The sequence below is a fragment of the Luteimonas abyssi genome, assembly GCF_001482195.1.
GTDB classification, from domain to species: domain Bacteria; phylum Pseudomonadota; class Gammaproteobacteria; order Xanthomonadales; family Xanthomonadaceae; genus Luteimonas; species Luteimonas abyssi.
Genome location: NZ_KQ759763.1, coordinates 2,567,924 through 2,680,306 on the forward strand (window position 1 = coordinate 2,567,924; position 112,383 = coordinate 2,680,306).

General features: G+C 68.5%; 114 protein-coding genes and 1 tRNA gene (1 of these 115 running past the window's edge). 27 read left to right on the forward strand and 88 right to left on the reverse strand.

Annotation, left to right across the window (positions count from 1 at the left end):
* Positions 1-83: 83 nt before the first annotated feature.
* From RG19_RS10995 to RG19_RS11005, 3 genes are all read right to left on the reverse strand, one after another.
* Complete coding sequence (locus RG19_RS10995) at positions 84-1,226, reverse strand: COG3904 family protein (RefSeq protein ID WP_082672616.1); 1,143 nt, start codon at positions 1,224-1,226, stop codon at positions 84-86.
* A gap of 274 nt (positions 1,227-1,500) precedes the next feature.
* Entirely contained in the window at positions 1,501-1,911 is a 411-nt protein-coding gene (locus tag RG19_RS11000; RefSeq protein ID WP_058835302.1) for a SpoIIAA family protein, read from the reverse strand.
* A gap of 73 nt (positions 1,912-1,984) precedes the next feature.
* The gene (locus RG19_RS11005) at positions 1,985-2,383 is read right to left on the reverse strand and encodes an MAPEG family protein (protein ID WP_058835303.1); all 399 of its coding nucleotides are present in this window, start codon (positions 2,381-2,383) and stop codon (positions 1,985-1,987) included.
* Between the two features lie 203 nt (positions 2,384-2,586).
* Between RG19_RS11005 and RG19_RS11010 the strand changes: the two genes are divergently transcribed.
* The gene (locus RG19_RS11010) at positions 2,587-3,249 is read left to right on the forward strand and encodes a hypothetical protein (protein ID WP_058835304.1); all 663 of its coding nucleotides are present in this window, start codon (positions 2,587-2,589) and stop codon (positions 3,247-3,249) included.
* A gap of 28 nt (positions 3,250-3,277) precedes the next feature.
* On the opposite strand, the gene RG19_RS11015 is transcribed toward RG19_RS11010, so the two are convergent.
* The 3 genes from RG19_RS11015 to RG19_RS11025 form a co-directional block, all read right to left on the reverse strand.
* A complete protein-coding gene (locus RG19_RS11015) occupies positions 3,278-3,514 on the reverse strand; it encodes a hypothetical protein (RefSeq protein ID WP_058835305.1) in 237 nt (78 codons plus the stop codon).
* An 89-nt stretch (positions 3,515-3,603) separates the two neighbouring features.
* Entirely contained in the window at positions 3,604-4,104 is a 501-nt protein-coding gene (locus tag RG19_RS11020; protein ID WP_202905331.1) for an MgtC/SapB family protein, read from the reverse strand.
* A 119-nt stretch (positions 4,105-4,223) separates the two neighbouring features.
* A complete protein-coding gene (locus RG19_RS11025; protein WP_058835306.1) occupies positions 4,224-4,670 on the reverse strand; it encodes a VOC family protein in 447 nt (148 codons plus the stop codon).
* A 190-nt stretch (positions 4,671-4,860) separates the two neighbouring features.
* Here RG19_RS11025 and RG19_RS11030 point away from each other — a divergent pair, with 190 nt between their 5' ends.
* Positions 4,861-5,232, forward strand: coding sequence for a DUF1428 domain-containing protein (locus tag RG19_RS11030; protein ID WP_058835307.1), 372 nt, complete (start codon positions 4,861-4,863; stop codon positions 5,230-5,232).
* Between the two features lie 105 nt (positions 5,233-5,337).
* Here RG19_RS11030 and RG19_RS11035 read toward each other — a convergent pair whose 3' ends face one another.
* The 4 genes from RG19_RS11035 to RG19_RS11050 form a co-directional block, all read right to left on the reverse strand.
* Complete coding sequence (locus tag RG19_RS11035; protein WP_058835308.1) at positions 5,338-6,135, reverse strand: hypothetical protein; 798 nt, start codon at positions 6,133-6,135, stop codon at positions 5,338-5,340.
* A gap of 127 nt (positions 6,136-6,262) precedes the next feature.
* Complete coding sequence (locus tag RG19_RS18375) at positions 6,263-6,838, reverse strand: sn-glycerol-3-phosphate transporter (protein WP_157515242.1); 576 nt, start codon at positions 6,836-6,838, stop codon at positions 6,263-6,265.
* 26 nt (positions 6,839-6,864) lie between these two features.
* Positions 6,865-7,224 (reverse strand): hypothetical protein, encoded by a 360-nt coding sequence (locus RG19_RS11045; RefSeq protein ID WP_058835310.1) that lies wholly within the window; start codon positions 7,222-7,224, stop codon positions 6,865-6,867.
* A 250-nt stretch (positions 7,225-7,474) separates the two neighbouring features.
* Positions 7,475-8,422, reverse strand: a complete 948-nt coding sequence (locus tag RG19_RS11050) for an alpha/beta fold hydrolase (protein WP_082672618.1) — start codon at positions 8,420-8,422, stop codon at positions 7,475-7,477.
* A 122-nt stretch (positions 8,423-8,544) separates the two neighbouring features.
* Here RG19_RS11050 and RG19_RS11055 point away from each other — a divergent pair, with 122 nt between their 5' ends.
* Positions 8,545-9,156: a CGNR zinc finger domain-containing protein gene (locus RG19_RS11055; protein ID WP_058835311.1), complete on the forward strand. Its 612-nt coding sequence runs from the start codon at positions 8,545-8,547 to the stop codon at positions 9,154-9,156.
* Positions 9,157-9,192: 36 nt separating this feature from the next.
* Here the strand turns inward: RG19_RS11055 and RG19_RS11060 are convergent, their stop codons facing one another.
* The 4 genes from RG19_RS11060 to RG19_RS11075 form a co-directional block, all read right to left on the reverse strand.
* Positions 9,193-9,759, reverse strand: a complete 567-nt coding sequence (locus RG19_RS11060; RefSeq protein WP_082672619.1) for a toll/interleukin-1 receptor domain-containing protein — start codon at positions 9,757-9,759, stop codon at positions 9,193-9,195.
* Between the two features lie 107 nt (positions 9,760-9,866).
* Positions 9,867-11,162: an amidohydrolase family protein gene (locus RG19_RS11065; RefSeq protein ID WP_238376625.1), complete on the reverse strand. Its 1,296-nt coding sequence runs from the start codon at positions 11,160-11,162 to the stop codon at positions 9,867-9,869.
* Positions 11,163-11,269: 107 nt separating this feature from the next.
* A complete protein-coding gene (locus tag RG19_RS11070) occupies positions 11,270-11,629 on the reverse strand; it encodes a hypothetical protein (protein ID WP_058835312.1) in 360 nt (119 codons plus the stop codon).
* Positions 11,630-11,809: 180 nt separating this feature from the next.
* The gene (locus tag RG19_RS11075) at positions 11,810-12,109 is read right to left on the reverse strand and encodes a hypothetical protein (protein ID WP_082672620.1); all 300 of its coding nucleotides are present in this window, start codon (positions 12,107-12,109) and stop codon (positions 11,810-11,812) included.
* A 169-nt stretch (positions 12,110-12,278) separates the two neighbouring features.
* On the opposite strand from RG19_RS11075, the gene RG19_RS11080 reads away from it, so the two are divergent.
* From RG19_RS11080 to RG19_RS11095, 4 genes are all read left to right on the forward strand, one after another.
* Entirely contained in the window at positions 12,279-13,052 is a 774-nt protein-coding gene (locus tag RG19_RS11080) for a ThuA domain-containing protein (RefSeq protein WP_058836567.1), read from the forward strand.
* Entirely contained in the window at positions 13,049-14,308 is a 1,260-nt protein-coding gene (locus RG19_RS11085) for an alkaline phosphatase family protein (protein ID WP_058835314.1), read from the forward strand. The genes RG19_RS11080 and RG19_RS11085 overlap by 4 nt, the downstream gene beginning before the upstream one ends.
* Positions 14,309-14,525: 217 nt before the next feature.
* Positions 14,526-16,055, forward strand: coding sequence for an AlkA N-terminal domain-containing protein (locus tag RG19_RS11090; protein ID WP_058835315.1), 1,530 nt, complete (start codon positions 14,526-14,528; stop codon positions 16,053-16,055).
* Positions 16,052-16,552, forward strand: coding sequence for a methylated-DNA--[protein]-cysteine S-methyltransferase (locus RG19_RS11095; RefSeq protein ID WP_058835316.1), 501 nt, complete (start codon positions 16,052-16,054; stop codon positions 16,550-16,552). Before RG19_RS11090 ends, RG19_RS11095 begins: the two co-directional genes overlap by 4 nt.
* 92 nt (positions 16,553-16,644) lie before the next feature.
* On the opposite strand, the gene RG19_RS11100 is transcribed toward RG19_RS11095, so the two are convergent.
* From RG19_RS11100 to RG19_RS11115, 4 genes are all read right to left on the reverse strand, one after another.
* Complete coding sequence (locus RG19_RS11100; protein WP_058835317.1) at positions 16,645-17,463, reverse strand: LytR/AlgR family response regulator transcription factor; 819 nt, start codon at positions 17,461-17,463, stop codon at positions 16,645-16,647.
* 10 nt (positions 17,464-17,473) lie between these two features.
* Complete coding sequence (locus RG19_RS11105; protein ID WP_058835318.1) at positions 17,474-18,688, reverse strand: sensor histidine kinase; 1,215 nt, start codon at positions 18,686-18,688, stop codon at positions 17,474-17,476.
* A 117-nt stretch (positions 18,689-18,805) separates the two neighbouring features.
* Positions 18,806-20,191 carry a serine hydrolase gene (locus RG19_RS11110; protein WP_058835319.1) on the reverse strand — a complete coding sequence of 462 codons (1,386 nt, stop codon included), beginning with the start codon at positions 20,189-20,191 and terminating at the stop codon, positions 18,806-18,808.
* A gap of 229 nt (positions 20,192-20,420) precedes the next feature.
* The gene (locus RG19_RS11115) at positions 20,421-21,659 is read right to left on the reverse strand and encodes a formimidoylglutamate deiminase (RefSeq protein ID WP_082672623.1); all 1,239 of its coding nucleotides are present in this window, start codon (positions 21,657-21,659) and stop codon (positions 20,421-20,423) included.
* A gap of 309 nt (positions 21,660-21,968) precedes the next feature.
* Here RG19_RS11115 and hutI point away from each other — a divergent pair, with 309 nt between their 5' ends.
* The gene (gene hutI, locus RG19_RS11120) at positions 21,969-23,210 is read left to right on the forward strand and encodes an imidazolonepropionase (RefSeq protein WP_058836569.1); all 1,242 of its coding nucleotides are present in this window, start codon (positions 21,969-21,971) and stop codon (positions 23,208-23,210) included.
* Positions 23,211-23,404: 194 nt separating this feature from the next.
* Here the strand turns inward: hutI and RG19_RS11125 are convergent, their stop codons facing one another.
* Together RG19_RS11125 and RG19_RS11130 are read right to left on the reverse strand one after the other, a co-directional pair.
* On the reverse strand, positions 23,405-23,584 hold the full coding sequence (locus tag RG19_RS11125) for a 30S ribosomal protein THX (RefSeq protein ID WP_058835320.1): 180 nt from the start codon (positions 23,582-23,584) through the stop codon (positions 23,405-23,407).
* Positions 23,585-23,650: 66 nt separating this feature from the next.
* Positions 23,651-24,055, reverse strand: coding sequence for a MerC domain-containing protein (locus RG19_RS11130; RefSeq protein WP_058835321.1), 405 nt, complete (start codon positions 24,053-24,055; stop codon positions 23,651-23,653).
* A gap of 75 nt (positions 24,056-24,130) precedes the next feature.
* Between RG19_RS11130 and RG19_RS18380 the strand changes: the two genes are divergently transcribed.
* Positions 24,131-26,374: a TonB-dependent receptor domain-containing protein gene (locus RG19_RS18380; RefSeq protein WP_058835322.1), complete on the forward strand. Its 2,244-nt coding sequence runs from the start codon at positions 24,131-24,133 to the stop codon at positions 26,372-26,374.
* Here RG19_RS18380 and RG19_RS17635 read toward each other — a convergent pair.
* Positions 26,346-26,774, reverse strand: a complete 429-nt coding sequence (locus RG19_RS17635) for a hypothetical protein (RefSeq protein ID WP_157515243.1) — start codon at positions 26,772-26,774, stop codon at positions 26,346-26,348. The genes RG19_RS18380 and RG19_RS17635 overlap by 29 nt on opposite strands.
* A gap of 232 nt (positions 26,775-27,006) precedes the next feature.
* On the opposite strand from RG19_RS17635, the gene RG19_RS11140 reads away from it, so the two are divergent.
* From RG19_RS11140 to RG19_RS11150, 3 genes are all read left to right on the forward strand, one after another.
* On the forward strand, positions 27,007-27,378 hold the full coding sequence (locus tag RG19_RS11140; protein WP_058835323.1) for a helix-turn-helix domain-containing protein: 372 nt from the start codon (positions 27,007-27,009) through the stop codon (positions 27,376-27,378).
* Positions 27,379-27,448: 70 nt separating this feature from the next.
* Positions 27,449-27,898 (forward strand): MarR family winged helix-turn-helix transcriptional regulator, encoded by a 450-nt coding sequence (locus RG19_RS11145; protein WP_058835324.1) that lies wholly within the window; start codon positions 27,449-27,451, stop codon positions 27,896-27,898.
* An 80-nt stretch (positions 27,899-27,978) separates the two neighbouring features.
* Entirely contained in the window at positions 27,979-29,190 is a 1,212-nt protein-coding gene (locus RG19_RS11150) for an MFS transporter (RefSeq protein WP_425599727.1), read from the forward strand.
* A 13-nt stretch (positions 29,191-29,203) separates the two neighbouring features.
* On the opposite strand, the gene RG19_RS11155 is transcribed toward RG19_RS11150, so the two are convergent.
* Positions 29,204-29,695, reverse strand: a complete 492-nt coding sequence (locus tag RG19_RS11155; protein WP_058835326.1) for a transcriptional repressor — start codon at positions 29,693-29,695, stop codon at positions 29,204-29,206.
* Positions 29,696-29,812: 117 nt separating this feature from the next.
* Positions 29,813-31,213: a glutamate--tRNA ligase gene (gltX, locus tag RG19_RS11160; RefSeq protein ID WP_058835327.1), complete on the reverse strand. Its 1,401-nt coding sequence runs from the start codon at positions 31,211-31,213 to the stop codon at positions 29,813-29,815.
* Positions 31,214-31,366: 153 nt separating this feature from the next.
* On the opposite strand from gltX, the gene lpxH reads away from it, so the two are divergent.
* Positions 31,367-32,089, forward strand: a complete 723-nt coding sequence (lpxH, locus tag RG19_RS11165; protein ID WP_058835328.1) for a UDP-2,3-diacylglucosamine diphosphatase — start codon at positions 31,367-31,369, stop codon at positions 32,087-32,089.
* 34 nt (positions 32,090-32,123) lie between these two features.
* On the opposite strand, the gene RG19_RS11170 is transcribed toward lpxH, so the two are convergent.
* From RG19_RS11170 to RG19_RS11205, 7 genes are all read right to left on the reverse strand, one after another.
* Positions 32,124-35,012: a type 2 lanthipeptide synthetase LanM family protein gene (locus RG19_RS11170; protein WP_058835329.1), complete on the reverse strand. Its 2,889-nt coding sequence runs from the start codon at positions 35,010-35,012 to the stop codon at positions 32,124-32,126.
* A 133-nt stretch (positions 35,013-35,145) separates the two neighbouring features.
* Complete coding sequence (locus RG19_RS11175) at positions 35,146-35,334, reverse strand: DUF6229 family protein (protein ID WP_058835330.1); 189 nt, start codon at positions 35,332-35,334, stop codon at positions 35,146-35,148.
* A 206-nt stretch (positions 35,335-35,540) separates the two neighbouring features.
* A complete protein-coding gene (locus RG19_RS11180; protein ID WP_058835331.1) occupies positions 35,541-36,356 on the reverse strand; it encodes a ferritin-like domain-containing protein in 816 nt (271 codons plus the stop codon).
* Positions 36,357-36,609: 253 nt separating this feature from the next.
* Entirely contained in the window at positions 36,610-38,082 is a 1,473-nt protein-coding gene (gene purF / locus RG19_RS11190) for an amidophosphoribosyltransferase (protein ID WP_058835333.1), read from the reverse strand.
* A gap of 138 nt (positions 38,083-38,220) precedes the next feature.
* Positions 38,221-39,252 carry an SPOR domain-containing protein gene (locus RG19_RS11195; RefSeq protein WP_082672822.1) on the reverse strand — a complete coding sequence of 344 codons (1,032 nt, stop codon included), beginning with the start codon at positions 39,250-39,252 and terminating at the stop codon, positions 38,221-38,223.
* A 161-nt stretch (positions 39,253-39,413) separates the two neighbouring features.
* Positions 39,414-40,703 carry a bifunctional tetrahydrofolate synthase/dihydrofolate synthase gene (folC, locus tag RG19_RS11200; RefSeq protein WP_058835335.1) on the reverse strand — a complete coding sequence of 430 codons (1,290 nt, stop codon included), beginning with the start codon at positions 40,701-40,703 and terminating at the stop codon, positions 39,414-39,416.
* 131 nt (positions 40,704-40,834) lie between these two features.
* On the reverse strand, positions 40,835-41,482 hold the full coding sequence (locus RG19_RS11205; protein WP_058835336.1) for a histidine phosphatase family protein: 648 nt from the start codon (positions 41,480-41,482) through the stop codon (positions 40,835-40,837).
* A gap of 116 nt (positions 41,483-41,598) precedes the next feature.
* Here RG19_RS11205 and RG19_RS11210 point away from each other — a divergent pair, with 116 nt between their 5' ends.
* The gene (locus RG19_RS11210; RefSeq protein ID WP_157515244.1) at positions 41,599-42,450 is read left to right on the forward strand and encodes a DUF5694 domain-containing protein; all 852 of its coding nucleotides are present in this window, start codon (positions 41,599-41,601) and stop codon (positions 42,448-42,450) included.
* An 11-nt stretch (positions 42,451-42,461) separates the two neighbouring features.
* On the opposite strand, the gene RG19_RS11215 is transcribed toward RG19_RS11210, so the two are convergent.
* Positions 42,462-44,540 carry a S46 family peptidase gene (locus RG19_RS11215; protein ID WP_058835338.1) on the reverse strand — a complete coding sequence of 693 codons (2,079 nt, stop codon included), beginning with the start codon at positions 44,538-44,540 and terminating at the stop codon, positions 42,462-42,464.
* 254 nt (positions 44,541-44,794) lie between these two features.
* On the opposite strand from RG19_RS11215, the gene tdh reads away from it, so the two are divergent.
* From tdh to kbl, 3 genes are all read left to right on the forward strand, one after another.
* Positions 44,795-45,817, forward strand: coding sequence for an L-threonine 3-dehydrogenase (gene tdh, locus RG19_RS11220; protein ID WP_058836570.1), 1,023 nt, complete (start codon positions 44,795-44,797; stop codon positions 45,815-45,817).
* 76 nt (positions 45,818-45,893) lie between these two features.
* Positions 45,894-46,982: a hypothetical protein gene (locus RG19_RS11225; protein WP_157515245.1), complete on the forward strand. Its 1,089-nt coding sequence runs from the start codon at positions 45,894-45,896 to the stop codon at positions 46,980-46,982.
* 175 nt (positions 46,983-47,157) lie between these two features.
* On the forward strand, positions 47,158-48,357 hold the full coding sequence (gene kbl, locus RG19_RS11230; protein ID WP_058835340.1) for a glycine C-acetyltransferase: 1,200 nt from the start codon (positions 47,158-47,160) through the stop codon (positions 48,355-48,357).
* A 102-nt stretch (positions 48,358-48,459) separates the two neighbouring features.
* Here the strand turns inward: kbl and RG19_RS11235 are convergent, their stop codons facing one another.
* The 3 genes from RG19_RS11235 to RG19_RS17900 all read right to left on the reverse strand — a co-directional run bounded on the left by RG19_RS11235 (position 48,460) and on the right by RG19_RS17900 (position 50,834).
* Positions 48,460-48,987, reverse strand: a complete 528-nt coding sequence (locus RG19_RS11235) for a hypothetical protein (protein WP_157515246.1) — start codon at positions 48,985-48,987, stop codon at positions 48,460-48,462.
* 229 nt (positions 48,988-49,216) lie between these two features.
* The gene (locus RG19_RS11240) at positions 49,217-50,296 is read right to left on the reverse strand and encodes an OmpA family protein (RefSeq protein WP_058836571.1); all 1,080 of its coding nucleotides are present in this window, start codon (positions 50,294-50,296) and stop codon (positions 49,217-49,219) included.
* A gap of 382 nt (positions 50,297-50,678) precedes the next feature.
* Positions 50,679-50,834 carry a hypothetical protein gene (locus RG19_RS17900; protein WP_162267034.1) on the reverse strand — a complete coding sequence of 52 codons (156 nt, stop codon included), beginning with the start codon at positions 50,832-50,834 and terminating at the stop codon, positions 50,679-50,681.
* Between RG19_RS17900 and RG19_RS11245 the strand changes: the two genes are divergently transcribed.
* A complete protein-coding gene (locus RG19_RS11245) occupies positions 50,833-51,606 on the forward strand; it encodes a DODA-type extradiol aromatic ring-opening family dioxygenase (RefSeq protein WP_202905332.1) in 774 nt (257 codons plus the stop codon). The genes RG19_RS17900 and RG19_RS11245 overlap by 2 nt on opposite strands.
* Before the next feature lie 32 nt (positions 51,607-51,638).
* Here the strand turns inward: RG19_RS11245 and RG19_RS11250 are convergent, their stop codons facing one another.
* Complete coding sequence (locus tag RG19_RS11250; protein ID WP_058835343.1) at positions 51,639-52,577, reverse strand: LysR family transcriptional regulator; 939 nt, start codon at positions 52,575-52,577, stop codon at positions 51,639-51,641.
* A 97-nt stretch (positions 52,578-52,674) separates the two neighbouring features.
* On the opposite strand from RG19_RS11250, the gene RG19_RS11255 reads away from it, so the two are divergent.
* Entirely contained in the window at positions 52,675-53,883 is a 1,209-nt protein-coding gene (locus RG19_RS11255) for an MFS transporter (protein ID WP_058835344.1), read from the forward strand.
* Between the two features lie 201 nt (positions 53,884-54,084).
* Positions 54,085-55,101 carry a zinc-binding alcohol dehydrogenase family protein gene (locus tag RG19_RS11260; RefSeq protein WP_058835345.1) on the forward strand — a complete coding sequence of 339 codons (1,017 nt, stop codon included), beginning with the start codon at positions 54,085-54,087 and terminating at the stop codon, positions 55,099-55,101.
* Between the two features lie 59 nt (positions 55,102-55,160).
* On the opposite strand, the gene RG19_RS11265 is transcribed toward RG19_RS11260, so the two are convergent.
* Genes RG19_RS11265 through RG19_RS11275 form a run of 3 tightly spaced genes read right to left on the reverse strand, consistent with a single transcriptional unit; the run spans position 55,161 to position 60,182 of the window.
* Positions 55,161-57,974 (reverse strand): AAA family ATPase, encoded by a 2,814-nt coding sequence (locus tag RG19_RS11265; RefSeq protein ID WP_058835346.1) that lies wholly within the window; start codon positions 57,972-57,974, stop codon positions 55,161-55,163.
* Entirely contained in the window at positions 57,967-58,776 is an 810-nt protein-coding gene (locus RG19_RS11270; protein ID WP_082672625.1) for a hypothetical protein, read from the reverse strand. The genes RG19_RS11265 and RG19_RS11270 overlap by 8 nt, the downstream gene beginning before the upstream one ends.
* Positions 58,773-60,182, reverse strand: a complete 1,410-nt coding sequence (locus tag RG19_RS11275) for a hypothetical protein (RefSeq protein ID WP_202905333.1) — start codon at positions 60,180-60,182, stop codon at positions 58,773-58,775. The genes RG19_RS11270 and RG19_RS11275 overlap by 4 nt, the downstream gene beginning before the upstream one ends.
* Before the next feature lie 508 nt (positions 60,183-60,690).
* On the opposite strand from RG19_RS11275, the gene RG19_RS11280 reads away from it, so the two are divergent.
* The 3 genes from RG19_RS11280 (at position 60,691) to RG19_RS11290 (ending at position 64,279) form a co-directional block, all read left to right on the forward strand.
* Entirely contained in the window at positions 60,691-62,733 is a 2,043-nt protein-coding gene (locus tag RG19_RS11280; protein ID WP_058835347.1) for an NADPH-dependent 2,4-dienoyl-CoA reductase, read from the forward strand.
* 315 nt (positions 62,734-63,048) lie between these two features.
* A complete protein-coding gene (locus tag RG19_RS11285) occupies positions 63,049-63,558 on the forward strand; it encodes a cell wall hydrolase (protein ID WP_058835348.1) in 510 nt (169 codons plus the stop codon).
* 109 nt (positions 63,559-63,667) lie between these two features.
* A complete protein-coding gene (locus RG19_RS11290) occupies positions 63,668-64,279 on the forward strand; it encodes a glutathione S-transferase family protein (protein WP_058835349.1) in 612 nt (203 codons plus the stop codon).
* A gap of 154 nt (positions 64,280-64,433) precedes the next feature.
* Here RG19_RS11290 and prpC read toward each other — a convergent pair whose 3' ends face one another.
* Together prpC and prpB are read right to left on the reverse strand one after the other, a co-directional pair.
* Positions 64,434-65,588 carry a bifunctional 2-methylcitrate synthase/citrate synthase gene (gene prpC, locus RG19_RS11295; RefSeq protein WP_058835350.1) on the reverse strand — a complete coding sequence of 385 codons (1,155 nt, stop codon included), beginning with the start codon at positions 65,586-65,588 and terminating at the stop codon, positions 64,434-64,436.
* A 119-nt stretch (positions 65,589-65,707) separates the two neighbouring features.
* The gene (gene prpB / locus RG19_RS11300; protein WP_058835351.1) at positions 65,708-66,601 is read right to left on the reverse strand and encodes a methylisocitrate lyase; all 894 of its coding nucleotides are present in this window, start codon (positions 66,599-66,601) and stop codon (positions 65,708-65,710) included.
* Positions 66,602-66,743: 142 nt separating this feature from the next.
* Here prpB and RG19_RS11305 point away from each other — a divergent pair, with 142 nt between their 5' ends.
* Positions 66,744-67,997, forward strand: a complete 1,254-nt coding sequence (locus RG19_RS11305) for a citrate synthase family protein (RefSeq protein ID WP_058836572.1) — start codon at positions 66,744-66,746, stop codon at positions 67,995-67,997.
* A gap of 141 nt (positions 67,998-68,138) precedes the next feature.
* Here RG19_RS11305 and prpE read toward each other — a convergent pair whose 3' ends face one another.
* From prpE to RG19_RS11325, 4 genes are all read right to left on the reverse strand, one after another.
* Complete coding sequence (prpE, locus tag RG19_RS11310; protein WP_058835352.1) at positions 68,139-70,058, reverse strand: propionate--CoA ligase; 1,920 nt, start codon at positions 70,056-70,058, stop codon at positions 68,139-68,141.
* Between the two features lie 420 nt (positions 70,059-70,478).
* The gene (locus RG19_RS11315) at positions 70,479-71,465 is read right to left on the reverse strand and encodes a malate dehydrogenase (protein ID WP_058835353.1); all 987 of its coding nucleotides are present in this window, start codon (positions 71,463-71,465) and stop codon (positions 70,479-70,481) included.
* Positions 71,466-71,508: 43 nt separating this feature from the next.
* Complete coding sequence (locus RG19_RS18255) at positions 71,509-71,865, reverse strand: glutaredoxin family protein (RefSeq protein ID WP_058835354.1); 357 nt, start codon at positions 71,863-71,865, stop codon at positions 71,509-71,511.
* 255 nt (positions 71,866-72,120) lie between these two features.
* On the reverse strand, positions 72,121-72,615 hold the full coding sequence (locus tag RG19_RS11325; protein ID WP_058835355.1) for a peptidylprolyl isomerase: 495 nt from the start codon (positions 72,613-72,615) through the stop codon (positions 72,121-72,123).
* A 509-nt stretch (positions 72,616-73,124) separates the two neighbouring features.
* On the opposite strand from RG19_RS11325, the gene typA reads away from it, so the two are divergent.
* The 3 genes from typA to RG19_RS11340 all read left to right on the forward strand — a co-directional run bounded on the left by typA (position 73,125) and on the right by RG19_RS11340 (position 76,120).
* The gene (gene typA / locus RG19_RS11330) at positions 73,125-74,966 is read left to right on the forward strand and encodes a translational GTPase TypA (RefSeq protein WP_058835356.1); all 1,842 of its coding nucleotides are present in this window, start codon (positions 73,125-73,127) and stop codon (positions 74,964-74,966) included.
* A 76-nt stretch (positions 74,967-75,042) separates the two neighbouring features.
* Positions 75,043-75,621 (forward strand): 2'-5' RNA ligase family protein, encoded by a 579-nt coding sequence (locus RG19_RS11335; RefSeq protein WP_058835357.1) that lies wholly within the window; start codon positions 75,043-75,045, stop codon positions 75,619-75,621.
* 10 nt (positions 75,622-75,631) lie between these two features.
* The gene (locus RG19_RS11340) at positions 75,632-76,120 is read left to right on the forward strand and encodes a DUF2127 domain-containing protein (protein WP_157515247.1); all 489 of its coding nucleotides are present in this window, start codon (positions 75,632-75,634) and stop codon (positions 76,118-76,120) included.
* A gap of 126 nt (positions 76,121-76,246) precedes the next feature.
* On the opposite strand, the gene RG19_RS11345 is transcribed toward RG19_RS11340, so the two are convergent.
* The 44 genes from RG19_RS11345 to tuf (RG19_RS11560) all read right to left on the reverse strand — a co-directional run.
* A complete protein-coding gene (locus RG19_RS11345; protein ID WP_058835359.1) occupies positions 76,247-77,326 on the reverse strand; it encodes a mechanosensitive ion channel family protein in 1,080 nt (359 codons plus the stop codon).
* 220 nt (positions 77,327-77,546) lie between these two features.
* The gene (locus RG19_RS11350; protein ID WP_058835360.1) at positions 77,547-78,935 is read right to left on the reverse strand and encodes a class II 3-deoxy-7-phosphoheptulonate synthase; all 1,389 of its coding nucleotides are present in this window, start codon (positions 78,933-78,935) and stop codon (positions 77,547-77,549) included.
* Between the two features lie 48 nt (positions 78,936-78,983).
* Positions 78,984-79,520 (reverse strand): disulfide bond formation protein B, encoded by a 537-nt coding sequence (locus RG19_RS11355; protein WP_058836573.1) that lies wholly within the window; start codon positions 79,518-79,520, stop codon positions 78,984-78,986.
* A 143-nt stretch (positions 79,521-79,663) separates the two neighbouring features.
* Positions 79,664-80,047 (reverse strand): 50S ribosomal protein L17, encoded by a 384-nt coding sequence (gene rplQ / locus RG19_RS11360; protein ID WP_058835361.1) that lies wholly within the window; start codon positions 80,045-80,047, stop codon positions 79,664-79,666.
* 199 nt (positions 80,048-80,246) lie between these two features.
* Positions 80,247-81,245, reverse strand: coding sequence for a DNA-directed RNA polymerase subunit alpha (locus RG19_RS11365; RefSeq protein ID WP_058835362.1), 999 nt, complete (start codon positions 81,243-81,245; stop codon positions 80,247-80,249).
* A 178-nt stretch (positions 81,246-81,423) separates the two neighbouring features.
* Positions 81,424-82,056: a 30S ribosomal protein S4 gene (gene rpsD / locus RG19_RS11370; RefSeq protein ID WP_058835363.1), complete on the reverse strand. Its 633-nt coding sequence runs from the start codon at positions 82,054-82,056 to the stop codon at positions 81,424-81,426.
* 14 nt (positions 82,057-82,070) lie between these two features.
* A complete protein-coding gene (rpsK, locus tag RG19_RS11375) occupies positions 82,071-82,463 on the reverse strand; it encodes a 30S ribosomal protein S11 (protein ID WP_058835364.1) in 393 nt (130 codons plus the stop codon).
* Positions 82,464-82,472: 9 nt separating this feature from the next.
* Positions 82,473-82,829 (reverse strand): 30S ribosomal protein S13, encoded by a 357-nt coding sequence (gene rpsM / locus RG19_RS11380; RefSeq protein ID WP_058835365.1) that lies wholly within the window; start codon positions 82,827-82,829, stop codon positions 82,473-82,475.
* A gap of 337 nt (positions 82,830-83,166) precedes the next feature.
* Positions 83,167-84,531 carry a preprotein translocase subunit SecY gene (gene secY / locus RG19_RS11385; RefSeq protein ID WP_058835366.1) on the reverse strand — a complete coding sequence of 455 codons (1,365 nt, stop codon included), beginning with the start codon at positions 84,529-84,531 and terminating at the stop codon, positions 83,167-83,169.
* Positions 84,532-84,537: 6 nt separating this feature from the next.
* Positions 84,538-84,978: a 50S ribosomal protein L15 gene (rplO, locus tag RG19_RS11390; protein ID WP_082672627.1), complete on the reverse strand. Its 441-nt coding sequence runs from the start codon at positions 84,976-84,978 to the stop codon at positions 84,538-84,540.
* A complete protein-coding gene (rpmD, locus tag RG19_RS11395) occupies positions 84,978-85,175 on the reverse strand; it encodes a 50S ribosomal protein L30 (protein WP_058835368.1) in 198 nt (65 codons plus the stop codon). The genes rplO and rpmD overlap by 1 nt, the downstream gene beginning before the upstream one ends.
* On the reverse strand, positions 85,168-85,707 hold the full coding sequence (rpsE, locus tag RG19_RS11400) for a 30S ribosomal protein S5 (RefSeq protein WP_082672628.1): 540 nt from the start codon (positions 85,705-85,707) through the stop codon (positions 85,168-85,170). Before rpsE ends, rpmD begins: the two co-directional genes overlap by 8 nt.
* A gap of 164 nt (positions 85,708-85,871) precedes the next feature.
* Complete coding sequence (rplR, locus tag RG19_RS11405) at positions 85,872-86,225, reverse strand: 50S ribosomal protein L18 (protein ID WP_058835369.1); 354 nt, start codon at positions 86,223-86,225, stop codon at positions 85,872-85,874.
* A gap of 83 nt (positions 86,226-86,308) precedes the next feature.
* Entirely contained in the window at positions 86,309-86,836 is a 528-nt protein-coding gene (rplF, locus tag RG19_RS11410) for a 50S ribosomal protein L6 (RefSeq protein ID WP_058835370.1), read from the reverse strand.
* Positions 86,837-86,849: 13 nt separating this feature from the next.
* Complete coding sequence (gene rpsH / locus RG19_RS11415; protein WP_058835371.1) at positions 86,850-87,245, reverse strand: 30S ribosomal protein S8; 396 nt, start codon at positions 87,243-87,245, stop codon at positions 86,850-86,852.
* Between the two features lie 199 nt (positions 87,246-87,444).
* Positions 87,445-87,750: a 30S ribosomal protein S14 gene (rpsN, locus tag RG19_RS11420; protein ID WP_058835372.1), complete on the reverse strand. Its 306-nt coding sequence runs from the start codon at positions 87,748-87,750 to the stop codon at positions 87,445-87,447.
* A gap of 20 nt (positions 87,751-87,770) precedes the next feature.
* Positions 87,771-88,310, reverse strand: coding sequence for a 50S ribosomal protein L5 (gene rplE, locus RG19_RS11425; RefSeq protein ID WP_058835373.1), 540 nt, complete (start codon positions 88,308-88,310; stop codon positions 87,771-87,773).
* An 11-nt stretch (positions 88,311-88,321) separates the two neighbouring features.
* Positions 88,322-88,642 (reverse strand): 50S ribosomal protein L24, encoded by a 321-nt coding sequence (rplX, locus tag RG19_RS11430; protein ID WP_058835374.1) that lies wholly within the window; start codon positions 88,640-88,642, stop codon positions 88,322-88,324.
* A gap of 15 nt (positions 88,643-88,657) precedes the next feature.
* Positions 88,658-89,026, reverse strand: coding sequence for a 50S ribosomal protein L14 (gene rplN / locus RG19_RS11435; protein ID WP_058835375.1), 369 nt, complete (start codon positions 89,024-89,026; stop codon positions 88,658-88,660).
* Between the two features lie 15 nt (positions 89,027-89,041).
* Positions 89,042-89,308 (reverse strand): 30S ribosomal protein S17, encoded by a 267-nt coding sequence (rpsQ, locus tag RG19_RS11440; RefSeq protein WP_058836575.1) that lies wholly within the window; start codon positions 89,306-89,308, stop codon positions 89,042-89,044.
* Positions 89,309-89,319: 11 nt separating this feature from the next.
* A complete protein-coding gene (gene rpmC, locus RG19_RS11445) occupies positions 89,320-89,523 on the reverse strand; it encodes a 50S ribosomal protein L29 (RefSeq protein ID WP_058835376.1) in 204 nt (67 codons plus the stop codon).
* Positions 89,523-89,936: a 50S ribosomal protein L16 gene (gene rplP, locus RG19_RS11450; RefSeq protein ID WP_058835377.1), complete on the reverse strand. Its 414-nt coding sequence runs from the start codon at positions 89,934-89,936 to the stop codon at positions 89,523-89,525. The genes rpmC and rplP overlap by 1 nt, the downstream gene beginning before the upstream one ends.
* Positions 89,937-89,939: 3 nt before the next feature.
* Entirely contained in the window at positions 89,940-90,674 is a 735-nt protein-coding gene (gene rpsC / locus RG19_RS11455) for a 30S ribosomal protein S3 (protein WP_058835378.1), read from the reverse strand.
* Between the two features lies 1 nt (position 90,675).
* Positions 90,676-91,023 (reverse strand): 50S ribosomal protein L22, encoded by a 348-nt coding sequence (gene rplV / locus RG19_RS11460; RefSeq protein ID WP_157515248.1) that lies wholly within the window; start codon positions 91,021-91,023, stop codon positions 90,676-90,678.
* Between the two features lie 10 nt (positions 91,024-91,033).
* Positions 91,034-91,303, reverse strand: a complete 270-nt coding sequence (rpsS, locus tag RG19_RS11465) for a 30S ribosomal protein S19 (RefSeq protein ID WP_058835380.1) — start codon at positions 91,301-91,303, stop codon at positions 91,034-91,036.
* A gap of 6 nt (positions 91,304-91,309) precedes the next feature.
* Complete coding sequence (rplB, locus tag RG19_RS11470; RefSeq protein WP_058835381.1) at positions 91,310-92,137, reverse strand: 50S ribosomal protein L2; 828 nt, start codon at positions 92,135-92,137, stop codon at positions 91,310-91,312.
* Positions 92,138-92,181: 44 nt separating this feature from the next.
* On the reverse strand, positions 92,182-92,481 hold the full coding sequence (gene rplW, locus RG19_RS11475) for a 50S ribosomal protein L23 (protein ID WP_058835382.1): 300 nt from the start codon (positions 92,479-92,481) through the stop codon (positions 92,182-92,184).
* A complete protein-coding gene (rplD, locus tag RG19_RS11480; RefSeq protein WP_058835383.1) occupies positions 92,478-93,083 on the reverse strand; it encodes a 50S ribosomal protein L4 in 606 nt (201 codons plus the stop codon). The genes rplW and rplD overlap by 4 nt, the downstream gene beginning before the upstream one ends.
* Positions 93,084-93,095: 12 nt before the next feature.
* On the reverse strand, positions 93,096-93,749 hold the full coding sequence (rplC, locus tag RG19_RS11485) for a 50S ribosomal protein L3 (protein ID WP_058835384.1): 654 nt from the start codon (positions 93,747-93,749) through the stop codon (positions 93,096-93,098).
* Positions 93,750-93,759: 10 nt separating this feature from the next.
* Entirely contained in the window at positions 93,760-94,071 is a 312-nt protein-coding gene (rpsJ, locus tag RG19_RS11490) for a 30S ribosomal protein S10 (RefSeq protein WP_047137645.1), read from the reverse strand.
* A gap of 412 nt (positions 94,072-94,483) precedes the next feature.
* Positions 94,484-95,674: an elongation factor Tu gene (gene tuf / locus RG19_RS11495; RefSeq protein WP_058835385.1), complete on the reverse strand. Its 1,191-nt coding sequence runs from the start codon at positions 95,672-95,674 to the stop codon at positions 94,484-94,486.
* A 93-nt stretch (positions 95,675-95,767) separates the two neighbouring features.
* Entirely contained in the window at positions 95,768-97,897 is a 2,130-nt protein-coding gene (fusA, locus tag RG19_RS11500) for an elongation factor G (protein WP_058835386.1), read from the reverse strand.
* Between the two features lie 189 nt (positions 97,898-98,086).
* Complete coding sequence (rpsG, locus tag RG19_RS11505) at positions 98,087-98,554, reverse strand: 30S ribosomal protein S7 (RefSeq protein ID WP_058835387.1); 468 nt, start codon at positions 98,552-98,554, stop codon at positions 98,087-98,089.
* A gap of 11 nt (positions 98,555-98,565) precedes the next feature.
* Complete coding sequence (gene rpsL / locus RG19_RS11510) at positions 98,566-98,940, reverse strand: 30S ribosomal protein S12 (RefSeq protein ID WP_058835388.1); 375 nt, start codon at positions 98,938-98,940, stop codon at positions 98,566-98,568.
* 343 nt (positions 98,941-99,283) lie between these two features.
* Positions 99,284-103,510 (reverse strand): DNA-directed RNA polymerase subunit beta', encoded by a 4,227-nt coding sequence (gene rpoC / locus RG19_RS11515; protein ID WP_058835389.1) that lies wholly within the window; start codon positions 103,508-103,510, stop codon positions 99,284-99,286.
* Positions 103,511-103,612: 102 nt separating this feature from the next.
* Entirely contained in the window at positions 103,613-107,770 is a 4,158-nt protein-coding gene (rpoB, locus tag RG19_RS11520; RefSeq protein ID WP_058835390.1) for a DNA-directed RNA polymerase subunit beta, read from the reverse strand.
* 358 nt (positions 107,771-108,128) lie between these two features.
* Positions 108,129-108,506: a 50S ribosomal protein L7/L12 gene (gene rplL, locus RG19_RS11525; protein ID WP_058835391.1), complete on the reverse strand. Its 378-nt coding sequence runs from the start codon at positions 108,504-108,506 to the stop codon at positions 108,129-108,131.
* A gap of 80 nt (positions 108,507-108,586) precedes the next feature.
* Positions 108,587-109,111 carry a 50S ribosomal protein L10 gene (gene rplJ / locus RG19_RS11530; protein WP_058835392.1) on the reverse strand — a complete coding sequence of 175 codons (525 nt, stop codon included), beginning with the start codon at positions 109,109-109,111 and terminating at the stop codon, positions 108,587-108,589.
* Between the two features lie 414 nt (positions 109,112-109,525).
* Positions 109,526-110,227, reverse strand: a complete 702-nt coding sequence (gene rplA / locus RG19_RS11535) for a 50S ribosomal protein L1 (protein ID WP_058835393.1) — start codon at positions 110,225-110,227, stop codon at positions 109,526-109,528.
* Positions 110,228-110,230: 3 nt separating this feature from the next.
* Positions 110,231-110,659, reverse strand: coding sequence for a 50S ribosomal protein L11 (gene rplK / locus RG19_RS11540; RefSeq protein ID WP_058835394.1), 429 nt, complete (start codon positions 110,657-110,659; stop codon positions 110,231-110,233).
* Positions 110,660-110,893: 234 nt separating this feature from the next.
* Entirely contained in the window at positions 110,894-111,466 is a 573-nt protein-coding gene (gene nusG / locus RG19_RS11545) for a transcription termination/antitermination protein NusG (RefSeq protein WP_058835395.1), read from the reverse strand.
* Between the two features lie 15 nt (positions 111,467-111,481).
* Positions 111,482-111,859 carry a preprotein translocase subunit SecE gene (secE, locus tag RG19_RS11550; RefSeq protein ID WP_058835396.1) on the reverse strand — a complete coding sequence of 126 codons (378 nt, stop codon included), beginning with the start codon at positions 111,857-111,859 and terminating at the stop codon, positions 111,482-111,484.
* A gap of 70 nt (positions 111,860-111,929) precedes the next feature.
* Positions 111,930-112,005 (reverse strand) — tRNA-Trp (locus tag RG19_RS11555).
* A gap of 126 nt (positions 112,006-112,131) precedes the next feature.
* Positions 112,132-112,383 carry the 3' end of an elongation factor Tu gene (tuf, locus tag RG19_RS11560; RefSeq protein WP_058835385.1) on the reverse strand. It continues 939 nt past the right edge of the window, so only the last 252 of its 1,191 coding nucleotides appear in the window; its start codon lies beyond the right edge, outside the window — the gene reads right to left on this strand; the stop codon is at positions 112,132-112,134.

The following is a 112,383-nucleotide window of genomic DNA, read 5'->3' on the forward strand; positions in this document are numbered from 1 at the left end:
GGCGGGCGCCCCCGCCGCACCGGGCGGGCGCCCCGCAGCGCGCTCACCCACGGCTTCGATGCGCGGCTGCGGGCGCCGCGGCCTCACCCCTCTCCGCCGCGCGCCTGCGCGTCGTCGTCGCGGGAGGCGGGCGGCGCCAGCACCAGCGCCGTGCCGGTATCGAACTCCGACAACGGGCTCTCGGCCGGACAGATCTCGTCGGGGAAACCGAACTGCGTGCGCAGATCCAGGCCGCAGGCGTTGAGCGCGTCCAGGTCGGTCCGCGGCGCCTTGCAGCGCGCGTCGAACGCCCGCGTGAACGCATCGCGGCGGATCACGAAATCCTCGCCGCACTTGCGCATCAGGCGCAGCCGATCGAGGTCGTCCTGCGCCGGGTTGACGCCGTCGAGGCCGTACAACCGCAATTCGTCGGCCGTGAGCAGGCGCAGGCTGCGGTTGGGTACGGCCATCATCAGGTCGGCCACCGCGACCGCGGCGCCGTTGCGCTCGAGATAGCTGCGTACCCGGTCGTAGACCGCGCGCAGTTCCGCATTGAGTTCGGCCCGTGTGGTCGCGGTGGAACTCATGCGGATGATGCGGTGGATGCCCACACGCCCGGTGATCAGCCGGGTGTCGCCGGCGCCGAGCACGAACACGCAAGCGCTGTGGCATGACGCGCCCTCGCGGACCCAGATCGTCCAGCGCGACTCGGCGATGAAGTCGCCGGCACGGATCGCTTCCTCGACCTGGCCACCGACCGAGGTGATGTCCAGCACACGCTTGTCCACGCCCAGCTCGTCGGCCACGGTGGCGGCGCGCTGCACCAGCGCGGTGAAATCGGGTGCGATGCGGCCGTTGTAGCGCACCCGCATCACCCCGCGCTCGCGGCAGGGCATCAGCGCCGCTTCCAGGCTCTCGCGGGTCAGATCGGCCAGCGGCTCGCCATCGCCCTGGGCGACGTAGTCCAGATCGCAGCTGATCGAGGCGTCGCCCGCCGTCAGCGGCAGGTCCGACCAGTCCACGTCCTGTTCCGGCGCGGGGGCGTCCGCCACCGCGGGCACGGCATCATCGGGTTCGGGCTCCACCGGTGCGACGCTGAAGGCCCCGCCGTCGTCCGGGCTCGTGACTGGCACGGTTTCGAGAAGGGTGTCTTCTTCCGGCGACGCCTGCCGCAGGCAGCCCATCAACAGCATGGAAGCCAGGACGGCGAACGTGGCGATGACCGGCGACCGCGGCGAAACACGCATGGACGGGAAGGACTCCGATGATGGGGGAATGGACAACCGGGCGCAGGGCAAGGCGCGGAGAACAGTCTAGGCCGAGGCATCGTGGCCGGAAGAACCGCAGGTGAATCCGGGCGCGGCGGCGCTGAACATCGATTCATGTCGGCATGTCGCGCGGCGGCGAACACTCGCCGGTGCCGATGAGCCGCTTGCCGCGTGCCGACCCGGTGTCCGGTGACGCACGCCATCGGACGCGGGCGCCATCGCCCTCGCGGCACGCCGCGTCGAACGCCCGGTATCAGGCTGCCGGCGCCGTACCGCCTGCGTTCGCATCCAGCGACGCGAACGCGCCCGCCCATGCGATCGCCTCGGCCTGTTCGCCGGCAGCGAACGTGCGCACCTCGGTGTCGGGCAGGAGACGACCCGCGAACCCGGACACGCGATCGAGCCAACCGCGCTCGGAGATCAGCGCCGCACGGGCGAACCGGTCGTACTCGCCGAGCTTGCCCAGGGCGTACCGCAGATCCTTGCCCAGCGCCTCGGCGCTCAGGCCGGTCATCGCGGTCAGGTCGCAGAACATGCCGATGCGGCGAAAGGCCGCGAGCCGGGTCTCGACCTCGGCGATGCAGCGGTCGTAGTCGTCGCCGGTCAGCTTGCCGGCGAAGCGGAAGGCGGCGACATGCGCCGGGGCGGGGATCGACTCGTACATGACGTGTTCCGGGGGAGGGACGACCGCGTCACTCTACGCCCGGCCAACGACACCGCGCATCCCTTCGCGACGTTCAGAACAGCCGGCCCAGCACCATCAGCAGGCCCACCACGGAGACGACCCAGACCAGCGAACGCACGTAGGGCACGCCGAGGGCGTACAGCGGCACGTAGGCCACCCGCGCCCAGAGATAGAGCTGCGCGCCAAGCGCCGAGGTCGCGTCGGCACGCTCCGCCCACAGCACCGCCAGGACGGCAGCGGCGAAGAACGGAAACGTCTCCAGGAAATTGCGCAGCGCCCGCTCCAGGCGTCCGGCGATGCCCTCGAGCGGCTTGGCCTGTCCGTCGCGGGCACCGGCGTTCCAGGCCAGTCCACGGACATGGGTCATCGCCGCGGCGGCCAACGCGAGCTGGACGAATCCCAGCACGACCGACCACGCCAGCATGCGCAGTTCCACAGGCAGGAGTTCCATCGGTGCGACAGGTGGCGTCCGCGTCCCGGACGTCGCCAAGCTTAGCAGCGGGCCAGGTCGCGCTGAGCGTGTCCGATCGTCCCGTTCGCGACCACGTCCTCACGTCCTGGCCCCGGCTGTCACCAGTCCAGGTACGTCGAACGACACGGTCTTGCCATCGTCCCGGCTAGGGTCCGGACACGTTCCGCCGCACGAGACGACCCATGATCTTTCGCGATTCCCGCATGTCGCTACGCCGGCTCGCCCTGGCCGGCGGCTGCGGCGTTGCCATCGCCATCGCCGGCTGCACGCCGTCATCCGAGGACCGGACCTCGGCCACCCCGGACACGACATCCGCCCCCCCGGAAGACCGCGCTACACGCGCATTGCGCCCGGTCCCGGACATCGGCGGCCATGAAGACGGCATGCCCGTGCTCGACCCGGGGGTCGACCTGGCCGAGGCTGTCGCGTTCGAAAGCCCGCTCGGGTACACCATCCTGGTGCCGCCTTCCTTCGCGATGACCCAGGAGGAGCCTTGCTGCGACCAGGCCTACGTCCGCGGCAGTGGTACGCACTTCATGCGGATCGAGCGGATCCGGCCCGACGCGGCACTGGCCGGGCTGGAAGAGGACACGGCGCTGGCCCTGTCCGCAGTGGGCCAAGCGGAATCGTTCGCCCATCCTGCGCTCGAGGGGCACGACATCGAAAGCGCGTTGCGCGCCCATGCGCCCCGGCTGAGCGCGACGACCCTCATCACCCGTGTCGGCGAAGGTCGCTACCGCATCACCCGGCATGTTCCGAGAGAAGGCGCCGCCGAGGCCGTCGAGGCCGAGATGCGCGCCATGCTGGCCAGCATGCGGACCACGGGGCCTTGGGAGGCCCCGTGAGCCCGCAGCGCGCGGATCACGGAGTCGGTCAGACCACCGCTCGCCGGTAGGTCGCGGCGTTGATGCACGCGAACAGGCTGACCAGGAACCAGCCGAACGGCAGCAACGACAGCGTGAGCAGCCAGGTGATCACGAACGCGACGCAGGCCGCGACGAACCAGCACAGCGCCGACAGCACGCGCCCCTGAAACAACTGGCCGAGTCCGGGAATGAAGAAGCTGGCGATCGCGGCGATGACATTGCCGGCAGAACCCTGTCCACTCATGGCGAATTCCTCGAATGTGAATGGGGCCAGTGTCGCGAGGGGCTCGCCATGTCGGCGTGAACGCGCCTCGCCCGTCCGCGAGCTCGTCCTCAGGAATCCGTGTCCCCCATGTCGGTCGCCTTGCGCCGTCCGGTCAGCCGCGGCAGCAGCGTGACCACGATGTAGGCGGCCAGCGTGGTGATGATCGCCGCCCACTCCTCGCCCATGCCGGCCGCCATGCCGATCGCCGCGGTCATCCAGATGCCCGCCGCCGTGGTGAGGCCCTCGACCCGCTCGCCCTTGTCGAGCTTGAGGATCGCCCCGGCACCGAGAAAGCCGATGCCCGACACGATGCCCTGCATCACGCGCGTGACCTCGGCGCCTTCGATGCCGTAGAGCAGTGGCGCGAGCACGAACAGCGCGGACCCGATCGCCACCAGGATGTGGGTCTTGAGCCCGGCCGCCCGTCCCTTGTGCTCGCGCTCCCAACCGATCAGCCCGCCCAGCACCGCGGCGGTGAGCACACGCGCCAGGATCACCGTCATCTCGCCCGCATCCGGGAGCGCGAACTCCTGCGCGAGCGCCCGACCGACCTCGTCGAGCACGCTCATGTCGCCGCTGCCCCAAGGGGATCCGCACACCGTCTGCCCGTTCCCGACATCGCATCCTCCCGAGAATGTCGGCGACGTTAGCGGCCCCGCCCGTCAGCGCCGGGTGACGGGCGCCGGACTCAGCGCGCGGCGGCCGGCTCGGGGCCCACCACCATCCACGACACCCCGAAGCGGTCCTCGACGATGCCGAAACGGGTGGAGAAAAAGGTGGGCACCAGCGGCGTCTCGACACGCCCTTCCTCGGCCAGCGCGTCGAACGACTCGCGTGCCTGCGCGTCATCGCGCACCGACAATGCCAGCGAAATCCCCCGGAATACCGCCTGCCCCTGGGCGAAGCCGTCGGACACCAGGAGGGTGGTCTCGCCGATGCGCAGTTCGCCATGCATCACCGTGTCGCCCGGCGGCATCGGGCCGCCGCCGGCGCACCCCTCGCCACCGGAATCCGTATCGGCCGGCACATCCGCGAAGCGCATGAGCGCGATCACCTCCGCGCCCAGCGCCCGGCGATAGAACGCGATCGCCTCCTCGCAGCGACCGTCGAAGCACAAGTAAGGCTGGATACGCATCACGATCGACTCCCATCGGCGAGCCGGAAAACGTCCGGCGACCTTGGGAAGACGAACAGGGCGATCCGGAATCGACATGCACCCGACGCCTTCGGGGACGCGCGTCGGGCGTTGTCGATTATCCGCGCGGTCGTTCGTCGATGACGGGACCGTGCCTCGGAACGGCCCCACCACTTCACTGGAGAACCCCATGTCCTACATCGACGGCTTCGTACTGGCAGTCCCCACCGACAACCGCGAGACCTTCATCGCCCACGCCAAGATGGCCAACAGCGTCTTCATCGAATTGGGCGCGCTCCGCGTCATGGAGTGCTGGGGCGACGACGTGCCCGAGGGGAAGGTCACCGACTTTCGCCGCGCCGTCCAGGCGAAGGACGACGAGACCGTCCTGTTTTCGTGGATCGAATGGCCCGACAAGGCCACGCGCGACGCCGCGTTCGAGCAGGCGATGAAGGATCCACGCATGACGCCGGAAGCGAATCCGATGCCTTTCGACGGCAAACGCATGATCTACGGTGGCTTTCGGCCCGTCGTCGTCCTGCCGGAACCCGGCGCTCAATAGGGGCGGCCGGTCAGGCCGCCCGTCTGAATCCGTGTTCGCTGTCAGGCCGATCCCGACCGCGAGGCGCTCGACGCATGCCTCGCGGCCGATTTCGGGGTTACCGCGTCATTCGACCCGGAATCGCGCCTGGTCGCGTCCGCGGTTGTCGCGCACATAAGAACCCGAGCTGTAACGCTCATGCGACACGTACGCATCCTTCACCGCGGCACGCGCCCGGTCCCACTCCAGAGGGGATGTGCCACGGCGCTGGCCCCAGTCGCGCGCGAGCTCCGCATCCAGCGCATCGTCCCAGGGCCGGTCCGCATGCAGGCCGCGCGCGTAGGTACCGTAGCGATAGGCGGGGCGGTAGTCCTCCAGCCTGTCGTCGGCGCCACGATACGCCGCGCGTTCGAACGTCTCTTCGAAGTAGGCGTCGCTGCGCGCATAAAGAGCGTGGGTGCGTTCGGCGCGATCCCAGGCGTCGCGCGCCGGGGCGCGGGCCTGCTCCCAGTCCAGCCGTGAATCACCTCGCGTACGATCCCATTCCGCGCGCAGCGCGGTTTCGGACTCGTCCCAACCGCGCTGCAGATCCGCCTCGCGTGCCTGCAGGCCGAAGCCGTAAGCGGCCGCGTAATCGCGGTCGTAGTCGTATTCGCCATCCACATCACGCCGCTGGGCATGCTGCTTCCGCCAGTAGGCGTCCTCGCCGGCGGGATCGATGCGCTCCGCCACCTTGCGCCCCGCGACCGCACCGGCCACCACGCCCACCGCCGCACCGACGAGCGTGCCGATCGGTCCCAGCATCGTGCCGGCGACCGCACCCGCGGCCACACCGCCCGCTGCGCCACCGACACCGGTACCGACCGGATGCGATGTCTTCGTCTGGTCGCGCGTCTCGCGCGGAGACATCTCGGAAGTCTTCATCGCCTCTACCTCGTGACATTGACCATGAGCAGTCACCGTCGCGCCTGGGCAGTGAAACCATCGTATGAAGTTGCTGACTGCGGCGACGATTGTTCAGCCGTGTGTAGGTGGCACCGACCGCCACGGATCAGAAATCCACACCCCAGCCGAACAGCAGCCCCGAATTGCCCAGCACGAACACTTCACCGCGATAACCGTTGTGTTCGAAACCGACACTGGGAATGACCGCGGGTGCCACGCCGAAACGGTTCAGCGGGATCTTGTCGCGATGCTCGCCGCGATATCCCGACAACAGGCCCGCCGTCAGCTGCAGGTAGAAGGGCGATTGGTTCGCGCCGTAGCGCTTGCCCGCGTAGGCGTAGGTGCTGCGCTGGCGGAAGGAGTTCAGGAACGTCGCCCCGCCGACGAACCATTCGGCGTCCGCGGGGCTGTAGTCGAGCGCGACCAGCCCAGGCCGCTCGTGGTGCTCGGGATCCTCACGGTAATGCATGACCCGGTGCCCGAGCGTCATCGACCAGGCCGGCTCGGGAATGTCCGCATGCGCAGGCAGTGCGACAGCGGCCGAGAGCAGGCACATCGTCGTGAGAAGCAGATGTTTCGACAGGGCTTGGCGGAAAGACAACATCGCGCCGCAGCCTAAGTGCCCGCACCTGAACCCCGCCTTCCCTGTTCCGATCGAACCATGCGCCGCGACGGCGCTCACCCGCAATGCGCGAATCGCGCGCGCCGTCAGCGGGTGAAGAACGCCGCGAGCACCAGCACGCAGAACACGCCGACGTTGAACTTGGGTTCCCAGTACGGCATGAACAGGATGGTGATCGCCAGCCAGCCCAGACCGGCGACGAATGCCAGCGCCAGCGTCGGCGTCGCGCTGAGCACCTGGGTCGCCCGCCATGCCAGCAGCACGCCCAGGATGCCGAACGCCACCTGGCCCAGGGCGAAAGCCGAATGCAGGCCGTAGTAGAGCGTCGTCTCCGGCCCGGGCGCGTGCTTTCCACGCAGATGCTGCGAGACCACGTCCACGATGAAATGCAGCACGCCCGACAGGGTCAACCAGCCGAACGCGGTGTAAAGAATGTACTTGTGCATGGATGGCGACTCCGGTTCGGACAGTCGAGCGCGGCTCGCGCCCGCCTGCACGTTTCGATCCGCTTCCGATCCCGGACCGGGAAGTCCCGTCGGCAACGTACGTCGCAGCGCTCGGGTTGAGGCTAGGGGATGCCATGCATGACCGGAATGCCTGGAACTACAGAAAACGTCGCCGTTCCTGCAGGCGCGCCGCTCCCTCACGCCGGCCCTGCATGTCAACGAGGACCGGACGAGGCCGAGGGATCGGCGACTACCGGGCCGCCGCGCTGCGGCCGAGCAGTTCCAGCATGGCGTCCGCGATCTCCGCACCGTGGGTCTCGAGGGCGAAATGCCCGCTGTCGACGAAGCGCACCTCGGCGTTCGGATTGTCGCGCTTGAACGCTTCGGCACCGGCCGGAACGAAGAACGGATCGTGCCGTCCCCAGATCGCCAACATCGGCGGCCGGTGCTCACGGAAATAGGCATGCAGCTGCGGGTACTGCCGGATATTGCTGCCGTAGTCGAGCAGCAGATCCATCTGCGGGTCCTCGCCGATGCGTGCGATCGCCGCGGAGGCCAGCTGATGGGTCTCGGGCGCGATCAACGACGGGTCCTGGACGCCTTCGGTGTACTGCCAGGCGATCATTTCGGGTGTATTGAACCGGCGCAGGCCTTCTCGGTGTTCGGCGATGGGGTCGGCCCATGCCTTGCGCATATCGGCCCAGCCCTCGCTCAGCCCCTCTTCGTAGCCGTTCCCGTTCTGGCTGACGATCGCCGTGATCTTCTCCGGATTCGCCACGGCCAGGCGCCAGCCGACCGGCGCACCGTAATCGAACACGTACAGGGCGTAATGCTGCAGCCCCTTGGCGACGGTGAAAGCATCGATGACCGATGCGACGTTGTCGAAGGTGTAGGCGAATGCCGTATCCGGCCGGACGGTGGTCTGGCCGAAACCGGGCAGATCCGGCGCGATCACGTGGTAGTCCTGCGCCAGGGCCGGGATCAGATCGCGGAACATGTACGACGACGCGGCGAAGCCGTGCAGCAGCAGAACAGTGGGCGCCTCCGGCCGGCCGGCCTCGCGGTAGAACACATCGACACCCTGCACCGGGAGCGTGTGATACCGGACTCGGGCCGGGTCGTCGGATGCCGCAGCGGAGAACGCGCTGCCCAGGGTGGCGGCCGCGGCGGCCGCCAGAAGAAGATGACGGGAGCTCATGGGGGATCCTTTTATCGTGCGAAGGGGTTCAAGTAACCTTTTTAAATGAAAATAAAGGTTACTCTGAGGCAACCCTAGCCGCGCCGTGATAACCTGTCAACACAATTTTCAGAGGTTACGAAGTGCGCAGCGACCATCCGCACGCCACCACCCCGCCGGATCCCCCCGACATCGGCGACCATCTGGCCCTGGATCTGCTCAACACCGAGGCGAGGGGTCGCGACGGCATCGTCGATCACTGGCGCACCGAAGACGATGTCCTCCGATGGCTCGCCCGGCACGAGGTCGTTCCACCCAGCCCTGCCGGCAGGGCCCCACACGATCTGCTCGCACGGGCACGGACGTTGCGGACGCATGCGCGCGACCTGATCGCCGGACGCAAGGCCAGCGAAACCGGCGAGATCGGCGACATCGGTCCCTTGAACGGGTACCTGCGCGCCTACGCCACCGCTCCCGAGCTAAGCCGCGACGACAGTGGGCGCTTGCGCCTGATCCGCGTGGCCGAGACCGATGCCACCGCATCCCTGCTCGGCCCGGTCGCCGAAGCCGTCGCCGATCTGCTGGTCGCGGGCGACTTCGCCCTGGTCAGACAGTGCGAACACCCGGACTGCATCCTGTGGTTCTACGACCGCACCAAATCCCACCGGCGCCGCTGGTGCAGCATGGCCCAGTGCGGCAACCGGCAGAAGGCCGCCCGCTTCAGGCGACAGAAGAAGGAAAACGAGGACCGCTAGACGCGCGCGCAACCGCCGTCCGGTGCCCGGCCTGATCTATCGGCTCAAAGGCCCGATCGCACCGATGAGGTTGTTGTACTCGATCTCGCCGAGCACATAGTCCCCGACATCCCAGGCCAACCCCCGGCGGCCGCCGTCCTGCTTGCTCGCGCGCACGCGCGTGATGCGGGTATCGAAGCTGCCGAACAGATCGCATTTGGCGAATTCGAGAATGACGCCGCGCAACGGCCGCTTGCCCTTTCTGGGCTTGCTCTTCTCGCGGAGGAACTGCGTCCATTCCAGGCGGCAGTTTTCGCTGTTGGCGAACTCCTGCGTATGACAGAACAGCATGACGTCGGCGGCGCGCATCGCCGTCGTATAGAGCGTGTTCCAGTCGTCGCGCCGCGCCCCGATCGGCGATGCACCGGTCGGCGATTTCATGTGGTCGCGCGTGTCCAGCGCGAGATTCACCTCGCCGGCGATCGAGCGCGACACGATCGAATCGACGTACACCTCGTCGACCGCATACAGCCCGTAGGTCTTCATCAGCCGATCGCGGAGCCAGTGCGCGAAGGTCGATCCATGGTTTTCCATGGCGAAGCTCATGAGGATTCTGCAGGTCATCGATCGCGCTCAATCGCTATGGCTGGAAGGGGGTTGCATCGTGCCCCGGGGACGCTAGCACGGCGAGCACACGCCCTTTTTTCCGGCACGACGAAATGAGAAAAAGATCACCTTCCATCGTCCTCGCCGGCGTCGGTACGCGAACGTCGCGACGACTTCCGGTACAGCGCGCGCCCCTCGCGCAGGGTCAGCCGCACATCGGCAAAAGCCGATGGGTCCCGCGTCGGATCGCCATCCAGCAGCACCAGATCCGCACGCATCCCGGGCATCACCCGCCCGGTGGCCTCGGCCTGACCGAAGCGGGCAGCCGGCGCGGTGGTCAGCATCGCCAGGATCGCCCGCCAGTCCAGCCCCGCATCAACGAGCAAGGCGTACTCGCGCCCGGTGTCGGCGCGCTCGATGTAGCCCACATCGGTCCCGAACAACAACGTGCCGCCGACGGCCGCGTAGTCGCGCACCTGCGACACCGCGGTGGTCAGCACCTGCGCCACAACGTCTGGCGGCAACCGCTCGCGTGCCAGCTCCACTTCGAACAGGCCCAGCGTGGGGATCAAGGCGACGTCGGCCGCATGCAGGCGTTCGAGCATCGTGGCATCCAGGACGCCGGCCTGGGGCGCGACGTGGGTGAGCACGTCCACGCCAGCCGCCAGCGCGACCTCAAGCCCTTCGCGGTTGGTCGGATGGGCGAATACCGGCTTACCGGCCTGCCGCGCCGCCCCGGCCACCGCCTGCGCCACCGCGATGTCCATCGCCTGGACGCCGACCTCACCCCCGACGATGGCACCGGCGAAGAGCTTGACCCCGTCCGCGCCATCGGCGATCTGGCGCGTAGCGCGCGCCGCGCCGGCGGCGGGATCGGCGACCTCGGCGCTGGGACCACCGGCCGCCTCGATGCGATCGCGGACGTAGACGGGCGTGCCATCGGCTGGAAAGAACGGCGCGCCCACGTGCAGGATCGCCGGGCCGGCCACCTCGCCGGACTCGATGCGCGCACGCACGCCTGCGGCGTCGTCCTGTAACGACGACAGATCGAACACCGTGGTGAAGCCCCAGCGCCCGAGCATCTCGGCCAGCGCCGCTTCCAGCACCTCGGGTGCACTCGGTGCGGCCCGCGACATCACCGGCGCGAGAAAATGGACGTGGCTGTTCCAGAAACCGGCGGTCAGGGTCGCACCCCGGGCATCGACCACCTCGGCATCGGCCGGCACCTCGACCGACTCCGCCGGCCCGACGGCGACGATGCGCCCCTCGCGGACCAGCACCACGCCTGCATCGATCGGATCCACATCGGGCGCGGGCAACACGCGCGCACCGACGATGGCCAGCGTGGTGGCCGCCACCGGTGTGGCTATCGCCATCAGGCCCAGCAGCAGCAATGCACTCGAAAGCGTCCGGACGGACATGGTCACCCCCTGCAATCAAGGGACAGCCTAATGCCGCGCCCGCCCGCCCGCACACGCCGTAGGTCACGGTCGGAGGAGCGCTCCGACCGCGACCGTGTCGCGTGAAATCAATCCACGCAGAGCGTCGTCGCGGTGCCGCCGTCGATCCGGGTCTGGCAACCGAACACGTTGGTGTCCACGCTGCAGGTGCCTTCGGCCATTGTGCCATCGGAGGCGCCGTCCGCCGCCAGGCACAGACCTTCGCACTGCGTACCGTCGTTGCAGGCCTTGCCCGCATCGGAGGTCGGCAACAGACATTGCTGCACCGGTGCGCGGCCGAGCTGCTTCCACTCGCCGCCACGTGCGGCGCAATCCGCCTGGGTGGTCACGTCGGTGGCCGAGGTGGCGTTGCGCGATGTCGGCTCCACCGGCGTGGCGCAGGCGACGAGCAGGCACAGCAGGCTGAAGGACAGAAGCGGCAGACGCATGGCGATTCCCCGGGGGAAGAAAGAGTGCGGCGAGTCTAGCGACTCCCCGGGGACGCACGAAGTGAACGGACCGCGCCGCCGGCGATGTCGGCGATATGGAGACCCACCGCTCGACGGGCCCGAATGCGCGACACCCGGCGCAGGGCCGGGTGTCGTGGAGAACCTGACGGTCGAGCGGACTCAGCGGATCGACGGATCCAGGCGACGCAACGCATCGCGGACATCGACGCTGCCGGTCCGGTCGATTTCCTCACGGGTGTAGACCCGCCCCCCCGCGGCGACGCAGGCGTCACGGTCGCCGCGGCTGCGGGCGTTGCGCGATGCGGTGATCCGCGAACCGGTCTCCTGGATGCAGTACGGCTCATTCGCCGCTGCACGCTCGGCACGGGTCATCCGGGCATCTTCTTCCGGTTCGGACTGCTGCGCAGACGCAGCGAACGTCAGCCCCATGAGGGCCATCGCGAGCAAAAGACGTTTCATGGATCACCTCGTGGCGATGCGATGTAGGTACGCTCACACTACGCCCTGGGGAGAGGCTCTGCACGTGATCCTGCACCATTCGTTTAACCGTTTTTTATCATTGCGATGCCGCCGCGCGTGGTCGCGCGCCGCCGGTGGCTGGGCGGCGCTGTTGTTGGCCGTGTCGGCCATGTCGGCCGCACCCGGCTGTGCCCCGGCGCCATCTCGAGCGGGCGACGCCGCGATAGCAACGGACGCGCCGGCCGGCACCGCGTCGATTCTGGTCTTCACCCGCACCGAGGGCTTCCGTCACGACTCGATCCCCACAGCGATCGCCACCCTGCGCAGCCTGGCCGACGACATCGGCGCGGATATCCTCCAGACCGAGGACCCCGCGGTCTTCAGCGAGGACATCCTGCGCACGCACGACGTCGTGGTCTTCGCCAACACCACCGGCCCGATTCTCGATCCCGCCCAACGGGCCGCCTTCGAACGCTGGCTGGCGGGTGGCGGTGCCTTCGTCGGCGTCCACTCCGCCGCCGACACCGCATACGACTGGCCGTTCTACGGCGAGCTCGTCGGCGCCTGGTTCGCGAGCCACCCGCCGGGTCTCCAGCGCGCGCAGGTGCGCTTCGAACACGACGCGGTCGAAGCCGCGTTCGGTCCCTGGGTCGTCGAGGACGAGTTGTACAACTACCGCCGCAACCCGCGTCCGCACGTCGACGTGATCGCCACATTGCAGGCACGGACCGACGACGGCGGCACGATGGGCGACGACCACCCGATCGCCTGGTGCCACGACCGCCTGGGCGGCCGCGCCTGGTACACCGGCCTCGGTCACGACGAGGCGATCTACGCCGACCCGGTGTTCCGCGCGCACCTGCTGGCCGGCCTCCGCTACGTGCTGGGCACCGCCGAACGCTGCGATGAACTGCCATCCACGCCGACTATCATGTCGCGATGAAATCACGCCGTATCCTGCTGGCCGCGCTCCTGGCCGGCCTGCTGTCCGCCTGCAACGCCCTGCCCTCGCCGGCGACCGCCGCGGCGCCGGCCGCGCCCCCGAGCCTGCTGCTGATCTCGCTCGACGGTGTGCACCCGGACATGCTCGGCCGCGGCGACACCCCGCATCTCGACCGGCTCGCCGCCGAAGGCGTGCACGCCGAATGGATGCGCCCCGCCTATCCGGCGCTGACCTTCCCCAACCACTACACCCTGGTGACCGGCTTGCGGCCGGACCGACATGGCCTGGTCCACAACGCCATGTACGACGAAGACCTGGGCTGGTTCGCGCTCAAGGACCGCGCCGCCGTGGGCGACACCCGCTGGTGGGAAGGCGAGCCGATCTGGGTCACCGCCGAACGCGCCGGCCTGCCGACGGCCACGATGTTCTGGCCCGGCAGCGAGGCGCCCGTGCAGGGCGTGCGTCCCACGCGCTGGTCGCCGTTCCAGGAAGGCCTGGCGCTCGACATCCGCATCGGCCGGGTGCTGGGTTGGCTGTCCGAGCCCGACGCCACGCGGCCGAGGCTCGCCACCCTGTACTTCGAACACCCGGACGCCGCAGGGCACGGCTACGGGCCGCAATCACCGCAACTGCGCGAGGCGCTGCGGCAGGTGGATGGCGCCCTCGGCGACCTGCTCGCCGGGCTCGACGCCCGGGGTCTCCGCGACCGGGTGAACCTCGTGATCGTTTCCGATCACGGCATGGCCGAAGTCGCGCCCGGCCACGCCATCGCGGTCGAGGACATGGTGGCCGACGAGGACGCGCAACTGGTCAGCACGGGCCAGGTCATCGGCTTCCGGCCGCGCCCCGGCCGCGAGGTCGAGGCGGCCGCCACGCTGCTGGGTCCTCATGAGCACTACGACTGCTGGACCCGCGAGACCCTCCCGGCGCGCTGGCACTACGGCACCCATCCGCGGGTGCCGCCGATCGTGTGCCAGATGCACCTGGGCTGGGACGCGATACCGCGCGCGCACCTGGCACGACGCCCGGATCACGCGCGGGGCTCGCACGGCTACGACCCGGACCGGCCGGAGATGCGCGCGATCTTCATCGCCAGCGGCCCTGCATTCCGTGCCGCGACGACCTTGCCGGGCTTCGACAATGTCGACGTCTATCCGTTGCTCGCCCACCTGGTCGGCGTTCCGCCCGCGGAGCACGACGGCGACCCCACGACCCTGCAGTCCGCGTTGCGCGATGCGGAGCCGATCCCGCACTGAGGGGCATGCCCTCCTGGAAGCGCGGATCCTTCTCCGGTGGACCGGCACCCGACGCAGGCGTCTCCCTGGAGCAGCAGCATTCGATCCTGCGCCCATCGGGCCTGGCCCACCTCTCCCGGGGCGGCGCCCCTCGCCTCCACGGCCTCAGCCGGCGGGCCTGAAGGCCATGTCCGAAAACGGCCAGTTCGTCCGCGGGCCCGGTGCTAGTCTGCGCGCCATGGTCGTTCCCGCCGCCACCACGCCCGCCTACGATGTCTGCGAACGCGCCCGGCTCAGCCGCGACGCGCGCTTCGACGGACTGTTCTTCACTGCGGTGCGCAGCACCGGCATCTATTGCCGACCGGTCTGTCCGGCGCCGCCGCCGAAACCGCAGAACGTCGACTATTACCCCACCGCCGCCGCGGCGGAAACCGCCGGCTTCCGGCCCTGCCTGCGCTGCCGGCCCGAACTGGCTCCCGGCGACGGCTCGTGGCGGCGCGGCGACGCGACGCTCGCGCGTGCACTGCGCCTGATCGACGCGGGCGTCCTGGCCGATGCGCCGCTGCAGGCCCTGGCCGAGCGGGTGCATCTGGGCGAGCGCCAGTTGCGCCGGCTGTTCGTCGAGCGCCTGGGCGCGGCGCCGGTGGCGGTACACACCACCCGCCGCCTGTTGTTCGCCAAGCAATTGCTCACCGAGACCCAACTGCCGATCACCGCGATCGCGATGGAGGCCGGCTTCGGCAGCCTGCGCCGGTTCAACACGGCGTTCCGGGACGCCTACGGCATGGCCCCGCGCGATCTGCGGCGCGACCTGCCCGAGGTCGCCGAGGGCCCGTTGACCCTGCGATTGGGCTACCGGCCTCCGTACGATGTCGCCGCGATGCTGGCGTTCTTCCGTGGCCGTGCGCTGCCCGGGATCGAGCAGGTCGACGAGGCCGCCTACACCCGCGTGTTCGGGAGCGGCGACACTACCGGCTGGCTGCGGGTGAGCCGCTGGTCTGCCGAGGCCCACGCGTTGCGCCTGGACATCCACGGCGCACCGGCCGGCGCCCTGCTCGACGTGGTCCAGCGGGTCCGGCGCATGTTCGACCTGGACGCCGACCCGCACGCCATCGCCGACACGCTCGCGCGCGATGCCCAACTGGCGCCCTTGCTGGCGGCGCGACCGGGGCTACGCATTCCCAGCGGCTGGGACGGCTTCGAGATCGCGGTGCGCGCGGTGATCGGCCAGCAGATCAGCGTGACCGCGGCCCGGACCGTCACCACGCGCCTGGCGTCGCGCTTCGGCACGCCGGTGCCGGCGGCGTTGGCCGCACAGGGCTACGGACATCTGTTCCCGACGCCGGAGATCCTGGCCGACGCCGATCTCGACGGCATCGGCCTGACCCGCGCGCGCGCCGCAGCGGTCCGCGCGATCGCGACGGCAGTGCGCGATGGTCAGGTCGGCTTCGTCGTCGACCGCTCGCTCGACGCCTTCATCGCCGACTGGGTCGCCCTGCCTGGCATCGGGCCCTGGACCGCGCACTACATCGCCCTGCGCGCGCTCGGTCACCCGGATGCCTTCCCCGCCGAGGACCTGATCCTGCAACGTGCGATGGGCGCAGGCGGCGAACGTCTCACCGCCCGCGCGGCGAAGGCGCGCGCCGACGCCTGGCGCCCGTGGCGGGGCTACGCGGTGATCCATCTCTGGCACGACGCGACGGCCGCGGCGTCGCCTTCAGAGCCACCACGGCCCTCACGCAGCGGCCGACGCAGGAGTTCGACATGATCGTCTATCACACCGTGCTGGACAGCCCGGTCGGCGGCCTGCGCGTCGCCGCATCCGATGCCGGACTGCGCGCCATCGAGTTTCCCGACAACCGCCACGCCGTACCGCGTCGCGGCGAATGGGTGGCCGGAACGCATCCGCTGATCGACCTCCTGCGTCGGCAGCTGTCGGCTTACTTCGCCGGCGAGTGCGAGACTTTCGATCTGCCGCTCGACCCGCAAGGCACGCCGTTCCAGCGCGACGTCTGGCAGGCCTTGGCGTCCATTCCCTACGGCAGCACCGTCAGCTACGCCGGACTGGCGGCGCATGTCGGTCGCCCGGCCGCCAGCCGGGCGGTCGGCGCCGCGAATGGCCGCAATCCGCTGCCCATCGTGCTGCCCTGCCATCGCGTGATCGGCGCCAACGGCGCGCTCACCGGGTTCGGCGGCGGCCTGCCGACCAAGCAGTTCCTGCTGGAACTCGAGGGTGCGCTGCCGCGCGCGGCGCGCCTGATCTAGTCGCGGCAGGCGTTCGACGGCAAGACGTTCCGCGGCCAGATGCCGGAGCGAACCGGTTGCCGATGCCGGCGCACCACACTGCCCTCCGCAGCTCACATGCCACGGAAGCGGTGCAAGAACGCCGCGCTCACCGGCAGCGGTTGGTCGCCCTGCCGCAGGTGCAGCTGATACCGGCCCAGCTCGTCCTTGCGCACCCGGTCGATCGCCGACACCCGCACGATCACGCCGCGATGCACCTGCCAGAACGCGTCGGGGTCGAGCCCCGCCAGCAGGGCCTTGATCGGCGTGCGGATCACCGCCTCGCCATCGGCGGTGATCACCCGCACGTACTTGTCCTGCGCCTGGAAACACAGCACCTCGTCGATCCCGATCATGCGCACGCTGTCGCCCGCGCTCGCGCTGATCCAGCGGATGCTGCGCGCGCCCTGCGGCCGCAGTCGCGCTTCCAGATCCTGGACCCGGGCGCCCAGGTCGACCGGGCGCACCTCGCGCAACCGTGCACGCAGTCGCACCACCGCCTCGTCCAGTCGCTCCGGACGCACCGGTTTGAGCAGATAGTCCGCAGCCCCTGCTTCGAAGGCACGGATGGCGTATGCGTCGTAGGCGGTGGTGAACACCACCAGCGCACCGGCGGCGACGGCCGCCCGGGCCACATCCAGACCGCTGACGCCCGGCATGCGGATGTCGAGGAACGCCACGTGCGGCCGGTGCTCGGCGATCGCCGACAACGCGGCGATGCCGTCCTCGCATGCGGCCACGACCTCCAGCTCCGGCCAGGCCTGCGCCAGCATGTCCAGCAGCGCGACGCGCTGCGGCGCTTCGTCCTCGGCCAGCACGGCGAGGATGCGAGGGCCGTCATCTCCTGTGGCCTTCGTGGCCGCGGGCCTCGTGCGTCGTTCCAGTATCGCCATCGCGTCCTCCTCAGACAGCGTCGTCGTCCAGCGGAATCCGGATCTCCGCGCACACACCCCGGTCCGGGCGTCCGGTCAGGCGCAACGATGCGCGCTCGCCGTGCCGCATCGCCAGCTGCGCGCGCACGTTGGTCAGGCCCACACCGCCACCTACACCGGGATGCAGGCCGGCACCGTCGTCCTCGACCGCCACCGCCAGCCTGTCCGCGTCGATCCAGGCGCGCACCGCGACCCGCACCGGCCCCGGTTTGGGCTCGACTCCGTGCTTGATCGCGTTCTCGACCAGCGTGATCAGCAGCAGCGGTGGATACGGGCGTGCACGCAGGTCCGGCGTGGCATCGATATCGAACGTCAGGCGTTCGCCGATCCGCAGCCGCACCAGGTCCAGATAGCTGCAGCAGATATCGAGCTGTTGCCCCAGTGTGGAATGCAGCAGACGACCGTCGTCGCGCAGCCTGGGAATCGTGGTGCGAAGATGATCGACCAGTGCATCGAGCGTGGCTTCGGCACGCGCCGGATCCTGCCGCACCAGTGCGCGCACCGAGGCCAGCGTATTGAACAGGAAGTGCGGCTCCACCTGCGCCTGCAGCACACCCAGGCGCAGATCGGCGTCGCGCTTCTGGGCCTGCAGATCGGCGCGCTCGCGCGCGTCACGGCTGGCCTGCCAGCGGCGCTGCTCGCTGAAGTACGCCCGCAACGCCATCCCGCCGCCGAACAGCGCATACACCAGGACCGGCAACAGCACCGCCAGCGCCGTCGCATCGGGCCGGAAGCCGGCCATGATCGCGTCGGCGCTGTCCGGGTAGCCCGCGGTTCCCGCCAGCAGATGAGCGATGGCCGTGCTGCCGATGGAATCGATCGCATAGCTGCCGAGCATGCCCAGCAGCACCGCCGCCACCACGCCGACGCGTTCGCGCCGCAGCGGCCAACGCCGGTGGCGGACCCAGGTCGCCAGGCCGGGTCCGGCCATGGCCATCAACATGAAGGCGACCACCATGTAGGCCGCGCCGATCAGGCCGGCCCGACCGCTGCCGGCGAGTGCGTGCCCGATCACCGCCACCACGCCCCATCCGCAGACCGGTACCGCGAACACCCGCGTGCGGCGGACGAACCACGGCCGGCTGAAGACCGGGTAGTGGCGGTAACGGCTCCAGAGCGCGTTGCCGGCCACGAGCACGTCGGGCGGCAAGGCGCGCTGCAGCGGATAGTCGGAATGGCCTGGCATCGTCCTCTCTATCCTGCACGCGTGGCGACATCGCCTCCTGTTCCTATGGTCCCGCAGGTTCCGCCTGCGGCGATGCACGCCACAGCACGCACCGCATTGCATCCACACGCGGACGCATCAACGTCGTTCGACGCGCTGCATCTGGCCGGCCTGGTGCAGCGTCAACGCGATGACGCGGCCGACGGTATCGCGTTCGAAGTGGATCTCGATCCCGTGCGCCGCCGCCGCGAAGACGTCGCGACCGGCCGGGGTCAGCGCGAACGCGTCCTGGCCGGTCGCCTGCGCGTGCAGGACATCGTCGTGCGTACGCACCGCGATCACGAAGCTCGGCGCCAGCGGATACTCGCCGGCATAGTCGGCCAGCACCAGGTCGTCCGGCACCGGCTCGATGACCGTGGCCTGGCGTGGCCCACCGAGCGGCAGCCGGGCATCGAGCAGATGCTGCCCCAGCCCAGCGCCCAGGCCACCGACCGACCACTGTTCCGTATCCGACAGCACCACCACGCCGCGGCCGCGCATGACGTCGAGTGCCACGTACGAGCTGAAACCACCGGTCCCGCCCTCGTGCGTGTGTACGTGGCGATCGTCCAACGGCGTCAGTATCCAGTTCATCGCCATCGCCTGCGATGCCTGCGTGGCGACCGGCTGCATCGCCATCGCCAACGCCGCGTCGAGCGACGACGGCCGCTGTCCCAGGTGGGCCTGTACGTAGGCCACCATGTCGTCGAGGGTGGCCCGCACGCCGCCGACCGCGGCGAGATCGGTGGCGAAATGCCACGGCGACACCACTCGCGCGTCGCCCGCATGCCCCGCCGCCGGGCGAACGCCATCCCGCACGTCGTGAATGTAGGCGCCGGGCATGCCCAGCGGTGCGAACAGGCGCTCGGCCAGCAATGATTCAAGATCCCGACCGGCGCGACGTGCCAGCGCCCACGACAGCAGCATCGAGGCGAAATTGGAGTACTCGAAGCGGGTGCCGGGCGCCACCTCCAGCGACACGCCCGCCAGCGTCTCCAGCAGCGCGCGGGCATCCACGTCGCGATACGGATCGGTCATGTCGTCGGTCGGCACGTTCGCCGGCAGTCTCGGCAGGCCCGAGGTGTGGGTGACCAGATGCCGGAGCAGGATCGGCTGGCCCTCGAAGGTGGGGACACGCGCGTCGCCGGGCAGATAGTCGGCCAGCGGATCGTCGAGCGCCGCCCGCCCCTGCACGATGAGGTCCGCCAGCAGCACCGCTCCCATGGTCTTGGAGACCGAGCCGATTTCGAACGCCGCATCGGGCCCGATGCGGCCCTCGTCGGCAGGGTCGGCGCACCGATAAGTGCGGGCGACGCGGTCGCCGTCGATCACCGCTACGGCGAAGCAGGCGCCGGTGCTGTCGCCACGCAGGCGCTGTTCGACCACCGCGGCCAGCCCGGTATCGGTGGTGGTGTCGGGAGGGCTGGCCTCCGCGGGGCTCGCCGTGGCGAGGGCGAGCGCGAGGGCGGCGATCCTGAGGGTCACGTCGGCAACTCCTTGTACGTCGGGTCGCGACGATGCTGCCTCGCCCGGACGCATGACGCCGGCGTTTGCGACGAGCCCCCCGCTATGGGCGACGAACACCGCCCGGCGTGGCATGAGCCCGGCACCGCGGCATGGGCGCACGAACCCGGCCGAAACCGGCTTCGGCCGGTGGCGAGCCGGTGGAGTGCCGCAGGTGAACACCAAGGCGCCACATGCCCTCGAGCTCCGTTCAATCCGCCAGCAGGTGCCGCATCGCCGCGCGATAGTCGTCCGCGATCGCGTCGGCCTGGGCGTGGCGTCCGTCGGCCACGACCCGCCGGCCGTCGACGTGCACCTCGCGCACCAGGGGCACGTTGCCGCTGAAGATCCAGCGGTCGGCCAGGTCCGAGGCGGTCGCACCGGCCAGGATCGGCGCGCGGTCGTCGAGCAGCAGCCACTCGTCCTGCGCATCCGCGAAGCCGGTCGGCTCGACACCACCGGCCAGCGCGCCGGCCAGCAGGGTCGCCCCGACACTGCCGGAGGTGTCGACCGCGATGTTGCGTCGCTGGGTGACCAGGCGCTGCCCGTACTCCAGCCAGCGCAGTTCTTCCACCGGCGACACCGAGATGTGCGAATCCGAACCCAGCCCCCAGCGCCCGCCGTCGTCGAGATAATCCGTCAGCGGAAACAGCCCGTCGCCGAGGTTGGCCTCGGTGGTCGGGCACAACGCCACCGTGGCGCCGCTGCGGGCGATGCCGGCGGTTTCGGCACGGGTGAGATGGGTCGCGTGCACCAGGGTCCAGTGCCGGTCGACCGCCGCATTCGCCAGCAGCCATTCCACCGGTCGCGCGCCGTGCACGGCGATGCATTCCTCCACTTCGCCGGTCTGCTCGGCGATGTGGACGTGGATCGGCGTGCGTACCGGCAGCGCACCGAGCACCGCGCGCATGGCGTCGGGCGGCACCGCACGCAGGCTGTGCAGGGCCACGCCGACGCGCAGGCCATCGTCGGCGCGCGCGCGCAGGGATTCGAACAGGCGCAGGTAGGCATCGACCTGGTGACCGAAGCGACGCTGCCGTTCGGACAGCGGTCGCCCATCGAAGCCGCCGGTCATGTACAGCACCGGCAGCAGGGTCAGGCGGATGCCGGTCTCGCGTGCGGCGGCGATCAGCGCCAGCGACATCTCGGCCGGATCGGCGTAAGGCGTGCCGTCGGGCTGGTGATGCACGTAGTGGAACTCGCACACGCGGGTATAGCCGGCCGCGAGCATCTCGGCATAGAGCTGGGCCGCCACCGCATGCAGACGGTCCGGCGTCATCCGGCCGGCGAAGCGGTACATGGTCTCGCGCCAGGTCCAGAAGCTGTCGCTGGGATCGGTACGGTGCTCGGCCATTCCCGCCATCGCCCGCTGGAACGCGTGCGAATGCAGATTGGCGATGCCCGGTACGCGCCAGCCGGCGGCTTCGCGGGACACGGACGGCAGGGACATGGCGACCTCGACGGCGATGGGAGTGAATACGCTAGGCTAGCGCCTCGCCCGGTCCGTTCCCAGCGCGCGGATCCAGGCAGGCAGGTCCGAATCGCTCGAGCCGGTGGGTCCCGTCGCGGTTGCGATGGCCGCTGGCGCGATCATGTTCGTCGTACGCTTGCCTGCCCGTCAGGCCAGACACCGCCGTGGTCGCGGCGACGCCGGCCGCGAGCCCCGCCCCCGGGCGGCACTCGGCCGGTGCGCGAGCGCGGGCGTCGCCATGGCGACCGGGTCTGGACGGACGCAGCGACGACGGTAACGGTGGCAATGATGGAGGTAGCGGTGACGACTGAACGCTGGGACGGCCTGCTGGTCGGCCCGACCCTGATCACCCTGGCCGGCGACAGCGGCTACGGGCGGGTAACGGATGCGGCGCTGGGATGGCGCGACGGTCGTATCGTGTTCGCCGGTCCGCGAACCGCGCTGCCCGCCGCGCCGGAGACCCTGGCCGACACCGTGACCGAGACCGACGGCTGCGTGACCCCGGGCCTGATCGACTGCCACACACATCTGGTGTTCGCCGGCAACCGCGCCGGCGAGTTCGAGCAGCGCCTGCAGGGCGCGAGCTACGAAGAGATCGCGCGCAACGGCGGCGGCATCGTCTCCAGCGTGCGCGGTGTACGCGAGGCCTCCGAAGACGCATTGCTCGCGGCCTCGTTGCCGCGTGCCCGGGCACTGGTCGAGGACGGCGCCACCACGCTCGAGATCAAGTCCGGCTACGGACTGGACTTCGACAACGAACGCAAGATGTTGCGCGTCGCGCGCGCGGTGGGCGACGCGCTCGGCATCGGTGTGCGCACCACGTTCCTCGGCGCGCATGCGGTGCCGCCGGAGTTCGCCGGCCGTTCCGATGCCTACATCGACGCCGTCTGCGACTGGCTTCCGCGCCTGTATGCCGAAGGCCTGGTGGACGCGGTCGACGCCTTCGCCGAGCGCATCGCCTTCGACACCGCGCAGACGCGACGCGTGTTCGAGGTCGCACGCGGACTCGGCCTGCCGGTCAAGCTGCATGCCGACCAGCTCGGCGACGGCGACGGCGCGGCGCTGGTGGCCGAATTCGGTGGCCTCTCGGCCGATCATGTCGAATACACCTCGGAAGCCGGCGTGCGCGCGATGGCGGCGGCCGGGACCGTGGCGGTGTTGCTGCCCGGCGCCTTCCACGTCCTGCGCGAAACCCGCCTGCCTCCGCTGGACGCGTTCCGCGCGTCCGGCGTGCCCATGGCGGTGGCGACCGATTGCAATCCCGGCACCTCGCCACTGCTGTCGCTGCGACAGGCGATGCAGCTGGCCTGCACGCTGTTCCGGCTCACCCCCGAAGATGCCCTGCGCGGCGCGACGGTGCACGCTGCGCGCGCGCTCGGCCATGACGACCGTGGCCGCCTGGCACCGGGCCTGCGCGCCGACTTCGTGCACTGGAACGTCGCCGAGCCCGCCGAGCTGTGCTACTGGCTGGGCGGCCGTCTCGCCCGCGGGGTCTATGCCGGCGGGCGCGAGGTGGCCGGGAACCGCTGAGGCCCGCACAGGTCGACGGACGCCACGCCGTCCCCGGGCCCGCAGGCAGGGCGCCTCGCCGCGCCTCCTCGTGCCATCCGCGCCCGCTCTTCCGGACCGGCACGGTTCGGGCGGATGCCGCGGGCACCCCAGCCCCGACCCCAGAAACGACAAAACCCCGCCGGAGCGGGGTTTTCGTGACGCGCCAGGCCGGGTCAGTCGGCCTTGGAGACGGTCTTCTTCGCCACCTTCTTGGCCGGCGCCTTGACCACGGTCTTCTTCGCCACCGGCGAGGTCGCCGTCGCCGCGGTCTTGATCACCGCCTTCGAGCGCGCGTTGCCGTAGCTGGAGTTGTAACGCTTGCCCTTGAGGGTCTTGCGATCGCCCTTGCCCATCGTCTTGCTCCTGAATATGTGCCGGAATTGCGTTGCGCCGGTCGGCGCACGGGACCCCACATTCTATCACGCGGCTGCCGGGCGTCCGCGGGCGTGGGTCAGTCTCAGGTTGACCAGATGGGCTGCCGCCAGCAGCAGGCCGCCGATGGTCATGATGACCGCGTGCAGCACGCTGTGATCGTGCAGATGGGTGAACGCACCGGCCCAGACCAGGACCAGGCCGGGGACCAGCAACAGCCAGGCGTGGAACCCGCGATGGCGTCGATAGCCCAGGGTGAGCGTCGTCAGCCCGAGCAGGCTCGCGAAGACGACGAAGGCCTGGTCGAAGTCGATCAAGCCGCCGAAACGCAATCCCAGTGCCGGCGCGAGCGCCAGCAACAGCGGCAGCATGGCGCAGTGGATCGCGCAGAGGAACGACGCGGCGAAGCCGAGTCGATCCGCATTGCGAAGGGCGTGACGTGGTGTGGCCATGACGTAAGTTGGGGTGCTTTTCGAGATTGAAATATTATAACATCGCCGCGTCCTTTCCCAGTCTACCGGATTCCGATGTACACGACCTTGCCCTTGCGCCGTCGCCGCCTCGTGGTGGCGCTGTCCCTCGCCGTCGCGGCCACGCCCGCCCTGGCCCAGAATGACCCACGCCACAACGAACCCAAGGATCTGGATGCGGTGATCGTGCGCGCGGTGCCGATCGCCCGCAGCGTCGACGACCTGGTCCGCCCGGTGGAAGTGCTGGCCGGCGAACGCCTGGACGAAGTCCGCGCCACCTCGCTCGGCGGCACCGTGGATCGCCTGCCCGGCATCCAGTCGTCCTACTTCGGCCCCGGCGTCGGCCGGCCGGTGATCCGCGGCCTCGATGGTGCGCGCGTGCAGGTGCTCAACGACGGCCTCGCCTCCGGCGACGTGTCCACCGTCAGCGTGGACCACGCGGTGTCGATCGAGCCGTTCCTGGCCAACCAGATCGAGGTGCTCAAGGGCCCCGCCACCCTGCTGTACGGCAGCGGCGCGATCGGCGGTGCGGTCAACGTGGTCGACGGCCGCATTCCCGAGGCGGTGACCGCCGAGCCGCTGGAAGGCCGCGCGGAGGTGCGCGCCGGCACGGTCGCCAACGAGCGCATGGGCATGTTCCGTCTCGACGGCACCAACGGCGGCAACCTCGTCTTCCACATCGATGCGTTGCATCGCGAGACCGACGATTACGACATTCCCGGCTACGCCGAGGCGCCTCACGCCGGCCATGACGATCACGGCCACGGGGACCACGACGATCACGATCACGACGAACCCGGCGCCCGCGGCACCCTGCCCAACAGCGCCCTGCGCACCAGCGCCGCGGCGTTCGGCATGTCCTGGATCGGCGAGCGCGGCTTCCTCGGCGCGAGCGTGAGCATGTTCGACACCCGCTACGGCGTGCCCGGGCACGTCCATGCGCACGACGATCACGATCACGGCCACGGGCATGACGATCACGACGACCATGGTCACGACGATCACGGCCATGACGACGAACACGGGCATGGCCATGACGATCACGATGTCCGGATCGTGCTGAGCCAGCGACGCGGCGAGGTCCGCGGCGGCCTGAACGACCTCGGTGTGTTCGACAGCCTGCGCTTCAAGCTCGCCCGTACCGAATACACCCACACCGAGTACGAAGGCGACGACGTCGGTACCGTTTTCGACAACGACAGCACCGAAGCCCGGCTCGAACTGACCCATCGCCCCCTCGCCGGCTGGACCGGCGCATTCGGCCTGCAGGCGTCGCAGCGCGATTTCAGCGCCGTGGGTGCGGAAGCCTTCGTGCCCGACTCCAGAACGCGCGACGCCGGCCTGTTCTGGATCGGCGAGCGCAACTTCGGTGCGGTCGACGTCGAACTCGGCGCCCGCTACGACCGCAACGAGATCGACGTCGACGAGACCCTGGCGATCGGTCCCTCGCGCGACTTCGGCGCGACCAGCCTGTCGGCCGCCGCGCGCTGGCACCTCACCGACGCTTTGCACCTGTCGTTCGGACTCGACCGCGCCCAGCGCACCCCGACCGCCGAAGAGCTCTACTCCGATGGCCTGCACGTGGCCACGCAGAGCTACGAGTTCGGCAATGCGCAGCTGGATGTCGAGACCGCCAACCGCGCCGAGATCGGCCTGCACTGGCATGGCGACAATGTCCGCGTCGGTGCGGCGATCTATCACGTGCGGTACGACGACTTCATCTACCTGGCCGACACCGGTGTGGTCGATGGCGGCACACCGGCCCACGTGTGGAACCAGGCCGATGCCAACTTCACCGGCGGCGAGGTGGATGTGCAGTGGGACTTCCTGCGTAACGATTTCGGCACCTTCACCGTGCGCACGTTCGGCGACGTGGTGCGCGGGCGGCTGGACGGCAGCGGCACGCGCGAGGTGGCGTTTTCCGTGCCGCACGGCGACCACACCCACGACTACACGGCCGATCTGGCCCTCACCGGCAACCTGCCGCGCATCGCGCCGTCGCGCCTGGGCGGCGAGCTGCGCTGGCGCTCCCTCGACGGCGGCTGGCGTGCCGGCGTCGGTGCCGTGCGTTACGCCTCGCAGAACGATGTCGCCGAGCACGAGCACCGTTCGGACGGGTACACCCTGGTCCACGCCAACATCGCCTGGCATGCCGACACCGCCGCCGGCAACGCGTGGGAGATCTTCCTCGACGGCAACAACCTGCTCGACGAGGAAGCCCGCCCGCACACCTCGTTCCTGCGCGATCTCGCCCCGCTTCCGGGCCGCAACGTCACCGCTGGCGTGCGCGTGTTCTTCTGACGGGCGATACCGACGCGTCACCCGAGGCGCCGGATGTTCCGGCGCCTCGACGCCCGACGTGCTCACCGGGCCCGGACGTCGCCACGACGTCCAGGCCCGTCTCGATCAGCAGCGCATTGACACAGGCCAGGTGCTGGACTGCGATCGCGCGGCAGGCCCGGGCCCAGGCGCTCGGCTCCTGGGCAGGCAGCCCGATGCGTTCGAGCGCGCGCGCGTGCCGTTCCATCCGCGAGGCCATCTCCAGCAGGACTTCGCCATTCGCACTCTGTTGTTCGGCGAGGCGCGCACGGCGCCCGGCGGCGATCGCCCGACCCACTTTCCGATACGCAGCCCATCGTCCGACCGACCATCCGGCGCATGCCGCGAGCCCCATGAACGCTGCGACGAGCCATGCGCTCATGCGCGGCCGCCCACGGGCGACGCCGATGGATCCGTCGCGATGTCGGCACTCGATTGCACGCGTCCTGCGCTCCCCGCGGACCCGGTTCCGTCCGTCCCGGCCAAATTGCCACCTGAAATTTGAATAGTCAACAACCAAAAATTGCATAAGGATCGCGACGCCTAAGCAACAATGAGTCCGCACCCCCGAAAGCCGGCACGCCCGGCTTTTTTTGTTACCCGTACGCGAGCCCATGACGCAGGCGACCCACGCCGACTTCGCCCAACGACTGCAGACCGCACTCGATGCCTCCGGCATCGCCGCGGGCCGCCGCCGGACCGCCACGCTGGCCGAACTGCACGGCGTCAGCCGCGAGACCGCACGCAAATGGCTGTCCGGGCTGGCGCTGCCGGAACTGGAGCGAATGATCGAGCTGGCGCTGCACCACCACGTCAGCTTCGAGTGGCTCGCGACCGGCCGCGGCGAACCCACGCGCGAGGGGCTGTCCGTGCGCGACGCATCGCTCAAGTACGGCGATCCTGACGAAGCCCGGCTGCTGCACCTGATCCGCGGCCTGTCGCGCAAACAGCGCCGCGCCCTGATCGACCTGCTCGACGCCCACTGAAGCCGACCGCGCCGTCCGCGTCGCGTCCGCCGGGTTGCCCGCAGCAGCCAATGCGTGTATTTACACGCACATGGACATCTCCACCGAACTCGCGCACAGCGCCTGCTCCTGCTTCCAGGCCCGGCGGCTGTCACGCCTGCTGACCCAACGCTACGACCGCGCCTTCGCTCCGCTCGGGATCACGGTCAACCAGTACGCGTTGCTGCGCCACGCCGACGCCGGGCCCACGCCCACCATCACCGCCCTCGCCGCCCGGCTCGGCATGGAGCGCAGCACCCTCAGCCGCGAACTGCGGGCGCTCGAGCAGGCCGGCTGGATCGCCCTGCGGGCGGGCCGCGACGCGCGCGCGCGCGAAGTCGTCGTGACCCCGGCCGGTGCGCGGCTGCTCCGCCGTGCGGCGACGCAGTGGCAGCAGGCGCAGGCGGCCACCGAAGATGCGCTGGGCATCGACACGGTGCGCCAGCTCAACACCCTGCTCGACACCCTCGCCCGACGCCTTTCGGAGCCGTCGCTGTCATGACCCCGCCTGGCCCGCCCCCGTCACCGTCGACCGCCACCACCCCGATCTGGCCATTGGTCGCCGCCGCCACCCTGATCCTGATGGTCACCATGGGGATCCGGCAATCGCTGGGGCTGTTCGTGCAGCCGCTGGCGCTGGACGTGGGCCTGAGCATCGCCCAGATCAGCTTCGCGCTCGCGGTCGCGCAACTGGTCTGGGGACTGGCGCAGCCGGCGTTCGGCGCCGCGGCCGACCACTACGGCCCGGGCCGGGTGCTGGTGATCGGCGGCTTGCTGATGGCGCTCGGGCTGGCGTTGGCGCCGCTGTTCCCGGGGCCGTGGGGCCTGGTGATGACGCTCGGCCTGCTGTCGGCCGCCGGTGCCGGCGCCGGCAGCTTCTCGGTGCTGATCGGCGCGACCGCGCAGCGCATCCCGGCGGAGCGACGCTCGATGACCGCCGGCACCATCAATGCCGGCGGCTCGTTCGGCCAGTTCCTGTTCGCCCCGCTGACCCAGGCCGCGATCGGCGCATTCGGCTGGGCGGTGGCGCTGTGGACCCTGGCCCTGGCCACGCTGGCCACCCTCCCCCTGGCGCGGCCGCTGCGGGGCCGGGCCGCGGCGGCACCCGCATCGACCGCGGTGCCGTCACCGGCGGCGACGCCTGCGCCGTCGCGGGAGGGCACCGCTGCCGAGCCGGCGGTCCCGGGCCTGCGCGCGCAACTGGCGATGGCGGTGCGCGATCGCAGCTACTGGCTGTTGCACCTGGGCTTCTTCACCTGCGGGTTCCACATCGCGTTCATGGTCACCCATCTGCCGACCGAGATCGCGCTCTGCGGACTGTCGGAAGGCGTCTCGGCGACGTCGCTGGCGTTGATCGGGCTGTTCAACGTCGGCGGCAGCCTGGCGGCCGGCTGGCTGGGGCAGCGCTACCGCATGAAGATGCTGCTGGCGGCGATGTACGCCAGCCGCGCGGCGCTGATCGTGATCTATCTGATGTCGCCGCCCACGCCGACCACGTTCTATCTGTTCGCCGCCGGCCTGGGCGCGACCTGGCTGGCGACGGTGCCACCCACCGCCGGGCTGGTCGGCAAGCTGTTCGGCCCTCGCTATCTCGGCACCCTGTTCGGCCTGACCCTGGTCAGCCACCAGATCGGCGGGTTTCTGGGCGCGTGGACCGGCGGCCTCGCGCTCGAGGCGCTGGGCGACTACACGGTGATCTGGTACGCGGACATCGCCTTGGCGCTGATCGCCGCCGTGGCCCATCTGCCGATCCGCGAGGCCCGGGTGCGGCGCACGGCGCTGGCGCCCGCCTAGGGCCGGACCGCGCTCAGGCCGCCAGGCACTGCGCGCAGGTGCCGTGGACTTCCAGGATCTGCGCACGCGGCGCAAAGCCCAATCCGCGGGCACGGGCGTCGAGCAGGTCGACGATCTCCGCGTCCTCCAGTTCGGTGGCGCTCTGGCAGGTATCGCAGATCAGGAACGGCACCGAGTGCCGGCTGCTGCTGGGGTGATGGCAGGCGACGAAGGCGTTGATGGATTCCAGCTTGTGGATGAAGCCGTTCTCGAGCAGGAAGTCCAGCGCCCGGTAGACCGTGGGCGGCGCGGCCGCGCCGGGGCCGTCGCCGGTGCGGACCATCTCCAGCAGATCGTAGGCCTTGAGCGGCTTGCCTGCGTGGGCCACCAGGCTCAGCACGTAGGCGCGGATGGGGGTCAACCTCAGGCCGCGGCTGGTGCAGGCACGCTCCACAGCGGCCACGAAGCCTTTTGCGTCGTGGACGTGGTGCTTGGGATCGGTACAGGCATGGACGTCTTCGTTCATGCCCCCATGATGGTGGCGCGGCCAGCGGAATTCAAAGCGGCGTCGGAACCCGCTCCCGGCAAGGCCGGCCGGGTGCCTGCGCCGCCGGACTGGCGCCCACGGCTCGCCGATGCCCGATCAACCCTGGATCATGCCCAGCGCCGTATCGATCCGCGCCAGCGCGGTGTCGCGCCCGGCCAGATACACGGTGTGGCCGATGTCGGGGCTGACCTGGGTGCCGGTGATCGCCACCCGCATCGGCTGGGCGATCTTGCCCATGCCGAGCGCCAGCGTTTCGGCGGTCGCGCGCAGGGCGTCGTTGATCGCCTCGGGCGTCCATTCGTCCAGCGCGGCCAGGCGCGCGCGAACATCGTCGAGCGCGGCGCGCGCTTCGGGTTTCAGGTGCTTGGCCACGGCCTTGTCGTCATACGCGGTCAGCGGGCCGTACCAGACCGCCGCGCGCTCGGCCATCTCGGCCAGCGTCTGCACGCGGTCGCGCAAGGCGACCACCACGTCGGCCGGCGCGGGGCCGGCGGCAATGTCGTAGCCGGCCTGTTCGAGGTGCCACCGCAGGTGCGCGGCGACGGCGTCCGGCGCATCGGTCTTGAGGTACTGCTGGTTGAGCCAGCCGAGCTTGGCCGGATCCAGGCGCGAGGCCTTGGCATTGACATCGGCCAGGTCGAACAGGGCGGTCATTTCGGCGATCGAGAAGATCTCCTGGTCGCCGTGCGACCAGCCCAGCCGGACCAGGTAGTTCAGCAGCGCGTGCGGCAGGTAGCCGGCATCGCGGTACTGCATGACGTCGGCCGCACCGGTGCGCTTGGACAGCTTGGCGCCGTGCTCGTCGAGGATCATCGGCAGGTGCGAGAACGCCGGCACCGGCGCGCCCAGCGCGCGGTAGATGTTGATCTGGCGCGGGGTATTGTTGACGTGGTCGTCGCCGCGGACCACGTCGGTGATGCCCATGTCGATGTCGTCGACCACCACGGCGAAGTTGTAGGTCGGATAGCCGTCCGGCCGGAAGATCACCAGGTCGTCGAGTTCGCTGTTGGCGATCTCGATGCGGCCCTTGACCTTGTCGTCCCAGGCCACGGTGCCGTCGAGCGGATTCTTCAGCCGGATCACCCGGTTCGGGTCGTCGCGGTACGGCGCGTTCTGCTCGCGGTAGGCGCCGTTGTAGCGCGGCTTGTCGCCGGCAGCCATGGCCGCTTCGCGCATGGCGTCGAGCTCGGCGCGCGTTTCGTAGGCGTAGTACGCATGCCCGCTGGCGAGCAACTGCTCGGCCACCTCACGGTAGCGGTCCACGCGCGCGGTCTGGTAGGTCGGGCCCTCGTCGTAATCCAGGCCCAACCAGGCCATCGCCTCCAGGATCGCGTCGATCGCGCCCTGGGTGCTGCGCTCGCGGTCGGTGTCCTCGATGCGCAGCACGAACTGCCCGCCGGCGCGGCGCGCGGCCAGCCAGCAGTACAGCGCGGTACGCGCGCCGCCGATGTGCAGGTAGCCGGTGGGACTGGGGGCGAAGCGGGTACGGACGGTCATGGGCGCGGACTGGCGGGGAAACCGCGCATTTTACGGGACGGCGCCTGCGCCGGCCCGGCACGGGTGGACGACGTGCCCTGCACGCGGTGCCAGCCGCGCCCGGACGACCCGCGCCGAGGCGGGCGCCGCGGACACGGCAGGTATCATCGCGCCATGAGCACCCTGTTCGTTTCCGACCTGCATCTCGACCCGGCACGCCCGGAGATCACCCGCCTGTTCGGCGCCTTCCTCGAGGGCGAGGCGCGCCAGGCCGACGCGTTGTACATCCTCGGCGACCTGTTCGAGTCCTGGGTCGGCGACGACGACCCGTCCGAGGCCGGCGCTTACGTGGCCGAACGCACCAAGGCACTCGCCGACACCGGCGTGCCGGTCGCGTTCATGCACGGCAACCGCGACTTTCTGCTGGGCGAGGCCTATGCCCGCCGCGCCGGCATGACCCTGCTGCCCGACCCCACGGTGATCGACCTGTACGACCGACCGGTGCTGCTGACCCACGGCGACCTGCTGTGCACCGACGACGTCGAATACCAGCAGATCCGCCGTCAGACCCGCGACCCGCAATGGCAGGCGCAGATGCTGGCACAGCCGCTGGCCGCACGCCTGGCGTTCGCCGCCCAGGCTCGCGCCGCCAGCCAGGCGCGCCAGGGCGAGATGAAGTCCGCCGGGACGATGGAAACCATCACCGATGTCGCGCCGGCCACGGTGGACCAGTTCTTCGAGCGCCACGGCGTCGACACCATGATCCACGGCCACACCCCCCGCCCCGCCATCCACACCCTCGACGGCGGCCGCCGCCGCATCGTGCTCGGCGACTGGTTCGAGCAGGGTTCGGTGCTGCGGATCGACGGCGATGAGGTCCGGCTCGGCGGGCTGTAGACGCCGGAGGGGCGTTCGGCGCGCGCCGCCCCCGTCAGGCCAACGCGCCGACCTTGGCTGCATCCACATCGGCGAGCAGGCGCGGCGATGGAACGGCCAGGCTCTCCAGCAGCAGCGGCGACGGCAAGCGGCAATCCGGATGCAGCCGATTGAGGAAGTGGACCGTTCCCGACACTCCGCTCATCAAGCCCGGAGTGTAGGTGTCGCGAGCCAACCCGCCCACTGCGCCGTCGTACTCCTCCATTGCCGAAACGATGCGCGCGCCAGGCGGCAGCGGATCCTCCTGCTGAAGCGCCGGGTCCAGCGCCCGGGCACGCGTCAGCAATTCCCAAAGACTCAGATCGCCGTGGCACAAGGTGTGGCTGATGCCCCAGCCGCGGCGATCGGCGGCGCGCACGGCGCGGCGCAACGTGTCGAGATGACGCCTTTCCCCGGTGCGCGCGTAGAGATCGCAGGCCGCCAGCCCGATCCCGACACTGCCGTGACACCACGTATCGGGAAAGTCGCCCGTCCCGGGCTTGCGTACGTCGACCCAGTCCTGCGCCGCCGCGTCGTAGAGCCCGTCCTCGAAGACGAACGCGTCCTCGGCGAGGGCGGCCCAGCGCGTCCGGTCGGCCGCGGTGCCCGCAGCACTCAAGGCCAACCGGGCGAGCGCCCAACCGCTGCCGGTGGCGCCGTGGGCGAAGCCGCCCAGAGGGTGGTGGAAGATCGCACTCGGCCAGCGCGCACCTTCGGCATCGACGATCGCGGTCGCCTCCAGGCAACGGCCCGCCTGCGCAGCCAGGTCGAGCCAGCGCTCGTCGCCATCCGCCTCGGCCAACTGCAACAGCGGCACGATGGCCCCGCTCACGCCTTCGAGCAGGTCCAGGTTGCCCTGCGTGGAAAAGCCACGTGCCTTGATTCCGGCTGCGCTGTGTTGCGCTCTCGCCAGCATGTCCGGATCGCCGTCGAGACCGTACAGGGTCAGCCAGACCAGAACCTGCGAACCCAGACCGATGAAACCGCCCACCGCGTCGATCGGTTCGCGCAGCTCCAGCGCATGGGTCACCCGCGCCGCACCTTCGATCGCAGCATCGAGGCCTTCGACCGGGTCCGCACGCCCAAGGCGCATTTCGTGGCGATAGCCCGCCAACGCGACCACGATGCCGCCAAGGCCGATGTAGAGATCCGACTGCAATGTCCGCATGGTCCAGCCCTCGGCGCCAAGCACCGGGCTGATCCACGCCCGGGTGCCGTCGTCTCCGTGCACCGACAGCCGTAACAGTTTCTCCACCGTGGCGGCCGCCAACGCGCGTCGACGCGCGTCGAAATCGCGCGCGTGCGGAGACTGGGCGATGATGTCGCGCGGTGCGCCCTGACGGTCGGCCAGGCGACCGTTGAGATACGCGGTGACCAGCGCGCCGCGAATGGTCAGCTCCTCCATCTCCAGGCGCATCCCGCGCCAGCTTCGGAGCACGCCGTCGATATCGACGGCGCCCAGCCGCTCGGAGAACACCGGAATGTCGCCGAGCCGCATGTCCTCCACCTCGGCATCGATGGTCGACGCATCGCCCGGCGCCACCGGCAGCACCTCCGCATTGCGGCGCAGGATGTCGCGAGCGCGCGCCAGCGCCGACGGCTCGTCGTGGAGCGAGGCCGGATGCCAGAGCATCCGCATCACTTCCCAGTACGCCTGGGTGGGCCGTCGGATCCGACGGGCCACGCAACCGGTGAAGGGCGCCAGCAGCGGGCGCAACGCGTCCTTGCGATCCAGTGTCTGCAGGCGCCGGGTGAGATCGGCGAACCCCTCGACGACATGGTTCCAGTGCTGCGAGATATCCGGATGCGGACAAGGATGATTGCGCGCCGCGGGCAGGTCGACTTCGGCCAGCGCCATGCGCGCCGAGTCGGTCCCGGCACCGGCCAGCAACGGAACCCGGATCTTCGGCTGCTCTCCGGGCAACGCACCGGCGGCGGAAATATCGACGCCGTGCAGACCGAGCATCGGCGCGCGGAACGGCACCAGACCGGTCCGTAGCACCGACGTGGTGATCAGTTGCATGGCCGCGTCCACCGCCGCACCCACCTCGCCCGGCGCCACCGCCACTTCCGGTGCGAGCAGGCTCTCCACGTCGACCGCCACCGGCACCGGCCCGACGGCGACGATGTTCTCGTGATGCAGGTCGGTCCCGCCGAGCAGGCGCATCGCCGCCAGCCAGTGGCCGATACCGCGATAGAAGGTGGCCAGCTCGGCCTCACCCTCGCAATAGCGATGAGCGGCGAAGGCACTCCAGCCGTAGCCATCGCGTGCCAGCGACGTCGGCACCCGGATACGGTCGGGCGCATCACCGAGGACGCGTTGGAGAAAACCTTCCAGAGCGATGTCGATCTCGACCGGGCGCGGCTTATACATGACACGGCCTGCCTCGAAGACGATCTGAGCCACCGCCTGGCCGCGGTTGTGCACGTCGCCTTCGCCCAGTTGCAGCGCGCGCAGCGCGCCCTCGGGCGCGCCGATCAGCCCGCCCAGTTGAGGCCGGTCGGCGACCAGGCGACGCACGATCAACGCCAGCCCCTCGGCCTGCTGGTCCAGCGTGCGCTGCAGGCGTGGCCGCAACACGGGATAGCGCGTGTCGAGATGATCGAGAAACGCCGGGCGGCAGGCGAGCGCGACGAACTCGTCGAAGCGCGCGCGCTCGTCGGCGGCGCGCAGTTGTCCGCCCAACTGCGCGGCGTGCAGTTCCAGCAACAGCACCCGGTTGAGCTTGCGCCGGGCATTTCCGGTCAGGGCCTGGTGGGCTGCCGCCGATACGATCGCGCGTTCCTCGTCGTCCAGGCCGCGCGACGCGTCGTCCAATCGGGCGTCGAGCCGGCTACGCGCATCCACGATGACGGTGTCGATCACACGGTCGAACGCGGCCGCGCCTGTCTGTTCTTCGTCCATGCCCTGCTCCGCAATCTCTTCGGCACCCCTGCGCTGTCCGCTCGCATCGGCGCACCGGGAAAGCGTGCGACCGGCAGCAAGCGCCGGTCGCACGCCACGTGAAAACGGGCCCTTCAGGACCCGTTGGAGCGTACTAGCAACATTGGATGGGGCTGGACGCCGTACAGGAACTGCACTGGGTCAGGAGGAAGAAATCCCGGTGCGTCATCGCCGCTTCGGTCGCCGCGATGCCCTCCACGTACAGCGAACCCGCCGGGTTCTCGTAACCTTCCACGCTGTCGGCACCGCTCAGCCAGCCGTTGACGATGTCTTCGTGCTGCATGTCGTATCTCCTTGACGTTGGTCACCTGCGAAAGTCCGCCTGCACATCCGCGGAAAGACATGGCTCGACCTTCCTGTCGAACGCACACACGGCTGCTTGATGGGGCGCCGGTACCGCTCCACCGCCACGGCAATGCGCCCCGACTCAATACTGGCGCCTGCCCGCGAGCGATTCCACGATACCCGTCACACTCGGCAGTGCGTGTTTCAATCCCTCGACGTCACCGCCTGCAACGCCGCGAGTTCCTCATCGCTGAACCCCGCCGCCTGACGCGCGTCGAGGTTGAACGGACCGTGTAGCACCGCGCGCGCGTACTCGGCCAGCAGGGTGCGGAAGGTCGGCTCCGGCTCGACACCGTCGCGCTCGCAGTACCAGCGGAACCAGCGGCTGCCGGCCGCCACGTGGGCGATCTCCTCATCGAGGATCACGCGCAGGATGTCGGCGGTGGCGCGGTCGCCCCGTGCGGTCAGCTTGGCGATCATGCCCGGGGTCACGTCCAGGCCGCGCGCTTCGAGCACGCGCGGCACCAGCGCCATGCGCGCGAGGCCGTCGTGCGCGGTCTTCTCGCACATTTCCCACAAGCCGTTGTGGGCGTCGAAATCGCCGTAGTCGACGCCGAGCGCGTGCAGGCGCCCGCGCAGCATCGTGAAATGCCGCGCTTCGTCGTCGGCCACGCCGACCCAGTCGGCATAGAACGCATCCGGCAGGCCACGGAAGCGGTAGACCGCGTCCCAAGCCAGGTCGATGGCATTCAGTTCGATATGGGCGATCGCGTGCACGAATGCCGCGCGCCCGTCATCGCTGCCCAACCCGCGACGCGGCAGGTCGCGCGGATGCACCAGCCGGGGCCGCGGGGGGCGTCCAGGCATGCGGATCGGTGCGGGTGGCGGCGCATCGGCCTCGATGGCGAGCTCGCCGCGCGTGAACGCAGCGGCGGCGGCGTGGGTCAGGGCGATCTTGTCGTCCGGCGACGCCGCGTCCAGGCACGTCCGGGCCGCGGCGAACAGCGAGCCGGCGCTCATCGCCCCGACGCCCCCGGGGCCACGTACCACGCTCGGTCGTTCTGCGCACCGCCGCGCCGCCCTGCACGCTGTGCGGCGAGGGCGACGTCGACACAGGGGGTGCCCGCGCCCGTCGGGCCGGTCACACGGCGCATGCCATCGGTGCAGACGACGAACCCGGCGATCGCATCCACGACGCTGACGACCGCGTTGAGCGCGAGCGCCGCGACGGCCGGCAACGCCAGCGCGCACCGGCCTCGCAGCGCCGTCGATCTCACGTGGCCACCCGCCGCTTCCGCTTGGCTTCGTCCGAACGCAACTGCTGCAGGCGCTCGAAGTAACCGGGCTCGATGCCGGTCACGTACTCGCCACTGAAGCAGGAGCTGTCGAACACCTTGCCCGGGAACTTGTGCCCGGCCACCGCGGTTTCGAGGTCGGCCAGATCCTGGTAGATCAGCCAGTCGCAGCCCAGCAACTCCTGGATCTCCTGCTCGCTGCGGCCGTGCGCGACCAGTTCGTCGACCGACGGCATGTCGATGCCGTAGATGTTCGGATGCCGCACCGGCGGCGCGGCCGACGCCAGGTAGACCTTCTTGGCGCCGGCATCGCGGGCCATCTGCACGATCTGGCGCGACGTGGTGCCACGCACGATGGAGTCGTCGACCAGCAGCACCACGCGGTTGCGGAACTCCAGCGGGATCGGGTTGAGTTTGCGTCGCACCGACTTCGCGCGTTCGCCCTGACCCGGCATGATGAAGGTGCGGCCGACGTAGCGGTTCTTGATGAAGCCCTCGCGGTACTTCACCCCCAGCACGCCCGCGATCTCCATCGCCGAGTCGCGCGAGGTGTCCGGAATCGGGATCACCACGTCGATGTCGTGATCGGGCCGGTCGCGCAGGATCTTCTCGCCCAGGGTCACGCCCATGCGCATGCGCGCCTTGTGCACCGAGATGTTCTCGATCATCGAATCGGGACGGGCGAAGTACACGTACTCGAAGATGCAGGGCGCATGGGTGCCCGGCTCGGCGCAGGCGCGGTGGTGCAGTTCGCCGCGCGCGGTGATGACGATGCCCTCGCCGGGCTCGACGTCGCGCAGGTGCTCGAACCCGAGGATGTCGAGTGCCACAGATTCCGACGCCACCGCGTACTCGGTGCCGGTCTCGGTCTGCCGCCGGCCGAGCACCAGCGGACGGATGCCGTGCGCGTCGCGGAACGCCACCAGGCCGAGGCCGAGCACGGTGGCCACCGCCGCGTAGCCGCCCTTGGCGCGCCGGTTGACGCCTTCGATCGCCTTGAATGCGGCCTCCGGGCTCAGCGTGCGCTCCCGGTCGAGCTCGTGCGCGAAGACATTCAACAGCACCTCCGAGTCGGACTCGGTGTTGATGTTGCGCCGGTCCTCCTCGAACACCTCGCGACGCAGCGCATCGGTGTTGATGAGATTGCCGTTGTGGGCCAGGGCGATGCCGTACGGCGAGTTGACGTAGAACGGCTGCGCCTCGTCGCTGCCTTCGGAGCCCGCGGTCGGGTAGCGGCAATGGGCGATGCCCACGCGGCCTTCCAGCAGCGCCATCGACTTCGCGTCGAAGACATCGCGCACCAGGCCATTGCCCTTGTGCACGCGCAGGTTGGTGCCGACCGCGGTCGCGATGCCGGCGGCATCCTGGCCGCGGTGCTGGAGGACGGTCAGGCCGTCGTAGAGGGCGGGCGCGACCTCGGAGGTCGCGACGATGCCGACGATGCCACACATGTTCAGATCACCTGGCTGGAAGCGGGGAAAGGCATGACGCCCGCACGGGACGCCGTGCGGGCGGTGGAGGAAACCGGTTCCGTCGTCGGCGACGCCGGACCCGTGAAACGTTGTCGTCTGCGGAGACGGTGCAGCGGGCTACGGGTTGGAGCGCACCATGCCGTCGATGCCGGCGCGGCTGCTGATCTGCGAGCGCAGGCGGTCGGCCTCGGCACGATCCACCACAGGCCCGGCCTTGACCCGGGTCAACTGCCCTTGTTCGGTCTGCACCGTATCGGTGAACGCACTGAAGCCGAGCCCACGCACGCGGTCGCGCATCGCATCGGCGTCGGCCGCACTGCGAAACGCCCCGAGCTGGACGACGAACCCCGTCCCCGCAGCCGCGGCGGGCGCAGTGCTCGTGGGGGCGGGCGGCTGGGCCGAGGGCGTCTGCTGCTGTGCCGCCTGCGGCGTCGGCTGTTGGGGCTGTTGGGGCTGTTGGGGCGCTTGGGTCTGCGGTGCCGGCGCCTGACGTGCGGGCGTCGGCGCTGCCGCAGGCGGCGGCGACGAGGCCGTGCGGGAATCGGCCGCGGAACCGCCGTCGAGCGCGATCACCCGTGCATCGTTGGGGCCGACCTCGGTCGCCGCCACACGCACGGCCTCGGCTTCGGCACGGGTCGCGTACGGCCCGATGCGGACCCGCCAGACCGGCTTGCCCGACGCGGTGGCCTGGGTGCTGGAGGCGGGGAATCCGGCGGTGGACAGACGGTTGACCACGGTGTCGGCATTGACGCTGCTGCCGTAGCTGCCGAAGTGCACCGCGTAATCGCCGGCAGCGGTGCTCGCCGGCAACGCCGCGTCATCGTCGGACGCGGGCTGCGCTGCGTCGTCATCGCCACCGGTGTCGACCGTCGGAAACTCACCGGCTGCGCGCGGTGGCGGGGCGTCGGCATCGCCCCGGCGACGGGCTTCGAGCACGCCCCCGTCCTCGGGCGCCGGCGGCGGCGCGATCAGGGGAAGATCGCGGGTCACGGTCTCGCCACGGGCCGCCGGCGCATCCGGCAACGCCAGCGGCAGGTCGGCCACGCCGCTCTCGGGCGCCGGGCCCTTGACCAGCATCGGCAGGAAGATGACCGCCAGCGCGATCAGCACGGCTGCGCCGATCAGACGCTGCTTCAGTCCGGAGTCCATCGACATCTCGTGCAACGAAGGCCAGCCGATTATACGCGTCCGGTCCCACGGCTTGCCCGTCGGCGGCCGGACCGGAATGCACTGTTCAGGCGAGTGACCGAGGTCGTTCTCCCGCGCCATTGGCCGCGTCCCCGGACGTTTCGGCCGGCCCCGGGGTCAGTTCAGCCTGGCCCCGGGGGCTCCGGCAAGGCCGCCAATGCCTGCGCCGCCGTCAGGAAGGAACCGAACACCAGCACCCGGTCGCCCGCCCGCGCGTCGGCCAGTGCGTCGGCCAGCGCCGTGGCCACGTCTTGACTGCGCGCGGCATCCGCCGCGGCACCGCCGGCAAGCGCCGCGGCCAACGCATCGGCGTCGCGACCGCGCGCCCCGCCCTCGTCGAGACCGGCCAGCCACCAGCCATCCACCTGTCCCGCCAGCGCGTCCACCACGCCCGCCGCGTCCTTGTCGGCCAGCGCGGCGTAGACCGCCAGGGTGCGTCCCGCCACCGGCGTCTCCGCCAGCGTGCGGGCGAGCGTGCGCGCCGCCTGCGGATTGTGGCCCACGTCCACGAGCACGGTCACGCCAGGGCGGACCTCGATCCGCTGCAGGCGTCCGCGAACATCGGCCGTCGCGACGCCGCGCGCGACGGCGGCATCGGGCACCGTGTCCGGCAACGCACGCAGTGCGGCGATGGCGACCGCGGCGTTGCGCATCTGGATGGTGCCGGGCAGACGCGGCACCGGCAGGTCGATCGCATAGTCCAGCTCGCGCCAGCGCCAGCGCGCGCCCTCGGGGGGATCGGCGAAGAAATCGCTGCCGAAGACGATCGCCGGGGCGCCGATGCGATAGGCGTGGCCGACGACGCTCGACGGCGGCAGATCGTCGCCGAGCACCAGCGGCCTCCATGCCCGCGCGATGCCCGCCTTCTCCGCGCCGATGGTCTCGCGGTCGTCACCCAGCCAGTCCTGGTGGTCGAGATCCACGGTGGTGATCACCGCGACATCGGGTTCCGCGATGTTGACCGCGTCCAGGCGCCCGCCCAGCCCGACTTCGAGCACGGCCAGATCGAGCCCTGCGCGGGCGAACAGCCACAGCGCGGCCAGCGTGCCGGCTTCGAAGTAGGTCAGCGGCGTGTCCGCACGCGCGGCCTCCACTGCGACGAAGGCCGCGACCAGCGCGGCATCGTCGGCCTCGCGCCCGTCGATGCGGACGCGCTCGTTGTAGCGCAACAGATGCGGCGAGGTGTAGGCGCCGGTGCGCCAGCCCGCTTCGAGGGCGATGGCCTCGATGAAGGCCACCGTCGACCCTTTGCCGTTGGTGCCGCCGACCACGATCGTGCGTCGCGCCGGCGCGCCCAGCCCGAGCCGGCCGGCGACGGCGCGCACGCGATCGAGCCCGAGCGCGATGCGCGCGGGATGCCCACGTTCGATGTGGGCCAGCCAGTCGGCCAGAGAGGAGCTTGCATCAGGCATGACGGATCACGAGAAAATGGAATGCCACGTAACGGGACACGGGATGTCACGCGCCGCGCGCCCGGCACGGGAACCGGGGCGGACGGACGGCCCACCGCCCTTCGACGCGCGGCCGGCAGTCGCCGGCACGCTCAGAGCGCGCGGTGCACGGCCTCGCCGAACAGCGGCGTGTGGTGCGCGCAGTCGTTGAGGCGGACGACATCGAGCGTGTCGATGGTCGCGCCTTCGAGCAGGTTGAGCGTGGTCGGCGCCTGTCGGAACGTCCACAGCCGCGACAGCGGAATGCCCAGGATCCGGCACAGGATCACCCGGTTGACCGCATCGTGCGCGACCACCAGCAGCGTGTCGTCGTCGCCGAGACCGTCCATCGCACGCGCCAGCGCCGGCCAGGCGCGGTCGATCACATGCTGCAGCGACTCGCCGCCATCGGGCATCAACACCGTGTCCGGCGCTTCCCGCCAGGCCTGCAGCCGTTCCGGATCGCGCGCACGGATCTCGCTGGCCAGCAGGCCCTCCCAGCTGCCATGCGCGATCTCCCGCAAACCGTCGTCCAGGGTCAACTGCGCCGCGCGCGCATCGCCCAGCGCGAGTTCGGCGGTCCGCTGCGCGCGCGACAGCGGCGATGCCACCGCGCGATCGATGCGCGTCTCGCGCAAGCGCCGCCCCAGCGCTTCGGCCTGGCCGATGCCGACCGGCGACAGCGCGATGTCCTCCTGCCCCTGGTACCGGCCTTCCGCATTCCAGGGAGTTTCACCGTGACGGGCCAGCAGAATGCGCATGGAAGTACCGTGGATTCGGGGCGCGCCAGCGTAGCAGAACGCCCGATGACCAATGACACACGGCAGGTCCATGGACGCCGAATAAGCTCGCCGTCATCCGCCCAGGAGCCGACCCGATGACCCTCGCACGCCGCGCTGTTGTGCGCCTGATGCTCGCCTGTCTCCTCCCGGCCCCGATCGCGTCGGCCGAAACGACACCACCCATTGCGGACCTGTTGTTCGTGGGGAGTTACCACATGGGCAATCCGGGGCGCGACGTGGCGAACCTGGACGCCGACGACGTGACCGCACCCGCTCGCCAGCGGCAGATACGCGATGTCGTCGACCGCCTGCTCCGCTATCAGCCCACCCGGGTGGTCGTGGAGCGCCACCCGCAGCGTCAGGCCGAACTGGATGCGCGCTTCCAGGCCACCTGCCATGGCGATGCGCCCTACGCGGCCGACGAGGTGGAACAGCTCGGCATGCGGACCGCCTGCGCACTCGGCCTCACCGGCGTCGTCGCAGTCGATTCGAGCGGCCTGGACAGCATCGACGATCCATCGACCATCGACTACGCGGCGGCCGCGCGACGGCATGACCAGCACGCCCTGTACGACGCGTTTCTGCAGGATGTCGAAGCGATGGTCGCACGCGACCAGGAAGTGCTCCGCACCGGCACCATCGTCGACATGCTACGCCGCCTCAATACGCCGGCTTGGCTGGATGCCAATGCCCGTGGCTACATCCAGCTGGGGCTGCTGGGAACCGAAGAGGATCCCGTCGGTGCTCGCTGGATGCAGGTCTGGTACGGCCGTAATCTCGCGATCTTCAATGCGATCCGTCGCGCCACCGCACCCGGCGACCGGGTCCTGGTGATCTACGGCGCCGGGCACGGCAATCTGATCCGGCAGCTGGCGGGCGAATCGGGCGATTACCGCATGCACGACCCACTCGGCTGGCTGGGCGCATCTTCACCCGACGCGCCCTGATCGCGTCCGGCTCAAAGGCCCATTTCTTCCAGCAACGCCGGTGCCGGATAAACCTCCTGCAGGATCCAGCGCAGATAGCGCTGATCGACGGACATGGTGCGGGTGCGCTCCGGGTCGTAGACCCAGTTCGAGGCCACCGACTCCCAGTTCATGTCGAACAGCAGGCCGGTCAGCCGGCCTTGGGCATCGAGTACCGGCGCGCCGGAGCTGCCACCGGTCACGTCGAGGTCGGCCAGGAAGTTGACCGGCACCGTGCGCATGCGGCGGTCGGCCAGGCCGGCGTGACGGCCTTCGGCGACGGCATCGAGCAACGCCTGTGGCGCATCGAACGGTTCGCTGCCGGTCGCCCGCGGCGGAATCTCTCTAAGCGTGGTGAAGGCTGCGCGCTCGGCACCGTCCAGGCCGGTGTAGCCGGCGACACGCCCGTAGGTGACCCGCAGCGAGCCGTTGGCGTCCGGCGGTACCGGCTGGCCCTGGGCCTGCCGATAGGCCGCCAGCGCCGCGAGGAACACCGGCCGGTTGCGCAGTGCATCGCCGCCGCGTGCCTTGCGGTCGAGTTCCTGCCGTGTGGCCGACGGGGTGACCGCGATCGCGTAGCGGATCGCCGGATCACGGCTGCGCTCGAACGCATCGCGGTCGGCCCGCAACCAGCGCATGCGCTCTTCCGCCGCGCCCAGGCCGGTGCCGGCCAGACGATCCAGCGCGCGTTCGATCGCGGCATCGTCCTGCCCGTCCAGCCAGGTATCGATGGCCGGATCGCGCTGTTCGGCCGGGAGCGCCAGATACTGGCGGAACCAGTAGCGCTGCAGGATGCGATCCATGGCCGGGTGGTAGCGTCGCTCCATCTGTTGCAGGCCGGCCTCGATGACGGCCTGGTCGCGATCCTGGTAGCCGGGTTCGCGCGCGGCATCCGGATTGGTGCGCTCGATGGCGTTGCGGTAGAGCGTCATCGCCACCCCGAGCGTGCCCAGCCGGTGCAGTTGCCCGGTGACGAGGTCACGCTCGCGAGTCGCCCGTGCGGCGGCGGCCTGGCGCTCCAGTTCGGCGTGCGCCTCCAGCGCCGGCTGCCCCGCCTCGCCCTGCCCGCGCAGCCAGTCGAGCACCGCAGCTTCCTCCGCGCGCTTGCGCGCCGCCGTCTCCAGCCGCGCGAAACTCTCCAGTTGCCCGTCGTAATGGCGGGCACTGCTGCGCCAGCCACCCAGCGCGCTGGCGTACATCACCGCGATTTCCTGATCGGTGGCGCTCTCGGCCTCCACCAGCGCCTGCAGCGCCTTGTAGTGCGTCGACAGGGCCGGATAGGTCCACTCGGCGGTCTGTTCGAACTCCGCCGCCAGCGCATGCCGGCTGGTCCCGTTCGGATAGCTCGCCGCCATCACGAACTCACCCTCGCGCAGTGGGCGCTCGGCGAACCGCAGCCAATGCCGGGGCTGGTAGGGCACGTTGTCCTCGGCGAAGTCCGCCGGGCGTCCATCGGGACCGACGTAGGCGCGGTAGAACACGAAATCGCCGGTATGGCGCGGCCAGCCCCAGGCGTCGCCTTCTCCGCCGAAATTGCCGACGCCGCCCGGGGGGGCGTACACCAGGCGCACATCCCGGATCTCCAGGCTGCGGACCAGGCGATACGCGTTGCCGCCGTCGAACTCGAACAACCTGCACCGGATCCCCGTCTCGGTCTCGCAGTCGCCGACCAGCCGTTTTTCCACGCCCTCAAGCGCGCGCGCGCGGCCGATGCCGTCGGGGGCGGCCGCGATCGCCGCGGCGACCTGCGCGGTGGCGTCGTAGATCGCTTCGGGCACCAGTACCCGGACGTTCTGGCCGGCACTCGGCTCGTCGTCCCACGCGGCGGCATTGAAGCCATCGCGCATGAGATTGGTTTCCGGCGTGGAGTTGAGCTGGATGGCGCCGTAGGCACAGTGGTGATTGGTCAGGACCAGGCCCCGCGGCGAAACGAAGCTGGCGGTGCAACCGCCGATCGACACCACCGCAGCCAGCGGATCGCCGCCGGGGTCGGCCAGTTGCGCGGCGGGCAGGCGCAGGCCGGCCTGGCGCAGCGGTCCTGCGATCTCCGGCAACTGCTGGGGTGTCCACATCCCCTCTCCGGCGAACACGCCTCCCGGCAGGGCGGGGGCGACGACGAGCGCGAGCAGCGCGGCGATCGGGCGACGGGGCATCCGGCAGGGGCTCCTGGGCGGCGGGGGCCCCAGTCTACCCGCGCCGAACGGCGCACCTGCCCGCCGCCCCGGAGACGTTGCCGGCCGGACAGGCCCGGGCCCGTATAATTCCGCCTCTTTGCTTTCCGACCGACGGACACATCATGGCCGACACCTCCCAGCGACCCACCACCATGCGCGCGCTGGTCAAGCGCGAAGCGACCAAGGGCATCTGGATGGAGGAGGTCGAGGTGCCCTCGCCCGGCCCCAACGAGGTGTTGATCCGGGTCGAGAAGGCCGCGATCTGCGGCACCGACCTGCACATCTATCTCTGGGACGAGTGGAGTCAGCGCACGATCAAGCCCGGCCTGACCATCGGCCACGAATTCGTCGGCCGTATCGCCGAACTCGGCCCGGGCGTGGACGGCTACGCACTGGGCCAGCGCGTCTCGGCCGAGGGCCACATCGTCTGCGGCCACTGCCGCAACTGCCGCGCCGGCAAGCAGCACCTGTGCCCGAACACCGTCGGCATCGGCGTCACCCGCAACGGTGCCTTCGCCGAATACGTGGTGATGCCGGCCACCAACCTGTGGCCGATCCCGGACCAGATCCCGTCGGAACTGGCGGCGTTCTTCGACCCCTACGGCAACGCCGCGCACTGCGCGCTGGAGTTCGATGTGGTCGGTGAGGATGTGCTGATCACCGGCGCCGGCCCGATCGGGGTGATGGCGGCGGGCATCTGCAAGCACGTGGGCGCGCGCAACGTGGTGGTCACCGACGTCAACGATTACCGCCTGAAGCTGGCCGCCGACATGGGCGCCACCCGCGTGGTCAACGTGGCCAACGCCTCGCTCAAGGACACCATGGCCGACCTGCATCTGGAAGGCTTCGACGTCGGCCTGGAAATGAGCGGCAACCCGCGCGCCTTCAACGACATGCTCGACTGCATGTACCACGGCGGCAAGGTCGCGCTGCTCGGCATCCTGCCCAAGGGCGCCGGCGTCGACTGGGACCGCATCATCTTCAAGGGCCTGACCGTGCAGGGCATCTACGGCCGGAAGATGTACGAGACCTGGTACAAGATGACCCAGCTGGTGCTGTCCGGCTTCCCGCTCGGCAAGGTGCTGAGCCATCAGCTGCCGGCCGACGAATTCCAGAAGGGCTTCGACCTGATGGAATCCGGCAAGTCCGGCAAGGTCGTGCTCGACTGGCACTGAGCCACCGCCCCGACGCCGGCCGCGACGCCACGCCCCTGTCGCGCATCCGGATCTCCAATACCCCTGGAGATCCGAGATGTCCCGTCGCCTTTTGCCTGATGTCGTGCCCGCCCGGGCACGCGCCCTCGCGTTCGCCGCGCTGACCCTCGTGTCGTGGAGCCCGGTGGGCGCGGCCGCGCCTAACGGCCCCTGCCCCGCGCTGCCCGGCCTGGCCGATCTGGCCTGCGTCGCCCGCGACGAAGGCTGGTTCTACGCCGACGACGCTGCGTCCGCGGCTCGGCTGGCCGACGATGCGCGCATCGCCGCCGACACCTTCGTCCGCCATTTCGAGCGCACCGCGCCGCCCGGCGCGGTGGTGGCCGCCGGCACCGGCCGCCACCTCGACGACGACGCCCGCACGGCGATGCGCGACGCGGGGGCACGCTGGGTGTTGCCATGGCTGGACGCCTCCGAGCGCGCGACGCTGCGGCGCGACGCCATCGAACGCCAACTGCGCGCCCGCCTGCCGGATGCCGAGGACGCGCGCATCCGAAGCCTGCGCGAGGCCGCACTGGCGCAGGCCGCCAACACGAGCGACGCCGGCGGCGATGGCGCCGACACCGACCGCAGCGCCCTGCGCCACGAGATCGGCCACATGCTGTTGATCGATGCGTTCTGGCCGGACCGCGCCGTGAGCGGGGCGCCAGCGCACTACGGCGGCCCGGGGCCGGACTGGCTGGACGAAACCGCTGGCGTGCTGATGGAATCCGAGGCGATGACCGCCGTGCGCCGCCGGCTCCTGTACGACGACGGGGCGATGTCCCAGTTGCGCCCGCTCGACGAGTTCTTCGCGATGCCGCATCCATTGATGGCCGGCCTGGTGGCCGCGCGCGCCGAAGCAGACGGGCCTCCACATGCCGGCATCCGCGTCGTTTCCGGCGACGCGGGCCGGCGCATGGCCGACCAGGCGCCCTGGTTCTACGTGCAGGCGCGCGACGTTGCCGATTTCCTGATCGCGCGCGCGGGCACGCCGACGGTGTTCGCCGGCATTGCGAGGTTCGTCGCCGGCGGCGGCGATATCGAGGACTGGCTCGCGCTCCACGGCCCTGACCACGGCCTGCCGCCGACGGTGGCCGCGCTCGACGCCGCGTGGCGCGCCTGGCACGCGGCGTCGGCACCGCACTGACGCCGCGCCCGCATCCAGCCCGCCGGATCTGCATGTCGGTGAGCGGCGCATGGCGGAGGCCGTCCAAAAGCATGCCTGCCGAGCGCCCGCGTCCCATGAGCGGGCCCGCCAAGCGCACGCCCGCCGCAGACCCCCTTGTTAGAATCGCGGCTTGCCCACGCCGCACAGACCTGCCATGTCCGAGTCCACCACCCAACGCTACGCCGATACCCTCGACGAGATTCGCGAGGCCGGGCTGTTCAAGTCCGAGCGCATCATCACCAGTCCGCAGTCGGCCGAGATCACCTTGGCCGACGGGCGCACGGTGCTGAACTTCTGCGCCAACAATTACCTCGGCCTGGCCGACCACCCGGATCTGATCGCGGCCGCGAAGGACGCGCTGGACAGCCACGGTTTCGGCATGGCCTCGGTGCGCTTCATCTGCGGCACCCAGGACCTGCACAAGCGGCTGGAGAAGACCATCGCCGACTTCTTCGGCACCGAGGACACCATCCTCTACGCTGCCTGCTTCGACGCCAATGGCGGCCTGTTCGAGCCGTTGCTCGACGAACGCGACGCGATCGTCTCCGATGCGCTCAACCACGCCTCGATCATCGACGGGGTGCGCCTGTGCAAGGCCAAGCGCTACCGCTACGCCAATTCCAACATGGCGGAACTGGAGACCCAGTTGCAGAAGGCGAAAGCCGACGGCGCACGCACGATCCTGATCACCACCGATGGCGCGTTCTCGATGGACGGCTTCGTCGCCCCGCTCGACGAGATCACCGCACTCGCCGAAAAGTACGGTGCTCTCGTGCACATCGACGAATGCCACGCCACCGGCTTCCTCGGCGCCACCGGCCGCGGCTCGGCCGAGGCCAAGGGCGTGCTGGAGAAGATCGACATCTTCACCGGCACCCTGGGCAAGGCGATGGGCGGCGCGCTGGGCGGTTTCACCACGGCGAAGGCCGAAGTCATCGAACTGTTGCGCCAGCGCTCGCGCCCCTACCTGTTCTCCAACTCGCTGCCGCCGCATGTGGTGGCCGCCGGCATCAAGGCCTTCGAGATGCTCGCGGCTGCCGACGAGCTGCGCGAGCGCCTGCGGGAGAACACCGCCTACTTCCGCGGAAAGATGACCGCAGCAGGCTTCGACCTCAAGCCCGGCGACCACCCGATCTGCCCGGTGATGCTGTACGACGCGCCGCTGGCGCAACGGTTCGCCGAGCGACTGCTCGAAGAAGGCATCTATGCGATCGGGTTCTTCTTTCCGGTCGTGCCGAAGGACCAAGCCCGTATCCGCACCCAGATGTCGGCAGCACACACGCGCGCGCATCTCGACCAGGCGATCGATGCCTTCACCCGCATCGGCCACGAACTGGGTGTCCTGAAACGCTGAAGGCCGGCACTCGGGCCGGCCCTGTCAGTCGATGCGCGCCTTCGAACGAGGGCGCGCTGGCCACGCGCCTGATGCGGCGCAGCCTTCGATCCGTATGGTGGTTTACTCGCCCGACGGCGGCGGCGCGACCGCGGGCACCACGACAGGCTCGGCACGACGACCGACGGTGTAGCCATTGGACTGCAGCCATGCATCGAAGTCGTCCGCGGTCATCCGGCGGCCTTCCTGGGTCATGTTGAAGCGATACGGCGTGTTGTCGAACTCGGTTTGCTTCTGGTAGGCGCCCGCGGCGGCCATCGCGACGCGCTCGCACTCCTCGTTGCGCAGGCGCATCAGGACTTGATCGAGCGTCTGCGGCTCCTCGACGGAATGGGCCAGCACGCCGCCATTGGCGCCATGGCGATAATCGGGCGTGGCGAGCTCGGACGCGACCGGTGCCAAGGCGATCATCGAGCCGGCACCCGCAGCTGTACGGGTAATCGAGCAATCCGCAGCCTGCGAGGCGAGCGGAACTGCCATCAACAACAGCAAAGCGGCGGTCTTGTACATGGCCTGGTCCCCGACGGAAGTGGCGAGCAGTGTATTGACTTTAAATAAGTGCCGCAAGCGGTTGTTTTGAAACGCGTGCATTCATCTATTCGAATGCGCCGACGCTCGTGACGACGAGCGGCCTCACCCGCCGGATGCCGCCGAACGGCCCTGCCTCGACGTCGTGCGCATTGCCGGATCTGCCCGGATGATACGCGCGTTCGCGCGCGGCCCGCACCGCGGGATTACGAGCCGGTCGACCGCGCGATCCGGGCAAAAGAAAAGCCCGGCCGAAGCCGGGCTTTTCCTGTTGCGTTGAACTGCGCGTCCCTTAGTTCTGGACGTTCAGCTCGGTACGGCGGTTGCGTGCACGGCCTTCCGGATTGTCCGAACCATCCGGGTTGGTGTTCGGCGCGATCGGGCGGCTCTCGCCGTAACCCACCGGGCCCACCAGACGGCTACGGTCGATGCCGTTGCTGGTCAGGAACTCGTACACCGCATTGGCGCGACGCTCCGACAGGCCCTGGTTGTACTGGTCCGAACCCACCGAGTCGGTGTGGCCGGCCACTTCAACGCGCAGGTCGGGGTAGCGACGCAGGATTTCGACGGTCTCGTTCAGGACCGACACCGCGTCAGGACGCAGGGTGGCACGATCGAAGTCGAAGTTCACGCCGGTCAGATCGATGGTGATCGGAGCCGGGGCCGGAGCCGGGGCCGGGGCCGGAGCCGGCGGCGGCGGCGGCGGCGGTGCGACCGGGGCGACCGGCGGCGGGCCGAGCGGGATCACCACGCCAACCGAAGCGGTCAGGTCGGTGAAGTAGCTCTCGGACTGGTTGTGCGGGTAGCCCGCCCAGTCGCGCGAACCGTTGGCCGCATAGCTGTCGTCGTTGAAATCGCCACGCAGCGCGACTTCGGTACGGACGGCGACGCGGTTCTCGAACGTGGTCTGCAGACCCAGGCCGATCTTCGCGGCGAAGTTGCCGTCCTTCTGCTTCTGCGGGGAATCCGGGTTCGGGAAGTTGTCGTACTCTTCCTCGCTGCGCTGGTAGCCGACGCCGAACAGGGCGTAGGGGTTCCAGCTACGGCCTTCCTGGATGAAGTGGTAGCGGAAGTCGAACGAGATGCCGTACTGGCTCCAGTTCAGATTGTTGTTCGAACCTTCGACCGAGCTGGCGCTGCGGAAGTTGGGGTTCTGGTAGTTCAGCTCACCGTCGACCGACCAGTTCGGGCTGATGAACTTGCCCAGGCCCAGGGTGCCGAACGGGGTGTCGGTGGTACGACGGTCGTCGTCCTGGAAGTTGTAACCGACCGAACCGGTCAGGTACCAACGGTCGTCGAACTCCTGCGCGCTGGCGGTGTGCGCCAGGCCCAGACCGCCGAGAAGGGCGGCACAGAGGAGTTTCTTTTTCATTTCGTTCAGCTCCTTGATCAAGGGGGAAAGCGTGACTGCACCGAAGAAGTGTTTTGATTCGGTCGTGATCGCGTCAAGCGACCATCGCCGGCGTAGCCTAGAGTCAGCCCTGTGAAGGCGTCGTTAACGCTAGCATAACAGTTGAAAGGTGCCAATCTACGGCACCCTTCGCCCCTAAGGCCCCAGTCAGGAACGCGAAGGGTCGCTACCTCGATGCGATGGCGTGCCGTTCGCTCCGCGACCCGCACTCACGCAAGGCGCCGCACCGGCGCATTTCCACGGTGAAATGCGTCAGATCGTCGCCGACCAGGTGCAGGTCCGGCCCCTGCGACGGCTGATGCCTTGCGTCGCCACCGGGACGATCGACCGCACTCGGCAAACACTACCGCCAGCTGATGCCCATCACCCAGCCGGCATCAAGGCCGTCCGCTGCAGGCCCGGACGCCATGCATCGCTGCAACGCTGCGGTGCGTCGCCACGCCTTGGTGGTGCGCGCGTGAAACGGCATCTTGCTCGGCATGTCGGACACCGCGCTCATGCCCACCCTGTTCCTCTCGCACGGCTCGCCCATGCTGGCCGTGGAGGATTCGCCTGCCGGACGTTTTCTCGAGGCGTTGGCCCCGCGCCTGCCAAGGCCCCGCGCCGTGGTCGTGGCGTCAGCGCACTTCGCCGCTGCGCCGGTGCTGGTGGGCGCCGCCGCCTGGCCGGCGACCATTCACGACTTCGGCCGGTTTCCCGACGCCCTGTTCCGGATCCAGTATCCGGCCCCCGGCCATCCGGCGTTGGCCGAAGACATCGCGCGGCAGTTGATCGCCGCCGGCATCGCGGCCAGCGCATGGCCGGACCAGGGTCTCGATCATGGCGTCTGGGTCCCGCTGCGACGCATCTTCCCCGATGCGGACATCCCGGTGGTGCCGCTGTCGGTCAATCCGCGTGCGGACGCCCGGACCCACTTCGCCCTCGGCCAGGCGCTGGCGTCCCTGCGCCGCGACGGGGTGCTGGTCGTCGGCTCCGGCGGGTTCGTCCACAACCTGGGCGACCTGGTGTGGACTGAACGCGATGCCCCGATGCCGGAGTGGGCCACCGCCTTCGCCGACTGGATGCGCGCACGCCTCGCCGACGGCGACCTGACCGCCCTGCTCGACTGGGCACGTCGTGCGCCGGAAGCGCACCGCGCGCATCCGACCGTCGAGCATCTGCTGCCTCTGTTCGTCGCCCTCGGTGCGGCTGGTGACAGGCCGCGGGTCGAGACTCTGCACCGATCGCACGAGTTCGGTTCGCTGGCGCTCGACGCGTTCGCCTTTCATTAGGACCATCCGGGCCTCGCCTACCGGCGAGCCGGTCAATCTTCGGGCAGCGACAGACCCGGTCGCTCCCAGGGCGGAGGATCCCCCAACCGCTCGCGCAGGAAGTCGACCACCGCCGTCACCCGCGGCGGCACCATGCGCCGCTGCGGCATCACCGCATGGATGGCGCCGGCAGGAAGCCGATAGTCCGGCAGCACCACCTGCAGCCGTCCCGCGCGCAGGTCGTCGTGCACATGCCACACCGAGTGCATGGCGATGCCCAGGCCCGACAGTGCGGCGTCGCGCAGCGCCTCACCGAGATTGCTCTCGAAGCGCGCCTGCATCCGGATCACCGTCTCGCGGCCGGCGCCGTCGCGCAGGTGCCACAGGTCCTGACGCCCGTGGCTGCCGAACAGCAGGACGCCGTCGTGGCCGGCGAGATCCTCGGGCATGCGCGGGGTGCCGTGCCGGGCGAGATAGTCCGGCGCGGCGCACAGCACCTTGCGGTTACGGGCCAGCGGCCGGGCCACGAGCGAGGAATCGGGCAACGTGCCGATCCTGATCGCGAGGTCGTAACCGCCGCCCACGAGGTCGACGACCCGATCGTCGAGATCCAGGCTCAGGCGCAATGCCGGATAGCGGGCGAGGAACTCGGGCAGCAGCGGCGCGATGTACTGCCGTCCGAACGAGGCCGATGCACTCATGCGCAGCACCCCGGCGACGCCGCCGACCCCGCCACTGGCGCGAAGACTGGCGGCCAGGCTGTCGAATTCCTCGACCAGCACTCGCCCCTGCGTGGCCAGCAGGGCGCCTTCGGGGGTCGCATGCAGGCGTCGCGTGGTCCGTTGCAGCAGGCGCACCCCCAGCGTGCCTTCCAGCCGCCGGATCCGCTGGCTGGCGACAGCAGGCGACAGATCGAGACTGCGTGCGGCCGCGCTGATCGAGCCCAGTTCCACCACGCGCAGGAACAGCGCGACGTCGTCGATCCGATCCATTTTGAATATTTCATTGAAATTGATTCGCGACTCTAGCTGTTTTTCCCGGGGGGACGATCCACAGACACTGCGCTCCCCCCTCAACACCGCCGCCCCCATGACGCACGCCCTCACCTCCCGCCGCATGCCGCTCGCGGTCTATGCGCTGGCCGCCGGCGCCTTCGGCATCGGCACTACCGAATTCGTCATCATGGGCCTGCTCACCCAGGTGGCCGCCGACCTGGGTGTCGGCCTGGCCGCGGCCGGACTGCTGATCTCCGGCTACGCGCTCGGCGTGTTCGTCGGTGCGCCCTTGTTGACCCTTGCCACGACCCGTTGGCCGCGCAAAGCGGTGCTGGTCGGCCTCATGGTGGTGTTCACCCTGGGCAACCTGGCCTGCGCGCTGGCGCCGGACTACGGCTGGCTGATGGCGGCCCGGGTCGCGACCTCGCTGGCGCACGGCACGTTCTTCGGCGTCGGCGCCGTGGTCGCCACCGGCCTGGTCGCCGAAGACCGCCGCGCCTCGGCGATCTCGTTGATGTTCACCGGCCTGACCATCGCCACCCTGCTCGGCGTACCCGCCGGCGCCTGGCTCGGCCTGCAGGCCGGTTGGCGGGCGACATTCTGGGCGGTGACCGCGATCGGCATCCTCGCCACGGCGGTGGTCGCGCTGTGGGTCCCCGCCATCCAGGCCGACGCCGCGCCGGTGCCGCTGCGCGAGCAGGTGCGGGCGGTGTCACGCCCCCAAGTGTTGCTCGGCCTGCTGATGACGGTGCTCGGCTTCGGCGGCGTCTTCACCGTCTACACCTTCATCCAGCCCCTGTTGCTGGATGTCACCGGACTGTCCCCGGGCGCGGTCTCGCCGGTGCTGCTGGTGTTCGGCGCGGGCATGATCGTCGGCAACCTGCTCGGCGGGCGCCTGGCCGACCGCATGCATGCCCCCGCGTTGCTCGGCACGCTGCTGGCGCTGGCGGCCACGCTGGGGCTGTTCGGACTGGTCGCCACGCATGCCGTCGCCACGGTGCTGGCGGTCGGCCTGCTCGGCGTGACCGCGTTCGCCACGGTGTCGCCGATGCAGCTCTGGGTGCTGGAGCGTGCGGGCGAGACCGGCCGCCATCTCGCCTCCAGCCTCAACATCGGCGCCTTCAATCTGGGCAACGCCGCCGGCGCCGGACTGGGCGGACTGGTGCTGCTCCACGGCGGCGGGTTGACCCGCCTCGGCCCCGTAGCCGTCCTGGTGACGCTGACCGGCGCACTCGTGGCGCTGATCGCGATCCGTGCCGCACGCCCGACCCCGGCCATGCCGGCAACCGCCTCATGCCGATGATCGCGATGTGCGACGGCCGGCCGCGTCACGCGTCGTGCGCCGTCGCGATGCCCCGCATCGCCACCAGGCTTCGGCGCGCCCGCATGCGTGCCGGAAGCGTCTTCCACGCGGGCGGATCCGACCGACCGCTACCCTGTCCATCGGAAGCGCCACCTCACGCCATCGCCCACCTTCCATCCAGCACCCAGGAGAAGTTTCCCCATGAAAGCCATCGTCACCACCGCGCCGCGTCCCGTCGACGACGCCCAGGCCCTGGTCGAACGCGAGATCGACACGCCCGCGCCCGGCCCGCGCGATCTGCGCGTCCGGGTGGAGGCCATCTCGGTCAATCCGGTCGACACCAAGCTGCGTCGCGCGCCGCTGCCCGAAGGCGCCGGTTACCGTGTCCTCGGTTACGACGCGGCCGGCGTGGTCGATGCGCTCGGCGCCGAGGTCGAGGGCTTCGCCGTCGGCGACCGCGTCTACTACGCCGGCGACGTCACCCGCCCCGGCAGCAATGCCGAGTTCCAACTCGTCGATGCGCGCATTGCGGCGAAAGCGCCCGCATCGCTCGACGCCGCCCAGGCGGCCGCGCTGCCGCTGACCGCGATCACCGCATGGGAGCTGCTGTTCGACCGGATGCCGTTCTCCGTCGATGGCGGCGGCACCGGCAAGTCGCTGCTGGTGATCGGCGGTGCCGGCGGCGTCGGCTCGATCGCGATCCAACTGGGCAAGCTCGCAGGCTTCACCGTGATCGCCACCGCGTCGCGTGACGAGACCCAGGCGTGGTGCCGCACGCTGGGCGCCGACCACGTCGTGGATCATCGCGAGCCGCTGGCACCGCAGCTGACCGCCGTGGGGTTCGAGCAGATCGACGTCGCACTGAATCTCGCCGACACCGACCATTATTGGCAGGCCCTGGGCGAGCTGCTCGCGCCGCAAGGGCACGTCGGCCTGGTGGTGGAGCCGGCGGGCGCGCTGAAGATCGGCGATCCCTACAAGGCCAAGTGCATCGGCATCCACTGGGAATTCATGTTCGCGCGCCCGCGCTTCGGCACCGCCGACATCGCCGAGCAGGGCCGGATCCTGGCGCGTGTGGCCGAGCTGGTCGATGCCGGCCGCCTTCGCGGCACGCTCACCGAGACGCTGTCGCCGATTTCGGCGGCGACCCTGCTCGACGCGCATCGGCGCGTGGAGAGCGGACGCACGATCGGCAAGATCGCGCTCAGCGGCTGGTGAGTCTGCACCCGGGCCCGGCACCGGCCGGGTCCGGGCGCCGGCACCTCCGCCTGCGGCGCTCAGGCCGCGCGTGCGGCCTCGGCGTCGTCGCGGTCGCGCTTGAGCACCGCCACCGGTTCGGCCCACGGGCTGCCGGCGCGCCGCTTGCTGGTCGCCAGGACCAGGTCCGACGGCTCGAACACGTTGACGTTGTGGGTGATCGGCGTGGTCAGGATGTACTGCGCATCGGTCGAGCGGAGGAAGCGGCCGACCTTCTCGATGTTGGCCACGTCCAGGTGCGCGAACGGCTCGTCGATGAAGACGAAACCGCCCGGCTGTTCCTCGTCGCGCAGCAGCGCCACCAGCAGTAGCAGCGACTTCATCACCTGCTGGCCGCCCGAGGCCTCGCCGTCGTCGAGTCCGATCCAGCCCTTGCGGTCGAAATCGAAGCGCACGGTCAGCCCGGCCTGGGCCAGGGCGACGTCGTCGTTGACCAGATCGGGCATCTCCGCCTCCACGCCGATGCCGGCCAGGGTGCCGAGTGCGGCCAGATTGCGGCGATAACGACGCACGGTGGCCCGCAGCACGTTGAGATACGCACCGCGCGCCTCCTCGGTGATCCGGCGCGCGCGATGCAGGTGCGCCTCGCGCTGACCGATGGTGTGCGCCATCGCATCGTGGTCGGCGGCGAGCTTGTCGCGGATCGCCACGCACGCGTCGTCGTCGACGAAGGCACCGCGGGCGATGCGCTCGTCGATGCGTTCCAGTTCCCGGCGCACCGCACCGGCGCTCTCGTACTCGTCGCGCACTGCCCGCAATGCCGACAGCGTGCGCCAGGCCACCGGCATCTGCGCACGGCGCTTGCGGAAATCCAGAATCCGCTGCGCCAGCGCCTGACGCTCCTGGCCGATCTGGCGACCGCGCTCCTGCAGCTCGTGCTCGAGCGCGCGCAGCTCGCCGGCGCGGCTGGCGGTGGCGATGCTCTCGGCCTTGTCCAGCGCTTCCAGACCGCTGAGCGCATCGCGCGCTTCGGCCAGACCCGTCGCGGCCGCCTGCGCGGCCTCGGCGAGCGCGGGCAGGCGCTCGGCGGCGTCGGCGAACTCGGCGCTGCGGGTCACCAGCTCCTGGCCGGCGTCGAGCCCGAGCAGGCGTGCCTGATCCGCGTCGAGTTCGCGGCCGAGCGTGGCGAGCTCGCGCTCGCGCGCCTGCGCACGCTGCTGCAGCACGGCCTGTTCGGCGTGCAGATCGGCCAACCGGGCTTGGCGTGCGCCGGCGCCGAAATGGTGCTGGCCGCCGCCGATGTGGCGTCCGCCGCGATGTTCGCGCAGATAGCCCTGCGCGGTGATCCAGTCCTGCCCCTTGGCCAGCCGGTGCCCGGCGTCGATGTCGGCCACGCGCTGGATGCGGTCGAGTTGACGCGGCAGCCACGCCGGCGGCTCTTCCGAGAACCGCACCACCTCCAGCAGCGAGCCGCGCGTGGCGCGGTCCACCGGTGCGCGGTCGGCGACCACGAAATGGCGATACTTCAACTGCTCGCCCAGGCGCCACGCCTCGCGCGCATCGCGCGGCGACTCCAGCACCACCAGATGCCGGTACGGCGCGAGCACGGCCTCCACCGCCACCGCCCACTCGGGCTCGACGATCTCGACCAGCTCGGTCAGCACACGATGGCCGATGTCGGCCCGCTCGAGCGCGGCGCGGAAATCGCGCTCGAACGGCTCGAGCACGCGACCGCCACCGCTGGCGGTCGCGAGCTGCGCGGCGATCTCGCCGCCGCGCAGGCGATCGCGCTCGGCCTCGAACTTCAGCTCCGCCTGACGGCGCCGGCCGGTCTCCACCTTGCGCGTGAGCGCCTCGACATCGGCCGCGCCGCGCTCGGCCTGCAGGCGGGTCAGCTCGTCGTGACGGCGCGCGAGATGCTCCGCGTCGCGGGCCAGGTCGCGGGCCTGGGTGAACACGCCCTCGCGCGCGCGCAAAGCATCGCGCGCGGCCGTGAGGTCGCCCTCCAGTTGCGCACGGCGCGCGGCCGCGTCGGCATCCTGCGAGCGCAATGCATCGTGGGCCCGTACGCGGTCGCGCAGGCCCCGGCGCAGGCCGGTCAGGCGGGGGCGCGCCCCGGCGATGGCGGCGTGCTGGTCGGCCAGTTCGACCTTGGGCGCGATCTCGGTCTCCAGCCGCTGGCGCAGGCCGCGCAGCGTCAGGCCCTCCTCGAACGAGCGCACGTCGGCACGTGAGGTCTCCAGTTTGAAGTGCAGTTCGGCCAGCCCGTGCTGCAGCTCGCCGATTTCCTTTTCGACGTCGAACTGTTCGGCGCGCGCGCGCTGGTAGTCGTCGAGCACGGCCTTGTCCTCGAACACGTCGAAGACCAATTGCAGCAGTTCGCGCGGCGACAGCTGGCACAACTTGTCGGTCGCGCCCTGCTCCAGCGTGAGCACGCGGCAGATCGCGCGACTCAGGCCCGCGCCCGCCAGACGGACGCGATAGTCGCGCACGCCCAGCCATTCACCGCCCTGCTCCAGGGTTTCCACCGGCACATCGCCGGCGACGATCTGGTAGTCGCGGCTCCAGTCGCCGCCGCGCTTGCGTACGCGGCAGGCGATGGTGACCTGCTCGTCCATGCACGGGAAGAATGCGCGCCGCCCACGCCGGTCCACCGGATTGCTGACCACTGCGCGCAACCAGGCGAACGGCTTGCCGTTGTGGCGCAGGTAGGTCTTGTAGTCGCGCGCCATCTCGCGGTCGTCGATCGCCAGCAGCGTGCGCAGCGCATCGAGCAGGGTGGTCTTGCCGGAGCCGTTCGGCCCGACCACGGTGATGATGGAGGCGTCGAGCGGCAGTTCGTAGCGCTGCCAGTAGTCCCAGTGCACGACTTCGAGGCTGCGGAACTCAAACATCGCGGGTCACCTCTTCGGCGTGGCGGTCCTGCGCGGGACGCGCGTCGGATGGGGATGCGGGTTCGCGCTGCGCGTGCGCATCTGCGTCGGGGACGTCCACCGTCACCCCTGCATCGGCGCCCGCACCGGCCGCGATCCCGCGACTGTCGGCATCGTCGGCGGGCGCGGCCGCACGCGCTTCGGCCAGCACGAAGGCGAGCGCGCCGTCGGTGACGCGGCCGGCGATGCGCTCGTAGTCGATGGCCAGGTCCAGCAGCGGCCCTTCGTGGATGCGCTCGCGGCGGCGGACGATGAAACCGTGCCGCTGCAGGGTGCCGAGATTCATCTGGATGCGCGCCTTGCCGCCGAGCCTGTCGCCGAAATCGGCCAGCAGAGTGCGCTCGTTGATCGGCTCGACCACTTCGGCGCCGACCGGCACCGGCTTGAGCTCGGCGAACATCTGCTCCTGGTCCTGCGCACGATCGCGGGCCTGGCGGGCGATCTGGCGCTGGCGCTTGGGCAGCACCAGCAGCGACCACACCACCACCAGCAACGCGAGCGCGTCGCGGCTCAATTGCAGATTGCTCGCCGCCCAGGCGTCGGCATGGCCGAACACGTCGGCCTCCTGCGCGCGTGCGATGCCCACCGCGACATGCGCGGCATAAGGATGTTCGAGCAGCCGCAGGCCGGCGCCGGCGAGCCGGCGGTCGAGGTCGTCGCGCAACTCGGCGTCGACGAGGACCTGCCGCACGGCGGTGTCGTCGCGCGGCAGCCAGCGCTCGGCCAGCAACCGGGCGATCAGGGGGGCGATGGGGTCGGTCATGCGGAAGTGGTGTCCTTGGCGGCGGTGCCGCGTGTGCCGCGCGAGGCGCGGGCAGTCGATTCGGTGCGGGTGCGGCCGTTGCCGGCGGCGCGTTCCCGGCCATCCGCGGCCGGCATATCCGGGGCGGAGAACGGAACGCCTGCGTCATCGCCGTCGCGCTCGCGAGCGGCGTCGTCGTCGTCGGCCAATGCATGTTCGCCGACCGCATCGGCCGACGCCGCCGCCAGCGGTTCGAGCCGCCCCCGGCTCATCAGCGCGACGCCCGCACGGCCGACCGGCTCCAGCACCGGATCGATCCGCCAGCGCATCGGCAGGCGCGCGAGGCCGGCACCGACGCCCTCGCGCTGGTCGGCGCCCAGGTCACCGATCAGGCCCAGCAGCGACAGCCGATAGGCGCTGAGGGCGAAGCCGTCCTGCGGCACCCAGTCGACGAGAGGGGCGGCGGCGTCGAGCGCGGTGAGCTGGTCGAGCCATTGCTCGGCGTGGCGATACTCGTTCTCGGCCGAGGGGACGTGCAGATCCTCGGGCGCCGTGCGTGCCGGCGGCAGGCCGGCATCGTCGCGGCCTTCGCGCTCGCGCTCGACCAGCTCGTACTCGGCCACGTCGAGCGCGATCGGCGCCAACGCGAACGCCGGTGCCGGTGCGCGCGCCACGGTGTCGCGTGCCAACGCGGCCAAAGCGGCCGGATCGAGCGCGCGCAGATAGCGGGTGACGTCCGACGACGACAGGCCCGTCGCGCCCAGGTGCACGCGATGCCGGTCGAGCTGGTTGAGCGCGCGCTGGAACACCGAGGCCTGCCGCAGCAGCGCGCTCTGTGCGCGACCGACCTGTTGCGCGACGCGGTGGGTCGCGGTGTCGAGCTCCTCGTCGGCGGCGATGCCGCGCATCAACTCGGTGCCCTTTTCCACCCACTGCCAGACCGACTGCAACGTGTCCGCGGCGCGCTGGATGCGATGTTCGGAGCCGCTGAGCACGGCCTGATCGAAATCCTCGCGCAGCTCGTTCAGACGCGACAGCAGGTGTTGCAGATCGGCGGCACCCACACGGCCCACGGCCTGGCCGGCGGCGAGCTGAGCGGTCACGTAGGCGAGTTCGTCGCCCTCGTCGTTGAACTGCAGCAACAGGCCCAACGCCGACAGCGCCTGCCGCCCGACCGGGCTGATCCGGTAGCGCTGGCTGTGCGCGTCCCACAACAACAGGCCGTTCTCGCGCAGGCGCCCGAGCACCGTGTCGCACTTGACCGGATCGAGGTAGGCGAAATGCTCGCGCAGTTCCTGCGGGCTCCAGTCCGGCGCCTCGCCTCGCGCGCCGAGCGTGCGCAGCACCAGCAGCCGCACCATGACCGCTTCCTCGCCGCCGTGGAACAGCGTCGAGAACGCACGCACCTGATCGCGCGCGGCCAGCAAGGGGTGCAGGTCGGGCAGGTCGGCGGCGGCGATGCCGTCGCGCAGATAGTCCTGGAAGCGTTCGATGGCCGGGGTCCGGGCGCGTGCGGTCGGACATGTTCGGGAAGCCCAACCCGGCTGGCAACTCTTGACAGCCCGTACGCCCCGGCACCCAGGATCACCGCGAATCGCGGCACGCGCCCATGTGCGCGTCGAACGCCCCCGACGCCGACCGCTCCGCCTGTGCGTCCGCCGGTCGGGCCCTCGACGACCGACCAAGGCCGCCGGGCCGTGCCGCGGCGACCGCGCAGCCGCTTGACGGCTGCAGTGCCCCGTCCCGGAACAGCGGGCGACCATCGGTCCTCCAACACGTTTCCTGCACCGAAGCCGACGCGCGGCTCATGCGAGAACGCACCGCACTAGGCGGCACCCTGCCAGCGCCCGGCGGAGGCATGGGGATCCGCTTCACGCGTTGCGCCCGGTCGGCGGACACGGCATCCTGCCCCATCCATACGCCAGCGTATCCACAATGACGCCCGCCATGCCGGAAGCCAGCGCCTCGCCGTATCCGCACCTGCTCGCCCCGCTCGATCTCGGCTTCACCACCCTGCGCAACCGGGTGCTGATGGGCTCGATGCATACCGGCCTGGAAGACCGCGCCCGCGACGTGCCGCGCCTGGCCGCCTATTTCGCCGAGCGCGCGGCCGGCGGCGTGGGCCTGATCGTGACCGGTGGCTACGCACCGAATGTCGAGGGCTGGCTGAAACCGTTCGCGGGGGCGATGACCCGCGGCGCCCACGCGCGTCGGCACCGGGCGGTCACCGACGCCGTGCACGCGCACGACGCGAAGATCTGCCTGCAACTGCTGCATGCCGGTCGCTACGCCTACCACCCGCTGTCGGTGGCACCGTCGAAAGCGAAGGCGCCGATCAACCCGTTCACCCCGCGCCCGCTGTCGGCGCGCGGCGTCGAGCGCACCCTGCGCGCCTACGTGCGCGCGGCGCGATTGGCCCGCGACGCCGGCTACGACGGTGTGGAGGTGATGGGTTCGGAAGGCTATCTGATCAACACCTTCGCCAGCGCGCGCACCAACCGGCGCGACGACGCCTGGGGCGGCGATCTGCCACGGCGCATGCGCTTCGCCACCGAGATCGTGGCGCGCATCCGCGAGGCCTGCGGGCCGGACTTCATCCTGATCCACCGCCTGTCGATGCTGGAACTGGTGCCGGACGGTTCGCCGTGGCACGAGATCGTCGCCCAGGCGCAGGCCATCGAGGCGGCCGGTGCGACCCTGCTCAACACCGGTATCGGCTGGCACGAGTCGCGCGTGCCGACCATCGCCACCTCGGTGCCGCGTGCAGCGTTCGCCGGCGTGACCGCCAAACTGCGCCCGCATGTGGGCCTGCCGCTGGTGACCACCAACCGGATCAACACGCCCGAGGTCGCCGAGGCGATCCTGGCCGGCGGCGGCGCGGACATGGTGTCGATGGCACGGCCGCTGTTGGCCGACCCGGACTGGGTGGCCAAGGCGCGCGCCGGCCGGCCCGAGGCGATCAACACCTGCATCGCCTGCAACCAGGCCTGCCTGGACCATGTGTTCGCCAACCGCACGGTGAGCTGCCTGGTCAATCCGCGCGCATGCGCCGAGACCGAGCTGAACTACCTGCCGGCAGCGACGCCGAAACGCATCGCCGTGGTCGGCGCCGGGCCGGCCGGGCTGGCCTGCGCCACGGTGGCCGCGGCGCGCGGTCACCAGGTGACCCTGTTCGAAGCCGGCGACGCCATCGGCGGGCAGTTCAATCTCGCCCGGCGGATCCCCGGCAAGGAGGAATTCGACGAAACCCTGCGCTGGTTCCGCCATCGCATCGCCGAGACCGATGTCGAGCTGCGTCTGGGCACCACCGCCGACATCGACATGCTGACCGGCTACGACGTCGTGGTGCTCGCCACCGGTGTGCGGCCGCGCCCCGTCGACTTCGCCGGTCACGACCGTCCCGACGTGATCACCTATCTCGATGTGCTGAGCGGCCGCATCGTTCCCGGCCGTCGGGTCGCCCTGGTCGGCGCCGGCGGCATCGGTTTCGACGTGGCCGAGTTCCTCGCCCACGACGGCCCGTCGCCGACGCTGGATCCGGCGCGCTGGATGCGCGACTGGGGCATCGATCCCGCCTTCGAGGCGCCGGGCGGCCTGCTGCCGGCACAGCCGGCCGCACCCGCTCGCGAGCTGTGGCTGCTGCAACGCAGCCCCGGCCGGCCCGGCAGCCGGCTGGGCAAGACCACCGGCTGGATCCACCGGGCCGCCCTCAAGGCCGCGCGTGTGCAGATGCTCGGCGGCGTGGGCTACGAGCGCATGGACGACGCGGGCTTCCACATCCGTATCGACGACACGCCGCAGGTACTGCCGGTCGACCATGTCGTGATCTGCGCCGGGCAGGAACCGCACCGCCCACTGCAGGCGCCACTGGAGGCGATGGGCGTCTCCGTGCACGTGATCGGCGGTGCCGATGTGGCCGCGGAACTCGACGCCAAGCGCGCCATCGCACAGGGCAGCCGGCTCGCCGCCGACCTCTGAACCGCCCGTTCAGGCCAAACACGGACCGGCCGCGGGGGCAACCCGACGCCGGCCGCGCATTCAGGAAGGGTTGCGAATCGCGACCTTACCTTGCGCCCACCTTCCGGCCGGCCCGCCGATCGGAATCCGGCCCGGGTCGCGTTCGGCGACCCCGGTGCCCGGGCAGAAGCGCGCCGAAGAGCCGCTGCCCTTGTCGCGAATCCCTCGCGAGCGTCCCGGCACGAAGCCGGACGTGCCTATCGCCATGCCGTGCTCCGTCGTCCCGCCCGTCCAGGGTGGCGCCGCCGGCCGGCGCAACGGAGCAAGGACCCGAACATGCAGTTGAGTTGGATTCTCTGGCTGGCCGGCATCCTGCCGCAGCCCGCCGCTGATTCGCTTTGCCTGAGCACCACCGTGTATCTCGAGGCGCGCAACCAGTCCGAACGTGGCCAGAAGGCCGTGGCGGAGGTGGCGCTGCGCCGCCAGGACAGCGGCCTGTGGGGCGAATCGATGTGCGAGGTGGTCACCGCACGCAAGCAGTTCGCGCCGACCATCGTGTCGCCGCGGACCCGCCTCAACAACACCGAAGCGTGGTCACAGGCCGTCACCATCGCACTGGATTCCGAGCGCAACTGGGCCTTGCCGCCCGGCGAGCGCCAGGAGATCGTGCCCGGTGCCAGCCACTTCATGGCCCACGGCATCGCCAGCCCGACCTGGCGCAACGCCTACCAGGTGGCGCAGATCGGCGACCACACCTTCCTGCGCGTCCAGCGCCTGGCGCCACGTGTGCTCGATCGGCAGGCCGCGACGGTACCCGCCAACGCCGGCGTCGCTGCGCGGGGCTGACCGCCCGCCCGTGCATCCGCGCCCGGGCGGCGACGGCTCCCCCGCCGACCTCTACGCCGGGCACACGCGCCAGGACCACAATCCTCGCTCCCGTCAGCGAGGCTTCGTCATGAAGCTCTACTACACGCCCGGCACCTGCGCGATGGCCGACTACATCGCGCTCGAATGGGCCGGCCTGCCGTTCGAGGCGCAGCACGTCGCCCGCGACGACTGGAAATCGCCGGCATTCCTCGCACTGAACCCGCTCGGCGCGGTGCCGGTGCTCGAAGACGAAGACTGGGTGCTGACCCAGAACGCGGCCATCCTCGGCTACATCGCCGAACGCGCGCCTCAGGCCGAACTGACCGGCGACACCGCGCACGACCGCGCCGAGACCCAGCGGTGGCTGGCCTTTCTCAATGCCGACGTACATCCCGCGTTCCATCCGCTCTTCGGCGCGACCCGATGGCTGGAAGACAAAACCCTGGAAACGCGCTCCAAGGATCTGGCGCGTCGCAGGCTGCGCACGCTGTTCGAACTGCTCGACCGGCAACTCGAAGGCCGCGACTGGTTGACGGGGCAACGCTCGATCGCCGACCCCTATCTGTTCGTGGTTCTGCGCTGGGCGCACCGCTTCGAGCTCGACCTGTCCGGACTCGACAACCTCGCCCGCTTCTTCGAGCGTATCCAGCAGGACCCGGGCGTCGTGCGCGCCCTGGCCGCCGAACAGCCCGCGGACTGAACGGGCCCGGCGCGATACGCGGTCATTGCCAGGCCACGACGACACAGGCCACGCGGATCCGCGTGGCCTGTGTCGTATCCGGTGTCCCCGGACAGAGGTCGCGCCCGCGGGCCAGGTGCCCGGCGGGACGCCTCGCGGGGCGCCGTCCGCCCGGTCAGCGGCGCTGGTCGATCGGCACGAACGCGAGATTCTCGGGACCGGTGTAGTTCGCGCTGGGGCGGATGATCTTGCCGTCGATACGCTGCTCGATCACGTGCGCGCTCCAGCCGGCCGTGCGGGCGATGACGAACAGCGGCGTGAACATCGCGGTCGGCACGCCCATCATGTGGTAGCTGACAGCACTGAACCAGTCGAGGTTCGGGAACATCTTCTTGATGTCCCACATCACCGTCTCCAGCCGCTCGGCGATGTCGTACATCTTCAGGCTGCCCTGCTCCTCGGACAGATCCTTCGCGACCTGCTTGATCACCTTGTTGCGCGGATCGCTGACCGTGTAGACCGGATGGCCGAAGCCGATCACCACTTCCTTGCGCTCCACCCGCGCCTTGATGTCCGCTTCGGCCTCGTCCGGCGTGTCGTAGCGCTTCTGCACCTCGAACGCGACCTCGTTGGCACCGCCGTGCTTGGGCCCGCGCAGCGCACCGATGCCGCCGGCGATGCAGCTGTACATGTCGCTGCCGGTGCCGGCGATGACACGGCTGGTGAACGTCGAGGCGTTGAACTCGTGCTCGGCATACAGGTTGAGCGAGGTGTGCATCGCGCGGACCCACGAGGCCGGCGGCTCGACACCGTGCAGCAGGTGCAGGAAGTGCCCGCCGATGGAGTCGTCGTCGGTTTCCACGTCGATGGCGCGGCCGTTATGACTCCAGTGATACCAGTACAGCAACATCGAGCCGAGGCAGGCCATCAACTTGTCGGCGATGTCGCGCGCGCCGGGATGGTTGTGGTCGTCCTTCTCCGGCGCCACGCACCCCAGCACCGACACGCCGGTGCGCATGACGTCCATCGGGTGCGCCGACGGCGGCAACTCTTCCAGCGCCGCCTTGACCGCGGCGGGTATGCCGCGCAGCGACTTCAACTTGGCCTTGTAGCCGCGCAGCTCCGCCTCGGTGGGCAGCTTGCCGTGCACGAGCAGATAGGCGATTTCCTCGAACTCGCTGGTGGTGGCCAGATCGAGGATGTCGTAACCGCGGTAATGCAGGTCGTTGCCGGTGCGACCCACCGTGCACAGCGCGGTGTTGCCGGCGGCGGTGCCGCTCAGGGCGACGGACTTCTTCGGCTTGAAGCCGGGGACGGTGGTCTCACTCATCTGATCTCTCCCGATATGAGCGTGTTGGCCGCGGATACGCGGACCGACACGAATTGCATGCTCTGATCCTGCGTTTCGCCGTATCCGCGCTCATCAGCGGAAATCCGCAGCAGGAAAACTTACTTCTTCGATGCGAACAACGCGTCGAGGCGCTGCTCGAAGGCGTGGTAGCCGATGCGTTCGTACAGCTCCTCGCGGGTCTGCATGGTATCGACCACCGCCTTCTGGTGGCCGTCGCGGCGCACCGCCGCATAGACCTGCTCGGCGGCCTTGTTGGCGGCGCGGAAAGCCGACAGCGGAAACAGTTGGATCGCCACGCCGGCCGACGCCAGTTCGTCGCGGGTGAACAGCGGCGTCTTGCCGAACTCGGTGATGTTGGCCAGCACCGGCACCTTCACCGCATCGACGAAACGGCGGTAGGTGTCGAGATCGTAGGCGGCTTCGGCGAAGATGCCGTCGGCGCCGGCAGCCACGCAGGCCACCGCGCGCTCGATGGCGGCATCCACGCCGTCGACCTGGATCGCATCGGTACGGGCGATCAGGAAGAAGTCCGGGTCGGTCTTCGCATCCACCGCCGCCTTGATCCGGTCGACCATCTCGCCCTGCGACACGATCTCCTTGCCCGGACGGTGACCGCACCGCTTGGCACCCACCTGGTCCTCGATATGACAGGCGGCCGCGCCGGCCTTGATCAGCGACTTCACCGTGCGCTCGATGTTGAACGCGCTGGCGCCGAAGCCGGTGTCGATGTCCACCAGCAACGGCAGATCGCACACGTCGGTGATCCGACGCACGTCGATCAGCACGTCCTCGAGCGTGTTGATGCCCAGGTCGGGCAGGCCCAGCGAGCCGGCGGCCACGCCGCCCCCCGACAGATAGATCGCCTGGAACCCGGCGCGTTGCGCGAGCAGGGCATGGTTGGCGTTGATCGCACCGATCACCTGCAGCGGAGACTCTGCCGCGAGAGCGGCGCGGAACGCCGCGCCGGGCGTGGTGGGGGACGCGTTGGACATGCGGAAACTCCTTGCATCGGGCCGAGCGGACCAGGTGATGGGCCCGACCGGCATGGGACCGCGCGGCAGTCCCGGAACGGCGGTCAATCTGGCAGCATCCGATGCATTGATCAATCTTGATCAATGCGATCAACATATCTGCATGACATCCGAAAGCGACCTCCTCACGGCAGCCCAGGCCTGCGCCCTGCTCGGCATCACCCAGGCCACGCTGTATGCGTACGTCAGCCGGGGCCTGCTCCGCTCCCGCCCCGGCGCCGACCATCGCAGCCGCGTCTATCTACGGCAGGACGTGGAACGCCTGGTGCAGCGCCGCCGCAGCGGACGCGGTGCTGCCAGCGGTGCCGCCCAGAGCCTGGACCGCGGCCTGCCGGTGCTGGAAACGCGGATCTCGCTGATCCGTCCGGATGCGCCCTACTACCGCGGCCAATCCGCCGTGGCCGCGGTGGAGGCCGGTGCCACGCTGGAACGTATTGCGTGTCTGCTCTGGGACTGCGCGGACGACCCGTTCGCGGATCTCGCCGCTGCAGCCTGGCCGGCGCGTGTCGTCGCACTCGCCGCCGACACGGCGCTGCCGCCACTGGAGCGCGCGATGGCCGCCCTGCCGCTGCTTGCGCTCGACGTCCCGCAATCGTTCACCGCAGCGCCCCGGGCACGCCACGCCATCGCCGCGCGGCTGTTGCGCGACACCGCCGCGCTGCTGGTCGCCGGCCCTCGAGGGACGACACCGATACACGAGGTTCTGGCCACGGCCTGGCGACCCGGCGATGCGGGATTCGCCGATCTGCTTCGCGCAGCGCTGGTGCTGTGCGCCGATCACGAGCTCAACGTGTCCGCCTTTGCCGCCCGCGTGGTCGCCTCCACCGGTGCGCACCTGCACGCCACCGCCTGCAGCGGCTTGGCCGCGCTGTCCGGGCCGCGCCACGGCGGCGCCACCGCGCGCGCCTGGGCGCTCATCGACGAAGCCCGCGCCGGCGATCCGCACACCGTCATCGCTTCGCGCTGGCAACGCGGCGACGACCTGCCGGGCTTCGGCCATGCGCTCTATCCCGACGGCGATCCACGCGCCGCGGCACTGCTGCGCTTGCTGCGTGCCATGCATCCCGACAGTGCGGCCCTTCGGGATCTGGAGACGATCGTCGCCGCCGCCGAAGACGTCAGCGGCGAACGACCCAACATCGATTGCCTGCTGGCCGCGATCTGCCATGTGCATGCCTTGCCCGCAGCGCCCGCCCTCGTGCTGTTCGCCGCCGGACGCCTGACCGGCTGGCTGGCGCACGCCCTGGAACAGCAGGCGCAGGGCCGGCTGATCCGACCCAGGGCGCGCTACACCGGCGTCGCACCGGCCACCGGCTCCGCAGTGGGCCCAACGACGGACACTCCGCCTGCAGCCTGAGCCGACACGGGCCTGGGTCGATGCCACGCGATCCTCAGCGATGGCGCTCCGCGACTGGCCACCAGTTCAGCGGCCGCGTGCATGTCCCGCCCGCCTCGATGCAGCGTCGCACGGCCCGTGGAGGCGCCGCCGCGAACCCGCTCAGTCGTCGCGCGCAAGTGCGCGCCGGATCTCGTCCAGCGCACCGGGATCGTCCAGCGTCGATAGATCGCCGGGATCCTGCCCCTGCGCGAGCGCCTGCAAAGAGCGCCGCAACAATTTGCCCGAACGGGTCTTGGGCAACGCGTTGACGATGTATACCCGCGCCGGCCGTGCCACCGCGCCCAGCGTCGTGTCGACCGCGCGCTGCATGTCTCGCCCGGCCCGGGTCCGCGCATCGTCGTCGGCGCCGGCGTCGCGCAATGTGGCGAAGACGATCGGCACCTGCCCCTTGAGCGAATCGGCCACACTGATCACCGCCGCCTCGGCGACGGCCGGGCACGCCGCCACCACCTCCTCGATCTCGCGCGTACCCAGCCGGTGCCCGGCCACGTTGATCACGTCGTCGGTGCGGCCGAGGATGAAGGTGTAGCCGTCCTCGTCCCGGATCGCCCAGTCCAGCGAGCTGTACAGCAATTCGTCGAAATGGCTGAAGTAGCTGTCGAGGAAGCGTTGGTCGTCTCGCCAGACCGTGGTCATGCACCCGGGCGGCAGCGGCGGCTCGATCACCAGCACGCCTTTCTCGCCTGCGGCGACGGTCTTGCCGGTGCCTTCGTCGATGACCCTCATCCGGTAACCGAGATTCGGCAGCCCCGGCGAACCGAACTTCACCGGTTTCATGTCGAGCCCCGGCATCAGCGTGATCGCCGGCCAGCCGGTCTCGGTCTGCCAGTAGTTGTCGATCACCGGCTTGCCCAGCGCATCGTTGATCCACGTCGCGGTGGGCTCGTCGAGCGGCTCGCCGGCCAGAAACAGCCACGCCAGTGGCGACAGGTCATGGTCGCGGATGTAGCCGACGTCGGACTTCTTGAGCACGCGGATCGCCGTCGGCGACGAGAACATCGTGCGCACGCGGTACTTCTCGCACAGCGCCCACCAGATGCCGGGATCCGGATTCACCGGCAGGCCCTCGTACAACAACGAGGTGCAGCCGCCGATCAGCGGCCCGTAAACGTTGTAGGAGTGCCCCACCGCCCAGCCGACATCGGACGTGGAGAACATCACCTGGCCGGGCGCGCAGTCGAAGATCGTCTCCATCGACTGCGCCATCGCCACCGCATAGCCGCCGACATCGCGCTGCACGCCCTTGGGCTTGCCGGTGGTACCGGACGTATAGAGCAGATAGCTCGGCTCGTTGGATTCGAGCCACGCCACCGGCACGTCGGCATCGCCGACCTCGGCGCGCAGCGCGGCATAGTCGACATCGCGCCCGGCGATTCTCGGCTCGGCCGGGTCGAGGCCGCGCGAGACGATCAACACGTGCGGCGGTGGCGCGGCGGCGCGGGCACAGGCCTCGTCGACCAGCGGCTTGTAAGGAATCACCTTGCCGCCACGGCTGCCGGCATCGGCCGCGATCAGCAGCTTCGGCTCCGCATCGTCGATACGCAGGGCGAGGTTGTGCGCGGCGAACCCGCCGAACACCACCGAGTGCACCGCGCCGATCCGCGCGCAGGCGAGCATCGCGAACACCGCCTCGGCCATGTTGGGCATGTAGATCACCACGCGATCGCCGCGTCCGACATCGAGCCGCTGCAGCACCGCCGCGAATGCGTTCACCTCGCGATACAGCGCGCGGTAGGTGACCTCGCGCGTCTGCCCGGTCTCGGTGGAGACCGCCACCAGGGCCAGCTGATCCCCGCGCGCGTCCAGATGCCGGTCGACCGCGTTGTAGCAGAGATTGGTCTCGCCGCCGACGAACCATTTCCGGAACGGCGGGTTCGAATCGTCGAGGATCCGTTTCGGCGGCACGTGCCAGTGGATCCGCTTCGCTTCATCGCCCCAGAACGCCTCGGGCGACTCGATCGAACGGCGATAAGTGGCCTCGTACCCCGCGACTTCGTACCCGCTGCCCTCGTGTCCCATGTGCGCATCCCTCCCAGAACGTGCTTCCGCGAGCATAGGCGCCGGCGCCCGCACCGACCTTGCGACCTTGGTCGTACAGGGCTGGTGCCGGCGACATGGGTTCCGTGAGGACGCCGCGTCCAGGCGGCCGGGGTATGCGGACAGGCCATGGGTGAGCGCCGACGGCTTGCGCGGCATGCCGCGCGTCGGTGCGAACGCCCCGAGCCCTGCGAGGGGCCGGACCGCGCAGCGGGCCTGCGGCGGCGAGTCAGCCATGGATGGCTGACCGCGCCGAGGAGCATGCCCCGGTTGCGGCGACGCTCCCGCCGAAACCCACACACCCACCTGCTTTCGTTCCGCCCGCTCCCTCACCCGGGAAACGAACAAAAAACCCACGGTCCGCATCGCGGACCGTGGGTCGTCAGACGAAGGACGCGCGGATCAACCCAGCAGATGCGCCACGCCGCTGCGCTCTTCCTCGAGCTCGGCCAGGGTCTTGTCGATGTAGGTCTGGCTGAAGTCGTCGATCGGCAGGTCCTTGACCAGGGTGTACTCGCCGTTGGCGGTGATCACCGGGAAACCGAAGATCACGCCTTCCGGAATGCCGTAGCTGCCGTCGGACGGCACGCCCATGGTCACCCACTTGCCGTCGCTGCCCAGCACCCAGTCGCGGACGTGGTCGATGGCGGCGTTGGCCGCCGAGGCCGCCGAGGACAGGCCGCGGGCCTCGATGATCGCCGCGCCGCGCTTGCCGACGGTCGGAATGAAGGTGTCCGCATTCCAGGCCTGGTCGTCGATCGCATCGCCGATGGACGCGCCGTCGGCGGTGGCGAAGCGGTAGTCGGGGTACATGGTCGGGCTGTGGTTGCCCCACACGATCAGTTTCTCGATCCCGCCGACCGGCTTGTCGAGCTTGGCCGACAACTGGCTCAGCGCGCGGTTGTGATCCAAGCGCAGCATCGCGGTGAAGTTCTTCGCCGGCAGGTCCGGAGCGGACTTCATCGCGATGTAGGCGTTGGTGTTGGCGGGGTTGCCGACCACCAGCACCTTGACGTCGCGCGAGGCGACCTTGTTCAGCGCCGCACCCTGGGCGGTGAAGATCTTGGCGTTCTCCAGCAGCAGGTCCTTGCGCTCCATGCCGGGTCCGCGCGGACGCGCGCCGACCAGCAGGGCGATGTCGGCGTCCTTGAACGCGACTTCCGCATCGTCGGTGCCGACCATGCCGGCCAGCAGCGGGAACGCGCAGTCCTCCAGCTCCATCATCACGCCCTTCAGCGCGGCCTGGGCCTTCTCCATCGGCAGCTCGAGCAGCTGCAGGATGACCGGCTGGTCCTTGCCCAGCATCTCGCCGGAGGCGATACGGAACAGCAGGGCATAGCCGATCTGGCCGGCGGCGCCGGTCACGGCGACTCGGACGGGGGTCTTCATTGCGTCGAATCCTCTTTGCATTGCGGTTGGGAACGGCGGCGCATCAATAGACGCGATAGCCGAGGGGGAGCAGATGACGGTCGAGTGCGGCGGTGTCGTAACCGCGGACCACGTTCTGGCCGATCACGGTGGTCGGCACGCCCCGCGCGCCCAGAGCCTTCAAGGCGCGGTCACCTTCGGGGGTGTCGATATCGAGCACGCGGTAACGCACCTTGGCACGCGCGAAATCCTGCTGCTGCTTGCGGCAGTAGCCGCACCATTCTGCAGCCAGCATGACGATGCGATCGTCGCCGGTGACATTGCGGGGATCGTCGGGCTGCAGCGCGGATCCCGCACGGCCCTGGACATGGACGAGGGCGCCAACCCCGGCGAGCAACAGCAGCAGGACCGGCCAGCGCACCGGGTCAGCTCCGGTCCCGTCCGGCCCGGACGGCGCGAACCAACACCGCGCGCGACGTCATCGGCGGCAGCGCGGCCATGCCGATGAGTCCCGCGCGGAGGCGGCAAGCGGGCAGACCGGCAGGCGGGGCGGCTGTGGGCATACAGACGGATCCGGAAGACAGAAACGGCCCGGCGGCAGCGTCGCCGGGCCGATCATTTTAGCACCGCACCGGCATCGGCCCGCTGGCCGACGACTAGGCAATACGGACAGGCGTCAGGCCGCCAGCACCTTGTTCCACTCGGTGACGCGGTCGGCCTTGGCGGCCAGCACCGCATCGGCATCGCCCTCGATCTTGACCGACTTGATCGCATCGCCCTGCTTGACCGCGTCCACGACATCCAGGCCCTCGATGACCTTGCCGAACACGGTGTGCTTGCCGTCCAGCCAGTCGGTCTTGATGTGGGTGATGAAGAACTGGCTGCCGTTGGTGTTCGGGCCGGCATTGGCCATCGACAGCACGCCGCGCTCGTGGCGCACGCCGTTGTCGGTCTCGTCCTCAAAGCGGTAGCCCGGGCCACCGCGGCCCGAGCCCTCCGGACAGCCGCCCTGGATCATGAAATCGGCGATCACGCGATGGAAGCCCAGGCCGTCGTAGAAGCCGCGCTTGGCCAGATTGACGAAATTGGCCACCGTCAACGGCGCCTTGTCGGGAAACAGTTCGACCTTGATCTGGCCGCGGTCGGTATCGAAGAGGGCGTGGAGCGACATGGGCGAAGTCCTTGGATGACGGAAATGTCCTGCAGCACATGCGGGCAGCGGTTGGACGATTCAAGCGGGTCGACTCGCGAGGAACGATCCCTGCGCGCGCCGCCGTCCCGCGCCAGCAGCCCGGTCGCGCGGGCTCCGCCCCGAACGGATGTCCGCGTCCCGGGCCAGGCGGCGCGATTCGACCCGGCCGGCGGGATGGAGGCCATTCAGGCTATTTGGATGGTCTGAAATGGCTGCACCGCAGCGTGCGACGCCTGGGCCTGCTCGCGGCCCGACCGGCTCGACGTCTTCCGTGCCGACGGCTCCGGCTGTTATCGCCCTACCCGTGCTTCCGTCTTTTCACCCCACGCCCGCCGGCCGCACCACAGGGCCCGGCACCGGCCGCCTGAACCCGCACCGCGCCCGGGCGGCCATGCGGCGGCGCAACACGCTATAATCCGGGACTTACCTTGCCCTCAACCGTCGCGCCCTGCCTCATCTCCGGCGCGCCTTTGCCCGTGCCCGCTCCCATGACTGCTTCCCAGCCCATCGAACGCCTGCGCAATATCGCCATCGTCGCCCACGTCGACCATGGTAAGACCACTCTCGTCGACCAGCTGCTCAAGCAGTCCGGCACCCTGTCCGAGCGTACCGTCCTCGCCGAGCGCGTGATGGACAGCAACGACCAGGAAAAGGAGCGTGGCATCACGATTCTGGCCAAGAACACCGCCATCAACTGGCAAGGCAACCGGATCAACATCGTCGACACCCCGGGCCACGCCGATTTCGGCGGCGAGGTCGAGCGCGTGCTGTCGATGGTCGACTCGGTGCTGATCCTGGTCGACGCCATGGACGGCCCGATGCCGCAGACCCGATTCGTCACCCAGAAAGCCTTTGCGATGGGATTCAAGCCGATCGTGGTGGTCAACAAGATCGACCGCCCCGGCGCACGCCCCGACTGGGTGATCGACCAGGTGTTCGACCTGTTCGACAAGCTCGGCGCGACCAACGAGCAGCTCGACTTCCCGATCGTCTACGCCTCGGCGCTGCACGGCTACGCCAGCCTGGACGATGCCGCGCGCTCGGGTGACATGACCCCGCTGTACGAAGCGATCATGCAGCACGTGGCCGCCCCCGAGGTCGATCCCGAAGGCCCGTTCCAGATGCGCATCAGCCAGCTGGACTACAACAATTTCGTCGGCCTGATCGGCATCGGCCGTATCCAGCGCGGCAAGCTGCGCAAGAACATGCCGGTCAGCGTGGTCGATCGCGAAGGCAAGAAGCGTCAGGGCAAGGTGGTGCAGGTGCTCGGCTTCCTGGGCCTGGAGCGCATCGAGGTCGAGGATGCGCAGGCCGGCGACATCGTCGCCATCGCCGGCGTGCAGGACCTCAGCATCTCCGACACCGTCTGCGCGCTCGACACGCCCGAGGCGCTGCCGGCACTGACGGTCGACGAGCCGACCATCTCGATGACCTTCCAGGTCAACAACTCGCCGTTCGCCGGCAGCAAGGAGCACAGCGGCGGCAAATTCATCACCAGCCGCCAGATCCGCGAGCGCCTGGAGCGCGAGACCCTGCACAACGTCGCGCTGAAGGTCGAGGAGACCGCCGACGCCGACAAGTTCCTGGTCTCCGGCCGCGGCGAGCTGCACCTGTCGGTGCTGATCGAGAACATGCGCCGCGAAGGCTACGAGCTCGCCGTGTCGCGTCCCGAGGTCATCATCAAGGAGATCGACGGGCAACTGATGGAGCCGGTCGAGCAGCTCGTGGTCGACGTCGAGGAACAGCACCAGGGCGGCGTCATGGAGAAGCTGGGCATCCGCAAGGGCCAGCTGAAGAACATGGAGCCCGACGGCAAGGGCCGCGTGCGCCTGGACTACATGATCCCGGCGCGTGGCCTGATCGGCTTCCAGAACGAGTTCAAGACCCTGACGCAGGGTTCCGGCCTGCTGTTTCACGTCTTCGACCACTACGGCCCGAAGGAAACCGGCGCGATCGCCAAGCGCAACAACGGCGTGATGATCGCGAACGCCCCGGGCATGACCCCGGCGTACTCGCTCGGCCCGCTGGAAGAGCGCGGCCGCCTGTTCGCCGCCGAAGGCGACACCGTGTACGAAGGCCAGCTGGTCGGCATCCACTCCAAGGACAACGACCTCACCGTCAACGTCATCAAGGGCAAGCCGCTGACCAACGTGCGCGCCTCGGGCAAGGACGATTCGATCAAGCTGACCCCGGCGCTCAAGTACAGCCTGGAGCAGGCCCTGGACTTCATCGAGGACGACGAGCTGGTCGAAGTCACCCCGAAGGAAATCCGCCTGCGCAAGAAGATGCTGACCGAAAGCGACCGCAAGCGGGCCAGCCGCGCAGCCTGATGGCGGCGCGGCCTGATGGCCTGATCCGAAGCGTCGGGTCCGTTCTCTCCGGCCGGACCCGACGCCCGACCCGCGCATGAGCGATTTCGTCGCCTGGATGCCGGAGGGCCCCGCACTCGACGCGCTGGAATCCCTGTGCGCAGCGGTGCCGTCGGCGTTTCCCGGTCTGCCGCCGCTGCGCTTCCGGGCGCGGGCGCAGTTCCACATGACCCTGCGCTTCCTGGCGGAGGGACTGCCTGCGGATCCGGCGCCGCTGTACGCGGCGCTGGCCGATGTCGCGGCGCGGACCCCACGGCTCGCGCTCCGGATCGACCGGATCGAAACCTGGCCGGGCGCCAATGTCCTGGTCGCGCGCACGGCGCCCGACGAGGACCTCTCCACCTTGTTCGCACGTCTCGATGCCGCGGCCCGGGCCTGCGGTCACGCAGGCGAAGCCCGTCCGCCCTCGCCGCACATCACCCTGGCCTACGCCGCGACGCGCGAACGCCTGCCCGCCCTGCCGACGCGATGGCCGTCGTCCACGCCACTGCCGCTGCCGATCGCGACCGAGATAGGCAGCATCGCACTGGCGCGTACCGCGCCGGCACGGTACGACACCGTGCACTGGTGGCCGCTGGGCGAATCCGGCGCGCCACCCTCGATGCACCTGGACTGACATGGCCGCCATGCCCGCTCCGCCCTCCGCCCCGCCACCGAGATCCTCCGCCGGCGCCCGCAGCGGGCAGTTGCGCGCAGTGGCCGCGTTCGAGGCCGCAAAAGGCGTCGCGGCATTGCTGAGCGCAGGTGGACTGGGCTGGCTGGGCGTCCCTGCCCTGCAACGCACCGTCGAAACCCTCGCGCTGCGCCTAGGCATGCCGCTGGACGGCGCTCGGCTCGCCTGGCTCGAACGCATGCTCGACCCGCACACGCTGCATCTGGCGATGGCGATCCTCGCCTTGTATGCGAGCCTGCGCTTCGTCGAGGCCTGGGGCCTGTGGCGGATGCGCGCATGGGCCTCGTGGCTGGGCTGTATCGGTGCCGCGATCTACCTGCCGTTCGAGATTCGAGAGTTGATCCGCAGCCCGGGCTGGTTGCCGGCCACGGTGTTCGCGGTCAATCTGGCCATCGTCTGGATCCTCGCCCGTGACCTGCTGCGCCGCAGACGCGACGACTGACGCAGGACATCTCGGGACCCGGCGACGGTTCTCGGCAGGGCGCGCCACGCGCCGTCACGAGCACCGCTCCTGCACGTTCCAGCTCCGTCCGGCACGACCGACCGCAGCGCGCCCACACCACGCCGCTCACCCTGCCACGGCCTGCGCGGGCGCCGAGACCAGTTCGGCCTCCACCGTGCTGCGCGTGCGCGCCAGCGCCTGCGGGTGTGTACGTCGCAGGAAATCCATCATCCCCTCGCGCACCGCGGCACGCAGGTCGTAATCGTCACCGGAGTTGCGCGCACTCACGAGCAGGCGGACCTTCATCGCCTCGGCGCTCAGATCCTCGACGTGCACCACGCACACCCGACCGTCCCAGCGCTTGTCCGACTCGCAGATTCGCCGCAGTTCGTCGCGCACCGGCTGCAACGGCGTGCCATGGTCGAGCCACAGGAACACGGGCCCCAGGATCTCCGCGCTGCGGCGGGTCCAGTTCTGGAACGGGTTCTCGATGAACCACTGCAGCGGTACCACCAGCCGGCGCTGGTCCCAGATCGCCACCACGACATAGGCGCTGGTGATCTCTTCGACCCGCCCCCACTCGCCGTCCACGATCACCACATCGTCGAGCCGGATGGGTTGGGTGATGGCGATCTGCAGGCCGGCGATCAGATTGCCGAAGACTGGCTTGGCCGCGAATCCGGCCACCACGCCCACCAGGCCCGCCGACGCCAGCAGCGCTGCGCCGACCTGACGGATGGTCGGGAACGTCATCAGGATCAGCGCCAACCCGATCAGGACGAAGCCGATCTGGATCGCTCGGCCGATGACCCGGGTCTGGGTCTGCACCCGCCGCGCGTGGAGGTTGTCGGCGACGTCGACCGGGTTGCGGTCCACGATACGTTGTTCAACCGCCCCCACCGCGCGCACGAACGCCCAGGTGATGCAGGCCAGGCCCGCGACCCCGACGAAATGCTGGATCCGGTCGATCCACGGCGGCGGCAGCGGGGTGGTCGCCACCGCCATGCTCAGGAACAGCAGCGGCAATGCCACCGCCGCGGGCACGGCGACCGTGGCGATCACCAGCGCCCAGACCCGTCCCTGGGCGCGAACCCTCACCCGTCGCGCGGTCAGCAGGAGCACCTGCCGCACCGCCAGGCCGATGGCGAGCGCGGCCACGAGCGGCCAGGCGGTCGCGGCGAACAGGTTCCAGTCGATGGTCGACACAGGGCGTCTCCGGAGCGGGCACGCATCCCATGCTGCACTGCACACCGTCGACGCGAAGTCGATGCATCACATCGCCGGCACGACGACGCTTTTCATCGAGCGACGAAAGCGCCCTGAACCGAGAGCCAAGCGACGCCACCCTGTCCGGCGTTCCTGCGCCAGGCGCACGCGGGCCGCCATGCCGGCCTGGGCCGCGTCCGCCGACGCAACCCCGCGTGGACTACCGTGCCGCCGGCGTCAGCGAGACCTGCTTGCGCGCGATCGCCATCGCGATTTCCAGCGCCTGCTCGTAATTGAGCCGCGGATCGACGCTGGACCGGTACGCGCGGGTGAGGTCGGCCTCGGTGAGGTCCCGTGCACCGCCGATGCACTCCGTCACATCCTCGCCGGTCAACTCGAGGTGTACGCCGCCCAGCCGTGTACCGGCTGCCGCATGCAGGTCGAAGGCCTGCTCGATCTCGTTGCGGATCCGCTCGAACCGTCGCGTCTTGTAGCCATTGCGGGTCGACTCGGTGTTGCCGTGCATCGCATCGCAGATCCACAGGACCCGCCGCCCCTCGCGTTTGACCACATCGAGCAGCGGCGGCAGCTTTTCGGCGATGTGCGCATCGCCCATCCGGTGGATCAGGCCCAGGCGTCCGGGTTCGTCGTCCGGGTTGAGCAGGTCGATCAGCCGCATCAGCTGATCCGGCGTCACCGACGGCCCGACCTTGACCGCGACCGGGTTGCGCAGGCCGCGGAAATACTCGGCGTGCGCGCCGTCGAGCGCAGCGGTCCGCATGCCGATCCACGGGAAGTGGGTGCTGAGGTTGAACCAGCCCCACTGCCTCGGCACCTGCCGGGTGAAGGCTTCCTCGTAGGGCAGCAGCAAGGCCTCGTGCGACGTATAGAAATCCACGCGGTTGAGGTTGTAGACCTCGGCACCGGAGAGGGTCTCCATGAAGCGCACCGCATCGCCGAGGTTCGCCACCATGCGGTGGTACTCCTCCGCCAGCGGCGAATGGCCCACCCAGCCGAGATTCCAGTACTCGGGATGATGCAGGTCGGCGAAGCCGCCATCGATCAGCGACCGGGTGAAATTCATGGTCATCGCCGAACGCGCGTGCGCCTTGAGCATGCGCCGCGGATCCGGTATGCGGTCCTCCGCGGTGAAAGCGGGGCCGTTGACCAGGTCACCGCGATAGCTGGGCAGGGTCACACCGTCGCGGGTTTCGGTGTCGGCCGAACGCGGCTTGGCGTACTGACCCGCGAAGCGGCCCACCCGCACCACCGGCAGGCGCATGCCGTGCACCAGCACCAGACTCATCTGCAACAGCACCTTGAGCCGGTTGGAGATGATGTCCGGGCTGCAGTCGGCGAAGCTCTCGGCGCAGTCGCCCCCCTGCAACAGGAAGCGTTTGCCCTCCTGGGCCTCGGCCAATTGCTGCTTGAGGGCCAGGATCTCCCAGGAGGTCACCAGCGGCGGCAACGCACCCAGTTCGTCCTGCACCGAGGCCAGCGCGACGGCGTCCGGATAGACCGGCATCTGCAGCGCCTGGCGCGTGCGCCAGCTGTCCGGCGCCCAGTCGATGGGAAGCTGCACGGGCTGGAGATGGCGGTCGGACGGCATGATGGGCTCCACGAAAGGACGGCCATCATGCCAGAGCGCTGCGGTGCGTCAATTTCGTCCGAAACTGTCCGACGTCCAGCCGCGCCGCGAGCGACGCCGGAGCCCGGCGTACAGCCCCCACAGCGCCAGCAATACGAACCACACCAGGCTCCAGGCCGGCATCGACAGCCCGGCGAATGTCCAGTCGACCAGCCCACAGTCCCCGGAACCACTCATCACCCGTCGGATCAGGTTGGTGGTCGACAAGGTATCGCGGAGAAACTCGTACGGCGGACCACACGCCGGAATGTCCGGCGGGCTGATCTGCAGCCATGTATGCCGACCGGCGATCGTGATTCCGACCCCAGCCACCGCCAGCGCGAGCACAGCCCACACGCGCCGCCACCCGGCCCGGACCGGCGCGAACAGCCCACCCAGCACGAACACGGCCCCGAGGCCGATGAAGGCGAAGCGCTGGAAGATACACAGCGGGCAAGGCTCGAGATGCCACTGCAGCTGCGAAAAGATCGCGAAGCCCACGAGCGCGAAACAGATCGCGCCGCCGAGAAGAAACTGGGCCCGGAACGACCAGGCGAAGGGATTGATGCGCATCGTTGCCCTGTCAGGATGCTCGCCAGGAACCAGTGCCGCTTGACGAACAACCGCGGCAGGCAGTGCTGGAGCACGATAGCAAAAAACCCCGGCGTGGGCCGGGGTTCTTCGTTATCGCGGTACGCGCGGCGCGAGGATCAATCCTCGTTGGCAACCGCATCCTGCGGGCGGTCGACCAGCTCGACGTACGCCATCGGCGCATTGTCGCCGGCACGGAAGCCGCACTTGAGGATGCGCAGGTAGCCGCCCGGGCGGGCCTGGTAACGCGGGCCCAGCTCGACGAACAGCTTGCCGACGGCCTCCTTGTCGCGCAGACGCGCGAAGGCGAGACGACGATTGGCGACACCGTCGACCTTGGCCATGGTGATCAGCGGCTCGGCGACGCGACGCAGTTCCTTGGCCTTGGTCAGCGTGGTCTTGATCAGCTCGTGCTTGAACAGCGACGACGCCATGTTCTTGAACATCGCCTCGCGATGCGCACTGGTGCGGTTGAACTTGCGGCCGGCTTTTCTATGACGCATGGAATGATTCCTTCAGATGAATGTTGGGACTGTGTCGTGCGTTGTCGCCGTCCTGGCGTTGGAACATGGACTGCGGATGGTCCGTACCGGTCTTCCCTGACCGGCGTCCGCGGGCGTCGAGGCCCGTCGGGAGGGTGTTGCGAACAGCGTTGCCACATACAGCAGCGGACCCGGCGAGAAGCGCCGGGTCCGCTTCGAATCAACCCAGCATGCCGTGGGCGGACACGCCAGTCGGCGGCCAGTTCTCGAGCTTCATGCCGAGCGACAGGCCACGCTGCGCGAGCACTTCCTTGATCTCGGTCAGCGACTTCTTGCCCAGGTTCGGCGTCTTGAGCAGCTCGACTTCGGTCTTCTGGATCAGATCGCCGATGTAGTAGATGCTCTCGGCCTTCAGGCAGTTCGCCGAACGCACGGTCAATTCGAGATCGTCGATCGGACGCAGCAGCAGCGGGTCGACCCCGGCGGTCTGCTGCTTCGCCGCACCGCGATCGCGGTTGGTGAAGTCGCCGAACACCGACAGCTGATCGGTGAGGATGTCGGCCGCGGTGCGGACCGCTTCCTCGGCGTCGATCGTGCCGTTGGTTTCGATATCGAGGACCAGCTTGTCCAGGTCGGTCCGCTGCTCGACGCGGGCGGCCTCGACCTCGTACGCGACGCGGCGCACCGGCGAGAACGACGCATCCAGCATCAGACGACCGATGGTGCGGGTCTCTTCGTCCGGACGACGACGGGCAGCGGCCGGCTGGTAACCGAACCCACGCTCGATCTTCAGGCGCATGTTGATCGACGCATCCTTGGTCAGATGGCAGATCACATGCTCGCCGTTGAGGATCTCGACGTTATGGTCGGTCTTGATGTCGGCAGCCGTCACCACGCCCGGGCCGGACTTCGACAGCGCCAGCGTGGCGCTCTCGCCGGTCCCCATACGAATGGCGACATCCTTCAGGTTCAGCAGGACTTCGAGCACGTCCTCCTGCAGGCCCTCGATCGCGCTGTACTCATGCAGCACGCCGTCGATCTCGACCTCGGTAATCGCGAAACCCGGGATGGACGACAGCAGCACGCGGCGCAGGGCATTGCCGAGCGTATGGCCATAGCCACGCTCCAGCGGTTCGATCACGACCTTGGCACGATTGCCGGCGAGACGCTCGATCTGAGGAGCGCGCGGGCGCAGGACCTGGTTGGCAGTAACCGTCATTTGATAGCTTCTCCTGCGGTGCCCGCATCGCGTCGGCGACACGGACGAGGCTCTTGGAGCCCCCTTTCGACGAGGGGGCGGCCGACGCTTGAAGGCGCCGGCCGGGTTGGGGGATTGCATCGCACCGGGCGGCGTAGACGCCGCCGGTGCCAGAGACCGCGCGGGTCCCGCTTGCCGCTTACTTCGAGTAGAGCTCGACGATCAGCGCTTCGTTGATGTCCGACGGCAGGTCGCCACGGGCCGGAACGGCCTTGAACACACCGGCGAACTTGCCGGAGTCCACCTCGACCCAGGACGGCGACAGATCCATCTGCGACGAGACCTCCAGGGCCTCCTTCACGCGCAGCTGCTTCTGGGCCTTCTCGGACAGCGCGATCGCGTCGCCCGCCTTGACCTGGTAGGACGGCAGATTGACCGGCTTGCCGTTGACTGTGACGCCACGGTGCGACACCAACTGGCGGGCGGCCGGACGGGTGACCGCGAAACCCATGCGGTAGACGACGTTGTCCAGGCGGGTTTCCAGCAACTGCAGCAGGTTCTCGCCGGTGTTGCCCTTCTTGGTCGAGGCCTTCTTGTAGTAGTTGCGGAACTGCCGCTCCAGCAGGCCGTAGATGCGCTTGACCTTCTGCTTCTCGCGCAGCTGGGTGGCGTAGTCGGACAGCTTGCCCTTGCGGGTGTTGGTCGCGCCGTGCTGGCCGGGCTTCTGCTCCAGCTTGCACTTGGAATCCAACGCACGCGTCGGGCTCTTGAGCGACAGATCGACGCCTTCGCGGCGCGCGAGCTTACAGGTAGGACCGATATAACGAGCCATTTCTTATCGCTCCTTTAGACGCGACGCTTCTTCGGCGGACGGCACCCGTTGTGCGGGATCGGCGTCACGTCGATGATGTTGGTGATCTTGTAGCCCACGTTGTTCAACGAACGAACAGCGGACTCACGTCCCGGACCCGGGCCCTTGATGCGCACTTCCAGCGACTTCACGCCGTAGTCGAGCGCGGCCTTGCCGGCCTTCTCGGCCGCCACCTGGGCAGCGAACGGGGTCGACTTGCGCGAACCGCGGAAACCCGCGCCACCCGAGGTCGCCCACGAGAGCGCGTTGCCCTGGCGGTCGGTGATGGTCACGATGGTGTTGTTGAAAGAAGCGTGGACGTGGGCGACGCCATCGGTGATGACGCGCTTGATCTTCTTCTTGGTCTTGTTAGCTGCCGGCTTTGCCATATCGATTCCTTACTTCCGGATGGCTTTGCGCGGGCCCTTGCGGGTGCGCGCATTGGTGCGGGTCCGCTGACCACGGAGCGGCAGGCCGCGGCGATGACGCAGGCCGCGATAGCAGCCCAGGTCCATCAGACGCTTGATCGCCATGCCGATCTCGCGGCGCAGGTCGCCCTCCACCACATGCTTGCCGATCTCGGCGCGCAGGCGCTCGACTTCGGGCTCGGACAGGTCGACGATCCGGGTCGTGACATCGACACCGGCTGCTTCGCAGACCTGCTTGGAACGGGTACGGCCGATGCCGTAGATACTCTGGAGCCCAACCCAGACATGCTTTTGGGCAGGCAGATTGACGCCCGCAATACGCGCCATGACGCGATCTCCAACTGGTTAGACGGCCAGGCCCAAGGGGCGCCCGGCGCAGTGAACATGAAATTGTATCAGGGTCTCGGGTTTTCAGGAAGCCCCGGCCCGACAGGCCCGTTGCTCCGGCATGGGGAGTGTGCCCATGCTCCGGCGAAGGTCCGTGGCTGGCCGCGGACGCTCGCGCGTCCCACGGCCGCTCCCGCCACTCCAGCGGGAAACAGGCCCCGGACCACTCGTGCGCGAGACCGCCGCCCGAGTCGCCCATCCGGAACCGGGATGTGTGGATCCCGGTCCAATGCGAGCCGCGCAAAGCGGCCCGCGTTCGATATGTATGCCGCCGCCGTCAGCGGGTGGTCAGACCACCACCGCCGCGACCGCCCTTCAGATTCGACTTCTTCAGCAGGCTCTCGTACTGGTGCGACATCAGGTGCGCCTGCAGCTGCGAGATGAAGTCCATCACCACGACCACCACGATCAGCAGCGACGTGCCGCCGAAGTAGAACGAGGTGTTGAACTCCGCCCGCATGAACTCCGGCAACAGGCAGACGATCACCAGGTACAGCGCGCCGGCAGCGGTGAGCCGGGTCAGCACGCCGTCGACGTAATCCGCCGTCGCCTTGCCCGGCCGAATGCCCGGAATCAGTGCGCCCGACTTCTTGAGGTTGTCCGCGGTTTCCTGGCTGTTGAACACCAGCGCGGTGTAGAAGAACGCGAAGCCGGCGATCAGGCCACCGAAAAGCAGGATATAGAGCGGCTCGCCCGGCGACAGCGCCTGTGCGGCCCGCTGCATCCAGTTGGCCGAACCGGCCTGGCCGAACCAGGTCGAGACCGTGGCCGGGAACATGATGATCGACGACGCGAAGATCGCCGGGATCACGCCGGCCATGTTGAGCTTGAGCGGCAGGAACGAGCTCTGGTTCATGTACGCGTTGCGGCCGCCCTGGCGGCGCGCGTAGTTCACCGTGATCCGACGCTGTCCGCGCTCCACGAACACCACGAAGTAGACGAAGGCCAACACGATCAGTGTGATCAGGATCACCGCGATCGGCGTGATGTCGCCGTTGCGCGCCTGCTCGAACAACCCGATCACCGCACCGGGAATGCCGGCCACGATGCCCGCGAAGATGATCAGTGACACGCCGTTGCCGATACCGCGCTCGGTGACCTGCTCACCCAGCCAGACCAGGAACATGGTGCCGGCGGTCAGCGCGACGATCGCGGTGAGCACGAAGCCCATGCCAGGCGCGTAGACGACCTGGATGCCGTTGCTCGCCCCCGATGCCTGCAGCGCCATCGCGATGCCGGCCGACTGGAACAGCGCCAGCGGGATCGCGCCGATGCGCGACCACTGGGTGATCCGGCGACGGCCCGATTCGCCTTCTTTCTGGATCGCCTTCAGGCTCGGCACGATCTGCACCATGAGCTGCATGACGATCGAGGCCGAGATGTAGGGGATCACGTTCAGCGCGAACAGGCTGAAACGCTCCAGGGCACCACCGGAGAACATGTTGAACATGTCCACGATGGTGCCCTGCTGCTGCTCCATCAGGCGCAGCATGGCGTCCGGGTTCACACCCGGCACGGGGATGTAACAGCCGATGCGATAGACCAGCAGCGCCCCGAGGACGAACAGCAGGCGCTGTCGGAGCTCGGTGAACTTGCCGAGACCCGCACCCACACCACCCATTGCGCTACCGCTCCGCGCCATCGACGCTTACTCCTCGACCTTGCCGCCGGCTGCTTCGATCGCCTCACGGGCACCGGCGGTCGCCAGCAGGCCCTTCAGCACGAGCTTCTTCGAAATATCGCCCTTCTTGACGACCTTGGCGCGCTTGGCCTTGGCCGGCACCAGCTTCGCGGCGCGCAGCGCGGCGAAATCGATCTCGCCGTCCAGCTTGTCGAGCTGATACAGGAACACTTCGGCGGTGTCGTTCTTCAGGTGCGAGCGGAAACCGACCTTCGGAAGACGCTTGCGCAGCGGCATCTGGCCGCCTTCGAAGCCGGCCTTGATCTTGCCCTTGCCCGAACGCGCGAACGAGCCCTTGTGGCCGCGACCGGCGGTCTTGCCCAGGCCGGAGCCGATACCGCGACCGACGCGGACGCGCTCGGCACGGGCGCCCTCTGCGGGCTTGAGAGTATTGAGACGCATGATGATTACTCCTCGACCCGAACCAGATAGTGGACCTTGTTGATCAGGCCACGTACCTGCGGGCTGTCCTTCAGTTCGCGGACGTCATTGAGCTTGTTCAGACCCAGCGCCTTCACAGACAGCCGGTGGCGTGCCTGGGTTCCGCGCAGACCCTTGACGAGGCGCACCTTGACGGTGCCGCCGGCGCTCTCTTGCTTAGCCATGAGCGATCTCCTCGACCTTCTTGCCGCGCTTGGCCGCGATCTTGGCCGGCGACTGCATCGACGCCAGACCCTTGACCGTCGCGCGCACCAGGTTGATCGGATTGCGCGAGCCGACCGCCTTGGCCAGCACGTCCTTGACGCCCACAGCCTCGAGCACCGCGCGCATCGCGCCACCGGCGATCACGCCGGTACCTTCGGACGCCGGCTGCATGAACACGCGCGCCGCGCCGTGACCGGCCTTGACGGTGTGGAACAGCGTGCCGCCGTCGAGGTCGACGTTGCTCATGTTCTTGCGGGCGTACTCCATCGACTTCTGGATGGCGACCGGCACTTCGCGCGCCTTGCCGTAGCCGAAGCCGACGCGGCCGTTGCCGTCACCCACCACCGTCAGCGCGGTGAAGGTGAACTGGCGGCCACCCTTGACGGTCTTGCTGACACGGTTGACCGTGATCAGCTTTTCGATCATGCCGTCGTCGATTTCCTCGCGGTCGCGATTACGGTCGCGGCCCCGCGATTCACGTTCGTTTGCCATGTTCCGGATCTCTGTTTGAAAGGATGTACGGCTCGTGGCCGCTTGGTGTTGTGGCTATCGCTGTGGACCGTCGGACCGCGCAGAAGGCGGAGGACGTCCGGCGCATACCGGCGCCGGCCGTATATACCGGATCGACGGACAGGTCGCCCCATCCGCCTGCCGGATCAGAACTGCAGACCGCCCTCGCGAGCGGCATCGGCCAGCGCCTTGACGCGGCCGTGGTAACGGTAGCCCGAGCGGTCGAACGCGATGCGCTCGACGCCGGCGGCCTTGGCCTTCTCGGCGATCGCGCGACCGACCTTGGCGGCGGCCTCGGCGTTCTTGCCGCTGCTCAGCCCTTCGCGCACGTCGGCCTGGGTGGTGTTGGCCGCGGCCAGCACCTTCGAGCCGTCGGCGCTGAACAGCTGCGCGTACAGGTGCTGACCGGTGCGTAGCACCGACAGGCGGGGGACACCGAGTTCGCGAATCCGGGCACGGGTGGCCTTGGCGCGACGCAGGCGGGCGTTCTTCTTGTCCATGGTTCTGTTCTCTCAGGAAAGCGGATCGACGTGGAGCGTGCTTCGGGCGCCCGGCACTGGGCCGGGCGCTCCGCGAAGCCGCCTTAAGCCTTCTTGGCTTCCTTGCGGATGATGGTCTCGTCGGAATACTTCACGCCCTTGCCCTTGTAGGGCTCCGGCGGACGGAACGCGCGGATCTTGGCGGCGGCCTGGCCCACGGCCTGCTTGTCCGCGCCGCTGACCAGCACTTCGGTCTGCGTCGGCGTGGCGAGCGACACACCCTCGGGCGCCTGGAAGACGACGGGGTGCGAGAAACCCAGCGACAGGCTGAGGTCCTTGCCCTGCATGGCGGCACGATAGCCGACGCCCACCAGCTCGAGCTTGCGCTCGAAGCCCTGCGAGACGCCCTGCACCATGTTCGCCAGGATGGCGCGCAGGGTGCCGGTGATGGCGATCTGTGACGGGTCGGCCGGTGACAGCGTGGCGACGCCGTCCTCGAGCTTGATTTCGACGCCGGCCGGCTTAGCGGCGCTCAGGGTGCCCTTGGGGCCCTTGACGCTGACGGAATCGGCCTGAATGTTGAGTTCGACACCCTTCGGGAGGGCGATCGGCTTCTTGGCGACGCGAGACATGGGGCGCTCTCCCTTAAGCCACGAAGCACAGGACTTCACCGCCGACGCCCTGCTGGCGCGCCTGCGAGTCGGTCATGATGCCCTTGGAGGTGGAAACGATGGCGATGCCCAGGCCGTTGAGGACCTTCGGCAGATCGTCCTTGCCGCGGTACTGACGCAGACCCGAACGCGAGAAGCGCTGCAGGCGGTCGATCACCGGCCGACCGGCGTAGTACTTCAGCTCGACTTCGAGCTCGGCCTTCGCGCCGTTCTCGGTGACGCGGAAATCGACGATGTAGCCTTCGTCCTTCAGGACCTTGGCGATCGCCGTCTTGATCTTCGACGACGGCATCTTCACCGTCGGCTTGCCGACCGCGGCCGCATTCTTGATGCGGACCAGCATGTCGGCGATGGGATCAGTCATGCTCATGAATAAGTACCTTTGAGTAGCACCGATATCCGCTTTCGCGAATTCTTGGGATTGTTGGCGGCCCGACGCCGAAGCGTCGTAGGCCGGCACACCCCGCCCGGGGGCGGAGAGCCGGCCATTCTACAGCAAAGAACCCGGCGTGTGCCGGGCACCCTGCTTTCGATACGCGCAGCGCCCGGACACCCGGGCGCCGGACGCCTTACCAGCTGGCTTTGCGCAGACCCGGCACGTCGCCGCGCATGGTGGCTTCGCGCAGCTTGTTGCGGCCCAGGCCGAACTTGCTGTAGACGGCGCGCGGACGGCCGGTCAGGGCGCAACGGGTGGTCTGACGCGCCGGCGACGAGTCGCGCGGCAGCTTCTGCAGACGGGTCACCGCGTCCATCTTCTCTTCGTAGCTCGCCGACTCGCTGGCGATGATCTTCTTCAGCTCGTCGCGCTTGGCGGCGTGCTTCTTCACCAGCTTGGCCCGCTTGATCTCGCGGTTGACCATGGAGGTCTTGGCCATTGTCTGTGTCCTCGGATCGATTAGCGGAACGGGAAGCGGAAGGCCTCGAGCAGGGCCTTGGCCTCCGCGTCGGTCTTCGCCGTGGTGGTGATGGCGATATCCATGCCGCGGATCGCGTCGACCTGGTCGAAATCGATCTCCGGGAAGATGATCTGCTCCTTCACGCCCATGTTGTAGTTGCCGCGACCGTCGAACGAACGGGCCGACACGCCACGGAAGTCGCGCACGCGCGGCAGCGAGACGTTGACCAGGCGATCGAGGAACTCGTACATGTGATTGCGGCGCAGGGTGGTCTTGCAGCCGATCGGCCAGCCGTCGCGGATCTTGAACGACGCCACCGAGACGCGAGACTTGGTGACCAGCGCCTTCTGGCCACTGATCTTCGCCATGTCGGCGGTCGCGTTCTCGAGCACCTTCTTGTTCGCGGCGGCCTCGCCCACGCCCATGTTGAGCGTGATCTTGACCAGCTTCGGCACCTGCATGATGTTGGTGTAGCCGAACTGCTTCATCAGCTTCGGCACCACCTCATCCTTGTAGAACTTTTCCAGACGGGTCGTCATTTCTGCATTCCTCAGGCGTCGACCGCCTCACCGCTGGAGCGGAACACGCGAATGCGGCGTCCATCCTCCAGCACCTTGGTTCCGATGCGCTCGCCCTTGCCCGAGGCAGGGTTGAACGGCATCACGTTGGACGCGTCGATCGGCGCTTCGCGCTCGATCACCCCGCCGGGCTGGTTGGCCTGCGGGTTGGGCTTGGTGTGACGCTTGACGATGTTGATGTTCGACACGACGACCTTGTCGCCGATGACGCGCACCACGTCGCCCTTCTTGCCCTTGTCCTTGCCGGCGATCACGATGACCTGGTCGCCCTTCTTGATACGGTTATTCGCCATTGTCTTGTCCTCCGCTCACAGCACTTCGGGTGCGAGCGAGACGATCTTCATGAACTTCTCGGAACGCAGCTCGCGCGTCACCGGCCCGAAGATACGGGTGCCGATCGGCTCGTGCTTGTTGTTGAGCAGCACGGCGGCGTTGCCGTCGAAGCGGATCAGCGATCCGTCCGGGCGACGCACACCCTTGCGGGTGCGAACGACGACGGCGTTGTACACCTCGCCCTTCTTCACCTTGCCGCGCGGGATGGCGTCCTTGATCGACACCTTGATGATGTCGCCGATCGCGGCGTAACGGCGCTTGGAACCGCCGAGCACCTTGATGCACATCACTTCCTTGGCGCCGGAGTTGTCGGCCACATCGAGGTGGCTTTGCATCTGGATCATGGTCAGCGCTCCTCGTTATTCCGCCGCACGCGTGACGATTTCGACCACGCGCCAGTTCTTGGTCTTGGACATCGGCGCGATCTCGACCACGCGGACGGTGTCGCCCTCGTTGCACGTGTTCTCGGCGTCGTGGGCGTGCAGCTTGGTCGAGCGACGGATGTACTTGCCGTACAGCGCGTGCTTGACCTGACGCTCGACCAGGACGGTCACGGTCTTGTCCATCTTGTTGCTGACGACGCGGCCTTCGACCGTGCGCAGCTTCTTCTCGGTGTTGTCGGTCATCTCGGCCGTCCTCACTTCTTCGCGCCAGCGTCGAGCTGGCCGATCACGGTATGCACGCGGGCGATGTCCCGACGCACGCGGCGCGCGTCATGGGTCTTGGTCAGCTGACCGGTCGCCTTCTGCATCCGCAGGGAGAACTGCTCCTTGTGCAGTTCGACGAGATGGGCCTGGAGATCTGTGGCCGACTTCTCGCGGAGTTCCTTGATCGTAGCCATCAGCGCACCGTCCGGGTCACGAATTGAGTGGTGACCGAAAGCTTGGCGGCGGCCAGGCGGAACGCCTCGCGCGCGGTCGCCTCGTCGATGCCCTCGATCTCGAAGATCATGCGGCCGGGCTGGATCTGGGCGACCCAGTACTCCACGTTGCCCTTGCCCGAGCCCATTCGGACTTCGATCGGCTTCTTGGTGATCGGCTTGTCCGGATAGACGCGGATCCACATCTTGCCGCCGCGCTTGACGTGACGGCTGATGGTGCGGCGGCCGGCTTCGATCTGACGTGCGGTCAGCTGGCCGGTCGCGGTCGCCTTCAGGCCGAACTCGCCGAAGCTGACCGCATTGCCGTTCCACGACAGGCCGTCATTGCGGCCCTTGTGCATCTTGCGGTATTTGGTTCGCTTGGGTTGCAACATGACTTAGTCCCTCGCCTCGCGATCACGACGCGGGCCACGGCGGTCGCGGTCACCGCGATCGCCACGCTCGCGCGGCGTGTCGTCCTGCTTCTCCTGGCCCACCTGGCTGAAATCGAAGATTTCGCCCTTGTAGATCCAGACCTTGATACCGATCACGCCGTAGGTCGTGTGGGCTTCGGCGAAGCCGTAGTCGACGTCGGCGCGCAGCGTGTGCAGCGGCACGCGGCCTTCGCGGTACCACTCCGAACGCGCGATCTCCGCACCGTTCAGACGGCCACCGACGTTGACCTTGATACCCAGCGCGCCCAGGCGCATCGCGTTGCCGACGGCGCGCTTCATCGCGCGGCGGAACATGATGCGGCGCTCGAGCTGCTGCGCGATCGACTCGGCCACCAGCTGCGCGTCGAGTTCCGGCTTGCGGACCTCGGTCACGTTGATGTGCGCCGGGACGCCCATCATCTGGCTGACTTCCTTGCGCAGCTTCTCGATGTCCTCGCCGCGCTTGCCGATCACCACGCCCGGACGGGCGGTGTGGATCGTCACGCGCGCGGTCTTGGCCGGACGCTCGATCAGGATCTTGCTGATACCGGCCTGCGCGAGCTTCTTGCGCAGCATTTCGCGGACCTTGAGGTCGGCAGCCAGGTACTCGCCGTATTCCTTCTTGCCGGCGTACCACTTGGAATTCCAGTCCTTGGAGATGCCCAGGCGGATACCGGTGGGATGAACTTTGTGACCCATATTACTTGCCCTCTCCCACGACGACGGTGATGTGGCTGGTCCGCTTCAGGATGCGGGTGCCGCGGCCCTTCGCACGCGCCATGAAGCGCTTCAGCGACGGACCCTCGTCGACCATGATGGTGGTGACCTTCAGCTCGTCGACGTCGGCGCCCTGGTTGTTCTCGGCATTGGCGATCGCCGACTCAACCACCTTCTTGATCAGGTGGGCGGCCTTCTTGTCCGAGAACTTCAGCAGGTTGACCGCGCGCTCGGCGGGCATGCCGCGCACCTGGTCGGCGACCAGGCGAGCTTTCTGCGGGGAGATGCGGGCGGTACGCAGGACCGCCTTGGCGCCATTCTGAGTAGTCATGGTCATCTCCTTAACGCGACTTCTTGTCGCCGCCGTGACCCTTGAAGGTCCGGGTCAGGGCGAACTCGCCGAGCTTGTGGCCAACCATGTTCTCGTTGACGAGCACCGGGATATGGTTCTTGCCGTTATGCACGGCGATGGTGAAGCCCACCATCTCCGGCAGGATCATCGAACGACGCGACCAGGTCTTGATCGGCTTCTTGGTGTTGGTGCCCGCGGCTTCCACCTTCTTGACGAGATGGTGGTCGACGAAAGGACCTTTCTTGAGTGAACGTGCCATGGCCGATTAGCTCCTGCGGTCGCGCACGATGAACTGCTGCGTGCGCTTGTTCTTGCGGGTCTTGTAACCCTTGGTCGGGACGCCCCACGGGGTGACCGGGTGCGGATTACCCTGGCCGGCGCGAGCCTCACCACCGCCGTGCGGATGGTCGACCGGGTTCATCGCCGCACCGCGCACGGTCGGCTTGATGCCGCGCCAGCGTTTGGCGCCGGCCTTGCCCAGCTTCTCCAGGTTGTGCTCGTCGTTGCCGACTTCACCGATGGTGGCGCGGCACTCGGCCGGCACGCGGCGCATCTCGCCCGAGCGCAGACGCAGCGTGGCATAGCCCTGCTCGCGCGCGACCAGCTGCACCGAGGCGCCTGCGGCACGTGCGATCTGCGCACCCTTGCCCGGCTTCATCTCGATGCAATGCACCGTGGAACCCAGCGGGATGTTGCGCAGCGGCAGCGTGTTGCCGGTCTTGATCGGCGCGTCGCTGCCGGAGAGCACCTGGTCGCCGGCCTTCAGGCCCTTCGGCGCGATGATGTAACGGCGCTCACCGTCGACATAGCACAGCAGCGCGATGTGCGCGGTGCGGTTCGGGTCGTACTCGATCCGCTCCACACGCGCCGGAATGCCTTCCTTGTTGCGCTTGAAGTCGATGATGCGGTAGTGCTGCTTGTGGCCACCGCCGATGTGGCGGGTGGTGATGCGGCCGTGGTGATTGCGGCCGCCGGTCTTGCTCTTCTTCTCCACCAGCGCGGCGTGGGGGGCACCCTTGTGCAGCTCGGGCGACACCACGCGGACCGCCGAACGGCGACCGGGGGAAGTAGGCTTGAATTTCATCAAAGGCATGGGACTGGATCCTGTTTAAAGAAGTGCCGACGCGTCGGACTTCGTCAGACCTTGGCCGTCATCACGTCGATCGTCTGGCCTTCGGCCAGCTTCACGTACGCCTTCCGCCAATTGCCGCGGCGACCGGTGCGGAAACGGAAGGACTTGCTCTTGCCCTTCACGTTGAGCACGTTCACCGTTTCGACGGTGACGTCGAAGAGCTTCTCGACCGCGGCCTTGATGTCGGCCTTGGTCGCGTCCACGGACACCTCGAAGGCGTACTGGTTGGACAGCTCCTGCAGGCGGGCGGTCTTTTCGGACACGCGCGGTGCGCGGATCACTTCGTACAGCTTGGCCTCGTTCATGCCAGCCACTCCTCGATCTTCTTGACCGCATCGGTCGTGATCAGCACGGTGTCGGCACCCACCAGCGAAACCGGATCCAGACCCTGGACATCGCGGACCTGCACATACGGCAGGTTGCGCGCCGACAGGTACAGATGCTCGGACGCCTCTTCGGTGACGATCAGCGGACGCTTGCCCAGATCGAAATCCTTGAGCTTGGCGACCAGCGCGCTGGTCTTGGTCTCGGTCACGTCGAATGCGTCGACGACCTTCAGACGCCCCTGGCGGTTCAGCTCGGACAGGATCGCCGACATCGCCGCACGGTACATCTTGCGGTTGACCTTCTGCTCGAAGCTGCGCGGCTTGGCCGCGAAGGTCACGCCGCCGCCGACGAAGATCGGGGCCGTCAGTGCGCCGTGACGCGCGCCGCCGCCCTTCTGCTTCTTCGACTTCTTGGTGGTGCCAGCGACCTCGGAACGGGTCTTCTGGGCCTTGGTGCCGGCACGACCGGCGTTGCGGTACGCGACGACGACCTGGTGGACCAGATCCTCGCTGAAATCGCGACCGAACACGGCGTCGGAAACCGACAGCTTCTCGTTGCTATTGTTGACGGCAAGTTCCATCGTCGTGGCTCCTTAACCCTTGCTCGCAGGACGCACGATCACGTCGCCGCCCGGAGCGCCCGGCACTGCACCCTTGACCGCGATCAGGCCGCGCTCGGCGTCGACCTTGATCACTTCCAGGTTCTGCGTGCTCTGGACGTCCGCACCCATGTGACCGGACATCTTCTTGCCCGGGAACACACGACCCGGGGTCTGGCGCTGACCGAGCGAACCCGGCGAGCGGTGCGACAGCGAGTTACCGTGCGTGGCATCGCCCATGCTGAAGTTCCAGCGCTTGATCGTGCCCTGGAAACCCTTGCCCTTGGTGACGCCCTGGACGTCGACCAGCTGGCCGACCTCGAAGATGTCGGCCTTGATCTCTCCGCCGATGGCGAAGTCGCCGACCTTGTCGTCGGCCACGCGCAGCTCCCACAGGCCACGACCGGCTTCGACCTTGGCCTTGGCCAGGTGACCGGCTTCCGGCTTGTTGATCAGCGACGCACGCTTGAAGCCCGCGGTCACCTGCACGGCGCTGTAGCCGTCGGCGTCCTGGGTCTTGATCTGGGTGATGCGGTTCGGCGTGGCCTCGATCAGGGTCACCGGCACGGAACGGCCGTCTTCGGTGAACACCCGGCTCATGCCCGCCTTGCGACCGACGAGTCCCAGCGAATATTTCTTCGCAGTCATGTCAGTGGCCTCAGGTCAGCTTGATCTGGACGTCGACGCCAGCCGCGAGCTCGAGCTTCATCAGCGCGTCAACGGTCTTGTCGTTCGGGTCGACGATGTCGAGCACGCGCTTGTGCGTGCGGGTCTCGTACTGGTCGCGCGCGTCCTTGTCGACGTGCGGCGAGGTGAGGATCGTGTAGCGTTCGATCTTGGTCGGCAACGGAATCGGGCCGCGCACCTGGGCGCCGGTCCGCTTGGCCGTTTCGACGATCTCGCTGGCGGAGCGGTCGATCAGACGATGATCGAACGCCTTCAGCCGGATCCGGATCTTCTGGTCCGTCATGACGGATTTCCTTCGTTGAAAGAGCGACAGGCCCGCGGCTGGGTGCGCGGAACCCCATGGAATCAATGACTTGCCGGACCAGACTCACCCGCGACCCGGCAGTATCCCTGAACAAAACAAAGCGGACCGGTCACCCGATCCGCCCAGACGAGAAACGCAGACGCAATAACATGCTCTTCCCTGTGTGCTCCGGACAACTTCCGGTGCGGGGAGAGCAATGCCTCGCGACATGTCCTTGTCTGGCGAAGACGAGGCGCATCCTGCACCTCATTTCGCGGTCTCCGGCTACGCAGACATCACGCCTGCCGAAGTGGTCGAACATTCTAACGGGAGCCCGGCTCCCTTTGCAAGCCCTGGCGGCCATGGACCGCCGAGCCGAGGATCGGGTGCGCAGCGCGCACCCAATCGGACCTTACTTGATGATCTTGGCGACGACGCCGGCGCCGACGGTGCGGCCACCTTCGCGGATCGCGAAGCGCAGACCTTCGTCCATCGCCACCGGGTTGATCAGCGACACCTTCATCTTCACGTTGTCGCCCGGCATCACCATCTCGGTGCCTTCCGGCAGCTCCACCGCACCCGTGATGTCGGTCGTGCGGAAGTAGAACTGCGGACGGTAGCCCTTGAAGAACGGCGTGTGGCGGCCGCCCTCGTCCTTCGACAGCACGTACACCTCGGCCTCGAAGTCCGTGTGCGGCTGGATCGAACCCGGCTTGCACAGCACCTGGCCGCGCTCCACGTCGTCACGCTTGGTGCCGCGCAGCAGCAGACCCGCGTTGTCGCCCGCCTGACCCTGATCCAGCAGCTTGCGGAACATCTCGACGCCGGTCACCGTCGTCTTCTGGGTCGGACGGATACCGACGATCTCGATTTCCTCGCCCACCTTGATCACGCCGCGCTCGATACGACCGGTCACCACCGTGCCGCGGCCCGAGATCGAGAACACGTCTTCCACCGGCATCAGGAACGTCTTGTCGACGTCACGCTCCGGCTCCGGAATCCAGGTGTCCAGCGCCTCGACCAGCTTCAGGATCGCCGGCACGCCGATGTCCGACTGGTCGCCTTCCAGCGCCAGACGCGCCGAACCGTGGATGATCGGGGTGTCGTCGCCCGGGAACTCGTACTTCGACAGCAGCTCGCGCACTTCCATCTCGACCAGCTCGAGCAGCTCGGCATCGTCCACCATGTCCGCCTTGTTCAGGAAGACCACGATGTACGGCACGCCGACCTGACGCGACAGCAGGATGTGCTCGCGGGTCTGCGGCATCGGGCCGTCGGCCGCCGAACACACCAGGATCGCGCCGTCCATCTGCGCCGCACCGGTGATCATGTTCTTCACGTAGTCCGCGTGACCCGGGCAGTCCACGTGCGCGTAGTGGCGCGTCGGGGACTCGTATTCCACGTGCGCGGTCGAGATTGTGATGCCGCGCGCCTTCTCTTCAGGCGCCGCGTCGATCGCGCTGTAGTCCTTGAACTCACCGCCGAAACGTTCCGCGCCCACCTTCGTCAGCGCCGCCGTCAGCGTCGTCTTGCCGTGGTCCACGTGACCGATCGTGCCCACGTTCACGTGGGGCTTGGTGCGCTCGAACTTACCCTTTGCCATGTCTGATTGCCTTATGTGATTCGAAATTGGGGGATTGGCCGATACCGTGGGCGAGGTCTCCGCAGCCCGTGGCCGCGGAGACCGCCTGGTTCATCAGGCCTTCTTGGTGACCTGGTCGGCGATGTTGGCCGGCGCCTCGGCGTAGTGATCGAACTCCATCGAGAACGTCGCACGACCCTGCGACATCGAACGCAGGGTGGTGGCGTAGCCGAACATCTCGCCCAGCGGGATCATCGCGTTGATGATCTTGCCCGACGGGCTGTCGTCCTGGCCCTGCAGGATGCCGCGACGACGGCTGACGTCGCCCATCACGTCGCCCAGATAATCCTCCGGGCTGACGATCTCGACCTTCATCATCGGCTCGAGCAGCGCCGGGCTCGCCTTGACGAAGCCCTGCTTGAACGCCATCGACGACGCCAGCTTGAACGCCATTTCCGAGGAGTCGACGTCGTGGTACGAGCCGAACACCAGCTTGACCTTGACGCCCACGACCGGGAAGCCGGCCAGCGGACCGCTGGTGATCGTCTCGCGGATGCCCTTCTCCACCGACGGGATGAACTCCTTCGGGATCACGCCACCGGTGATGTCGTTGATGAAGAGGAAATCGTCCTTGATGTCCGGTGCCAGCTTCGGATCGGCACGGTCCTCTTCGGTCAGCGGCGACAGCTCGATCACGACGTGACCGTACTGACCCTTACCGCCCGACTGCTTGGCGTGCTTGTAGTCCGACTTCACGTCGCTGCTGCGGATGGTCTCGCGGTAGGCGACCTGCGGCTTGCCGACGTTCGCCTCCACGTTGAACTCGCGCTTCATGCGGTCGACGAGGATGTCGAGGTGCAGCTCGCCCATGCCGGCGATGATGGTCTGGCCGGACTCCTCGTCGGTCCGCACACGGAAGGACGGATCCTCCTGCGCCAGGCGACCGAGGGCCAGGCCCATCTTTTCCTGGTCCGACTTGGTCTTCGGCTCGACCGCCATCGAGATCACCGGTTCCGGGAACACCATGCGCTCGAGCGTGATGATGTTGTCCTGCGCGCACAGGGTGTCGCCGGTGGTGACGTCCTTCAGGCCCACCGCCGCGGCGATGTCGCCCGCGCGCACTTCCTTGATCTCCTCGCGGTTGTTGGAGTGCATCTGCAGGATGCGACCCACGCGCTCCTTCTTCGACTTGACCGGGTTGTAGACCTGGTCGCCGGCGTTGAGCACGCCCGAGTAGACGCGGAAGAACGTCAGCGAACCCACGAACGGGTCGGTCATGATCTTGAAGGCGAGCGCGGAGAAGGGCTCCTTGTCGTCGGCCTTGCGGCTGGCTTCCTTCTCGCTCTCGTCGACGCCCTGGACCGGCGGACGGTCGGTCGGCGACGGCAGCAGCTGCACGACGCCGTCGAGCATCGCCTGCACGCCCTTGTTCTTGAACGCGGAACCGCAGAACACCGGAATGACTTCGGTCTTCAGGGTGCGCTCGCGCAGGCCGTTGAGCACCTCTTCCTCGGACAGGTCGCCGTCGTTGAGGTACTTGTCCATCAGCTCCTCGGACGCCTCGGCAGCCGCCTCGACCATGAAGCTGCGCATCTCGGCGGCCTTGTCGGCGAGCTCCGCCGGCACGTCGAGATACTCGAACTTGGTGCCCTGCGAGGCGACGTCCCAGTGGATGTACTTCATCTTCACCAGGTCGATCACGCCCTCGAACTGGTCCTCGGCGCCGACCGGCAACTGCATCGGCACGGGATACGCGCCCAGGCGGGCCTTGAGCTGGTCGACGACCTTCTCGAAGTTGGCGCCGGTGCGGTCCATCTTGTTGACGAACGCGAGGCGCGGCACCGAGTACTTGTTGGCCTGGCGCCACACGGTCTCGGACTGCGGCTGCACGCCGCCGACCGCGCACAGCACGAACACCGCGCCGTCGAGCACGCGCAGCGAGCGCTCCACCTCGATGGTGAAGTCGACGTGGCCGGGGGTGTCGATGATGTTCAGGCGATGCTCGGGCATCGACTGGTCCATGCCCTTCCAGAACGCGGTGGTGGCCGCGGACGTGATGGTGATGCCGCGCTCCTGCTCCTGTTCCATCCAGTCCATCACCGCGGCGCCGTCATGGACTTCGCCGATCTTGTGGCTGACGCCGGTGTAGAACAGGATGCGCTCCGACGTGGTGGTCTTGCCGGCATCGATGTGGGCCATGATGCCGAAGTTGCGATAGCGTTCGATGGGAGTGGTACGAGCCACGGTCGTCTCTCGTCTCTGGGCCCGGCCATTGCGCCGGGCTGAAATGGCCGGATGCCGCCTTGCGGCGGCCTCCGGAATGCATGATGCGGTCGCCGGAGCGAGCGCGCCGGCATCGTGACCTGCAGATGTGTCAGGGCGATGCCGGTGTGGACGCTCCGCAGAGCGCCACATGGGACTACCTGGCTGGAATTACCAGCGGTAGTGGGCGAACGCCTTGTTGGCTTCCGCCATGCGGTGGGTTTCTTCGCGCTTCTTGATCGCGCCACCACGGTTCTCGGAGGCATCCAGCAGCTCCGCCGCCAACTTGCGCGGCATGGTGTTCTCGCCGCGCTTGCGCGCGGACTCGATCACCCAACGCATGGCCAGCGCGGTGCGACGCGAGGCGCGCACTTCGACCGGCACTTGGTAGGTCGCACCACCGACGCGGCGGGACTTCACCTCGACCGACGGCGACACGTTGCCGAGCGCCTTCTCGACCAGCTCGAGCGCGTCGTTGTTCTTCTCGCCGATGACGTCCATCGCGCCGTACACGATCTTCTCGGCAATCGACTTCTTGCCGCTCTTCATGACCATGTTGATGAAGCGCGCGATCGTATCGCTGTTGTGCTTCGGATCGGGCAGCACCGAACGCTGCGGAGTATTTCCTTTACGCGACATGTCTAGTCTCCTCAGGCCTTCGGACGCTTGGCGCCGTACTTGGAACGCGCCTGCCTGCGCTTGGCGACGCCGGCGGCGTCGAGCGAACCGCGGACGGTGTGGTAACGCACACCCGGCAGATCCTTGACGCGACCGCCGCGGATGAGGACGACGCTGTGCTCCTGCAGGTTGTGGCCTTCACCGCCGATGTACGAGATGACCTCGTAACCATTGGTCAGGCGCACCTTGGCGACCTTGCGCAGGGCCGAGTTCGGCTTCTTCGGAGTCGTGGTGTACACGCGGGTGCACACGCCACGGCGCTGCGGGCAGTTGGCCAGCGCGGGCGAGGTGCTCTTGTAGGTTTCCGGGCTGCGCGGCTTCCGCACCAGCTGGTTGATCGTTGCCATCGTGTCTAGGGGTTCTTTGGTTGGGGCCTGAAGCCCGTACGTGAAAACGAAGGCAGGCCGCAAGCGGCCTACCCAGACAGAAAAGTATAGCCCGCACTGACGCAAAGCGTCAACGCGAACTGCACCCGCCCGATCGACCACACACGGCCAACGGACATTCCTGCGATCCCGCCCATCCTGGGCCGAACACGAGGCGCGTCCCTGGCGCCTCTTTTCGTGATCTGGGACGACCCGAAGGCCGTCGCGCCGGACAGTCTAACTCAAAACCGACCCGACCGGAACCGGAATCCCGACCGGGCCGCCACCAGGTGGGGCATGACGCCCCACCTGGCAGGCCCGACGATCAGGCCTCGTTGCCCGACTCGGGCGCCTCCGCGACCGGCTCGGCCTCCGCCACGGGGGCATCGGTCACGCCGGACAGCGCGTCCATCTCGGAGTCGGTCAGCCCGGTGGCATCGCGACGACGCTGGCTGTGGTACGCCAGGCCGGTACCCGCGGGGATCAAACGGCCGACGATGACGTTCTCCTTCAGGCCGCGCAGGCTGTCGCGGGTGCCGCGTACGGCCGCCTCGGTCAGCACGCGGGTGGTCTCCTGGAAGGAGGCCGCCGAGATGAACGACTCGGTCGCCAGCGAGGCCTTGGTGATGCCCAGCAGGACCGGATCGTACTTGGCGGGCAGTTCGTTCTTCGAGGCCAGCTTGGCGTTGTCCTCGATGACGCGCTGCTTCTCCACCTGCTCGCCCGACAGGTAACGGCTGTCGCCGGAGTCGTTGATCTCGACCTTGCGCAGCATCTGGCGAACGATCACCTCGATGTGCTTGTCGTTGATCTTCACGCCCTGCAGACGGTAGACGTCCTGGATCTCCTTGGTCAGGTACGACGCCAGCTCCTCGACGCCCTTCAGGCGCAGGATGTCCTGCGGGCTCGGCTCGCCGTCCACGACCGTCTCGCCCTTCTCCACGTGCTCGCCTTCGAACACGATGATCTGGCGGTACTTCGGGATCAGCTCCTCGTGCTCCTCGCCGTCCGGTCCCTTGATGATCAGACGCTGCTTGCCCTTGGTGTCCTTGCCGAAGCTGACGACACCCGACTTCTCGGCCAGCACCGCCGGATCCTTCGGCTTGCGCGCCTCGAACAGGTCGGCCACGCGCGGCAGACCGCCGGTGATGTCGCGGGTCTTGGAGGCTTCCTGCGGGATCTTGGCGACCACGTCACCCACGCCCACCGCATCGCCATCCTGCAGGTTGACGATCGAACGCGGCGGCAGCAGGTACTGCGCCGGCAGATCGGTGCCCGGGATGTTGAGGTCGTTGCCCTTCTTGTCGACGATGCGCACGATCGGGCGCAGGTCCTTGCCCTGCGAGCCACGACGCTTGGGATCGGTGATCTCGCGCGAGGCCAGGCCGGTCAGTTCGTCGGTCTTCTCGATCACGGTCACGCCGTCGATGAAGTCGACGAAGCGGATCGAACCGGCCACTTCCGACACGATCGGATGGTTATGCGGATCCCAGTTGGCGACCGTCTGGCCGGCCTTGATCTCGGCGCCGTCCTGCACGTTGACGGTCGCGCCGTAGGCCAGCTTGTAGCGCTCGCGCTCGCGGCCGTGACTGTCGAGCACCGACAACTCGCCCGAACGCGACACGGCGACGAAGCTGCCGTTGGCGTGCTGGACGTGCTTGAGGTTGTTGAACTTGATCGAGCCGGTGGTCTTGACCGTCACGTTGTCGATGGCGGCCGCACGCGATGCCGCACCACCGATGTGGAACGTACGCATGGTCAGCTGGGTGCCGGGCTCGCCGATCGACTGCGCGGCGACCACGCCCACGGCCTCGCCATGGTTGACCAGGTGACCACGGCCGAGGTCGCGGCCGTAGCACATGGCGCACACGCCGAAGCTGCTCTCGCAGGTGATCGTCGAGCGGACCTTGATGCTCTGCACGCTCGCCTCTTCGAGGCGCTGGACCCAGGCCTCGTCGAGCAGCGTGTTGCGGGTGACGATCGGATCCTCGTCGTTGCCGGGCAGGAACACGTCCTCGGCCACGACACGGCCCAGCACGCGATCGCGCAGCGGCTCGACCACGTCGCCACCTTCCACGATCGGCGCCATGGTCAGGCCGGTGGTGGTGCCGCAGTCGGTCTCGGTGATCACCACGTCCTGCGCCACGTCGACCAGGCGACGTGTGAGGTAACCGGAGTTCGCCGTCTTCAGCGCGGTATCCGCGAGACCCTTACGGGCGCCGTGGGTCGAGATGAAGTACTGCAGGACGTTCAGACCCTCGCGGAAGTTCGCGGTGATCGGCGTCTCGATGATCGAGCCGTCCGGCTTGGCCATCAGGCCGCGCATACCGGCCAGCTGACGGATCTGCGCCTGCGAACCACGGGCGCCGGAGTCGGCCATGATGTAGATCGAGTTCATCGACTTCTGCGCGACCTGCTTGCCTTCGGCATTGGTCACGGTGTCGGTGCCGATCGCGTCCATCATCGCCTTGGCCACACGCTCGTTGGTGCGCGACCAGATGTCGACCACCTTGTTGTAGCGCTCGCCGGCGGTCACCAGGCCCGACTGGTACTGCTGCTGGATTTCCAGCACCTCGGCCTCGGCCTCGTCCAGGATGCCCTTCTTCTCGACCGGGATGGTCATGTCGTCGATGCCGATCGACATGCCCGCGCGCGTCGCGAAACCGAAGCCGGTGTACATCAGCTTGTCGGCGAACACGACCGTGTCCTTCAGGCCGAGCTGGCGGTAGCACGAGTTGATCAGGCGCGAGATGTTCTTCTTGGTCAGCTCGGTGTTGGCCAGCGCGAACGGCAGGCCCTCCGGCAGGATCTCGGCCAGCAGCGCGCGCCCGACCGTGGTGTCCACGATCGAGGTCTTCTTCTCGCGGTTGCCTTCCTCGTCGATCACGGTCTCGGCGATGCGCACCTTGACCTTCGCGTGCAGTGCCACGACACGGTTGTCGTAGGCGCGCTTGACCTCGGCGACGTTGGCGAACGCCATGCCTTCGCCGTCCTTGTTCTCCAGCGCACGGGTCATGTAGTACAGACCCAGCACCACGTCCTGCGAAGGCACGATGATCGGCTCGCCGTTGGCCGGCGACAGGATGTTGTTGGTCGACATCATCAGCGCGCGCGCTTCCAGCTGGGCTTCCAGCGAAAGCGGCACGTGCACGGCCATCTGGTCACCGTCGAAGTCGGCGTTGAACGCGGTACAGACCAGCGGATGCAGCTGGATGGCCTTGCCTTCGATCAGCACCGGCTCGAACGCCTGGATGCCCAGACGGTGCAGGGTCGGCGCACGGTTGAGCAGCACCGGATGCTCGCGGATGACCTCTTCCAGGATGTCCCAGACTTCCGCCTCTTCGCGCTCGACCAGCTTCTTCGCCGCCTTGATGGTGGTCGCCAGGCCGCGACGCTGCAGCTTGGAGAAGATGAAGGGCTTGAACAGCTCCAGCGCCATCTTCTTCGGCAGGCCGCACTCGTGCAGGCGCAGGGTCGGACCGACCACGATCACCGAACGGCCCGAATAGTCGACGCGCTTGCCGAGCAGGTTCTGGCGGAACCGGCCCTGCTTGCCCTTGATCATGTCGGCCAGCGACTTGAGCGGGCGCTTGTTGGTGCCGGTGATGGCGCGGCCGCGACGGCCGTTGTCCATCAGCGCGTCCACCGACTCCTGCAGCATGCGCTTCTCGTTGCGCACGATGATGTCGGGCGCATTGAGTTCGAGCAGGCGACGCAGGCGGTTGTTGCGGTTGATGACGCGGCGGTACAGGTCGTTGAGGTCGGAGGTCGCGAAGCGGCCGCCGTCCAGGGGCACCAGCGGACGCAGGTCCGGCGGCAGCACCGGCAGCACCGTCATGATCATCCACTCCGGACGGTTGCCGGACTCGACGAACGCCTCGACCAGCTTGATCCGCTTGGTCAGACGCTTCAGCTTGGTCTCCGAGCCCGTCGCAGCGATCTCTTCCTTCAGGCGCACCATCTCGGCCTGCAGGTCGATGGTGCGCAGCAGGTCGTAGACCGCCTCCGCACCCATCGCGGCATCGAAGTCGTCGCCGTGCTCCTGGCGCATCTGCATGTACTGCTCTTCATTGAGCAGCTGGCTGCGCTCGAGCGGGGTCAGGCCCGGCTCGGTGACGACGAACGCTTCGAAGTACAGGATGCGCTCGATGTCGCGCAGGGTCATGTCCAGCATCAGGCCGATGCGCGACGGCAGCGACTTGAGGAACCAGATGTGCGCGACCGGCGACGCCAGGTCGATATGGCCCATGCGCTCGCGGCGCACCTTGGCCAGGGTGACTTCGGTGCCGCACTTCTCGCACACCACGCCACGGTGCTTCATGCGCTTGTACTTGCCGCACAGGCACTCGTAGTCCTTCACCGGCCCGAAGATCGAGGCGCAGAACAGGCCGTCGCGCTCGGGCTTGAAGGTGCGGTAGTTGATGGTCTCGGGCTTCTTCACTTCGCCGAAGGACCACGAACGGATCATGTCCGGCGAGGCCAACGCGATCTTGATCGCGTCGAAGTCCAGCGTCTGGCGCTGCTGGTTGAAGAGATTGAGCAGGTCTTTCATGTCTGTCTCCGGGATTCGGGATATGAGGGCGTGATCGACTACGTTGCGGACGTCACGCGACGCGCGCCCACGGGCGGCGCGTCGCGGGGCCCGTCACGACCCTCAGTGCTCCTCGAGCTCCATGTTGATGGCCAGCGAGCGGATTTCCTTGACCAGCACGTTGAACGACTCCGGCATGCCGGCGACCATGTCCAGTTCGCCGTCGACGATGTTCTTGTACATCTGGTTGCGGCCCTGCACGTCGTCGGACTTCACCGTCAGCATTTCCTGCAGGGTGTAGGCCGCGCCGTAGGCTTCCAGCGCCCAGACTTCCATTTCGCCGAAGCGCTGACCGCCGAACTGCGCCTTGCCGCCCAGCGGCTGCTGGGTCACGAGCGAGTACGGGCCGGTCGAACGCGCGTGCATCTTGTCGTCGACCAGGTGGTTGAGCTTGAGCATGTGCATGTAGCCCACGGTCACCTTGCGCTCGAACGCGTCGCCGGTGCGGCCGTCGAACAGCTGGGTCTGGCCGCTGACCGGCAGATCGGCGAGCGAGAGCATCTTCTTGATCTCGGACTCGGCGGCGCCGTCGAACACCGGCGTCGCCATCGGCACGCCGTCGGTCAGGTTCTTCGCCAGGGTCAGCAGTTCCTCGTCGCTGAACTGGGTCAGGTCCACGCGCTCGCCGAGCACCTCGGTGTCGTGGTTGTAGATCTCGCCCAGGAACGTGCGCAGATCGCTCACCGCCGCCTGTGCGTCGAGCATGCGCTGGATCTTCTCGCCCAGGCCCTTGGCCGCCCACCCGAGGTGGACTTCCAGGATCTGACCGATGTTCATGCGGCTCGGCACGCCCAGCGGGTTGAGCACGATGTCGACGGTCTGGCCGTTGTCCATGTACGGCATGTCCTGCACCGGCACGATGTTGGACACCACACCCTTGTTGCCGTGGCGACCGGCCATCTTGTCGCCGGGCTGGATGCGGCGCTTCACCGCCAGGAACACCTTGACCATCTTCAGCACGCCCGGGGCAAGATCGTCACCCTGGGTGATCTTGCCGCGCTTGTCCTCGAACCGCTTGTCGAACTCCTTGCGGTGGGTGTCGATCTGCAGCTGCGCGCGCTCGATCGCCTCGACGGCGTCGGCGTCCTTCATCCGCAGGGTGAACCAGTCGGACTTCTTCAGCGCGTTGAGCACTTCGGAGGTGACCGTGTCGCCCTTCTTCAGGCCGGCACCGCCGTTGGCGGTCTTGCCCAGCAGCTGCGTGCGCAGGCGTGCGTAGATCGCGCCCTCGAGGATGCGGAACTGGTCGTCGAAGTCCTTCTTGACGCGCTTGATCTCGGACTCTTCGATCTGCTTGGCGCGCTTGTCCTTCTCGATGCCGTCGCGGGTGAACACCTGGACGTCGATGACGGTGCCGTCCATGCCCGGCGGCACGCGCAGCGAGCTGTCCTTCACGTCGGACGCCTTCTCGCCGAAGATCGCGCGCAGCAGCTTCTCTTCCGGCGTCAGCTGGCTCTCGCCCTTCGGCGTGACCTTGCCGACCATGATGTCGCCGGCGCGCACTTCGGCGCCGATGTACACCACGCCCGACTCGTCGAGGCGGTTGAGCGCCTGCTCGGAGACGTTCGGGATGTCGGCGGAAATCTCCTCCGGCCCCAGCTTGGTGTCGCGGGCGACGCAGGTCAGTTCCTCGATGTGGATCGTGGTGTAGCGATCTTCCTTCACCACCCGCTCGGACAGCAGGATCGAGTCCTCGAAGTTGTAGCCGTTCCACGGCATGAACGCGACCAGCATGTTCTGGCCGAGCGCGAGCTCGCCGATGTCGGTCGAAGGACCGTCGGCCAGCACGTCGCCGCGCGCGATCACGTCGCCCACGCCCACCAGCGGACGCTGATTGATGCAGGTGTTCTGGTTGGACCGGGTGTACTTGATCAACGAGTAGATATCGACGCCGGCATCGGTCTCGCCGGAGATCTCGTCCTCGTTGACCTTGACCACGATGCGGCCGGCGTCGACCTGCTCGATCACGCCGCCGCGGCGGGCGTTCACGGTCACGCCGGAGTCACGCGCCACGGCACGCTCGATGCCGGTACCGACCAGCGGCTTCTGCGCACGCAATGTCGGCACGGCCTGGCGCTGCATGTTGGCGCCCATCAGCGCGCGGTTGGCGTCGTCGTGCTCCAGGAACGGCACGAGCGCGGCCGCGACCGACACCGTCTGCATCGGCGACACGTCCATGAAGTGGACCTCGGACGGCGGCTTGAGCAGCGGCTCGCCCTGCACGCGGACGTCGACGAACTGCGCGTTGAGGTTGCCGTTCTCGTCCTGCGGCGCGTTGGCCTGGGCGATGACGTACTCGTTCTCCTCGATCGCCGACAGGAACTCGATCTCGTCGGTGACGCGGCCGTCCACGACCTTGCGGTACGGCGTCTCCAGGAAGCCGTAGCGGTTGGTGCGCGCGTACACCGCCAGCGAGTTGATCAGGCCGATGTTCGGGCCTTCAGGCGTTTCGATGGTGCAGACGCGGCCGTAGTGGGTCGGGTGCACGTCGCGCACCTCGAAGCCGGCGCGCTCGCGGGTCAGGCCGCCCGGGCCCAGCGCGGAGACGCGACGCTTGTGGGTGACCTCGGACAGCGGGTTGTTCTGGTCCATGAACTGCGACAGCTGCGAGGAGCCGAAGAACTCCTTGACCGCGGCCGCGACCGGCTTGGCGTTGATCAGCTCCTGCGGAGTCAGGCCATCGGCCTCGGCCATCGTCAGGCGCTCGCGCACGGCGCGCTCGACGCGCACCAGGCCCACGCGGAACACGTTCTCGGCCATTTCGCCGACCGAACGCACACGACGGTTGCCCAGGTGGTCGATGTCGTCGACGGTGCCGCGACCGTTGCGGATCTCGGTCAGCACGCGGATCACGTCGAGGATGTCCGAGCTGTCGCCGAACTCGCCGCGCAGGCGCACGGCGTCCTCGTCCTTGCGCTCGGCGAAGTACTTGGCGTCGTACAGCACCGAGGCGCCCTCGGTCTCCTTGCGGCCGAGACGACGGTTGAACTTCATCCGGCCCACGCTCGACAGGTCGTAACGCTCGAAGGTGAAGAACAGGTTGTGGAACAGGTTCTGCGCGGCATCCTTGGTCGGCGGCTCGCCGGGACGCATCATGCGGTAGATCTCGACCAGCGCCTCGAGCTGGGTCTTGGTCGGGTCGATGCGCAGGGTGTTGGACAGGTACGGGCCGCGATCGAGATCGTTGACCCAGATCGTGCCCACGGTCTCGACGCCGGCACCGCGGAACGCGGCCAGCTGGTCCTCGCTGATCTCGTCGTTGGCCACGGCCAGCAACTCGCCGGTGGCCGGGTCGACCACGTCGTGCGAGAGGATGCGGCCGAGCAGGTACTCGTCCGGCACGGCCAGCGCGGCGATGCCCGAGGCCTCGAGCTGGCGCACGTGGCGCGCGGTGATGCGCTTGCCGGCCTCGACGATCACGGTCTCGCCATCGGCCAGGTCGAAGTCCAGGGTCTCGCCGCGCAGGCGCTCGGGCACGAGCTCGAGCTGCACGCCTTCCTCGGGCTGGATGTGGAAGGTGTTGGTCTCGAAGAACTCGTTGAGCATCTCCTCGTTGGAGTAGCCCAGTGCGCGCAGCAGGATCGACACCGGCAGCTTGCGGCGGCGGTCGATACGGGTGAACAGCGCGTCCTTCGGATCGAACTCGAAGTCCAGCCACGAGCCGCGGTAGGGAATGATGCGCGCGGAGTACAGCAACTTGCCCGAGCTGTGGGTCTTGCCGCGATCGTGATCGAAGAACACGCCCGGCGAGCGGTGCAGCTGGGAGACGATGACGCGCTCGGTGCCGTTGACGATGAAGGTGCCGTTCTCGGTCATGAGCGGGATCTCGCCCATGTAGACCTCCTGCTCCTTCACGTACTTGATCGCCTTGCTGGACGACTCGCGGTCGTAGATGACCAGACGCACGGTCACGCGCAGCGGAGCGCCGTAGCTCATGCCGCGCTGGCGGCATTCACGCTCGTCGAACACGGGCTCGCCCAGCTTGTAGCCGACGTATTCCAGTGCGGCGTAGCCGTTGTAGCTGACGATGGGGAACACGGACTTCAGCGCGGCGTGCAGGCCGCGGTCCTCGCGCTTGGCGGGCTCGCGGTCGGCCTGCAGGAAGTCGCGGTAGGAGTCGACCTGGATGGCGAGCAGGAACGGCACCTCGACGATGCTGCCGCGCTTGCCGAAATCCTTGCGGATGCGCTTCTTCTCGGTGAAGGAATACGTTGTCGTCATGGGATATGACCGCCTTTGGCATCTACGGGCCGCGCGTCCGCGGCCCTGGGGACCGGCCATCGCGTGGATGGCCCTGGGGGAAACCGCCAGTGGGAAGTCGCTGGTATTGCCGGCACCAGCACGCCTTCTCCCGCTACTTCCGACTGACGACTTGCGTGAAGCTGATATGCGCTTCGTGGCTGGAGACTCGAGCGGCCGTCGGGCTCGCCTCGAATCCACAGTCACCAAGCACCACCGGTGACGCTACCGACCCTGGCCTGCCTCGACGTCTCGGCATACCAGGAACGGCCAAAGGCCGGGGGCTTTCGCCCCCAGCCTCGATTGGTCGCCTGAACGAATCGGGCGACGCAAGGACCGCTTACTTCAGCTCGGCGCTGGCGCCGGCAGCCTCGAGGTCCTTCTTCAGCTTCTCGGCTTCGTCCTTCGAGACGCCTTCCTTCACGTCCTTCGGAGCGCCTTCGACCAGGTCCTTGGCTTCCTTCAGACCCAGGCCGGTGATCGCGCGAACGACCTTGATGACCTCGACCTTCTTCTCGCCGGCGGCCTTCAGGACGACGGTGAACTCGGTCTGCTCTTCAGCGGCCGGGGCGGCGCCGGCAGCCGGACCGGCAGCCACGGCGACCGGGGCAGCGGCGGACACGCCGAACTTCTCTTCGAACGCCTTGACCAGCTCCATCACCTCGACGAGGGACTTGCTGCCGATGGCTTCCAGGATTTCTTCGTTGGAAAGGGACATTGTGATTACCTTGATTGTCTGATTTCGAAACGGTTAAACGCGAAACGGATGCGTACCGAATGCGGCATCCATCAATGACTTCAGGCGGCCTTGGCCTGGCCGACCGCGTTGATCACGCGGGCGGTCGAGGCGGCGGGCTCGGCAAGAACGCGGGCAAGCATGGTGGCCGGCTGGGCCATCATGCCCACCAGCATCGCCAGGGCCTGTTCGCGGGTCGGCAGAGACGCCAGGACATCCACATGGGTGCCCGGGTACTTCTGTCCACCCACGGAAACCAGGCGCGGCTTCAGCTTGTCGGCGGTCTTGGCGAAGTCCTTGATGAGGCGGCCGGCGGCACCGGGATCTTCCTTCGAGAAGGCATACAGCAGCGGACCGGTCAGGTCGTCGGAGATGACGGCGTAATCGGTGTTCTCCACTGCACGCGACACCAGGGTGTTCTTCGCTACCTTCAGGTAGACCCCGTTCTCGCGCGCCTTCTTGCGCAGGTCCGTCAGCTGGCTGACGGTGAGACCCAGATACTCGGCGGCGACCAGCGAGTGCGCCGATGCGGCGACCTCGGCCAGTTCGGCAACGACTTCCTTCTTCTGGTTCAGATTAAGAGCCATTGCACTCCTCCGTACTTCAACTCCGCGCGCGGCTCCTGCCGCTTGCGGCCCAAGAGCGGCATCGATCCTTCGATGCCGGGAAGGCGCGAGCCTTCCGGGTGGCAGCCGTTTCCAGATTCGAAACCATCATGAATCCAGGAGGGTCGGCGACCATCTGCGCAGGCCCGGTATGCGGATGCATGCCCAGGATTAAGCGGCCAGTTCCGCAGCGGCGGCGATTCCGTTGCCAGTCGAGCGTCCGTGCCCGTCGCCGTTGCGTTGTGGACCGCGCCTGCGGTCTTTGACGGCGCCGCGCGCGGACCTGAGTCCACTGGCGATGCCCTCAAAAACGTGTGCGGATCCTTCCGCGAACATCCACGCATCCATGCGTGGACTTCCCTGTCGGCAACCACGCCGCCGGCAGGGTCGTTGTACTTACTTCAGGGTCAGCGACGACTGGTCGACGGTGACGCCCGGGCCCATCGTCGAACTGACCGAAACCTTCTGCAGGTAAGTGCCCTTGGCGGTCGCCGGCTTGGCCTTGATCAGGTCGAGCAGCAGCGCCTGCAGGTTCGTCTTCAGACGCTCGGCGTCGAAATCGGCCTTGCCGATGGTGCAGTGGATGATGCCGGCCTTGTCTGTGCGATAACGCACCTGGCCGCCCTTGGCGTTCTTCACCGCTTCGCCCGGGTTCGGGGACACGGTGCCGACCTTCGGATTCGGCATCAGGCCACGCGGACCCAACAGCGTGCCGAGCTTGCCGACGACGCGCATGGCGTCCGGCGTGGCGATGACCACGTCGTAATTCAGGTCGCCGCCCTGCATCTTCTCGGCCAGGTCGTCCATGCCCACGGCATCGGCGCCTGCGGCCAGGGCCTCATCGGTCTTGGCGCCGGCCGGCGCGAACACCGCCACGCGCACGGTCTTGCCGGTGCCCTCGGGCAGCACGGTCGAACCACGGACCTGCTGGTCCGACTTGCGCGCATCGACACCCAGACGCACGGCGACGTCCACGGCTTCGTTGAACTTCGCGGTGCTGAGATCCTTGATGATCTTCAGCGCGTCCTCGATCGCGTAGGTCTTGCCGGGCTGAACCGCGGCGGAGATCGCCTTCTGGCGCTTGGTCTGCTTTGCCATGTCTTAGCCCTCCACCGTCAGGCCCATGCTGCGGGCCGAGCCCGCGATCGTGCGCACCGCCGCATCCAGGTCGGCCGCGGTCAGGTCGGGCTCCTTGGTCTTGGCGATCTCTTCGAGCTGCTTGCGGGTCACCTTGCCCACCTTCTCGGTGTTCGGGCGCTTGGAACCCGACTGGATGCCCACGGCCTTCTTCAGCAGGATCGACGCCGGCGGCGTCTTGGTGATGAAGGTAAAGGTGCGATCCGAGTAAGCGGTGATGACCACCGGGATCGGCAGACCCGGCTCCATCTTCTGCGTCGCGGCATTGAATGCCTTGCAGAACTCCATGATGTTCAGGCCGCGCTGACCCAGCGCAGGACCGACTGGCGGCGAGGGGTTGGCCTGACCGGCCTTCACCTGCAGCTTGATGTAACCGACGACTTTCTTGGCCATCTGACTGTACTCTCCGGGTGCAAACGCCTGTTCAGGCTCCCCATCGGACCGGGAACGACTTCATCACGGGCGGCGCGCGTCCCGGTATCGCGCAGCCACCCCGGTATCCACTCTCCCGCTCGCGCGAAAGGCCGCACACACGGCGGCCAATGCGGATGCCCGGCTCGACCGGACAGGGAGCCGCGCAGTATAGCAGGTTTCGACCGGGACGCCAGTGAGCGGCCCGGTGAGGGGTCAGGCCTTCTCGACCTGCCCGAATTCCAGCTCGACCGGCGTCGAGCGGCCGAAGATCAGCACCGCCACGCGCAGACGGCTCTTCTCGTAATTGACCTCTTCGACCACGCCGTTGAAATCGTTGAAGGGGCCGTCGATGACCCGGACCATCTGCCCGGCCTCGAACAGCACCTTCGGACGCGGCTTCTCGACGCCTTCCTGGACGCGCTGCAGGATCACATCCGCCTCGTCGTCGCGGATCGGCAGCGGCCGATCGGCGGTGCCGCCGATGAAACCCATGACCTTCGGCGTCTCCTTGACCAGATGCCAGCTTTCGCTGTCCATCCGCGGAATGCCGCCTTCGTCGTGGGTGGCGATCTGCACCAGCACGTAACCGGGGAAGAACTTGCGCTCGGAACGACGCTTCTGACCGGAGCGCATTTCCACGACCTCCTCGGTCGGCACCAGCACATCGCCGAAACGATCCTGCATGTCGGCGCGCACGATCCGGTCGCGCAGCGCCTGCGCCACCGACTTCTCGAAGCCGGAATAGGCATGGACCACGTACCAACGCTTGTCGACTTGGGTTTCCATCAGCTCGTCAACTCCTCAGTGCCCCAGAAACAGCCGCAGCAGCCACTGGATGACGGTATCGAACCCGGCCAGCACCAGGGCGATGACGATCACGGCGATGATCACCACCCAGGTCATGCGCGTGGCCTCCTGCCGCGACGGCCAGACCACCTTGCGCAGCTCGAATCGGGTCTCGGACAGGAACTCGCGGGTCTGCGCGCCCTTCGCGCTGAACATGAACACCCCGCCGGCAGCGACCAGGCCGACGAACACCGCCAGCGCCCGGGCCCAGGTCGGCCACGCCGAGAACCAGTAGTAGGCGAACACGCCGGCCACCACGAGCAGGATCGCCGCGGCGTACTTGACGATATCGGCGGCGGAAGCGGCCTTGGATTGTTCGACTCGGCTGTTCACTGGGTGTCCGTGGGATGGGATGCGCACGCCCCTCGCGGGCCGGGCACCCTGCGGAAGGGGACCGCGTAAATGGCACGCCAGGAGGGACTCGAACCCCCAACCTGCGGTTTTGGAGACCGCTGCTCTGCCAATTGAGCTACTGGCGTATGAATGTACGGAATGCTCGCCGGAGCCGTCCCCTCAGACGACGAAGGCGGACCGAGGTTCCGGCCCGCCTCGCTGGTTGCGGCGAAGCGGTGGGACACCCGTATGGGCACCCCACCCTTCCGATCTTACTTGATGATCTTGGCGACGACGCCGGCGCCGACGGTGCGGCCACCTTCGCGGATCGCGAAGCGCAGACCTTCGTCCATCGCCACCGGGTTGATCAGCGACACCTTCATCTTCACGTTGTCGCCCGGCATCACCATCTCGGTGCCTTCCGGCAGCTCCACCGCACCCGTGATGTCGGTCGTGCGGAAGTAGAACTGCGGACGATAGCCCTTGAAGAACGGCGTGTGGCGACCGCCCTCGTCCTTCGACAG

Coding starts and splice junctions, on each gene's coding strand:
- rplA (WP_058835393.1), bottom strand. CDS start 110,227: ATGGCAAAGCAGACCAAGCGCCAGAAGGCGATCTCCGCCGCGGTTCAG.
- RG19_RS11350 (WP_058835360.1), bottom strand. CDS start 78,935: ATGCCGTCCGACCGCCATCTCCAGCCCGTGCAGCTTCCCATCGACTGG.
- rpsG (WP_058835387.1), bottom strand. CDS start 98,554: ATGTCGCGTAAAGGAAATACTCCGCAGCGTTCGGTGCTGCCCGATCCG.
- folC (WP_058835335.1), bottom strand. CDS start 40,703: ATGCCTGATGCAAGCTCCTCTCTGGCCGACTGGCTGGCCCACATCGAA.
- RG19_RS11280 (WP_058835347.1), top strand. CDS start 60,691: ATGACGCCCGCCATGCCGGAAGCCAGCGCCTCGCCGTATCCGCACCTG.
- RG19_RS11145 (WP_058835324.1), top strand. CDS start 27,449: ATGGACATCTCCACCGAACTCGCGCACAGCGCCTGCTCCTGCTTCCAG.
- RG19_RS11090 (WP_058835315.1), top strand. CDS start 14,526: ATGGTCGTTCCCGCCGCCACCACGCCCGCCTACGATGTCTGCGAACGC.
- RG19_RS11095 (WP_058835316.1), top strand. CDS start 16,052: ATGATCGTCTATCACACCGTGCTGGACAGCCCGGTCGGCGGCCTGCGC.
- RG19_RS17900 (WP_162267034.1), bottom strand. CDS start 50,834: ATGAGCGCGGTGTCCGACATGCCGAGCAAGATGCCGTTTCACGCGCGC.
- rplR (WP_058835369.1), bottom strand. CDS start 86,225: ATGGACAAGAAGAACGCCCGCCTGCGTCGCGCCAAGGCCACCCGTGCC.
- rplF (WP_058835370.1), bottom strand. CDS start 86,836: ATGTCTCGCGTCGCCAAGAAGCCGATCGCCCTCCCGAAGGGTGTCGAA.
- rplC (WP_058835384.1), bottom strand. CDS start 93,749: ATGACTGCGAAGAAATATTCGCTGGGACTCGTCGGTCGCAAGGCGGGC.
- RG19_RS11130 (WP_058835321.1), bottom strand. CDS start 24,055: ATGGCCACACCACGTCACGCCCTTCGCAATGCGGATCGACTCGGCTTC.
- RG19_RS11365 (WP_058835362.1), bottom strand. CDS start 81,245: ATGACGGTTACTGCCAACCAGGTCCTGCGCCCGCGCGCTCCTCAGATC.
- rpsH (WP_058835371.1), bottom strand. CDS start 87,245: ATGAGCATGACTGATCCCATCGCCGACATGCTGGTCCGCATCAAGAAT.
- rpsC (WP_058835378.1), bottom strand. CDS start 90,674: ATGGGTCACAAAGTTCATCCCACCGGTATCCGCCTGGGCATCTCCAAG.
- RG19_RS11010 (WP_058835304.1), top strand. CDS start 2,587: ATGATCTTTCGCGATTCCCGCATGTCGCTACGCCGGCTCGCCCTGGCC.
- rplX (WP_058835374.1), bottom strand. CDS start 88,642: ATGGCGAATAACCGTATCAAGAAGGGCGACCAGGTCATCGTGATCGCC.
- rpsK (WP_058835364.1), bottom strand. CDS start 82,463: ATGGCAAAGCCGGCAGCTAACAAGACCAAGAAGAAGATCAAGCGCGTC.
- rpsE (WP_082672628.1), bottom strand. CDS start 85,707: ATGGCAAACGAACGTGAATCGCGGGGCCGCGACCGTAATCGCGACCGC.
- RG19_RS11020 (WP_202905331.1), bottom strand. CDS start 4,104: ATGAGCGTGCTCGACGAGGTCGGTCGGGCGCTCGCGCAGGAGTTCGCG.
- gltX (WP_058835327.1), bottom strand. CDS start 31,213: ATGACCGTCCGTACCCGCTTCGCCCCCAGTCCCACCGGCTACCTGCAC.
- rplK (WP_058835394.1), bottom strand. CDS start 110,659: ATGGCCAAGAAAGTCGTCGGTTACATCAAGCTGCAGGTGAAGGCCGGT.
- RG19_RS11235 (WP_157515246.1), bottom strand. CDS start 48,987: ATGCACGCGTTTCAAAACAACCGCTTGCGGCACTTATTTAAAGTCAAT.
- rpsN (WP_058835372.1), bottom strand. CDS start 87,750: ATGGCCAAGACCTCCATGGTCAACCGCGAGATCAAGCGGGCCAAGCTG.
- RG19_RS11105 (WP_058835318.1), bottom strand. CDS start 18,688: ATGCCAGGCCATTCCGACTATCCGCTGCAGCGCGCCTTGCCGCCCGAC.
- prpE (WP_058835352.1), bottom strand. CDS start 70,058: ATGGGACACGAGGGCAGCGGGTACGAAGTCGCGGGGTACGAGGCCACT.
- RG19_RS11180 (WP_058835331.1), bottom strand. CDS start 36,356: ATGAGCGCCGGCTCGCTGTTCGCCGCGGCCCGGACGTGCCTGGACGCG.
- RG19_RS11100 (WP_058835317.1), bottom strand. CDS start 17,463: ATGGCGATACTGGAACGACGCACGAGGCCCGCGGCCACGAAGGCCACA.
- RG19_RS11265 (WP_058835346.1), bottom strand. CDS start 57,974: ATGTTTGAGTTCCGCAGCCTCGAAGTCGTGCACTGGGACTACTGGCAG.
- RG19_RS11140 (WP_058835323.1), top strand. CDS start 27,007: ATGACGCAGGCGACCCACGCCGACTTCGCCCAACGACTGCAGACCGCA.
- RG19_RS11195 (WP_082672822.1), bottom strand. CDS start 39,252: ATGGACTCCGGACTGAAGCAGCGTCTGATCGGCGCAGCCGTGCTGATC.
- prpC (WP_058835350.1), bottom strand. CDS start 65,588: ATGAGTGAGACCACCGTCCCCGGCTTCAAGCCGAAGAAGTCCGTCGCC.
- RG19_RS11125 (WP_058835320.1), bottom strand. CDS start 23,584: ATGGGCAAGGGCGATCGCAAGACCCTCAAGGGCAAGCGTTACAACTCC.
- RG19_RS18380 (WP_058835322.1), top strand. CDS start 24,131: ATGTACACGACCTTGCCCTTGCGCCGTCGCCGCCTCGTGGTGGCGCTG.
- secY (WP_058835366.1), bottom strand. CDS start 84,531: ATGGCGCGGAGCGGTAGCGCAATGGGTGGTGTGGGTGCGGGTCTCGGC.
- rpsL (WP_058835388.1), bottom strand. CDS start 98,940: ATGGCAACGATCAACCAGCTGGTGCGGAAGCCGCGCAGCCCGGAAACC.
- rplL (WP_058835391.1), bottom strand. CDS start 108,506: ATGTCCCTTTCCAACGAAGAAATCCTGGAAGCCATCGGCAGCAAGTCC.
- rplP (WP_058835377.1), bottom strand. CDS start 89,936: ATGTTGCAACCCAAGCGAACCAAATACCGCAAGATGCACAAGGGCCGC.
- RG19_RS11150 (WP_425599727.1), top strand. CDS start 27,979: ATGGTCACCATGGGGATCCGGCAATCGCTGGGGCTGTTCGTGCAGCCG.
- rpmC (WP_058835376.1), bottom strand. CDS start 89,523: ATGGCTACGATCAAGGAACTCCGCGAGAAGTCGGCCACAGATCTCCAG.
- RG19_RS11175 (WP_058835330.1), bottom strand. CDS start 35,334: ATGCAGCACGAAGACATCGTCAACGGCTGGCTGAGCGGTGCCGACAGC.
- RG19_RS11305 (WP_058836572.1), top strand. CDS start 66,744: ATGACATCCGAAAGCGACCTCCTCACGGCAGCCCAGGCCTGCGCCCTG.
- RG19_RS11085 (WP_058835314.1), top strand. CDS start 13,049: ATGAAATCACGCCGTATCCTGCTGGCCGCGCTCCTGGCCGGCCTGCTG.
- rplV (WP_157515248.1), bottom strand. CDS start 91,023: ATGACTACTCAGAATGGCGCCAAGGCGGTCCTGCGTACCGCCCGCATC.
- RG19_RS11075 (WP_082672620.1), bottom strand. CDS start 12,109: ATGAAACGTCTTTTGCTCGCGATGGCCCTCATGGGGCTGACGTTCGCT.
- rplN (WP_058835375.1), bottom strand. CDS start 89,026: ATGATCCAGATGCAAAGCCACCTCGATGTGGCCGACAACTCCGGCGCC.
- RG19_RS10995 (WP_082672616.1), bottom strand. CDS start 1,226: ATGCGTGTTTCGCCGCGGTCGCCGGTCATCGCCACGTTCGCCGTCCTG.
- RG19_RS11205 (WP_058835336.1), bottom strand. CDS start 41,482: ATGCGCATTCTGCTGGCCCGTCACGGTGAAACTCCCTGGAATGCGGAA.
- RG19_RS11060 (WP_082672619.1), bottom strand. CDS start 9,759: ATGACCTGCAGAATCCTCATGAGCTTCGCCATGGAAAACCATGGATCG.
- rplJ (WP_058835392.1), bottom strand. CDS start 109,111: ATGGCTCTTAATCTGAACCAGAAGAAGGAAGTCGTTGCCGAACTGGCC.
- lpxH (WP_058835328.1), top strand. CDS start 31,367: ATGAGCACCCTGTTCGTTTCCGACCTGCATCTCGACCCGGCACGCCCG.
- rpsS (WP_058835380.1), bottom strand. CDS start 91,303: ATGGCACGTTCACTCAAGAAAGGTCCTTTCGTCGACCACCATCTCGTC.
- RG19_RS11270 (WP_082672625.1), bottom strand. CDS start 58,776: ATGACCGACCCCATCGCCCCCCTGATCGCCCGGTTGCTGGCCGAGCGC.
- typA (WP_058835356.1), top strand. CDS start 73,125: ATGACTGCTTCCCAGCCCATCGAACGCCTGCGCAATATCGCCATCGTC.
- RG19_RS11260 (WP_058835345.1), top strand. CDS start 54,085: ATGAAAGCCATCGTCACCACCGCGCCGCGTCCCGTCGACGACGCCCAG.
- rpoB (WP_058835390.1), bottom strand. CDS start 107,770: ATGACGACAACGTATTCCTTCACCGAGAAGAAGCGCATCCGCAAGGAT.
- RG19_RS11285 (WP_058835348.1), top strand. CDS start 63,049: ATGCAGTTGAGTTGGATTCTCTGGCTGGCCGGCATCCTGCCGCAGCCC.
- RG19_RS11210 (WP_157515244.1), top strand. CDS start 41,599: ATGACCCTCGCACGCCGCGCTGTTGTGCGCCTGATGCTCGCCTGTCTC.
- RG19_RS11250 (WP_058835343.1), bottom strand. CDS start 52,577: ATGGATCGGATCGACGACGTCGCGCTGTTCCTGCGCGTGGTGGAACTG.
- RG19_RS11170 (WP_058835329.1), bottom strand. CDS start 35,012: ATGGACGAAGAACAGACAGGCGCGGCCGCGTTCGACCGTGTGATCGAC.
- RG19_RS11290 (WP_058835349.1), top strand. CDS start 63,668: ATGAAGCTCTACTACACGCCCGGCACCTGCGCGATGGCCGACTACATC.
- RG19_RS11050 (WP_082672618.1), bottom strand. CDS start 8,422: ATGAGCTCCCGTCATCTTCTTCTGGCGGCCGCCGCGGCCGCCACCCTG.
- RG19_RS11015 (WP_058835305.1), bottom strand. CDS start 3,514: ATGAGTGGACAGGGTTCTGCCGGCAATGTCATCGCCGCGATCGCCAGC.
- tdh (WP_058836570.1), top strand. CDS start 44,795: ATGCGCGCGCTGGTCAAGCGCGAAGCGACCAAGGGCATCTGGATGGAG.
- hutI (WP_058836569.1), top strand. CDS start 21,969: ATGGAGGTAGCGGTGACGACTGAACGCTGGGACGGCCTGCTGGTCGGC.
- RG19_RS11030 (WP_058835307.1), top strand. CDS start 4,861: ATGTCCTACATCGACGGCTTCGTACTGGCAGTCCCCACCGACAACCGC.
- RG19_RS11115 (WP_082672623.1), bottom strand. CDS start 21,659: ATGTCCCTGCCGTCCGTGTCCCGCGAAGCCGCCGGCTGGCGCGTACCG.
- rplW (WP_058835382.1), bottom strand. CDS start 92,481: ATGAACGAGGCCAAGCTGTACGAAGTGATCCGCGCACCGCGCGTGTCC.
- prpB (WP_058835351.1), bottom strand. CDS start 66,601: ATGTCCAACGCGTCCCCCACCACGCCCGGCGCGGCGTTCCGCGCCGCT.
- rplQ (WP_058835361.1), bottom strand. CDS start 80,047: ATGCGTCATAGAAAAGCCGGCCGCAAGTTCAACCGCACCAGTGCGCAT.
- RG19_RS11070 (WP_058835312.1), bottom strand. CDS start 11,629: ATGCGTCTGCCGCTTCTGTCCTTCAGCCTGCTGTGCCTGCTCGTCGCC.
- RG19_RS11215 (WP_058835338.1), bottom strand. CDS start 44,540: ATGTGGACACCCCAGCAGTTGCCGGAGATCGCAGGACCGCTGCGCCAG.
- RG19_RS11035 (WP_058835308.1), bottom strand. CDS start 6,135: ATGAAGACTTCCGAGATGTCTCCGCGCGAGACGCGCGACCAGACGAAG.
- rpsQ (WP_058836575.1), bottom strand. CDS start 89,308: ATGACCGACAACACCGAGAAGAAGCTGCGCACGGTCGAAGGCCGCGTC.
- RG19_RS11025 (WP_058835306.1), bottom strand. CDS start 4,670: ATGCGTATCCAGCCTTACTTGTGCTTCGACGGTCGCTGCGAGGAGGCG.
- nusG (WP_058835395.1), bottom strand. CDS start 111,466: ATGGAAACCCAAGTCGACAAGCGTTGGTACGTGGTCCATGCCTATTCC.
- RG19_RS11325 (WP_058835355.1), bottom strand. CDS start 72,615: ATGTCGCTCCACGCCCTCTTCGATACCGACCGCGGCCAGATCAAGGTC.
- RG19_RS11245 (WP_202905332.1), top strand. CDS start 50,833: ATGCCCACCCTGTTCCTCTCGCACGGCTCGCCCATGCTGGCCGTGGAG.
- RG19_RS11340 (WP_157515247.1), top strand. CDS start 75,632: ATGCCCGCTCCGCCCTCCGCCCCGCCACCGAGATCCTCCGCCGGCGCC.
- rplB (WP_058835381.1), bottom strand. CDS start 92,137: ATGCCTTTGATGAAATTCAAGCCTACTTCCCCCGGTCGCCGTTCGGCG.
- RG19_RS11065 (WP_238376625.1), bottom strand. CDS start 11,162: ATGTCCGTCCGGACGCTTTCGAGTGCATTGCTGCTGCTGGGCCTGATG.
- RG19_RS17635 (WP_157515243.1), bottom strand. CDS start 26,774: ATGAGCGCATGGCTCGTCGCAGCGTTCATGGGGCTCGCGGCATGCGCC.
- RG19_RS11005 (WP_058835303.1), bottom strand. CDS start 2,383: ATGGAACTCCTGCCTGTGGAACTGCGCATGCTGGCGTGGTCGGTCGTG.
- kbl (WP_058835340.1), top strand. CDS start 47,158: ATGTCCGAGTCCACCACCCAACGCTACGCCGATACCCTCGACGAGATT.
- RG19_RS11045 (WP_058835310.1), bottom strand. CDS start 7,224: ATGCACAAGTACATTCTTTACACCGCGTTCGGCTGGTTGACCCTGTCG.
- RG19_RS11155 (WP_058835326.1), bottom strand. CDS start 29,695: ATGAACGAAGACGTCCATGCCTGTACCGATCCCAAGCACCACGTCCAC.
- RG19_RS11335 (WP_058835357.1), top strand. CDS start 75,043: ATGAGCGATTTCGTCGCCTGGATGCCGGAGGGCCCCGCACTCGACGCG.
- tuf (WP_058835385.1), bottom strand. CDS start 95,674: ATGGCAAAGGGTAAGTTCGAGCGCACCAAGCCCCACGTGAACGTGGGC.
- purF (WP_058835333.1), bottom strand. CDS start 38,082: ATGTGTGGCATCGTCGGCATCGTCGCGACCTCCGAGGTCGCGCCCGCC.
- rpsJ (WP_047137645.1), bottom strand. CDS start 94,071: ATGACGGACCAGAAGATCCGGATCCGGCTGAAGGCGTTCGATCATCGT.
- RG19_RS11255 (WP_058835344.1), top strand. CDS start 52,675: ATGACGCACGCCCTCACCTCCCGCCGCATGCCGCTCGCGGTCTATGCG.
- rpoC (WP_058835389.1), bottom strand. CDS start 103,510: ATGAAAGACCTGCTCAATCTCTTCAACCAGCAGCGCCAGACGCTGGAC.
- rpsM (WP_058835365.1), bottom strand. CDS start 82,829: ATGGCGCGTATTGCGGGCGTCAATCTGCCTGCCCAAAAGCATGTCTGG.
- rplE (WP_058835373.1), bottom strand. CDS start 88,310: ATGACGACCCGTCTGGAAAAGTTCTACAAGGATGAGGTGGTGCCGAAG.
- rpmD (WP_058835368.1), bottom strand. CDS start 85,175: ATGGCTAAGCAAGAGAGCGCCGGCGGCACCGTCAAGGTGCGCCTCGTC.
- RG19_RS11240 (WP_058836571.1), bottom strand. CDS start 50,296: ATGAAAAAGAAACTCCTCTGTGCCGCCCTTCTCGGCGGTCTGGGCCTG.
- RG19_RS11315 (WP_058835353.1), bottom strand. CDS start 71,465: ATGAAGACCCCCGTCCGAGTCGCCGTGACCGGCGCCGCCGGCCAGATC.
- RG19_RS11080 (WP_058836567.1), top strand. CDS start 12,279: ATGTCGGCCGCACCCGGCTGTGCCCCGGCGCCATCTCGAGCGGGCGAC.
- RG19_RS11225 (WP_157515245.1), top strand. CDS start 45,894: ATGTCCCGTCGCCTTTTGCCTGATGTCGTGCCCGCCCGGGCACGCGCC.
- RG19_RS11000 (WP_058835302.1), bottom strand. CDS start 1,911: ATGTACGAGTCGATCCCCGCCCCGGCGCATGTCGCCGCCTTCCGCTTC.
- rpsD (WP_058835363.1), bottom strand. CDS start 82,056: ATGGCTCGTTATATCGGTCCTACCTGTAAGCTCGCGCGCCGCGAAGGC.
- rplD (WP_058835383.1), bottom strand. CDS start 93,083: ATGGAACTTGCCGTCAACAATAGCAACGAGAAGCTGTCGGTTTCCGAC.